This is a genomic window from Anaeromassilibacillus sp. An250 (genome assembly GCF_002159845.1).
Taxonomy (GTDB): domain Bacteria; phylum Bacillota; class Clostridia; order Oscillospirales; family Acutalibacteraceae; genus Anaeromassilibacillus; species Anaeromassilibacillus stercoravium.
This window is the reverse complement of record NZ_NFJK01000006.1, coordinates 57,672-163,500: the sequence shown is the minus strand read 5'-3', so window position 1 is coordinate 163,500 and position 105,829 is coordinate 57,672. Positions and strand designations below refer to the sequence as shown.

Annotated in this window: 103 protein-coding genes and 6 pseudogenes (1 of these 109 running past the window's edge); 57 read left to right on the top strand and 52 right to left on the bottom strand. The window is 50.7% G+C overall.

Features of this window, described 5'->3' with window-relative positions:
- The 8 genes from B5F54_RS07575 to B5F54_RS07535 form a co-directional block, all read right to left on the bottom strand.
- Nucleotides 1–1,095 (bottom strand): relaxase/mobilization nuclease domain-containing protein (locus B5F54_RS07575; RefSeq protein ID WP_242969659.1); only part of this gene is annotated, 1,095 nt, incomplete at its 3' end.
- Nucleotides 1,067–1,465 carry a plasmid mobilization protein gene (locus tag B5F54_RS07570; RefSeq protein WP_009259638.1) on the bottom strand — a complete coding sequence of 133 codons (399 nt, stop codon included), beginning with the start codon at nucleotides 1,463–1,465 and terminating at the stop codon, nucleotides 1,067–1,069. The genes B5F54_RS07575 and B5F54_RS07570, both read right to left, overlap by 29 nt.
- A 566-nt stretch (nucleotides 1,466–2,031) precedes the next feature.
- Nucleotides 2,032–2,706 carry a hypothetical protein gene (locus B5F54_RS07565; RefSeq protein ID WP_072854003.1) on the bottom strand — a complete coding sequence of 225 codons (675 nt, stop codon included), beginning with the start codon at nucleotides 2,704–2,706 and terminating at the stop codon, nucleotides 2,032–2,034.
- A 271-nt stretch (nucleotides 2,707–2,977) separates the two neighbouring features.
- A complete protein-coding gene (locus B5F54_RS17595; protein ID WP_143185511.1) occupies nucleotides 2,978–3,700 on the bottom strand; it encodes a hypothetical protein in 723 nt (240 codons plus the stop codon).
- A 111-nt stretch (nucleotides 3,701–3,811) separates the two neighbouring features.
- Complete coding sequence (locus tag B5F54_RS07550) at nucleotides 3,812–4,330, bottom strand: hypothetical protein (RefSeq protein ID WP_072853689.1); 519 nt, start codon at nucleotides 4,328–4,330, stop codon at nucleotides 3,812–3,814.
- Nucleotides 4,331–4,371: 41 nt separating this feature from the next.
- Complete coding sequence (locus tag B5F54_RS07545) at nucleotides 4,372–4,914, bottom strand: SMI1/KNR4 family protein (RefSeq protein WP_072853687.1); 543 nt, start codon at nucleotides 4,912–4,914, stop codon at nucleotides 4,372–4,374.
- A 142-nt stretch (nucleotides 4,915–5,056) separates the two neighbouring features.
- Nucleotides 5,057–6,355, bottom strand: a complete 1,299-nt coding sequence (locus B5F54_RS07540; RefSeq protein ID WP_087232619.1) for a tyrosine-type recombinase/integrase — start codon at nucleotides 6,353–6,355, stop codon at nucleotides 5,057–5,059.
- 107 nt (nucleotides 6,356–6,462) lie between these two features.
- Entirely contained in the window at nucleotides 6,463–7,137 is a 675-nt protein-coding gene (locus B5F54_RS07535; protein ID WP_225363674.1) for a helix-turn-helix domain-containing protein, read from the bottom strand.
- 172 nt (nucleotides 7,138–7,309) lie between these two features.
- Between B5F54_RS07535 and B5F54_RS07530 the strand changes: the two genes are divergently transcribed.
- Nucleotides 7,310–7,525 (top strand): helix-turn-helix domain-containing protein, encoded by a 216-nt coding sequence (locus B5F54_RS07530; protein WP_002586623.1) that lies wholly within the window; start codon nucleotides 7,310–7,312, stop codon nucleotides 7,523–7,525.
- Nucleotides 7,526–7,759: 234 nt separating this feature from the next.
- Nucleotides 7,760–8,347: a MobA/MobL family protein gene (locus B5F54_RS07525; protein WP_442856113.1), complete on the top strand. Its 588-nt coding sequence runs from the start codon at nucleotides 7,760–7,762 to the stop codon at nucleotides 8,345–8,347.
- Here B5F54_RS07525 and B5F54_RS07520 read toward each other — a convergent pair.
- The 13 genes and pseudogenes from B5F54_RS07520 to B5F54_RS07465 all read right to left on the bottom strand — a co-directional run bounded on the left by B5F54_RS07520 (nucleotide 8,319) and on the right by B5F54_RS07465 (nucleotide 17,957).
- Nucleotides 8,319–9,332, bottom strand: a complete 1,014-nt coding sequence (locus B5F54_RS07520; protein ID WP_087232616.1) for a permease — start codon at nucleotides 9,330–9,332, stop codon at nucleotides 8,319–8,321. The genes B5F54_RS07525 and B5F54_RS07520 overlap by 29 nt on opposite strands.
- 89 nt (nucleotides 9,333–9,421) lie before the next feature.
- Nucleotides 9,422–9,730 (bottom strand): ArsR/SmtB family transcription factor, encoded by a 309-nt coding sequence (locus tag B5F54_RS07515; RefSeq protein ID WP_087232613.1) that lies wholly within the window; start codon nucleotides 9,728–9,730, stop codon nucleotides 9,422–9,424.
- A gap of 127 nt (nucleotides 9,731–9,857) precedes the next feature.
- Entirely contained in the window at nucleotides 9,858–10,235 is a 378-nt protein-coding gene (locus B5F54_RS07510; protein ID WP_002586617.1) for a TnpV protein, read from the bottom strand.
- A 394-nt stretch (nucleotides 10,236–10,629) separates the two neighbouring features.
- A pseudogene (locus B5F54_RS07505) lies at nucleotides 10,630–10,758 on the bottom strand (Maff2 family mobile element protein); the annotation flags it as partial.
- Nucleotides 10,759–10,790: 32 nt separating this feature from the next.
- Nucleotides 10,791–11,042 (bottom strand): annotated as a pseudogene (locus tag B5F54_RS07500) (VirD4-like conjugal transfer protein, CD1115 family); the annotation flags it as partial.
- Nucleotides 11,043–11,200: 158 nt separating this feature from the next.
- The gene (locus B5F54_RS07495) at nucleotides 11,201–11,755 is read right to left on the bottom strand and encodes a hypothetical protein (RefSeq protein ID WP_140400341.1); all 555 of its coding nucleotides are present in this window, start codon (nucleotides 11,753–11,755) and stop codon (nucleotides 11,201–11,203) included.
- A complete protein-coding gene (locus tag B5F54_RS07490; protein ID WP_140400340.1) occupies nucleotides 11,722–12,051 on the bottom strand; it encodes a hypothetical protein in 330 nt (109 codons plus the stop codon). The genes B5F54_RS07495 and B5F54_RS07490 overlap by 34 nt, the downstream gene beginning before the upstream one ends.
- Nucleotides 12,052–12,099: 48 nt before the next feature.
- Nucleotides 12,100–13,743 (bottom strand): recombinase family protein, encoded by a 1,644-nt coding sequence (locus tag B5F54_RS07485; protein WP_087232601.1) that lies wholly within the window; start codon nucleotides 13,741–13,743, stop codon nucleotides 12,100–12,102.
- Between the two features lie 100 nt (nucleotides 13,744–13,843).
- Complete coding sequence (locus B5F54_RS17590) at nucleotides 13,844–14,008, bottom strand: hypothetical protein (protein WP_164488723.1); 165 nt, start codon at nucleotides 14,006–14,008, stop codon at nucleotides 13,844–13,846.
- Between the two features lie 267 nt (nucleotides 14,009–14,275).
- Nucleotides 14,276–15,610: pseudogene (locus B5F54_RS07480) on the bottom strand (VapE domain-containing protein).
- A gap of 106 nt (nucleotides 15,611–15,716) precedes the next feature.
- Nucleotides 15,717–16,946: a serine/arginine repetitive matrix protein 2 gene (locus B5F54_RS07475; RefSeq protein WP_087232598.1), complete on the bottom strand. Its 1,230-nt coding sequence runs from the start codon at nucleotides 16,944–16,946 to the stop codon at nucleotides 15,717–15,719.
- Between the two features lie 428 nt (nucleotides 16,947–17,374).
- A complete protein-coding gene (locus B5F54_RS07470; RefSeq protein WP_087232595.1) occupies nucleotides 17,375–17,680 on the bottom strand; it encodes a molecular chaperone in 306 nt (101 codons plus the stop codon).
- On the bottom strand, nucleotides 17,664–17,957 hold the full coding sequence (locus tag B5F54_RS07465) for a hypothetical protein (RefSeq protein ID WP_087232592.1): 294 nt from the start codon (nucleotides 17,955–17,957) through the stop codon (nucleotides 17,664–17,666). Before B5F54_RS07465 ends, B5F54_RS07470 begins: the two co-directional genes overlap by 17 nt.
- 331 nt (nucleotides 17,958–18,288) lie before the next feature.
- Here B5F54_RS07465 and B5F54_RS07460 point away from each other — a divergent pair, with 331 nt between their 5' ends.
- Nucleotides 18,289–19,137, top strand: a complete 849-nt coding sequence (locus tag B5F54_RS07460; protein WP_087232589.1) for a helix-turn-helix domain-containing protein — start codon at nucleotides 18,289–18,291, stop codon at nucleotides 19,135–19,137.
- Nucleotides 19,138–19,232: 95 nt separating this feature from the next.
- Here B5F54_RS07460 and B5F54_RS07455 read toward each other — a convergent pair whose 3' ends face one another.
- Genes B5F54_RS07455 through B5F54_RS07445 form a run of 4 tightly spaced genes read right to left on the bottom strand, consistent with a single transcriptional unit; the run spans nucleotide 19,233 to nucleotide 23,254 of the window.
- Nucleotides 19,233–19,895, bottom strand: coding sequence for a DUF2290 domain-containing protein (locus B5F54_RS07455; RefSeq protein WP_164488722.1), 663 nt, complete (start codon nucleotides 19,893–19,895; stop codon nucleotides 19,233–19,235).
- Nucleotides 19,896–19,898: 3 nt separating this feature from the next.
- The gene (locus B5F54_RS07450; RefSeq protein ID WP_087232586.1) at nucleotides 19,899–22,055 is read right to left on the bottom strand and encodes a DEAD/DEAH box helicase; all 2,157 of its coding nucleotides are present in this window, start codon (nucleotides 22,053–22,055) and stop codon (nucleotides 19,899–19,901) included.
- A gap of 55 nt (nucleotides 22,056–22,110) precedes the next feature.
- Nucleotides 22,111–22,359 carry a hypothetical protein gene (locus tag B5F54_RS18070; RefSeq protein WP_242956977.1) on the bottom strand — a complete coding sequence of 83 codons (249 nt, stop codon included), beginning with the start codon at nucleotides 22,357–22,359 and terminating at the stop codon, nucleotides 22,111–22,113.
- The gene (locus B5F54_RS07445; protein WP_242956976.1) at nucleotides 22,352–23,254 is read right to left on the bottom strand and encodes a DNA cytosine methyltransferase; all 903 of its coding nucleotides are present in this window, start codon (nucleotides 23,252–23,254) and stop codon (nucleotides 22,352–22,354) included. The genes B5F54_RS18070 and B5F54_RS07445 overlap by 8 nt, the downstream gene beginning before the upstream one ends.
- Nucleotides 23,255–23,397: 143 nt before the next feature.
- Between B5F54_RS07445 and B5F54_RS07440 the strand changes: the two genes are divergently transcribed.
- Complete coding sequence (locus B5F54_RS07440) at nucleotides 23,398–24,450, top strand: HindVP family restriction endonuclease (protein WP_087232583.1); 1,053 nt, start codon at nucleotides 23,398–23,400, stop codon at nucleotides 24,448–24,450.
- A gap of 258 nt (nucleotides 24,451–24,708) precedes the next feature.
- Here the strand turns inward: B5F54_RS07440 and B5F54_RS07430 are convergent, their stop codons facing one another.
- The 8 genes and pseudogenes from B5F54_RS07430 to B5F54_RS07390 all read right to left on the bottom strand — a co-directional run bounded on the left by B5F54_RS07430 (nucleotide 24,709) and on the right by B5F54_RS07390 (nucleotide 31,800).
- Entirely contained in the window at nucleotides 24,709–24,993 is a 285-nt protein-coding gene (locus B5F54_RS07430) for a DUF6809 family protein (protein WP_087232577.1), read from the bottom strand.
- Between the two features lies 1 nt (nucleotide 24,994).
- The gene (locus B5F54_RS07425; RefSeq protein ID WP_087232574.1) at nucleotides 24,995–25,387 is read right to left on the bottom strand and encodes a TnpV protein; all 393 of its coding nucleotides are present in this window, start codon (nucleotides 25,385–25,387) and stop codon (nucleotides 24,995–24,997) included.
- 98 nt (nucleotides 25,388–25,485) lie between these two features.
- Nucleotides 25,486–27,015, bottom strand: a pseudogene (locus B5F54_RS07420) (VirD4-like conjugal transfer protein, CD1115 family); the annotation flags it as partial.
- Nucleotides 27,012–27,494: a PcfB family protein gene (locus B5F54_RS07415; RefSeq protein ID WP_071430357.1), complete on the bottom strand. Its 483-nt coding sequence runs from the start codon at nucleotides 27,492–27,494 to the stop codon at nucleotides 27,012–27,014. The pseudogene B5F54_RS07420 and the gene B5F54_RS07415, both read right to left, overlap by 4 nt.
- A 5-nt stretch (nucleotides 27,495–27,499) precedes the next feature.
- The gene (locus B5F54_RS07410) at nucleotides 27,500–28,399 is read right to left on the bottom strand and encodes a DUF6017 domain-containing protein (RefSeq protein WP_071430359.1); all 900 of its coding nucleotides are present in this window, start codon (nucleotides 28,397–28,399) and stop codon (nucleotides 27,500–27,502) included.
- A 649-nt stretch (nucleotides 28,400–29,048) separates the two neighbouring features.
- Nucleotides 29,049–29,606 (bottom strand): flavin reductase family protein, encoded by a 558-nt coding sequence (locus B5F54_RS07400; RefSeq protein ID WP_087232565.1) that lies wholly within the window; start codon nucleotides 29,604–29,606, stop codon nucleotides 29,049–29,051.
- Nucleotides 29,607–29,637: 31 nt separating this feature from the next.
- Complete coding sequence (locus B5F54_RS07395) at nucleotides 29,638–30,483, bottom strand: aldo/keto reductase (protein ID WP_087232562.1); 846 nt, start codon at nucleotides 30,481–30,483, stop codon at nucleotides 29,638–29,640.
- Between the two features lie 414 nt (nucleotides 30,484–30,897).
- Nucleotides 30,898–31,800 carry a LysR family transcriptional regulator gene (locus B5F54_RS07390; protein WP_087232559.1) on the bottom strand — a complete coding sequence of 301 codons (903 nt, stop codon included), beginning with the start codon at nucleotides 31,798–31,800 and terminating at the stop codon, nucleotides 30,898–30,900.
- Nucleotides 31,801–32,257: 457 nt separating this feature from the next.
- Here B5F54_RS07390 and B5F54_RS07385 point away from each other — a divergent pair, with 457 nt between their 5' ends.
- From B5F54_RS07385 to B5F54_RS18060, 4 genes are all read left to right on the top strand, one after another.
- Complete coding sequence (locus B5F54_RS07385) at nucleotides 32,258–33,946, top strand: cyclic-di-AMP receptor (RefSeq protein WP_087232556.1); 1,689 nt, start codon at nucleotides 32,258–32,260, stop codon at nucleotides 33,944–33,946.
- A 436-nt stretch (nucleotides 33,947–34,382) separates the two neighbouring features.
- Nucleotides 34,383–35,090: a ZmpA/ZmpB/ZmpC family metallo-endopeptidase-related protein gene (locus B5F54_RS07380; RefSeq protein ID WP_172749624.1), complete on the top strand. Its 708-nt coding sequence runs from the start codon at nucleotides 34,383–34,385 to the stop codon at nucleotides 35,088–35,090.
- Between the two features lie 297 nt (nucleotides 35,091–35,387).
- Complete coding sequence (locus B5F54_RS18065) at nucleotides 35,388–36,257, top strand: vWA domain-containing protein (RefSeq protein ID WP_242969658.1); 870 nt, start codon at nucleotides 35,388–35,390, stop codon at nucleotides 36,255–36,257.
- Nucleotides 36,254–36,769 carry a hypothetical protein gene (locus B5F54_RS18060; RefSeq protein WP_242969657.1) on the top strand — a complete coding sequence of 172 codons (516 nt, stop codon included), beginning with the start codon at nucleotides 36,254–36,256 and terminating at the stop codon, nucleotides 36,767–36,769. Before B5F54_RS18065 ends, B5F54_RS18060 begins: the two co-directional genes overlap by 4 nt.
- A gap of 133 nt (nucleotides 36,770–36,902) precedes the next feature.
- On the opposite strand, the gene hypE is transcribed toward B5F54_RS18060, so the two are convergent.
- From hypE to hypA, 6 genes are read right to left on the bottom strand one after another with little or no spacing between them, the layout of a single operon-like run.
- Entirely contained in the window at nucleotides 36,903–37,904 is a 1,002-nt protein-coding gene (gene hypE, locus B5F54_RS07370) for a hydrogenase expression/formation protein HypE (protein ID WP_087232550.1), read from the bottom strand.
- Between the two features lie 17 nt (nucleotides 37,905–37,921).
- Entirely contained in the window at nucleotides 37,922–39,016 is a 1,095-nt protein-coding gene (gene hypD, locus B5F54_RS07365; protein WP_087232547.1) for a hydrogenase formation protein HypD, read from the bottom strand.
- Entirely contained in the window at nucleotides 39,006–39,224 is a 219-nt protein-coding gene (locus B5F54_RS07360) for a HypC/HybG/HupF family hydrogenase formation chaperone (protein ID WP_087232544.1), read from the bottom strand. Before B5F54_RS07360 ends, hypD begins: the two co-directional genes overlap by 11 nt.
- A gap of 8 nt (nucleotides 39,225–39,232) precedes the next feature.
- The gene (hypF, locus tag B5F54_RS07355) at nucleotides 39,233–41,494 is read right to left on the bottom strand and encodes a carbamoyltransferase HypF (RefSeq protein WP_087232542.1); all 2,262 of its coding nucleotides are present in this window, start codon (nucleotides 41,492–41,494) and stop codon (nucleotides 39,233–39,235) included.
- The gene (hypB, locus tag B5F54_RS07350; protein ID WP_087232538.1) at nucleotides 41,491–42,147 is read right to left on the bottom strand and encodes a hydrogenase nickel incorporation protein HypB; all 657 of its coding nucleotides are present in this window, start codon (nucleotides 42,145–42,147) and stop codon (nucleotides 41,491–41,493) included. Before hypB ends, hypF begins: the two co-directional genes overlap by 4 nt.
- Before the next feature lie 2 nt (nucleotides 42,148–42,149).
- Nucleotides 42,150–42,491, bottom strand: a complete 342-nt coding sequence (gene hypA / locus B5F54_RS07345) for a hydrogenase maturation nickel metallochaperone HypA (protein ID WP_087232535.1) — start codon at nucleotides 42,489–42,491, stop codon at nucleotides 42,150–42,152.
- A gap of 190 nt (nucleotides 42,492–42,681) precedes the next feature.
- Between hypA and B5F54_RS07340 the strand changes: the two genes are divergently transcribed.
- From B5F54_RS07340 to B5F54_RS07295, 10 genes are all read left to right on the top strand, one after another.
- Nucleotides 42,682–44,574 (top strand): NADH-quinone oxidoreductase subunit 5 family protein, encoded by a 1,893-nt coding sequence (locus B5F54_RS07340; RefSeq protein ID WP_237966699.1) that lies wholly within the window; start codon nucleotides 42,682–42,684, stop codon nucleotides 44,572–44,574.
- Nucleotides 44,571–45,434: a respiratory chain complex I subunit 1 family protein gene (locus tag B5F54_RS07335; RefSeq protein WP_087232529.1), complete on the top strand. Its 864-nt coding sequence runs from the start codon at nucleotides 44,571–44,573 to the stop codon at nucleotides 45,432–45,434. The genes B5F54_RS07340 and B5F54_RS07335 overlap by 4 nt, the downstream gene beginning before the upstream one ends.
- Nucleotides 45,435–45,446: 12 nt before the next feature.
- On the top strand, nucleotides 45,447–45,896 hold the full coding sequence (locus B5F54_RS07330) for an NADH-quinone oxidoreductase subunit B family protein (RefSeq protein WP_087232526.1): 450 nt from the start codon (nucleotides 45,447–45,449) through the stop codon (nucleotides 45,894–45,896).
- A gap of 12 nt (nucleotides 45,897–45,908) precedes the next feature.
- Nucleotides 45,909–46,256, top strand: a complete 348-nt coding sequence (locus B5F54_RS07325; RefSeq protein WP_087232524.1) for an NADH-quinone oxidoreductase subunit C — start codon at nucleotides 45,909–45,911, stop codon at nucleotides 46,254–46,256.
- A 6-nt stretch (nucleotides 46,257–46,262) separates the two neighbouring features.
- Nucleotides 46,263–47,342, top strand: a complete 1,080-nt coding sequence (locus B5F54_RS07320; protein WP_087232521.1) for a hydrogenase large subunit — start codon at nucleotides 46,263–46,265, stop codon at nucleotides 47,340–47,342.
- Nucleotides 47,343–47,348: 6 nt separating this feature from the next.
- Nucleotides 47,349–47,906 carry a 4Fe-4S dicluster domain-containing protein gene (locus tag B5F54_RS07315; RefSeq protein ID WP_087232517.1) on the top strand — a complete coding sequence of 186 codons (558 nt, stop codon included), beginning with the start codon at nucleotides 47,349–47,351 and terminating at the stop codon, nucleotides 47,904–47,906.
- Between the two features lie 247 nt (nucleotides 47,907–48,153).
- Nucleotides 48,154–48,828 carry a response regulator transcription factor gene (locus tag B5F54_RS07310; protein ID WP_087232514.1) on the top strand — a complete coding sequence of 225 codons (675 nt, stop codon included), beginning with the start codon at nucleotides 48,154–48,156 and terminating at the stop codon, nucleotides 48,826–48,828.
- Entirely contained in the window at nucleotides 48,825–50,174 is a 1,350-nt protein-coding gene (locus tag B5F54_RS07305) for a sensor histidine kinase (RefSeq protein WP_087232511.1), read from the top strand. The genes B5F54_RS07310 and B5F54_RS07305 overlap by 4 nt, the downstream gene beginning before the upstream one ends.
- A 110-nt stretch (nucleotides 50,175–50,284) precedes the next feature.
- Nucleotides 50,285–51,277: a PepSY domain-containing protein gene (locus B5F54_RS07300; RefSeq protein ID WP_087232508.1), complete on the top strand. Its 993-nt coding sequence runs from the start codon at nucleotides 50,285–50,287 to the stop codon at nucleotides 51,275–51,277.
- Between the two features lie 277 nt (nucleotides 51,278–51,554).
- Nucleotides 51,555–52,313, top strand: coding sequence for a DeoR/GlpR family DNA-binding transcription regulator (locus B5F54_RS07295; RefSeq protein WP_087232505.1), 759 nt, complete (start codon nucleotides 51,555–51,557; stop codon nucleotides 52,311–52,313).
- 116 nt (nucleotides 52,314–52,429) lie between these two features.
- Here B5F54_RS07295 and B5F54_RS07290 read toward each other — a convergent pair whose 3' ends face one another.
- Nucleotides 52,430–53,335 carry a glycyl-radical enzyme activating protein gene (locus tag B5F54_RS07290; protein ID WP_087232501.1) on the bottom strand — a complete coding sequence of 302 codons (906 nt, stop codon included), beginning with the start codon at nucleotides 53,333–53,335 and terminating at the stop codon, nucleotides 52,430–52,432.
- 191 nt (nucleotides 53,336–53,526) lie between these two features.
- Between B5F54_RS07290 and B5F54_RS07285 the strand changes: the two genes are divergently transcribed.
- The 5 genes from B5F54_RS07285 to B5F54_RS07260 all read left to right on the top strand — a co-directional run bounded on the left by B5F54_RS07285 (nucleotide 53,527) and on the right by B5F54_RS07260 (nucleotide 60,217).
- Complete coding sequence (locus tag B5F54_RS07285; protein WP_172749622.1) at nucleotides 53,527–54,495, top strand: ROK family protein; 969 nt, start codon at nucleotides 53,527–53,529, stop codon at nucleotides 54,493–54,495.
- A 41-nt stretch (nucleotides 54,496–54,536) separates the two neighbouring features.
- The gene (locus tag B5F54_RS07280; protein ID WP_087232495.1) at nucleotides 54,537–56,939 is read left to right on the top strand and encodes a glycyl radical protein; all 2,403 of its coding nucleotides are present in this window, start codon (nucleotides 54,537–54,539) and stop codon (nucleotides 56,937–56,939) included.
- A 33-nt stretch (nucleotides 56,940–56,972) separates the two neighbouring features.
- Nucleotides 56,973–57,650, top strand: a complete 678-nt coding sequence (locus B5F54_RS07275) for a fructose-6-phosphate aldolase (RefSeq protein WP_087232492.1) — start codon at nucleotides 56,973–56,975, stop codon at nucleotides 57,648–57,650.
- Between the two features lie 323 nt (nucleotides 57,651–57,973).
- Entirely contained in the window at nucleotides 57,974–58,426 is a 453-nt protein-coding gene (locus B5F54_RS07270) for a GNAT family N-acetyltransferase (RefSeq protein ID WP_087232489.1), read from the top strand.
- Between the two features lie 408 nt (nucleotides 58,427–58,834).
- Complete coding sequence (locus B5F54_RS07260) at nucleotides 58,835–60,217, top strand: sodium-dependent transporter (protein ID WP_087232483.1); 1,383 nt, start codon at nucleotides 58,835–58,837, stop codon at nucleotides 60,215–60,217.
- Nucleotides 60,218–60,513: 296 nt separating this feature from the next.
- On the opposite strand, the gene B5F54_RS07255 is transcribed toward B5F54_RS07260, so the two are convergent.
- The 5 genes from B5F54_RS07255 to gdhA form a co-directional block, all read right to left on the bottom strand.
- The gene (locus B5F54_RS07255; protein ID WP_087232480.1) at nucleotides 60,514–60,978 is read right to left on the bottom strand and encodes a GNAT family N-acetyltransferase; all 465 of its coding nucleotides are present in this window, start codon (nucleotides 60,976–60,978) and stop codon (nucleotides 60,514–60,516) included.
- A gap of 174 nt (nucleotides 60,979–61,152) precedes the next feature.
- Nucleotides 61,153–62,715 carry an acyl CoA:acetate/3-ketoacid CoA transferase gene (locus tag B5F54_RS07250; protein WP_087232477.1) on the bottom strand — a complete coding sequence of 521 codons (1,563 nt, stop codon included), beginning with the start codon at nucleotides 62,713–62,715 and terminating at the stop codon, nucleotides 61,153–61,155.
- Between the two features lie 148 nt (nucleotides 62,716–62,863).
- Complete coding sequence (locus B5F54_RS07245) at nucleotides 62,864–63,451, bottom strand: manganese efflux pump MntP (protein WP_087232474.1); 588 nt, start codon at nucleotides 63,449–63,451, stop codon at nucleotides 62,864–62,866.
- 128 nt (nucleotides 63,452–63,579) lie between these two features.
- A complete protein-coding gene (locus tag B5F54_RS07240) occupies nucleotides 63,580–64,614 on the bottom strand; it encodes a PTS transporter subunit IIC (protein ID WP_087232471.1) in 1,035 nt (344 codons plus the stop codon).
- Nucleotides 64,615–64,849: 235 nt separating this feature from the next.
- Nucleotides 64,850–66,181, bottom strand: a complete 1,332-nt coding sequence (gene gdhA / locus B5F54_RS07235; protein WP_087232468.1) for an NADP-specific glutamate dehydrogenase — start codon at nucleotides 66,179–66,181, stop codon at nucleotides 64,850–64,852.
- 464 nt (nucleotides 66,182–66,645) lie between these two features.
- On the opposite strand from gdhA, the gene B5F54_RS07230 reads away from it, so the two are divergent.
- The 12 genes from B5F54_RS07230 (at nucleotide 66,646) to guaA (B5F54_RS07175) (ending at nucleotide 84,950) form a co-directional block, all read left to right on the top strand.
- The gene (locus B5F54_RS07230; protein ID WP_087232465.1) at nucleotides 66,646–67,977 is read left to right on the top strand and encodes a glutamine synthetase family protein; all 1,332 of its coding nucleotides are present in this window, start codon (nucleotides 66,646–66,648) and stop codon (nucleotides 67,975–67,977) included.
- Nucleotides 67,978–68,307: 330 nt separating this feature from the next.
- Nucleotides 68,308–69,144 carry a diaminopimelate epimerase gene (gene dapF / locus B5F54_RS07225; protein WP_087232462.1) on the top strand — a complete coding sequence of 279 codons (837 nt, stop codon included), beginning with the start codon at nucleotides 68,308–68,310 and terminating at the stop codon, nucleotides 69,142–69,144.
- A 56-nt stretch (nucleotides 69,145–69,200) separates the two neighbouring features.
- A complete protein-coding gene (locus B5F54_RS07220) occupies nucleotides 69,201–70,421 on the top strand; it encodes an LL-diaminopimelate aminotransferase (protein ID WP_087232459.1) in 1,221 nt (406 codons plus the stop codon).
- A gap of 113 nt (nucleotides 70,422–70,534) precedes the next feature.
- Nucleotides 70,535–71,611, top strand: coding sequence for a carbamoyl phosphate synthase small subunit (locus tag B5F54_RS07215; protein ID WP_087232456.1), 1,077 nt, complete (start codon nucleotides 70,535–70,537; stop codon nucleotides 71,609–71,611).
- Nucleotides 71,608–74,826: a carbamoyl-phosphate synthase large subunit gene (carB, locus tag B5F54_RS07210; protein WP_087232453.1), complete on the top strand. Its 3,219-nt coding sequence runs from the start codon at nucleotides 71,608–71,610 to the stop codon at nucleotides 74,824–74,826. Before B5F54_RS07215 ends, carB begins: the two co-directional genes overlap by 4 nt.
- 84 nt (nucleotides 74,827–74,910) lie before the next feature.
- Nucleotides 74,911–75,618: a phosphoribosylaminoimidazolesuccinocarboxamide synthase gene (gene purC, locus B5F54_RS07205; RefSeq protein WP_087232450.1), complete on the top strand. Its 708-nt coding sequence runs from the start codon at nucleotides 74,911–74,913 to the stop codon at nucleotides 75,616–75,618.
- Between the two features lie 71 nt (nucleotides 75,619–75,689).
- The gene (purF, locus tag B5F54_RS07200; protein ID WP_087232640.1) at nucleotides 75,690–77,135 is read left to right on the top strand and encodes an amidophosphoribosyltransferase; all 1,446 of its coding nucleotides are present in this window, start codon (nucleotides 75,690–75,692) and stop codon (nucleotides 77,133–77,135) included.
- A gap of 14 nt (nucleotides 77,136–77,149) precedes the next feature.
- Complete coding sequence (gene purB / locus B5F54_RS07195) at nucleotides 77,150–78,580, top strand: adenylosuccinate lyase (RefSeq protein WP_087232637.1); 1,431 nt, start codon at nucleotides 77,150–77,152, stop codon at nucleotides 78,578–78,580.
- 110 nt (nucleotides 78,581–78,690) lie between these two features.
- Entirely contained in the window at nucleotides 78,691–79,968 is a 1,278-nt protein-coding gene (locus B5F54_RS07190; protein ID WP_087232447.1) for an adenylosuccinate synthase, read from the top strand.
- 44 nt (nucleotides 79,969–80,012) lie between these two features.
- Entirely contained in the window at nucleotides 80,013–81,839 is a 1,827-nt protein-coding gene (glmS, locus tag B5F54_RS07185) for a glutamine--fructose-6-phosphate transaminase (isomerizing) (RefSeq protein ID WP_087232443.1), read from the top strand.
- Between the two features lie 33 nt (nucleotides 81,840–81,872).
- The gene (gene guaA, locus B5F54_RS07180; RefSeq protein ID WP_087232634.1) at nucleotides 81,873–83,408 is read left to right on the top strand and encodes a glutamine-hydrolyzing GMP synthase; all 1,536 of its coding nucleotides are present in this window, start codon (nucleotides 81,873–81,875) and stop codon (nucleotides 83,406–83,408) included.
- Nucleotides 83,409–83,651: 243 nt separating this feature from the next.
- The gene (gene guaA / locus B5F54_RS07175; protein ID WP_087232440.1) at nucleotides 83,652–84,950 is read left to right on the top strand and encodes a glutamine-hydrolyzing GMP synthase; all 1,299 of its coding nucleotides are present in this window, start codon (nucleotides 83,652–83,654) and stop codon (nucleotides 84,948–84,950) included.
- A 176-nt stretch (nucleotides 84,951–85,126) separates the two neighbouring features.
- Here guaA (B5F54_RS07175) and B5F54_RS07170 read toward each other — a convergent pair whose 3' ends face one another.
- On the bottom strand, nucleotides 85,127–85,684 hold the full coding sequence (locus tag B5F54_RS07170) for a helix-turn-helix domain-containing protein (RefSeq protein WP_087232437.1): 558 nt from the start codon (nucleotides 85,682–85,684) through the stop codon (nucleotides 85,127–85,129).
- A gap of 166 nt (nucleotides 85,685–85,850) precedes the next feature.
- Here B5F54_RS07170 and B5F54_RS07165 point away from each other — a divergent pair, with 166 nt between their 5' ends.
- The 9 genes from B5F54_RS07165 (at nucleotide 85,851) to B5F54_RS07125 (ending at nucleotide 92,512) form a co-directional block, all read left to right on the top strand.
- A complete protein-coding gene (locus B5F54_RS07165; RefSeq protein ID WP_087225147.1) occupies nucleotides 85,851–86,039 on the top strand; it encodes a MarR family transcriptional regulator in 189 nt (62 codons plus the stop codon).
- A 13-nt stretch (nucleotides 86,040–86,052) separates the two neighbouring features.
- Nucleotides 86,053–87,129: a site-specific integrase gene (locus tag B5F54_RS07160; RefSeq protein ID WP_087232434.1), complete on the top strand. Its 1,077-nt coding sequence runs from the start codon at nucleotides 86,053–86,055 to the stop codon at nucleotides 87,127–87,129.
- A gap of 3 nt (nucleotides 87,130–87,132) precedes the next feature.
- Nucleotides 87,133–87,453: a plasmid mobilization protein gene (locus B5F54_RS07155; protein ID WP_087232431.1), complete on the top strand. Its 321-nt coding sequence runs from the start codon at nucleotides 87,133–87,135 to the stop codon at nucleotides 87,451–87,453.
- Nucleotides 87,454–87,456: 3 nt separating this feature from the next.
- Entirely contained in the window at nucleotides 87,457–88,611 is a 1,155-nt protein-coding gene (locus B5F54_RS07150) for a helicase RepA family protein (RefSeq protein ID WP_087232428.1), read from the top strand.
- 441 nt (nucleotides 88,612–89,052) lie between these two features.
- A complete protein-coding gene (locus B5F54_RS07145) occupies nucleotides 89,053–90,237 on the top strand; it encodes a plasmid recombination protein (protein WP_330374294.1) in 1,185 nt (394 codons plus the stop codon).
- A gap of 88 nt (nucleotides 90,238–90,325) precedes the next feature.
- Nucleotides 90,326–90,640: an ArsR/SmtB family transcription factor gene (locus tag B5F54_RS07140; protein ID WP_087232425.1), complete on the top strand. Its 315-nt coding sequence runs from the start codon at nucleotides 90,326–90,328 to the stop codon at nucleotides 90,638–90,640.
- Nucleotides 90,641–90,732: 92 nt separating this feature from the next.
- Nucleotides 90,733–91,734, top strand: a complete 1,002-nt coding sequence (locus B5F54_RS07135) for a permease (protein ID WP_087232422.1) — start codon at nucleotides 90,733–90,735, stop codon at nucleotides 91,732–91,734.
- Nucleotides 91,735–91,753: 19 nt separating this feature from the next.
- Nucleotides 91,754–92,095, top strand: a complete 342-nt coding sequence (locus B5F54_RS07130) for a thioredoxin family protein (protein ID WP_087232419.1) — start codon at nucleotides 91,754–91,756, stop codon at nucleotides 92,093–92,095.
- A gap of 3 nt (nucleotides 92,096–92,098) precedes the next feature.
- Entirely contained in the window at nucleotides 92,099–92,512 is a 414-nt protein-coding gene (locus B5F54_RS07125) for an arsenate reductase ArsC (protein WP_087232416.1), read from the top strand.
- A 642-nt stretch (nucleotides 92,513–93,154) separates the two neighbouring features.
- Here B5F54_RS07125 and B5F54_RS07120 read toward each other — a convergent pair.
- Nucleotides 93,155–93,784 carry a hypothetical protein gene (locus B5F54_RS07120; protein ID WP_087232413.1) on the bottom strand — a complete coding sequence of 210 codons (630 nt, stop codon included), beginning with the start codon at nucleotides 93,782–93,784 and terminating at the stop codon, nucleotides 93,155–93,157.
- A gap of 88 nt (nucleotides 93,785–93,872) precedes the next feature.
- Nucleotides 93,873–94,361: a helix-turn-helix domain-containing protein gene (locus B5F54_RS07115; protein WP_087232410.1), complete on the bottom strand. Its 489-nt coding sequence runs from the start codon at nucleotides 94,359–94,361 to the stop codon at nucleotides 93,873–93,875.
- Between the two features lie 303 nt (nucleotides 94,362–94,664).
- Between B5F54_RS07115 and B5F54_RS07110 the strand changes: the two genes are divergently transcribed.
- The 5 genes from B5F54_RS07110 (at nucleotide 94,665) to B5F54_RS07095 (ending at nucleotide 98,092) form a co-directional block, all read left to right on the top strand.
- On the top strand, nucleotides 94,665–94,859 hold the full coding sequence (locus B5F54_RS07110) for a helix-turn-helix domain-containing protein (RefSeq protein WP_006571508.1): 195 nt from the start codon (nucleotides 94,665–94,667) through the stop codon (nucleotides 94,857–94,859).
- Between the two features lie 2 nt (nucleotides 94,860–94,861).
- Entirely contained in the window at nucleotides 94,862–95,935 is a 1,074-nt protein-coding gene (locus tag B5F54_RS07105; protein WP_140400339.1) for a site-specific integrase, read from the top strand.
- Between the two features lie 2 nt (nucleotides 95,936–95,937).
- Nucleotides 95,938–96,273, top strand: coding sequence for a plasmid mobilization protein (locus B5F54_RS17290; protein WP_006571527.1), 336 nt, complete (start codon nucleotides 95,938–95,940; stop codon nucleotides 96,271–96,273).
- Nucleotides 96,263–97,438, top strand: coding sequence for an AAA family ATPase (locus B5F54_RS07100; protein ID WP_087232407.1), 1,176 nt, complete (start codon nucleotides 96,263–96,265; stop codon nucleotides 97,436–97,438). Before B5F54_RS17290 ends, B5F54_RS07100 begins: the two co-directional genes overlap by 11 nt.
- Nucleotides 97,439–97,846: 408 nt before the next feature.
- Nucleotides 97,847–98,092 carry a DUF6061 family protein gene (locus B5F54_RS07095; RefSeq protein ID WP_087232404.1) on the top strand — a complete coding sequence of 82 codons (246 nt, stop codon included), beginning with the start codon at nucleotides 97,847–97,849 and terminating at the stop codon, nucleotides 98,090–98,092.
- 57 nt (nucleotides 98,093–98,149) lie between these two features.
- Here the strand turns inward: B5F54_RS07095 and B5F54_RS07090 are convergent, their stop codons facing one another.
- Nucleotides 98,150–98,461 (bottom strand): helix-turn-helix domain-containing protein, encoded by a 312-nt coding sequence (locus B5F54_RS07090; protein WP_050624078.1) that lies wholly within the window; start codon nucleotides 98,459–98,461, stop codon nucleotides 98,150–98,152.
- Between the two features lie 110 nt (nucleotides 98,462–98,571).
- Here B5F54_RS07090 and B5F54_RS07085 point away from each other — a divergent pair, with 110 nt between their 5' ends.
- From B5F54_RS07085 to B5F54_RS18395, 6 genes and pseudogenes are all read left to right on the top strand, one after another.
- Nucleotides 98,572–99,036, top strand: coding sequence for a hypothetical protein (locus tag B5F54_RS07085; RefSeq protein ID WP_087232401.1), 465 nt, complete (start codon nucleotides 98,572–98,574; stop codon nucleotides 99,034–99,036).
- A 110-nt stretch (nucleotides 99,037–99,146) separates the two neighbouring features.
- The gene (locus tag B5F54_RS07080; RefSeq protein ID WP_087232398.1) at nucleotides 99,147–99,359 is read left to right on the top strand and encodes a helix-turn-helix domain-containing protein; all 213 of its coding nucleotides are present in this window, start codon (nucleotides 99,147–99,149) and stop codon (nucleotides 99,357–99,359) included.
- Nucleotides 99,346–99,591 (top strand): hypothetical protein, encoded by a 246-nt coding sequence (locus tag B5F54_RS07075; RefSeq protein ID WP_087232395.1) that lies wholly within the window; start codon nucleotides 99,346–99,348, stop codon nucleotides 99,589–99,591. The genes B5F54_RS07080 and B5F54_RS07075 overlap by 14 nt, the downstream gene beginning before the upstream one ends.
- 31 nt (nucleotides 99,592–99,622) lie before the next feature.
- Nucleotides 99,623–99,697, top strand: a pseudogene (locus tag B5F54_RS18400) (hypothetical protein); the annotation flags it as partial.
- Between the two features lie 15 nt (nucleotides 99,698–99,712).
- Nucleotides 99,713–100,486, top strand: coding sequence for a DUF1883 domain-containing protein (locus tag B5F54_RS07065; protein WP_087232392.1), 774 nt, complete (start codon nucleotides 99,713–99,715; stop codon nucleotides 100,484–100,486).
- 28 nt (nucleotides 100,487–100,514) lie between these two features.
- Complete coding sequence (locus B5F54_RS18395) at nucleotides 100,515–100,883, top strand: 4-fold beta flower protein (protein ID WP_442856112.1); 369 nt, start codon at nucleotides 100,515–100,517, stop codon at nucleotides 100,881–100,883.
- A gap of 432 nt (nucleotides 100,884–101,315) precedes the next feature.
- On the opposite strand, the gene B5F54_RS07050 is transcribed toward B5F54_RS18395, so the two are convergent.
- Nucleotides 101,316–101,804, bottom strand: coding sequence for a helix-turn-helix domain-containing protein (locus tag B5F54_RS07050; protein ID WP_087232382.1), 489 nt, complete (start codon nucleotides 101,802–101,804; stop codon nucleotides 101,316–101,318).
- A gap of 304 nt (nucleotides 101,805–102,108) precedes the next feature.
- On the opposite strand from B5F54_RS07050, the gene B5F54_RS07045 reads away from it, so the two are divergent.
- Together B5F54_RS07045 and B5F54_RS07040 are read left to right on the top strand one after the other, a co-directional pair.
- On the top strand, nucleotides 102,109–102,312 hold the full coding sequence (locus B5F54_RS07045; protein ID WP_050624082.1) for a DNA-binding protein: 204 nt from the start codon (nucleotides 102,109–102,111) through the stop codon (nucleotides 102,310–102,312).
- 3 nt (nucleotides 102,313–102,315) lie between these two features.
- A pseudogene (locus tag B5F54_RS07040) lies at nucleotides 102,316–103,366 on the top strand (tyrosine-type recombinase/integrase).
- Here the strand turns inward: B5F54_RS07040 and B5F54_RS07035 are convergent.
- Both B5F54_RS07035 and B5F54_RS07030 read right to left on the bottom strand, forming a co-directional pair.
- A complete protein-coding gene (locus tag B5F54_RS07035; RefSeq protein WP_072849781.1) occupies nucleotides 103,339–104,865 on the bottom strand; it encodes a recombinase family protein in 1,527 nt (508 codons plus the stop codon). The pseudogene B5F54_RS07040 and the gene B5F54_RS07035 overlap by 28 nt on opposite strands.
- Nucleotides 104,850–105,829, bottom strand: the 3' portion of a protein-coding gene (locus B5F54_RS07030; RefSeq protein WP_072849783.1) for a recombinase family protein. The gene runs 679 nt beyond the window's last position; the window shows 980 of its 1,659 coding nt (coding positions 680–1,659); its start codon lies off the right edge, out of view — the gene reads right to left on this strand; it ends in the stop codon at nucleotides 104,850–104,852. The genes B5F54_RS07035 and B5F54_RS07030 overlap by 16 nt, the downstream gene beginning before the upstream one ends.

Here is a 105,829-nt window from a genome sequence, read left to right as displayed (position 1 = left end):
AGCAGCGGAATGAGTGAGCTTTCCCGCTTGCGGGGAAGCGAAGGATATGGAGCTTGCGCCGACGAGTTTCGGGGCGGTTTGTGGGGCTTTTGTAGGCTGTATGCCGGTTTTCCCATGCCGGGGGTATTCGGGTATGGCTGCGGCCTTTTCTGTGGCTCTGGCGGCGTTCTGCTCCAAAACGGCAAAGACAGCGGCGCGGTCAAAGTCGTCGCCCAGCTTCCGGGCGGTAATGGGCTTCGTCCTGTCCGGCGTGAGGTAGGAAAGCCGCCCACGGCTCTCCTTAACGCTCACGCCCTCCCGCAGCAGCAGAGAGGAAAATTCGTCAAAGCTGGCGGCGGTGGCAAGGGCTTTCCGTATGGTCTGCCGCAGCTTCTCCTTGTTCGTTTCAAACTTGGTCTGCCGGGGCGTGATACCGCCTGCAATCATGGGGGCGTTCTGCTTGTCCAGCGCGGCCTGTCCCTTTTTCTGCGCCCAATACTCCCGGTCTGTGACGCGGTTCTTGCTGCCGTTCAAGAGGTCGATTTGGTAAAGCCCCTCCCGGTGGCACATCTCCATGACTTCGGACTTGAAGTAGCGCAAGGCTGCGTCGGTACAGCGGTGCTTGCAACCGGCCTTTGTATCGGCTGGCCTGTCCATATAGGGCAGGAACGGCACTTCCTCTATCCGCAGCGAATTGATAACGATATGCACATGAATGTTGCCGCTGTGGTTATGCCCGTCCGGGTGGGTGCATACAAGGGCTTGGTGGCCGGGGAAATGCTCTTTACAGAATTGCTCCCCCAATGCCTGCGCCCGGTCTACGGTCAAGCCATTGTCCGGGCCGTCCCGTGGGTCAAAGCTGATGATATAGTGGTGGCTTTTTACATCTTCCCGCTGCTGGTTCTTTCCGTATCGGAGATTTGCCCGCATACACGCAACGGCAAAATCCTCCCCGTCGCAGTTCAGTGTGGACAGCCGGTAGTCCTCGCGGGGGATAAGCCTGCCGGTTTCATCAAGGACGGGCTTCATGGTAAACTCGTCATGCTCAAAAAGCAGGTATTGCTCGGCGGCTCCGTAGTCGGCATTTTTAGAGTTGATATGCTTGAGTGTTGCCAACCGCGTCACCTACTTTCTTGAGGACTTCATACTTGAGGGCGGCAAGGTCGGCTATGGCAGCGCGCACCTCGCCGGACAGCGCATTGTAAGGTGCGCCGTACTCGTTCAGATACCGGGCAATCTGATTGAGATTGCCGCCGATCCTGCCGTACTCGGCGGCCAGCTTTCCAACAGCGGAAAGCAGTTCATCATTGACCGCTGACACATGGATAACGGGGCGTATGGTCGTGCGCCGTATCGCCTGCCGGAGAAATTCCGACTGGCTGATACCATAGGGCGCAAGCCGCGCTGTGAAGTCGGCGTATTCATCTTCGGACAGCCGGGTTTTCACAACGCGGCTGCGGTGGGGTGTGTTGTATTTCTTTCGCATGGTCGTGACCTCCTTTCTTGCCGCATGAGCGCGGCGGGGATAAGCGGCGCAAGCCGCATAGCAGGGTTTGGGGAAGGCACTCCCCAACAAGTTTCCCGCGAGGGGCAAAACCGCAGAATTGCGGATTTTGGCACCGTGGTAGAAACTTGCTCTCCGTGACTGCAAACTTCCTCTCACTTCCGTCCGCCACTTTTTCGGAAAATCGCAACCAGAAAAATTCATTTCTCCTTTGCCTACTACTCGTTCATCAAGAGCCGGTTTTGGCAAGCTGCTTTTCTTTTTCTGCTACTAATAATCCGGCAAAGGACATTCCTGCCCGTTTTCGCTAAAATGGCGACAGACACCGAACTTCCTACCTGATGCCGGAGAAAGCCTTTTTCACTCTCTGTAATACAAAAAAACGAGAATTGGCAACCGGGCAGACAGAAAATTTTCCTGTTCACTCTTAACACCACCGCCTTGCCTGTTCTGCCAAAAATGGGCGCAAAAAAACACCACGGATTTCAAAAAATCTGTGGTGTTGCCGCTTGGTCGATATTCAATTTATATCAGCAGAAAACAGTAATTTATATCTGAATACTTTTAACAAATGTAATTGATTCGGGTGTTGCATTTAGTGATTCGTAATATTTGTGTTTTGCAAGAATACTATGCAATTTCCCCCTATAATGTGGTTCGCATATTTCTTTTGCGATGGCAAGCGACCTTTTGGCTTCATCAGTCCTTCCGTGATGTAAAGAAATTATGATGTTCGCAACAGCTAATCTAAATTCACTGTTTACAAATGCTCTTGAAAACTCATCAGTTGCTAAATAACAAGAGTAATAATCTTCCAGTTCGGCTGAGTAACAAAAGGAATCTATATGCAGTTTCACCCATAAAAGATCTTTGGACAGTTCATTTACATATTCTTCTCGGTTTAATTCAAGGGCATCTTTCGCTAACAAATAGGATTCGTAAGCCTTTCGATAATTTCTTGCTTTTTCATAGATATGTCCTATATACAAATAAGAGGTGTATGTGGAAAACCAGCCATCTTCAAAGTTTTCAAGTCCATATTGTATTAACTTAACAGCCTGTTCAGCATATTCATCGGAGAATTGAATGGCTGTTGTATAACAATGTTGGCGTTTTAGAAGATTGCCTCGAACTCGTTTTAACAACTTTCCATATTCAAGAAAATCTTCATCGGTCATTCCGTGCTTGATGATTTTTTGTTCAAATTCATCTATTTTACTCATTCCATCACCTCACGAACTTCAAATTACATAAAATATTAATTGTAGCACTTGCGGGGTATTTCATAGTGCTTTTTCTACATTTATTCCCATCATGGTCGGGAGCGACAGCATTTTAGGATGTTGCTCCCTTGATTTCCTGTCAGCAAAGGCGGGCGGGGCTGTCAACGGCGGGCACAGCCCGTTCATCTTGACCGTTGACTGGCTCGGCTGGCTTTGCTATTTCCCCGACAAACGGGAATTGTCGTATCATAAAACGGAGTATCTTATTTTGTCATTTAACATCAAGTTTATACGCTATTCGCACTTGATTGCAATACGCATGGAATATCCTGTCCGCCTCGCTGTCCGTATCCATCCCACCCATATGTGACTCCAAATATTTCTTTACGATTTTGGGAAGGGTAGGTAGCCAAGTCCCGCCCATTTCTGAAAGGATCAATTCCATCCGCTTCTTCCCCGAGGCTCCATGTACACCGGATATAAATGGAAAATATGTGTGGGATATATCGTAGTGGCGAATCGGTTCTCCAAACAGTTTCCCACACGACTCGTAAAGCTGTATAAAATCATCCAGTGAACGCATCGCGTCCATCTCGGGTAGCAGACCGTTTACGATACTGCTTTTTAACGCTTCAAATTGGGGGAGAAACTGGCGCTGGTAATATTTTTCTTTCAGCACATCGTCCTCCGTATACCAGTAATCGATAGAACACCAACGAAACCCTCTATATGGGTTCTCATACTTTGCGCCGTTCGGCCCATCCGAGCCAAAGCTCACGATGGGCCGCGCATCAAACACTGGGCGATAGCTTACCCAGGGGCGCAGCTTACTGACCTCGACCTTGAAATAAAATTCCTGCAGCAGGCCGCCGCGCTCTCTGATATATGCGGTCGGGCCGCACAAGACAAATCCATATTCGTATAGGATAGGTCGCAGTTCCTTGCGGATCAATTCCCGCTGCGCCTTTTTGAAATCAAATTTTCCGCCTTCCATTTTGTTTTATTCCATCCTCTTTATCTTGCCAACTTCCGATTTGTCGCTTCGTTTATTCTTCCGTTTTGCGGCGGATTACCTTTTTCATTCCCGGCAAGAAGCTAAATTGGTTTACATTCTTTTGCGCCGTTTATAGAGCAGCAGCCCATTGACCGCAAGCCATACCAGCAGATAGGCCGCAGATACCCCGGCAATCGTCCAATAGGTGCGCTTCTGTCTGGTTTCGTAGGTCTGTGCGGTTTCGTCTGCGCCGATGGTGATGTAGCCGTCCTCATCAGGGATGGACAGAACACGGCGCTCTATCGGCTCGTCCGCTTCCAAAATACTCTGTGCGGTGCTTTCCACAGAGCCAGACTCGTACTTGTACTGATAGCCGCTCCCGTCCTCTGCCCGATAGCGCACGATGTAAACGGTCGTGGTGGGGTGGTTGCGCTTCTGCCGCCCGGTAGCGTGGTTCTCTCTCTGTACGGGATAAACTTCCTCCGGCACAAAGGTATGAACACCCATGTCCTCATAGGCTGACGCAGGCCGGATAGAGGACAGGTTCCGCAAGCTGAAATAAAGGCATAGCACCGCCCCGATCAGCAGCATAATTCCGACGGCAAAAGCGATAGATTTTAACTTTGCCATGCACTCACCTCCGTTTCTTTCTCACCGATAAATGGGAATTGTTAATCTTCTTCATATACATAGTCTTTGAAATAGTCCGTTTTATCTTGATAGTCTAACCATAACTCAAACCATCCCAAAAAATCCTGTCGTTCACAACAAGGCTGAACGCCTACATCCGAGAAATTCCAAACTTCTCCGCGGCATTTTCCACTAACAATCAAGTTATAGCAATCACAGTCACCAAAATCTATCAATTCGATTTCGCCCTGAAAAACCTTTGTTTGCATTTCCTCTCGAATTACATCATTATCGCGATCATCATCTTCCCAAATCCAAGCTTCTTCAAGCATAAAGGGATGGGACAAATCTCTTTGCTCTAAATTTTCTAATCTGTTCAAATGAAAATCCGCACAATCGCAACCATTTCCCACAGATTTTAAAAACATACGATATGCTTGTGGCAACTGAATATTACAGCTTTTTTCAAACGCTTTAATTTGACTTTCCGAAGGGCATTCTCCCATTTTGATATTTTTTTCAATAACTTTTTTCTGAATACGAGCAATTACATCTTCATAATCCTTTGGCTCATAAATAGGCATATAATCATTCCCTCTAAATTAGGATTTAACTATCTAATCCTCAAAAACCATTGATTTTTCAAGGCTTCACGCCTGTTTTTCATTCAAACCTTATCTGTTTGCCCTTGTTTTTGCCCTTACGAGCCGAAACAAGGGCAACTTTTTATTCCCCGCCGACCACCTTATCCAGCAGCCTTGCGGAAGTACGCTTTGCTTCCCTTGTAGAGTGAGCGTAGATGTTCATTGTGGTACTGACATCGGAGTGTCCGAGAAGTTCCTGCACATCTTTCGGCTTTGCGCCGCCGGAAAGCAGATTGCTTGTGTAGGTGTGGCGGAGCGTGTGGAAATGGAAATCCTCAAGCCCTTTCACTTTCTTCTTTGCTGCTCTGCACATAATCCCTACCGTACTCGGCGCTTCATACGCCCCGTCTGCCCTCAGGCAGACAAAGGAGATTTCCTTGTAGTCCTCCGGGACTTCCTCTGTCCTTTGCAGGTTGTAAACCTCATAATAGGTGCGCCCTTTTTCCTTTACTTCTTTGTAGTAGTTCAGGTGATAAAGCTCCCCGTAGCGGAAACGGTTTTTGCGTTGTTCTGTTCTCGCCGCCCGCAGGATTGCCGCCAGCGTGTCGCAGAAATCAACGGTGCGGACTTTGCTCCGCTTTGTCGTTCCCACTTCGGTTGTGTGCCTTGTTCCGTTATAGCGCATACTGCGGCGTACCGTGAGATATTGTTCCTCAAGGTTAATATCCTGCCAAGTCAAGCCGCATACTTCCCCGATACGAAGCCCCGTGTAGTACGCTATCTGCACAGGCAGCAAAGCGGGATTATCTTTTGCCTTGAGAAATTCCTCCAGCTTTTGGAACTGTTCATGGGTGATAGTAGGAATACTGGCGGTATCTTCCTTGCTGTCCGAGAAAATATCCGTTTCCTGCTTCCTGCCCCTTAGCTTCACATACTGCATAGGGTTAAAAGTAATCAGTTTTTTCGGGAATACCGCAAAGCGGAAGGAATTTTGCAGCACCGCCGAGAACAGGAGCATATACCCTTTGCTCATGGGCTTTGAAGTTGTCCCGTCCGGGTTTGTCCCACCGTAGCTCAGAAAATCAATAAATGCCTGCAAATGGTCGGCGGTCACGGTTTTCAGCTTGCGTTTGCCAATGGGATATTGCTTGATACGGTTGACCGTTCCCTGATAGGACATGACCGTCCCGTTGCTTAAGTTGCCGGGTTTCAGTTCTTCCTCTACCCACATATCCAGCATATCGCCTACCGTGATGTTTTCCGCTTTCCCGACAAACTGCTTTTCCTCGTAGTCCGCTATCGCTTTGCGGAGCATGGCTTCTGTTTCTGCCTTGCTCTCTGTGCCTGCAAACTCTTTCTGCACTTTTCTGCCGCTTTCATCTTCAATGTAAAAGCGTCCGTACCACTTTTTGCCTTTCTTTCTTACAGAACCTTTTGCCATAGATAAAAAACTCCTTTCTATCCGTGGCAATCGGGACTGTGACATATGGTGTGCGTAAAGTAATTGTGTCACTTCTGCCAGTGGAAGTCAACTGGCGTCTTTACTTGTCAAGGTGCCACGGAATTTTCTTTTTCGGAAAGCCTTTCTTCGGCTTCCTCCACTATCCCGAAAAGTGCGCCCATCGACATTCTTGTGCGCCCCTCATCGTGGATATGTAAAATCCCGTCTAAAAACCGTTTCATATCCTCAATCGGTACTTCCATCTTCTTGCGGTATACCTGTTCCATGATTGCCCCGGACTCTATGGCGTACCGTCCAAGAGACTCTTTCAGCCCTTTGTCCTCCGCCACACGGTCAACTTCCTCCATAGCATCAGCAAAGTAGCAGGTCATAACCGTATACAGGTCAACCATCTTGCCGAGAAATGTCGTGAGAAGCTGCTGGTGCGGCTCGCCCTTTACTGTATAGGAAACTGTGTCCAGATATTTCCTGATGTGTTCCTCAATATCCCGCTGGCAAAGAGTATAGGTGTCATATTCCTTATCATCGGAAAGACCTGTCAGCCATTCGGGAGTTGTGAGCAACGCTTCCGCAAGACCGTTGATAACCATTGTGCGCTTCGGATCAACTCCGTCCGCTTCATACCGCTGAATGGTGGATTTGTTCACGCCTACACGCCTGCCAAGTTCCGGCATGGTAATGTTTAACTCTGTGCGGCGTTCCTTAATCCTCCTACCGACCTGTTTTGCGGTGAATGTGGTTTCTTTTTTCAAGGTGTTCACCTCCTGACTGGTATCAGTATAACACGCCGATACTTATTTTGCAACCTTTATCTCAATGAAAGTTGTAAATAAACTATGAATGGTTGCAAAATAGGTTGACAAGAGATGGCAGAATAAGTATAATGATAAAACAGTAGTTGCAAAATGAGTATTCTAAAAGGAGGTTGATAGAATGAGCGCAGTCAAAATGGGACTTACCATAGAGGAAGCCGCAGAATGTACGGGTATCGGCAGGAACACCATGCGGAAGCTGGTGGAATGGGGAAAGCTGCCCGTCCTCAAAGTGGGGCGCAAGACCATTATCCGCAGGGACACGCTGGAACGGTTTCTGACGGTCAATCAGGGAAGAAATCTTCTGAAGCCCGATGATGTCCGCAGAGTGGAATGACCATCCATTCTCTTTTCGGAAAGTAACCCTAAGCCCTCGGCGTTTGAGAGCGAAATACACCCCTCGCACAAATCTTCGATTTGTACTCCGGGTATTTCGCCCTTGCAGGGGGCTTCCGTATCAACCGCCTGCGGCGTATGATACGGGGCTGTCACCGCTGCCGCAGCGACAGCCACAACCGTAAACGGTTGCAAAAAAAGGACGCACCTTGACAACAGAAAACGGAGATGATGTATGCCGAGACACAGTTTTATCCAGATGTCAAAACTGCCCAATGTCAAAGGGCGAATATCGTATATTACAAGCCATGCAAGGCAGGAAAATCTCTATGCCACCTACCGCACCGCCGACAGCACCTTTTGGAGCAACCTTGCAAGGGAAAGCCAGCAGGAGTTTCAGCGCAGCGGCACAGAGGGCAAATGTATCGAAGCAAGGGAACTGATTATCGCCTTGCCCGAAATCTATACGCAATACGAGCCGCAGCAGGTACTCACGGACTTTACAGAGGAGTTCCGCAGGCGGTACGGTGTGGAGTGCGTGTCCGCCCTCCACCACAACAAGCGCAAGACAAATTATCATATCCATCTGATTTTCAGCGAGAGGAGGTTGCTCCCCGAACCTGATGTAAAGGTTGCTTCCCGCAGCGTGTTCTTTGACGAGACTGGAAAGCGTGTCCGCACCAAAAAGGAAATCACGGGGGAGGACGGGCAGATACGGAAAGGCTGTACCGTCATCAAAAAAGGCGAGGTATACGAAAGCCATCTGTTTACTACCAAAGATACACGCTTTAAAATTAAACAATTAAATATTGTATTGCGTTGAAAAGATAGCCTACAATAATAATACCAGCAGCACATATTCCAATGAAAATACCAAGCAGTTTCGGTTTGACCGCCTTGCGAAGCATAATCATTGAAGGGAGCGAAAGCGTAGTAACGCCCATCATAAAGGAAAGGACAACGCCGAGCAAAGCACCTTTTGCAAGCAGGGCTTCTGCAATCGGAATTGTACCGAAAATATCCGCATACATCGGAATACCGACTATCGTAGCAAGAATTACGCCAAACGGATTATTTTCGCCAAGTGCTTTGACAATAAATTCTTCAGGAATCCAGTTGTGAATGAAAGCACCAATGCCCACGCCGATCAGAACATAAGGAGCAACCTTTTTAGCGGTTTCAACAACCTGTTCCCACGCAAATTTCATACGGTCTTTGAAATGCAGTTCCTCCTGCGGAACATCAATCGAGTGACCGTTTCGGATATATTCTTCCACTTGATTATCGAGGTGCAACTTTTCAATTAGCGTTCCGCCAGCCACAGCGATTACTAAACCGAATATTACATATAAAACAGCAACTTTCCAGCCGAAAATACTCATCAGTAAGACAAGGCTTCCGAGGTCAACCATCGGCGAAGAAATCAAAAAGGAGAATGTAACTCCAAGTGGTAAGCCTGCGCTTGTAAATCCGATAAACAGCGGAATAGAGGAACACGAGCAAAACGGTGTTACCGTACCGAGCAGAGCTGCGATGATATTCGCCCATATGCCGTGAAATCTGCCGAGTATCTTTTTTGCTCTTTCGGGCGGGAAATAACTTTGAATATACGAGATAATCAAAATCAAAACGCCAAGCAGTACCATAATTTTTATGGTATCATAGATGAAAAACTGAATACTCGCTCCTATTTTGCCCGTGGTATCTAAACCGCAAGCGTTCAAAATTGTTTCAATGAGACGATTCAGCCAGTTCATACCGAGGACTTCATTTTGAAAAAAGTCCCAAATTGTTTTTAGTGCCTCCATAAAAAGCTCCTTTCATATAGTCATATTGAAATATGTCGATTTAATATTCCGAATATAAGTCGTGCGGAAAAGCATTCAAATAAACTTCCTCACTTTTCACAGCACGACTTATTTTCGCTTTCAACATCAAGTGTTGTCAACTGCCGCAAACATTCTTTTGCCTGTTCCACACCTTTTTCTGAAATAGAATAGTGTGTCCATTTTCCCTCTTTGCGCCCGACAACTATTTCCGAGTCACAAAGAATTTTCATATAGTGGGAAAGCGTAGGCTGTGTGACATTGATTTCTTCCAACAGCTTGCAGGCGCATTTTTCACCTGAACGCAGCAGTTTTATAATCCTAATGCGATTTTCATTACAAAACGCTTTGAAAATTGCCGCAATTCTTTTTTCATCCATCTCTCTCAATCACCTCCTATAGATAAATGTCTATGTGTTATTATATGCAACACATAGAAAAATGTCAATATATTTTTTTGATTTAAGTGAAACAGCGGTAGGAAAACTAAATCCTACCGCTGTCTTCTTATGCAAAGATGATTTCTTTTTCCACAATCTCCTTTGCACACGCCCGTATGTTATTCATTCTCTGTGTCCATTCCAAAGCGTTTTCCGCCTTTAACTGCTCCGTAATACCCTGCACCCGTTTCATCTGCTCTGTGAGCCTTTCCATGCGTTCCTGCGCCTGCCTGTCGATGTCAGCAAGGTAATTGTTCAGTCTGCCGCTTGTGAACAAGGTTATGTAGGTGGCTCGGCGGTATTCTTTCAGATACCGCAAGTGCCGCTGTCCCCACAAACCAATAGGCTGTTCTTTTTCGGCTGGTAAGATAAGACATGGGATATAATAATCTCCTTGCAGTTCATACCACAGACCATTTTTATCATCGTAAATGTACTTGTCCATTGAAAAATCCTCCGTTATAATATATTCGCACATACATCACAGTTCTCCGATTGCCACACTTTGTTATATCTTGTTATGAGATTTTCTTGCCCTTGTATTTGCCCTTATGAGCAATGAGGGAAAGAGTAAACTTGTGTGTAACCGTATAAAGAGATAAGGCAGACACATTGCGATAAATCCTTTATTTTCAAGGCTTTTGGAGGATTTTATTAAAACACTGTAACCTCTGTTGAGAGGTCATAATTTACTGATATTCAAATTCCGATTTATCGCTCATTCCTATGTTTCATTTTAGCACCCTCGGAATGATATTTCCACCAGTCAGCCACAAAATATTTTACGGAACAGTGGGGTAGCTGTCTGTTCTCTTATTTGTGTTACTTTATGGCACATGAGCATTGGAGGCAGGGTTGTCCTGCCCGTAACCTTCCAGGAGGTTGATGCCGCCCCACACGCACAGGCCGCCGCCCAGCGCAATCACCAGGGTCTGCAATACGTCGATAGCGTTAGTGAAAAAATCCATAAATCATATTTCCTTTCTTCGTTGTAGAATTGTTATTGAAGGTCCGTTGCTGTCAATTCGTACATCTCGAAAGGCTCATCCGGCTTTACGATGGCCGGTTTGCGTTTCATGTACCGTTCCATATCAAAGAGGTACTTCTTGTCGGCGTCGGCGGTGTATTTGTAATTCGGATGCTTTGTCAGGTCGTACTTGTCCGAGAGGAACGGGCGCACACCCCGCAGCATGAAGATACACTTGCCTCCGTCCATCACTGCCAATTCGTCTTGTGTCATCAGCTCTTTGCCACAATGTCAAGTGATGAATTCAAAAATGGGCAAAAAAATAACCCTCCTTGGTAAAAAGGAAGGTTATTTCTTGCAATAACAATTTATAATCTGCTTAGTTATGATAAAATCTCATTAAAAGCAATGTCGGGATTACCGAATTACTCTCATGTATAAATCTATTTTGATTCAAGTAAAATTTTAGCAATTTCCTTTTGCGGACAAAGTACGACTTGTGTTTTAACACCAAGGAAGTAATAAATTGCGGCGCATTTATTTACAAATTTTTTATCAGAACTAAATAATTTATCAGCTTTTGTCGCATATATAGCATGCGTCACATCGTGAATTCCAGAAATAGTTGTTGCTTCTTCTTTATCAGCATTGTAACCGCTGATATTAAGCACGCGAAATAGTATTTCCACCACAAATTCTAAGGCTTTATGTGATTTTTTCAGCTCATCATACATGCCACGCTGTATTTGCAAATCCTCAGGCAGAATCTTATTTATGCCTAACATTGCAAGACTAATAGTGTCAACGTTAAAATTGTGACGGTTAATAATTTGAGGCATATTTCTATTAAGTTCCTCAAGACAATTGATAATTTCCTTATGATCCCAAATTTTATCATATGTGAGAGTAGATATGGATTGAAAATGTTTATCTTGTTTGCAAAGTTCTTGATAATGCCCTTTATCTATTTGATACTTATATTTACCATCAGATTCCATTCGTTGAGTTGTATCAATTCCAGCAACTCGTTTATAGCAATCTGATGGCTTTTCCCTTTTATTATTATTTGTGTGTCAGATGGCAGACATTCCATATCATCAGTGAATTTTGAAATTTGTTCAAAGATACGCTGTATATTTTGCTGATATTTACTTCCATTCTTAACAAATGCAGTATACACCTCCTCAATATGCGCTGGGCTATACAAAAATTGAACAGAATCAGATTTTAATGTTTCAACCGCTTGGCCTATTGACTCATCATTTAGCGAGTAAATATAAATATTATGGTCCAAATAGAATCTCATCGACACATACCTTTCACATTTACTATTGCTTATTAGTTAGATAGTTATTTCCCCCACAAAATTATAAACAATCCTGACTTCCTGCACCTTCTGCCCATCAACTTTCTCAACTTCACCTACCAGGATACGGTTGATTAGCCGGTTCAGCACCGTTTCATCCAGTTCCTGAATGGTGGCATACTGCCGAATTTCCCGGATAAAGGTACGGACTTCGCTTTCCTGAGCATCAGACTGCTGAAGCATTCGCATCAGTTCCTGCAACCGGCTCTGATTTTCTTCCTGCTCCTGCTCCATAGCGGTGGTCAACTTCATAAACCGCTGCTCAGAGAGCACACCCTTGGCCTTGTCCGTGTAAAGACTCAGGAACATATCGTCAATTTCCCGGTTCCTGGCTTCCAGGCGTTCACGCTCTTTCTGCATCTCGGAAGCATCCGCCATATACCGGCGCTCCATCCGGCTGCTCAACCGCTGATAAAAGGCATCTGCATCTTTGAACGCCATCGCTGCCAGTTCCTGAATGTCCTTCAGGACAAGATTATACAAATCCCTGGCTTCGATCTTGTGACTGGTGCAGGCGTTTTTACCCAGCCGGTTGTAGGTCTGGCAGATATAATACGCCTTGTCAATCGGTTCCCGCATCTCGCCGGTAAAGCGGTTTTTGCCAGTTCTGCCGACCTTTTCATACCGTACCTGCATGGATTTCCCACAGGTGGCGCAGTAGATAATGCCGTGGAACAAGTTGTAGAAGGGGCAAGCATTTCCTTTAATAATAGGTGGCCTGCGATCTACGATTGCCTGTACCTGCTCCCATTCCTCCGGTGTCACAATTGCTTCATGACAGCCCTCAATGATTTCCCAGTCCTCACGGGGAATAATGTCATAGGTGTTGGAGCGAATCCCTTTCTGGTGTGTCCGGCAAACCAGATGAGCGCCCTTATAAAAGGGATTACGCAGGATATGGCTGATTCTTGCGCCGCCCCACGCATAGTAGTTGACATCGCAGGCGGTATTTCCTTTTACTCTGGTGATGGGAACCTTGTCCTCCATCAGCTGCTTGACAATCCGCATACAACCCCAGCCATCCAGTGCCAGGTCATAGATTTTGCGAATCACCGGCGCAGTTTCCGGGTCAAGGATCAAATGCCCCCGATCCTCCGGGTCACGCATTAGCCCCAGGGGAGGCTGTCCGCCGCAGAACTTTCCCTGTCGGGAACGGGTCATACGCCCCGCCAGCACTTTCTTGGAAATATCCCGGCTATACATATCGTTTAGGATATTCTTGAAGGGCGTGATGTCCATTTCCTGATGGGTCAAACTATCCACGCCATCCGTAATGGCGATATAGCGGACATTGTGTTTGGGGAAGAAGATTTCAATATAACTGCCGGCTTCAATATAATTTCTTCCCAGTCTGGACAGGTCTTTGGTAATGACACAACCGATTTTACCGGCCTCAATATCGGCAATCATACGCTGAAAAGCTGGGCGATTGAAATTACGGCCTGTGTAACCGTCGTCCACATAATACTCATACTGGAACATCCCGTTTTTCTCGGCAAAGTCCCGAAGCATGATTTTTTGATTGCTGATACTCATGCTCTCGTTATCGCCGCCATCCTCCAGAGAAATACGGCAATAGAGGGCTGTGATTTTCTGATTGACTTGTTTTTTCCTGCTCATAGTAATCTCCTTCTATGAACAGGGACACGATATATATATTATACCATGCCCCTGTTTTTTCTTCAACCAAATCCCTCAGCTTGCCTTGCGTTCCAGTCCCTCAGCTTGCCTTGCGTTCCAGCCATTCTTCAAAGTGTTCGTAGGTTTGCCGTTCAATGAGCTGTTCAAAGGCTTCCTGCATGGTTTTATCACCTGAAAACTCCCGTACCACGATAAACTTTACTTTTTTGCTCTGCTTGTTTTCTTGCTTTTGGTTTTTCTCCATAGGCTACCTCCATAGATCAGAAAAGCCAGACAAAGGGTATCGGCAACAAAGTCCGGCAACGGACTCCGAAAAACCTGCAACCTATCGTCTGGCCATCGTTTCTTACTTTTCAAATTTTCTTGTGAAATCTCGTTGCTTTCGTTGTCAGAGAACAGATACCCACCAAAAAGCCTTGCTTTACGGGCTTTTGTCGTGCTCATACTCCCGCTTTTGTAGCAACAAAGTCAGCAACCAGCCGACAACCAACCGGGCAACAGGCCCTGTAAATCAGGCAATCCACTCCTTTGGCAGCTCCAGCTGACGGACTTCTTCCTCGCTCAGCTCCACAAATCCGTCTTCGTTGTCGGGCACTTCGTTGCCGGAAATCTCTCGTTCCCAGCCACGCTGCCGCCCATATCCAGCAAACATCCTGGGATTGGAGAAAGGCTTCCAGCCCGTCACCATTGTGTTCATGATCTCGTTGATGTTGTGCAACTGCCAACGCTTCGGCTCCTCAAAGGCGTGTCCCAACGCTTCCTTGAACAGCTGCTTAGAGCAGACTACATTGCCGGTGTAATGTTCCAGGAAGCCCTGAATCTGCCCGGCCTCAGTATCCTCCGGCATGAAGTCCTTCTGAACCTCCACCAGCTGCCTCTGAATCTCCTTTGGAAACTTCATGGAATATTCGCCGCTGCGGTAAATGGTCATAGCCTCGGCCCACACCTGCAACAGATATTCTCTGGAAACAGTTTCATCCTCCAGAATGTGAACCTCCGCCTTCTCCGGGTAAATCATCACTGGCAGGAACCGGCGGTTTCCGGCCCGGTCAAGGGGCAGAAAGTCCAGCGTGTTGGAGGAACCACCGAACACACACTGCCGCAGACGGTCTTTGGGCTGGGTTTCTTAGGGGGTGCGGTAGGTTTCCTTTTGGCGGCTGATAAAGGAGCGAATTTCCTCGATGCTCTTGGCGTTACTGGTGGCCAGCATCTCCGACATCTCGATGATCCAGTGGCCTTGCAGCTTGGCAAACACCTTGTCATCATCCAGCTTTTTTAGGTCATCAGAGAACCACTCATCCTGTATAGCCAGGAAGCGAAAGAAGGTAGACTTTCCGGCTCCCTGGCCACCCACCAGACAGAGCAGCTCCTCATACTTGGAACCTGGATGGAACACCCGGCGGATGGCTCCCAACAGGAAGTGCTTGAGCATTTCTTCCACATAGTCGCTCTCGTCCGCCCCAAGAAAATGGTGCAGGCAGGAGCATATCCGGGGTATACCGTCCCAAGTCAGACTGTTCAGCACATCCTGAATAGGGTGATAGCAGTTTTCGTTTGCCACGATGGAGAGCGCCGCCATCAGCTTCTTTTCACTGGTCAAACCGTAGTTCTGCTCAAAGTAAAGGAGCAGATATTTGACATCGGTATCGGTCAAGGCGCTGGTGCTTCTGCGCCAGCCCAAATCCCGCACAATGTCCACACGGTCGGTCAGCAGATTTAGCCGGATTGCGCCGCGTAAAAGCGGGTCACGGACAAACACCGTGCGGCAATTTCCAATGGTGTTGGCCGGTTCTCCTTTTTCTGTTGTAGAAAGGCTTTCCCGCACTTCATCAATGGTCAATTCCACGCTTTCGGCCTGCTGGGTTGCAGGCACTAAACTCTGCGATTCGCTGTTCAATGTTTCTCACCTCCTCAAGGGAAGGGCACCTGATTTGTATGCAAAATCAGATGCCTTACCGCTCCATATCCTGTTTTCGCTGCTGTTGCTTTTTCCGGTTTTCCTCCTGCTGGGCGCTATCCTGTTTGGCCCTGTGGAGAAAATTCAAAATGGATTCTTTTGCCTTTTCCTGAATCTGCTGTTTACCAGCCTGCTTGACCTCCGGCTGCATCAACTTCTTCTGGATTTTTGTCAGGGCTGACTGCATGGCGCTTTTGATTTTTGAGATGACCCCATCTAACCGGGCGGCGGCATACTCACGCTCTTTTTGCGGAGCTTTCCGTTCCGGCGAGAGAACCCAGTTTTTCGTTTCCTCCACCAACCGAAGATCCTCCTTGTGGGTTTCCTGCCGGACAGTATCGGTGACAACCTCCACCGCCTTGTCATAGGCAATATCCGAAACTTCCTCCACCAGTGTTTCTACATCCTCAATTTTCAGGGACAGCTCCTCCAGCTTTTGTTCCTGAGCGGCCAGCTGCTCCTTTTGCTTCATCAGGATATAGTCCTGTTTCTCCAGATACGCCCGACCGCCATAGGACGGTTCCTGCTCCAGATGTACCCCATGTTTGCGGCTGATGTCAAAGAGCATCGTCCGACAAACTGCATCAAAGGTCTGCTTGCGGTTGTTGTGTTTACCCTTGGGCTTATTCGGATCAGGCAATTCAAACCCCAGTTCCTCCAGCGCCTTTTCCTGCTGGGGACACAGCTCCCCATACCGGTTTTTACAGTCAAACACATGGCGTTCATGGATGTGGGGCGTACCCTCATCCAGATGCAGCGCCCAGTCCAGAATGTGGATATGAGAACCAAAGCGCCGCTCAAACTCCTCGTAAAATTCGCTGACAATGAGTGCCAGAGTACCCGGTGGAACGGATTCTTCCATGGTGCCGATCTGGTAGATACTTTCCTCTGGACAGGTCTTGTTATTTTTCAAAAGGTCTTCCACCGTACGGTTGCGCTCGGTGTGCCGGGTTTTCTCGTTCCGGGCATTCTGGGCATCCACATGGTCGGAATAATGCTCGTAGTAATACATCCGCTCAATTTCTTCAAAGCTGAAATCCGGCTGTTCCGGATTTTCCCGAAATTCCGGGGTAGTGAATCCACGGTAGCAGTCCCAGTACACATTTTTCTTGGCTCGCTGGGCATCAATGTGTTCACTGTTTTCCACATCAAACCGGCGGTCATTGTGCCGGGGATTATAGGTGCCATGCTTACCGGAGCGTCCGTTGTGCCGTGTTAGTTTCAATCTTCATCCCTCCAATCTCTGTTGATTTTCCCCAAAGGGGGAGCAGCGGCGAAGCCGCCAAACCTGCGGATTTCTGCGTCAGGTAATACCCAGTACGAATTGACGCAAAGCATCAACTCTCCCTGGGCAAGGCGTTTCACCCTTGACCCGATGGGGCGGCTGCCCTCAACCCGCCAATGGGCCTTGCCCCTTGACCCCAACAGGGCGCTGCACCCCTGTACCCAGCACAAAGGGCTTGCCGCCCTCTGTACTCCTGCCCGGAGAAGCTGACTTCCACCACTTGTACGGTTTCTGTCAGCTCCTCCGGCTCTGAATGCTCCTTTTGTCGCATTTCCCAGCAGGGGGGATACCCCGGGGATATTACGATACCAATTCACCGCAAGAATACCGGGTGCAGACCCGTCATTTTCTCGTGAATTGACCTGATTTCAGGCGCTCTCCTTGTCCGTCCGCAAAACCTGAAATCCGTGCTGTTTGGCGTACTCTCTGGCAGCAGCCAGCCGCTCCTCGCTGTACGGTGGCACTAGACGGATAGACAGCCGGGACTTGTCCATCACATAGGTCACGCTGCCCTCAGTAGTGCTGCGCTCCAACCGGCACAGCTTGGGATACTTCCGGCTGAACTCGGCCAGCCTGCGCTTCAGATCGGCGTTGAAGGTGTAGATGCTGGCGGTGTCCTCCGCCTCGTTCCAGTTGATGATAGTTTCTTTCTCATACTTAGACAGCTTCGTCATACAGATCCTCCTCATAGTCGGTATTTTCCTTTACCAAACGCAGGCGGCGCTTGGCACAGTAATACTCGTCCATCTCAGCACGGAGCTGGTGGTAAAAGCCGGTGTACCAACTTTCTTCCATCTCCGTTTCCAGCTTCCGGGCCAGCTCCAGTATCCGGTGTTTGGCCTGCGGGTCAACGGTCAGGGCAGTCAGCCATTTGAGCCTTGTCACCGTGTTGTGGTGGTTGGGACAGGCAAAGTCGTACAGCACTTTCTTTTCTCGGATACTTAACTTCATAAAAATCAACCTCCTAAAAGTTTATTTTCCATGTGTTAGTTGCCGGTTTGCCTGCAATCGCTCCTGCCCGGATTTTCCCCGGCGTATTGTCCTCCTTGGTGCGCTCCTGTCATGGCGTCACTTCCCCAAAGGTCATACCCCTTGCAGCCGGTCATTCAATTTTCAAGGTTCTGTGTCTCCTGACAAAACTCATTTTACCGAAAAAACAGGCCCCCTCCCGTATGTCCAAAATGATGGAAAACGGCTTAAAATCAGCATATTTCCACGCTTATGGAATCATGGTATAATAGTTAAAAACGGCAGGATTTTCCTGATGAGAGGGGGAGTTTAGATGCACACAAAACTGTCTATCCCGGAACGATTAAAAGACTTGCGGGTGGTGGACAAGCACCTGACGCTGGAGCAACTGGCCGAGCAGACCGGGCTTTCCAAATCTGCGCTCAGCAAATATGAAAGCGACGATTATAAGGACATCAGCCCCTTTGCCATCGCTACGCTGGCGGAATTTTATGGGGTGTCCACCGATTACCTGATGGGATTGTCAGAAAATAAAAATCACCCAAACACAGAGCTTCAGGCCCTGCATTTGAGTGATGATATGGTTACATTATTGAGCAGCGGGAAAATCAACAACCGGCTGCTGTGTGAGATTGCCACACATGAGAACTTCCAGCGGCTGATGACGGATATTGAGATTTTCGTTGACCGGATTGCTGATATGCGGATCGCCCAGATGAATCTGGTGCTGGAGGCCACCCGGCAGGAAGTGATCCGCAGCCATGCACCAGGGGATAACGACCTTTATGTCCGCACGCTGGAGCTGGGACAGGTGCAGGAGAGCGACTTTTTCAGCCACACGATTCATGATGATCTGGACAGCATCGTCCAGGATATTCGTCAGGCCCATGTTACCGACCGCACTACCGCCGATCCGCAGCCATCTTTCACAGAGGTCAAGGAAAAATTTGACCGTGCCATGCAGTTGGGCAGCAATGAGGAACGGGTGATCCACGAGTTTTGCGACCAGATGCAAATTCCATTTGACAAGATTGCTTCCGAGGATTTCTCAGCGTTTATGCGGATATTGAGCCTGTCCAAACTGCTGAAAAACCCCAACAATATGAGGGGAAAAGCCCGACTACAATCACCCCATCGAATAAAAAGCAAAAAGAGAAGATAACTTCGTTTTTACAACAAAACCGACTGCCATAAAGATAGCAGTCGGTTTTGTTGTAAAAGATGGCAGCATATCGAATATGCTTATTAGTTTTCCAATCACACGGGCGTGCAAACATGAACAAGAGTTTTCTCTTCAGGAAGAATCGTCAATGGAAATTTATCTGGAAACGATGTTAGTTCGCAAGAACTTACAGTTTGTGCCGTGCGATAAAAATTTTTCATGACAAACGAAATAAATTGATATGGGGATATAGCTGATGAAACGGGTATCCGGCAGTTTTCGTATTGACCAAGAGTCAAATGTGACATGGGATGCTCTACCGGTACAAATGCATCACCAGAGTCAAAATCAAACCTTAATGGCACTGTAACTATTCTTTTGTCCAGAAATTCAAGATATAGCTCATCTTGCATATAAAGCTCAGGTTCATTCTGAAACACTTCCAGATTGGGGGCAGGGAAAAATGATAAACGGTGTGCAATCAAATTTTCATTTTGAAAGCGGTATAGCAATGTAATTAATGCACCATCTATCATTTTCAGATTGTAGTGTTTCCTACTTAAAAGCTCTGCGTACATTTCAGCATACGAAATATTTTTTAAAAATATAGAATTTTCGGCTGAGCTAATTCCAATTTCAGTAATTCCGCCTGTACTCTGCGTTGAGGAAGGAAAATTTTGTGCATCACAAAGTCCAGACTCAATCATGTCAATAGTTAGCTGCTGAATTTGCTTGAGAACATCCTTTGCGTTTAGCACCCACTATTCCTCCTTGCCTTTAAGGAGGGCAAGAAGACGCTCAACTTTATCTTCGCCCAAATCCTCAAGAAAAACACTACCACTTTCCAGTTCTTCAATTAGACTGGCAATATTCCCTTTGCTCTTTTTAATTTTAACTTTTTCGGCATCACTCATATCGCGGTTAACAATATTCATATGATCCCGCTGTGGTTTAGTCGGATAAATAAAGTCCAAGGTGAAATTATGCTGTTTTACTTGTTGATACTCAGCAATAAGTCCATCCATCTGAGGTCCAACACCTAATACTCTGACCCATGCTTTGCTTCGAGTAATAGCTGTAAAAAGCTGATTACGCAGTTTTGCTAAATCGAAATATGAATCAAAGCACGATTGCGCATTTACAATATAAACCATAGCAGCCTCATTGCCTTTGGCTCTATATATGCCTGTAAATGCTACTGAATCATTATTTTCAGAAAAGAAAACATCGGGGGCAGTATCTACTCCAGCAGTATGTGATTGTATTCCTTGCTGAAACAAAAGTGAGCGAATAGGTGCAACCACTCGTTTAGTCGTTAACGGATCTGGATTTATTACAATAATATCATCGGGCCGCAACTCGTCTTCGTTGATGTTTTTCTTAATCTCCATAGCAACCCAAGCATCTTGTTCTTCTTGTGTTTTAAAACTTTTGAACACAATCAAATCATCAATGTCAGAATGATTTTCCAAAAAAGCTGGGCTACTTTGTTTCGTTCTCCTTAAAACGACTCTTTCTCCATCCTCAAGAGCTCCGTCAGCTACCTCATATCCTATATCATGCCACAAACTGCTTTGATCAAACATTTGTACTATCCCGGATTCTTTTGGCGCAGGTGGGTTACGATATATACCAAATCCTAAAGCATGTGCTGTGACCAACGCCGGTCGAGAATTTCTATAACATTTCTCTAAAATGATATCTTGCTGAGGCTGTCCTTCTTCAAATGGTTTGAATCTTACTTTGGGCGTTCCGTCTTCGGCCAAACCAAAAATTTCTTCAGGCGACGGCAACGATTGAGACCGGAGATTTTGAAGTTCATCATAAGCATACACTAATCGCTTAGGTGGCTGAAGCATCTCGTAACAAAGCCTTAAAAAAGAAGGTGAAAAATCCTGAGCTTCATCTACAAGAATAGCATCGTATTGTGGCAAAAACTTTTGTGCATCAGATAACGCCTTATTACAAGCCTCTCCAAAAGGATCGCTTGAGCCAAACTTGTTTCTTGCGGCCATAAAATCATAGTATTCAACATTGTTTATCCCACAAAACATATAATACATACCATTTCTTTCACCGCCACCAGGTGCGCCCCAAGCATGTATTATATTAATATTTTCCCAATCAGGTTCCTCACTTGTTTGCTCAATATAAAATGTGTTTATTAACTGCCGCAACTGTCCCTTTAAAGAACGAGTATTAAATGTAACGGCAATTTTCCAATCTGGATGTTGAGCATGTAGATATGCTGCTTTTAGAGCCAATACAATTGTCTTTCCAGATCCGGCTAAACCACGAATTCGTTGTACGCCATCTACAGTTTCAATAACGGCTCGACTTTGCTGATTGTCCAGATTTGCTATCGAGTCTTCTAAATTTCTTAACTTTGCACCTCTGGACTCTGGATTTGTAGTTTCTCTGCGTTTTTTTCCTTTTCGTATACTAGAGATTGCTTGCAGAACAGAAACCAATTTTTCGTAATAGCTATCATTTTCCCATGTTAGGGTGTCAATATATTCTTCAAGCTCTTTATCGTTTATACATAGCGGATAGAATTCATCTTCTGTGTCGTTTTTCCTCAAGGCAGGAGCATAGGTAACAACATTGGGAACAACACACAATGTTCTTTTTTGCATTAATTGCCTATAGCCTTTAAGTTTGGCTTCGATTTTATTAGCACAGTCATCCTGCTCATCTTGGTAATTTTCAACATCTTTGCCTTCGATTAAATTGAAGACTACGAGACCTTTATTAGGAGAAATCCATAACCCATCAATTGGATAAGCTCCATCTACTGTGCCGATAATCGGATATCCTATATAAAGATAGCCTTCAAGTTCTGTATGAACTTGAAAAAAGGATTTCAATGACTCACTAGCTATTGGCTTTTTTGTTGTGCCAGTAATGATTGTTACCATAAGCTGTCCTCCTCTTTACGATATGATTCCTTAGGAAACTAGGAGTTTCAAGTTTTCAGAAATTATAGGTTTGTGTTCGATAATCACTATATAATTTTACCGCCCTTTTAATTTGGGAACGCACCGACACAGATAAGGCCTTGTACTCAGCTTTTCTCTCCAAATAGAACAAATATATATCATCATCCTGCCAAGCAAGAATTCCATCTGCACGCTTAATTCGTGATACTGTGTCACTAATAACAGCATTTGAATAGCTGGTATTTTCTTTCAACCAACATTTGAATTGATCTATTTCAATCACGACTGTCTTCCTCCACAGCCAACTTTACTGTTTCAGCAACAAAACTTGCCAAATTAACAGGCACAGCATTTCCGATCATTTGTTCAACATCAGTTTTGCTGCCAATCCAAATATAATCTTTGGGGAAGGTCTGAATCCACGCCCTCTCTTGTGTAGAAAGCACATGAAGCGATTCATTTACAGGACAAGCATCATTCGGATGTCCTGGATAACCTTTAGGAACAGGTCGGTTTACTCCTCGCATTGTTGGTGCGGGTTCATCAATTGAAAAAACTGCTCGCCTATTATAATTTCGTGGATGCCTATAATAAAATTCAAATCCCAAAGTATTGCCGAAATAATCCCGCAACGTCATCGGCTTTTGTGAAATCCTCTTGTCAAAAAGGGTTTGTGCAAATCCATCAGGCTGGTTTTGCATACCAAAACAGATGAATCGTTTCCGCTTTTGAGGAGTACCACACCGACTTGCATCAAGCACAATTTCTGTAAGGCCATAACCTGCATTTTTAAAAATATTTCGAGCACTAGAATAGGCATTGCTATTTCTTGCACGATCTACATTTTCCATAACAAAGCATTTAGGCCTAATCACAGACACTATTTCAGCGAAGCTATCTGTTAAACTTGCCCTACCTGCTTCAATTCTTTTTCCTGCATGAGAAAAATCCTGACATGGCGGCCCGCCAATAATTATGTCTGGGGCAAAAGGTTTTATTGCTTCAACGGCTTTTGATACATCAGATAAGTCAATTTGGAAAACTGGGTGTGAAAAATTTGCCTCATAGCATTTTACTGCTGCATCCCACCATTCAAAAGCAGCTAAAATATCAAATCCTTGCTTTTGAAACCCGAGCGACAATCCACCACATCCGGAAAATAAATCTACTGTTCTCATGGTGACCCCTTTCGTTTACAGCCGAATTATGGTATAATTAAAAATTAATAATACCGAGATGTCGACTATTCTTTTATTATAATTAAATTACATCTTGACGTCAAGTATTTGACGTCTTTTTACAAAAAGTCAGGAGGGAAAATATGGCATCTGGACTATTTGGAATTAAACATTCAAATCGTACTGTTGACGATCACTGGGGGAAAAACTGTTTTAATTCAAGCTACCCAACCGCAACAGCTTGTTATATGCTGGCCAATAACATTCCGGCTATTTATATTCGATTAGATTATATTAACGGAAGATTATGTGTTGTTGCGGATGAAATACCTATTCAGCAAGTATTTAACTGTGGCAACAAGAACCCTGGCGATTTGCACTTCAATTTTGAATCTGTTTTCGAGCCTTACCAGCAATACTCCTTTGATGCTATTGATGGGATTGATTTGGTTGTGAAGGACACTAACGGAAATTATCTATCTCCCTTAGAAGTAAAACTTACCGTCTTACCAACAGATCAAACCAGCCGTCAACCAGAAGAAAAGTGGGGATGTGAACTTGTCATTCGTTCTGCCACCACATCTTATTGTGCATTAGGTATGTTTGACTCTGTTAAAGAGCATGCCTACCACATAAGGGAAATTTTCGAAGAATCCTGCTCCTCAATACAAATGTGGGATAATGATTATGAAATGACTCACAAAATGCCAATGCTGTGTCGTAGTATCGATGCGTTTCAAAAAGAGTATTATCATCATCAAAAACCACTACTTATGCAAACCATCTGGAAAACACAAGGAAAGTCTCCGCTCTTAGCCGATCAAGCGTTTGATATTGTTGTATGGAGTGACTATGCTTTTTCACGCTTGTTCATTGATGGTTCTGGGGCTGAAGCAACTACGATGAGTCGACCAATGCGTGCAACTGCACGTTTGGCAAGATGCATTTGGGAACTCAGTAAATCTGGAAAAATCCGTGTAGTAGATATTTATCGTCAAATGGCTTTTGGAAATCAAACGGATAAAGAGTTTGCAATTGGCGGTTCAAAATGGCGCCAGTACGTAACATCGGATAGAATTGTTCGTCCAATTTTGCCTAAAAATGTTGTTAATGAAATTATTGAACCAGGCTACATACAGCGTCTTAGCCCCGAAAGAAGATTTGACCAAACTTTATATTTTACTGTCCTAAATTAATTTAAGAAAAGGAAAAGGAACAACTATATTGTTACTTTTCCTTTTTCTTTTATAGTGAAATTCTGTGAACTAATCGTTCATATGATCCAATACATTCAACAACCTCCACTCTTTTATAAAGCCCAGAATCATCATTATTGAATAATCTTATGTGATATAAAGCGTCTTCTTCCTGTAAATAATAGTACAATTCATCGATCGACTCATCGTTTCTGACAAATCTAACAAGATACATTAAACGCCTCCATTTTCTAAAGTCTAATTTTTTCGGGGATACTCATCCAACAGTGTATGTACTTCTTTCATAAGCATCATTCCCAAAGAGAACCCATACTGAAAGTGTGCTTCTAACTCCATACAGTGAACATCAACCACATGAGTGTGAAACTGGTTGACCAGCTCCATCTGCTCTTTAGAAAGTTTTTCCTCTAACTCGGTAAGCAGCTCTCCGGTGTGTCTATGTAGCTCGCGGTATTCTTTTTTGTGGGGAACTACCTGTTCTGCGGGGTAGATATTACCACAATATAAATCATCTAACACCATCTCACAGCACCTCCTTTGCATCATAGATTAGTTCGTGACGGACAATTTCCTCCGCACGGTTTCGGATGCTGTTCATAGCTCCAACCCACGCCAGCTGGTCACGGGCTTTCAATTCCTCCGTAATCCCCTCGGTTTTTTTCATCTGGGCAATGATACAATTCAGCCGATTTTGTGCCTGCTCGTTCAGATCAGCCAAGTATGTCCAGAGTTTGCCGGTCAAGAGCAGATCATTATACTGGACTGGATGGCATTGCTCCAGATAGGCTTTGTGCATACGGCCCCAAATCCCAATGGGGCCGCTTTCTTCCGGCAGCTGTAAGTCTGGGATGTAATAATCACCGACCAGCGTATAGCCGATGCTGTTTTCACTGGTTTTCTTCGGTAAGTGTTCCATAAGCGACCTCCTGTATTCGATTTTTCTCCGAATCCAGCTGATCGTGTCCCTGTTCATGTCAAATTCAAGGCAGCTGAACTCTTCATTAACAAGTATGGCATATCCTTTCCCAATTTTTGATAGGTGAGGCCGTGGGAAACCTGGCTGCCGCGGTTCTCCGATTGATTGAAACTGTCGATCGTTTCTTTCCCCAGCAGCTCCGAAATTTCTTTCAGGGTGGATTTCTCCTTGCCTCCCAAAAACAAGGTGCTGTCGCAGTTACCCACGATGGTATCCGCCGCGTCCTTGTAGATGGTCTTTAACTGGCTTTGGCTCTGCAAAATAATAGAAGCCGATATTTCACGGCTTCGGATGGTGGCAATCAGCTTGTCGAAGTTCGGGATTTGACCGATGTTCGCAAACTCGTCCAGCAAGCACCGCACATGGACCGGCAGGCGTCCCCCGTAGAAGTCGTCCGCCTTGTCGCACAGCAGGTTGAAAAGCTGGGAGTACATGAGCGCCGCCACAAAATTGAAGGTGCTGTCCGTATCCGAGAGGATGACGAACAGCGCCGATTTGCGGTCGCCCAGGGTGTCCAGCTCCAGCTCGTCCTCCGCCATGAGGTCCCGCAGCTCCTGGATGTCAAAGGGAGAAAGGCGGGCGCCGCAGCTAATCAGTATGGATTTTAGAGTTTTGCCCGCCGCCATCTTGAATTTGCGGTACTGCTTCACAGCAAAGTGGTCCGGGTGCTCCTTTTCCAGCTTGGCGAACAGAATGTCCACCGGGCTTTGGAACTCCTCGTCGTCCTCCCGCGCCTCACTGGCGTTGATGAGGTCCAGCAGGGTGATAAAGTTGCGCTCCTTCGGCTCCGCCTCGTACCAGATGTACCCGATGAGGGCGGAATAGTACAGCCGCTCGGCCTTCACCCAGAAATCTTCACTGGACTTTTCGCCCTCGCCTTTGGTGTTGAGGATCAGGGCGTTCACCAGCTTCAAAATATCCTTCTCGCTGCGGATGTACGCCAGAGGGTTATACCGCATGGACTTCTTGAAGTTGATGAGGTTCAGGCTTTTGATGCGGTATCCCTTGCGCTCCAGCAGGGCTCCTACCTCGTTCAGGATGGTGCCTTTCGGGTCAGTGACCACATAGGAGGAATGGCACTGGAGCAGGTTGGGCTTGACAAAGAACCTTGTCTTTCCGCTGCCGGAACCGCCAATGACCAAAATGTTTTTATTCCTGGCATACTTGGGCTCCTTGGGGCGGCTCGACATGGTGATCCGTTCCGTCTGAGTGAGGAGGACGTTCTGTAAGAAGTCCGGGTCTGCGTAGGGAGCGATGTCGGCCGGGGTGCCCCAGCGGGCGCTCCCGTACTCGATCCCCCGGCGGTATTTCTTCGCGTTCTTGCCTTTGGAGTAGACCGCCAGCCGGATCAGCACCGCGCCGGCGGCGCCCATGCACAGGTCCAGCAGATGGAAGCTGGGCGCCAGGCTGGCAAAGGCCGCCGAAAAGCCCTGCCCGATGTGGAGCAGCTTCTCCGAGGCGTCCGCCCCAGGCGCCAGCCGTATCCCCTGGCAGAGCTTGTCAAAGAGATACACGAAGATGAGATACGGGAGGTTGAGGATGATCTGCTTTTTCAGCTTGTCGGTCATCGCGCCACCTCCCGGTCCTTGGTCTTGACCTTCTCCCGTTCCCGGTGTTTGGTCTTTGACTGTTCCTGAGCCTGGGCCAGCCTCTCCCGGATGGTGGGGCGATTCTCCCGGCCCAGGGTCATGGCGGTGAACTCCTTGAAGGCCGGCTGGAGCTGGTCCTTGTCCTTCGCCTTGAAGAACACATAGTAGTGCGGCGGGTCGGTTGTGGGGTCTTTTTTCAGGGCATAGTCGATGTCATACTTTTTCGCCACCGCCGAAAACGCCTTGATGTTCTGCTCCGTGATCTCGATGTTGGTCAGGGAGGCACCATGCTGTTTGAGCTGGTGCAGGGTCTGTTTTCCCTGGTGTAAGCTGCGCTGGGAGGGCTTTTTCTGCATCTCCTCCAGCACCTTCTTCACGGCCTTTTGGAGCAGGTCCGCGGTCATCTTGCCCGCCTCCACCGAGAGGGAGACCACGCCCTGGGTGATTTCTTCCTGCACTCACATCACCTCCGATCTCCGCCGCCGTACATATCGTGGCTCACCAGGGAAGTGTAGTAGCTGTCGATGGTGGCCGGGGCGTTATACAAAGCGGCCAGCAGGTATTTCTTGATATTGCGGACATAGGTGGTGTTCTCCCGCATCCGGTCCAGCACATACTCGATGTGGGAACTGTTCAGCTTCAGGAACCGGGACTTGACCACCTCCGCCGGGTAGTCGTCCCCGGCGATACGGATCATCTCCCGGTTGGAGCACACCGTGTCCACCATGAGCTCCACCAGCTCGTCCAGGCGGTCACGGTCAAGGCGGTGGTTCTGGATGAGGCAGTCATACTCGATGTTCTCCAAAATCAATTCCCGATAGCTTTCCCGTTCCCGCATCCGGTCCCGTCCTTTCCGGTCCGAGCCCCTGGGGGTTTGGGGGATTGATTGGACAGGATTTGATCCTTCCGTACTTGATAGATCTTTTTTTGATTTTTCTTTACTTGATCTATTAGTATTTAATTGTGCGGGGTTTCCCTGTTCAGGTTCTTCCAAGACAGGGGAAGCCTGTTCAGGATTATCCAAGACTGGATTTTCCCGTTCAGGTTTTTGCGGTTTTGGTTCCGGCGGTCTGGGCTGCTCCAGGATGGTGTACTCGATGGCGCCGAGCTGGCCGTTGGGGTTGCGGACCCGCTGGCGGATCACATAGCCGTGTTCCTCCAGCTCCCGCACCCCGGCGCAGATACTGTCAACGCCATCCTTGCAGATCCGGGCCAGCCCCTTGGTGGTATAGTCCCACTCCTCCGGCAGGGAGAGCATGAGGGAGAGAAGGCCCTTCGCTTTCAACGAGAGCGACTTGTCCCGCAGGTGATGGTTGGACATCACCGTATAATCGCGGGTTTTCTCAATGCGGAATACCGCCATGTTGGATACCTCCTTCCTTCGGTTTTGAAAAGTGTTCGTTTCGGCGGGTTTGCGCCCCTGTATCGCCGCCCGGCCTCCCATGAGGGAAAGAATATGGGCGGCTTCATTTGCGCCGCCCACAGGCGAAAAAACAGGGGATTTCCCACCCGTTTTTATACAGTTTTGCGTGCCCCCGGCAGGGCATAAAAAAACGCCACAGGTTTGTGTTACCCATGGCGTTGCCCCGGCAGATGGCCGGTCTGTATTCAGTTATATGGTCACGGGGCGGAGGCCCCGATTGACGGGTACTGTACCCGTATCTTGGCATTTCGTGGTCTTTCAGCGTGTCAAGGCTCACTCAACAGTAGTAAAATCGTAGTAAATGAGATGGTTTTGACCTGTCTGAAATGCCCGTGGATACAGTGTTTTCAAGGGATAATCAGATTTTGGCTTGATTTTTAGATATAAAAAAACCACTCGCTTAACGAGTGGCTCAAAAGAAGGTTAATGCCGATGATGAGAAGAAAACCTCCTTTTGTTGTAAAGGAAACTTGCTGCCAAGCAACTGCAGGAAACAACAAAAGGAGGATATTGAAAATCGGGAAGGCCGGCGTATGGGAAATAACAAACCGGCATTCCATGCTATTTTTCTACGGGGCCATAGTCCCGATTACTTCTGTGCAGTTCCATCTAAGAATGCGTTGCCCACACGTTCACCCAGCACATGGTATCCGTTGTGAACTGGCTCGAAGGAGATGGGATGGAATTTGGAGAAATCAATGGTCCCATCTTCCCCCAGGACACATTCGTCGATGCTTGTGTTGATAATCTGGCCAATGATATTGCCGTCCTCGGTCATCTTAAGAAATTTACATTCCAATGTCACAGGAAGTTCGTTAATCAGAGGCGCATCCACAAATTTGCTCTTGCTTACATGGAATCCGGCTTTTTCCAGCTTATGGGGTTCCGTATTAGCAGAAACCATCCCCACATAGTCAGAAGGAATCAGGTGGGAAGCGTCGGCAAAACTGACGCTGAAAGCACCTTTTTTCTGAATGTTTTTTGTCGTTTTGTGGCCGGCACTCAGGCAAAGTACCACCTTGTCAACGTCATACAACCCACCCCAAGCAGCGTTCATAGCGTTGGCAGTGCCATCTTCATTATAGGTTCCAATGATAAGAACCGGCAACGGATAAAACCAGGGTTTGCTTCCAAAATCTTTACGCATAATAAGTATTCCCTCATTTCTTATATTCTTTCTATTTTTGTTCATCGACAGGAGGCACCATTTTTGCATAACGGGCCAACAGTTCCGGTGTACTAGTATAATAGCGGGTGTTTTTATCGAGTGCGGCGATGCGCCCCATTTCCTCCTCTGCCAAAGAGAAGTCAAAAAGGGCAAAATTGTCTTTGATATGGGCAGAATTTTTGGAGCCGGGGATCACAACATTCCCATCCTGAATATGCCAGCGCAGGATAATCTGTGCATTGGACTTTCCATATTTTTGCCCAAGCTCAGCAAACAGAGGTTCTTCCAGTAGCGCCTTATCCCCATGGCCTAACGGATACCAAGCCTGGATGACCATTCCCTCTTTTGCTAGGAACTGTTTCAGCTCGCTTTCTTGGTAATATGGATGAACTTCTGTCTGAAGGACAGCGGGTTTTACCTCGCAGATATCCAGAATTTCCTGAATCTGATCTTTATTAAAATTGGACAGGCCAATGGAGCGGGCTTTCCCCTCCTTATATGCCTTCTCCATCAGCTTGTAACCCGCGATATAATTGCCCGCTGGCTGATGGATCAGGAGCAGGTCAATATAGCCAGTATCGAGACGCATGAGGGTTTTGTCCACAGCGTCAGCTTGTTCATAAAAACAGGGCCAGAGTTTGGTCTCCAAAAAGATTTCTTCCCGTTTAAGGCCAGATTTCTTGATGGCGCGCCCCACCGCCTTTTCGTTTACGTAAGCGTTTGCCGTATCGATAAGGCGATACCCGCACTGCAGTGCGCTGGACACAGAGGTTTCTGTCTCATCCGGAGTCAACAGAAAAGTACCAATGCCTGCCATAGGCATGTCGATTCCATTGTTTAAAGTTGCGTATTCCATTGCAATTTCCTCCTAGTTTCGTATTCCTGTTTTATCCATATGCTGTAAACAGGTGGGGGATTTCCTATTCCCAGTGCTGGCTGTTTGCCGGAAGCCCTGTGGATATGGGAGAATCTCAAGCAGGCTAAACGAGCGGCAGGAACTACGGAATTCTTACGTTTCTGCCCTCTGTTTCTTTCAGCATCTATTGTACCTCCGAGCATAGAGAAACAGTAGTTCCCTTTTGTTAAGAAGCGAAAAGCTAAAGGTTTCAACTGCCAGTGGAGCGATGGTTTTTCGTTTTCAGAAGGTACAGAAATGGGTGCTTAACAGCACAGGAAAACGGGATGATTCCATACTAGCCAGATTTAGATCCATCTGGGCTGGAAAGAGGGAGTCTTGCAAAGGAAAGACGAAACATCTTCCGCAAAAGGTTTATATTTCGTCCGGCCGGACAGCTTTTTCGACAGCGTACAGGAATTGCTTGACTACTGGGGAAGGCGCTGGAGAATGTAGCAGCCCATATGGAATCGTATATCCCCAATCTACAGGTAAGATTTTCAGAAGAGGATGGACATACTGCCACTTCGGAACCGCCATCAGTACGCAGTTGTTGTTCTCACACTGGTTAAAGGCGTTTACGTCATAGAAATTGAAATCCACAATTTCAATCTGTGGATAATTTTTCCAAAGGTTATCCCGAAGCAGGTCGACAGAATGACTCCACCCCCGCTGTATTAACATCAGTTTTTCCCCATACAGATCTTGTATGGTCAGAAAATCCTTTTGAGCCAACCGGTGGTGAACCGACACTGCACAACAGATAGGTTCCCGGGAAATTTCCAATCCCTCGCACTGGCGCAAATTCAGCATTGTCTCATCGAAGATGCCGGCCACTACGTCGATGTTCTGCCCGAGGTTTCCAAGAATCTCTCGCGCATTTTCGGGTGTGTTGTCGAAAGGTACCAGATGAAATTTCGTGCCAGGACAGTAATTCTGTAGTTTTGGCCATAGCTCCACTAGTACCTGGGCTGGCGTCATAGGGGAGGTGCCAATACGGATGACATCGTCTGTTTTTCGCATGGCGTTTCTTGCCCTTGTTACAGAATCCTTACAGTATTGAATCACATATTTTGCATCCTGATACAAAGATTTTCCTGCTTCCGTGAGCTGTATCCCCCGATGCGTACGGAGAAAAAGTTGTAAGCCTAGGTTTTCTTCCAGCAAATTGATCTGTTTGATAACAGCCGGAGGTGAAATAAATAACTTCTCCGCAGCTTTATTAAAGCTTCCGGATTTTGCCACACAAAGGAATGTTTCTAACTGAGGGTTATACAAGGGGCCCACCTTTCCTTTCACCAAGACATTGTGCAGTTGGCATGTATATACCGTCCATCTTTATAGAACGCTTGCATCCACGCCTTGAGAAATTCCAGATGGGTGACCGCGTTTTCGCACGGCCTTATTCCCCATGATCTGGTCTCCCAAAGCTTTATACATTTATTCCTGGCTATTCTCAATTTATTTATCATTATATGCGGATAAAAAGAGGGGTGCAAGTCTGTAAAAGAAGTGGATGGTTATGCAACCGCCTTCCTGTATACATTTTTCAAAGAGTACGGATGGCTTGAAAGGATTTTTTGAAAAAATCACTCTGTTCCCTTGATAAAATAAAAGACGGTGGTTATAATCGCTTTGCCAAATCCCAAATAGGGCGGATGAAGGAAAGCTATGGTGGGGCTGATTGTCCCATATCATCAGGTCCTGGGGGCAGTTTTGCAGGAGGGGAATTTCAATGAGTAAGGTGGAAACTGAGAAAAATGTGTTTGACACAGACCGGGTGGGTTCTGTGCTGCTGCATATAGCGCCACCGGTCATGTTGGCTCAGTTGATTCAATCCCTTTACAACATTGTGGATAGTTTCTTTGTGGGACAATACTCGGCAGAAGGCCTTACGGCCCTTTCAATCCTGTATCCTGTGCAGTTAATTATTACGGCGGTGGCGGTTGGTACAGGTGTAGGTGTGAACACCCTCATTTCCCGATATGATGGACAGGGAAAGGCCAAACGCGCTTTGGGCACAGCAGGGACGGGCACAATGTTGGCAGCAATCAGTTGGCTAGTTTTCGCAGTGTTGAGTGGGCTGCTGATGGCGCCATTTGTAGGTATATCGACACAATCTTCTGTAGTGGCGCAAGAAGCCCGGACCTATGGCTATATTGTGTGTATTGGAAGCTTTGGCGTATTTTTGGAGAGTACTTGGAGCAAAGTACACCAGGCTAGGGGAAATATGCGCCTGCCTATGGTGGCCCAGATCGCGGGTGCGTTGGTGAATATTGTTTTGGACCCCATTTTGATCTTTGGCCTGGGGCCTATTCCTAAGATGGGGATTGCAGGAGCTGCATATGCTACAGTGGCGGGGCAGATTCTAGCAGCAGTGATCACTTTTTCCGCCTGCCGTAAGCCGCCGGCCTGGCGGGAGATGCGCTTCTACACGAGGCGGATCTATCAGCTCGGATATGCCTCTATTCTGATGCAGATGCTTTATACAGTATATATCATTGCTCTAAACTTGATCCTCTCGGGTTTTTCTGACGATGCAGTGACAGTCCTTGGACTTTACTATAAAATCCAATCATTTTTCTTTATCCCCCTATCGGGGCTACAGACCTGTATCGTACCATTTCTAAGCTATACCTTTGCGAAAAAAGCATATCCCCGCTGCCAGAAGATTATAAAATATTCTGTGTTGCTCGCCGCGGGATTGATGCTGGTTGGTGTAGCTTGCTTTGAGCTGATCCCTGAAACGCTCCTGCGGATTTTTACGTCAAATGAACAGGTTATCCAGATTGGAATCCCAGCCTTCCGGATTATCGGCACCAGCTTTGTGCCCGCTGCATTTTCGCTGATTCTGCCGGTGTTTTTTCAATCCATTGGAGCGGCGGTTCCCAGCGTGATCCTTTCCTTGACCAGACAGATTGGTTGCTTGATCCCATTATTCTGGCTGTTTTCCAGGATTGGATTGGCCTATACCTGGATCGCATTTCCGGTGGCAGAATGTGTCACTGGGACTTTGGGGATGGCGCTGTACATACGTTGTATCAAAAGTTGGGGTTCGCCCCAAAAACAAACTGTGCAAAGCACCGGGCAAGGAGATGTTGTTATGAAGATGATTACCGCAATTGTAAACCGGCGGGATGCCGCAGACGCCTGCTCTGCTTTGACGGAAGCAGGATACTACTTTACCCGAATGGCCTCTTCCGGGGGATTCCTTTCAGGAGGGAATACCACGCTGCTGATTGGAACGGAAGAACGGTTAGTGCCACAGGTCATGGAGATCCTAAGACTGCACTGTTCCCGGAGGACAGAGGCGATTTCTTCACCAATTCAGCTTGCCACGCCGTCGGTATCCTATCCGGCGCAAGTGACAGTAGGAGGGGCAACTGTTTTTATTTCGGATGTGACAGCGTTCGAGAAGATATAAAAGCGATAGGAGATTGTTTAGCGGCATTCTAGGCTGCTTCGCAAGGAAGGCCGGAGACGGCTAGTAGTTTCCTTTTGCAATAATATACATGAAGGGTTGGCAATTTTGCCAACCTTTTTTGTTGCCCCATTTCGTGCGCTTTGCATGTTCGCGGGCATGGAAGAAGGATACCTTCCTACATGCCTGGCCATGCAGCGCGACAGAAGCGATCGGGGAGGGTTAGTATGTTTCAAATTTTAAAAAAAATCTAGCGGAAGCTAGGCCAATAGCGCACACCAGAAGGCCGCTGGGAAGTAGTACCCAATAAGGACGGTCGGAAAATAGGTCGAAGAGTGCCCCATAGACGATTTGTCCAATGGGTTGGGCACACATCGAAAGGGTGAACACATAGGAGATGTTAGGCGTCGGAGGATATGAGGGCGGCTATAGACTCTATATGTCTGCCTTAAGTAAAAACGATCTGGACGCCTTGCAGAAGATCACAGGCAACCCGAACATCACGTGGAAGGAATACAAGCTGAGCCGGTTTAAAGCGGTGGAAGATAATCTGGACCGTATCCCATATTTCGATGCAGAGACTGTCATCGAACAATTCCAGGCAGCTTTCGAGAAGGATGCGCAAAACGGCACCCGGAAAGAGAGCATCGCTGTGAAACGCATGCTCTACGGGATTGTAAAGAGAGCAACCGGGGATTTCAGCGACGGAAGCATCTATCAAAGCCCGTCGGTGATCCCTGTCACTTCCGCGGAGGAGCTGATTCGCCTGGCCCGCGAGAATCCATATGGCTATTACAAGCTGGAGGCGGACCTGGACTTTTCCGGAATCGCTGCGGCGCAGGGAAGCTACATCCCAGAACGGTTCATCGGAATCCTCGATGGAAACGGGCACAAGCTGACGGGGATGCAACATCCGCTGTTTGGGGATTTGCAGTATGCCCAGGTGAAAAATCTGACGATCGCGGAACCCACTTACACTGCCGGGGTGCAGGCGGTTCTTGCTGTGAAGACCAGACAGGTAGTGGTTGGAGATGTGACTTTGGATAAAATGACTGTGGCAGGCACAAACCAGCAGATTCCGCTGGTGAAGACGAAGTCGGATGCCTACTATGAATATGGAACGATCCATGTGACGTTGGAAAGCTAGGCTTTAATATCTGAGGGAATGACCGGAAGTAACGGAGGAAAGAATGCTCTTTTGCATTCTCTGATTACAGAAAGTTCTGTATAATCGCCCACGGTTGGCTTGGTTAAATGTATTTGACATGAAAGCGAGAACCATAAGAATTAGATTAGTGGTATCCAAAGGCAAGCGCACCTCACTTTGTGGGGTGCGCTTTTCCTGTCGAAAGACGAAATAGAGCTTTGTGGGTGCACGGCTTGACCACTGCCGCATAGTATAGAAGGGATGTAAAAGTCCTGATTTTCTATAGGAGGCGACCATATGGGCGTTACCAATTCGAATAAACAAATCAGCGTTGACCAGATCGACTGCAATGGAACATTGAAAGTCACGCTTGCCCTTGCCGCAAGCCCGGATATTTCTTCAAACCCCACAGACATTGTTCTGGTTTTAGACCGCTCCGGAAGTATGGCCGGCACGCCGCTCGCCAATATGAAAGTGGGCGCGAACACATTCATTGACATCATCGACGAAGCCACCGATAGTTCCCAGGATGGAAACATCGGTTCCGGCAGTCACATTGGGATTGTCAGCTTTGCAAGCGACGCGACTGCGGACACACAGCTGATCACCTCGGTGGCGACTCTAAAAGCGGCCGTGGATAGCCTTACTGCTGGAGGCTCCACCAACCATGCCGATGCTTTTACCAAAGCGATGGAGCTGTTTGATCCCGCTTCTACAAATGCAAAGGTAATCGTCATGTTTACGGACGGAAAGACAACGGCGGGAGCCCCGCCTGCTCCAGTTGCGGCAGCAGCGAGGGCCGCTGGAATTGTCATCTATTGCATCGGCTTGATTGGGGCCGACGGGATCGACATTGACGCCCTAAACGATTGGGCCACCGACCCCGATGCTTCGCATGTTGCCGTTACACCGGATGAGTCGGATCTGGAGCAGCTGTTCGCAGATCTCGCCAAAAACATTTCCAAACCGGGTGCGACGAATATTGTGATTGATGAAATCGTCAATTCCGATTTTACCATTACCAGCATCACCCCGCCGAACAGGGGAACCGCAGTGATGATCAATTCCCAGACCATCCGTTGGACGATCCAGGAGCTGGGTGTAACCGGCAATGAGGGCGCTTCACTGGAATTCTTCATCCACACACCGCGCAGACCTCTGGAATGAAGCTTGTAAACGAGTCCATCACCTATACGGATACGGAAGGGAATGCGGTTACGTTCCCCGCGCCGGTCGTCACAGTGGATTGTGGCATTGTGGTCAATCCGGAGCCGTGTCCCATTCCGGTAGACTTCAAGATCGACAGCTGCAAAGATTCCATCGTCGTGGACCTTGGGGATGTTGCATTGGAATCGTTGGGCCGCATTGCACAGCTGGATGTGACCGTGAAGGATGTCTGCCCCAATAAACGTGTCGCGTTGGGAGTTGTTTTGACCGAAGTGGATTCCAATGGTGTGGAATACCAGAGAGGGCTAAAAGCCATTACAATTCCCGCGCATCGCTCCTCCACTTGCCGGGATGTTTTGGTAAAATGCATCAAATTTGTACTGCCAGAGGATCTGGATGTATCGGGTGGAGCGCCAAATGCATTGTGCAATGCCAGAAACTTTAAGGTACGCCTTTTTGCCAATTATATCGACACGGACTTCCGGTGCTGCGAGTCAATTGTCACGGTTTAACGATTCATTTCCATTGCTTCCACCGCTTCCCTAAGGGAAGCGGTACATACATTGCACATAAAAAAGGGAACGCATCCGAGAATGTTCTGGATGGTTCCCTTTTTACGTTTTATTTCTTTGTTTCAGCTGGCCGTCAACAGATCCGGGGCAGCTGGGCGCCGGTGAGCTTTCCTAGGATACGGCTTCCCCCTAAGGCGGTGCGGAGCACGACATGCCCGGGACGGCTCTCCGTAACCCGGCCGATCATGGCCGCATGTTCCCCGCCGGAAGTTTGGTGCAGCGCGTCCAGCACGGCGTCCGCCTGACCGGGGGAAACAACCGCCAGCATCCGTCCTTCGCAGGCGCTGTAGAGCGGGTCCAGCCCCAAGAGGTCACAGGCGGCGGCTACCGCTGGATCGACGGGGATCGCATCTTCCTCCAGTTCGATGGTCAAGGCGCTGCCTTCGACAAATTCGTTGAGCGTGGTGGCCACGCCGCCGCGGGTGGGGTCGCGCAGGGTACGCACACCGCCGGCTTCCAGCGCCGCGGCGCTGAGCTGGTGCAGCGGGCGGCAGTCGGAGAGAAGTTCGCCCGCAAAGGGGATTTCTCCCCTTGCCATCAAGACGGCCGCACCGTGGCAGCCGACGCTCCCGCTGACCAACACCGCATCCCCGGGACGGATGGCTTTGCGGGACAGCCCCGCTGCCCGCTGTGAACCGATGCCGGACGTATTGATATAGATGCCGTCGCCCTTCCCACGTTCGACCACTTTTGTATCCCCCGTGACAATCTGCACACCGGCGAGCTGGGCAGTGGTTGCGATGGAATTCACGATGGTTTTGAAGTCCTCCATGAGAAAGCCCTCTTCGATGATAAAAGAAAGGCTGAGATATTTGGGTTGGCCGCCCGCCATACAGACGTCGTTGACCGTTCCGCACACGGCCAGCTTTCCGATGTCCCCGCCGGGAAAGCGCCAAGGGGTTACGACAAAACTGTCGGTAGAGTAGACCAGCGGGCCATCCATCGATGGAAGCACAGCGCCATCGCCCAGATCTTCCAATGCGGGATTTTGAAACGCCGGAACCAGGACCGACTCGATCAATTGGGAAGTGCGCAGGCCGCCGCTTCCGTAGTCCAAGGTGATAATTTCTTCCATGGTGTGATTCCTCCCTGTCATGTCTGATAGCGGTACGCTGCGGCGCAGGCCCCTTCACTGGAGACCATGCACGGCCCCACTGGATCGGATGGGGTACAGACCCGCCCGAAAAGGGGGCACTGCTCCGGCCTGCAAGCGCCGCGAATCACTTCGCCGCACTGACAGCCCGCAAGTTCCACCGTGGGAGATGGAGAAAAGCCGAACTTTTTTGCAGCATCCCACGGGGAGAACGCCTCCCGGAGGGCAAGGCCGCTGTTCGGGATGGTTCCCAAGCCTCTCCAAAGGCTGTCCGCGGGGAGGAATACCCGCTCCATCGCCGAGCGCGCCGCGGAATTCCCCTCCGGACAAACCAGGCGCGTATATTCATTTTCCAGGGCGGGCGCCTTTTGCCGCAGCATCTCTGCCAGACGGTAGATGGAAAAGAGCAGGTCGGCGGGCTCAAAACCGCTGACGACGGCGGGGAGGCCGAATTCCCGCGGGAGAAAGGCAAACGCATCTGAGCCCGTGATAACGGCCACATGGCCGGGACACAAAAAGCCGTCTACCGCAAAATCCGGCGCGTGGATCAATGCACGCAGGGCGGGTTCGGTACTCTTGAGCAGGCACAATACGGAAAAATTGGAGGCACCCTGCTCTTTGGCCTCTAAAATGCAGGCGGCGGTACCGGGTGCGGTCGTTTCAAACCCGACGCCGAGGAAGATGACTTCCTGATCCGGGTGCTGCACAGCGATTTCCAGGGCCTCCATGGGGGAATAGACCGTCTGGACCTGCGCGCCCAAGGCGCGGCGGCGTAGCAGCGTATCCCCGCGCACCGAACCCGGTACCCGCAAAAGGTCCCCATAGCTCGCAAGGATCACATCCGGCAGACCGGAAAGCCGCAAAATTTCATCGATCGCCCCGGCTGGCGTGACGCAAACCGGGCAGCCCGGCCCGGAGAGCAGTTGAATGGATGGAGGCAGCAGCGAGCGCAGCCCAGCTTTGGCGATGGCCATGGTATGTGTGCCACAGATTTCCATCAGACGGATAGGGCCGGTCTCCTGGCTGATGTCCCAAAGCTCCTTCACAAGGCGCTGGATACCGTCCGGGCGGCGGAATTTCTCATCAAAGAGCATCGATGGCCTCCTGAATGCAGGCGAAGTTCTCCTCCGCCTGTTCTTTTGTCAGCTTTTGGATGGCAAATCCGGCATGGACCATCACGTAGTCGCCGGGTTTTAGGTCGGGAATGAAGTCAACACGGATGTTTTGGGAAAGCCCTGCCGCTGTCCCAACGGCGTGCTTTCCCGCGATGGATACAATTTTTAAAGGGACTGCAAGACACATAGTTGATTCTAGCTCCTTTTTGCGGTCGCGATTGCCAGCTGGCCCAGGCAAAGGCCCTCGTCGCTGGTGGAAACGCGGTGATGCGTATAGACGGAAAAACCGGCATGTGTGAGAAGCCGGGTGCTTTCAGAGAGAAGATATTCGTTTAAAAATACGCCGCCGGAGAGGACCACCGGCAGTTTTCCTGGATTCAAAAGACAACACTGCTCCAATGCCATGCGGCACAGGGCGTCCATAAAGCCGCGCGCGACCGCAGCGGGATCAACATGATCGGAGAGATCGCCGGTGATTGCCCGAAGCAAGGGGCGCGTGTCAAAGATACGAAGCCCATCTTCTTCATAGAACTCCACAGGATATGGCTGGCCGGGGATTCCTTCCCGCGCCATGGCCTGTAGGCGCGTGGCCCCCTGACCTTCGTAGCAAACTTGCTGTGTGCCGGTCAGGAGGGAATACACCCCGTCGAACAGGCGGCCGATGCTGCTGGCTTTTGGACATGCGGTGTGGCTGTCCAACATAGCGCGCAAAGCCTGCTTTTTTGGCGATTCCAGCGGCGCACGGTCCAGGGGCAGCCCGGCGTCCCACAACAGGGAGAACCCAATCCGGCCGATCTCCCGGATTGCCGCATCGCCCCCCGGAAGAAAGATGGGGCGAATCGAGCCGCACCGTCGGAAAGTTTGGAAATCTCCTGCCAGAAACTCGCCCCCCCAGATGGAATGGTCCGTTCCATAGCCCGTCCCGTCCCACACGATGCCAAATACCGGCCCAGCGAGCCGGTTGTCCGCCATGCAGGACGCCATATGCGCCCAGTGGTGCTGTACCTGCAGGAGGGGAAGTCCCAGGCGTTTGGCGTGCTCTTGTGCTTCCTGTGTGGAAAAATAGTCCGGATGAAGGTCACAGACCAACGTGGATGGCATGATGCGGAACAGCCGGAGAAAGGTGTCCAAGGACTCCCGATAGTGGTCCAGGGTTTCCAGGTTTTTTAAATCGCCGATGTGCTGGCTTAAAAATACATGCTGTCCGCGGCCCACGGCAAACGAGGCCTTCTGTTCCGCGCCGAAGGCGACCACACCGGTCGCATCGCGCGCAAACGTGACCGGCTGGGGGACATACCCGCGGCTGCGGCGGTAAAAGTATTCCCGCCCCTGCCAGGCCATCACCAGGGAATCGTCACAACGGTTTTGGATGGGGCGGTCGTGTAGGAGAAAGCCATCGGCAATTCCCGCCAACCCATCAAGGGCTTCCTGGTCCTCCAAAAGGACCGGTTGGTCGGAGAGGTTGGCGCTGGTCATCACCAAGGCGTCCGGTCCGCCGGACGTCCCGTCCAATAGGAGAACATGCAGCGGCGTATAGGGGAGCATAACCCCCAAACGCCGGTTGTCGCTGAGATTTGCGAAGTCCTCCGGAGCTTTCTTTTCCAACAGGACAATGGGGCGGCGTACGCTTTCCAAAAGAGAAGCCTCCGCCTCCGTGACCCGGCAGAGTGACCGGGCGCTGTTGAGATCCCGGCACATGACCGCCAGCGGCTTTTCTTCGCGGTGCTTCCGCAGCCGGAGACGGCGGACTGCCTCCGCATTGCGCGCATCGCAGGCGAGATGGATGCCGCCGAGCCCTTTGATAGCGAGAATGCTTCCGCGGGCCAAAGCTTTTTGCGCTTCCGCAAAGACGTCCCCGGCGATTTTCCGGCCCTCTGCGTCGAGCAGCCAGACCTGTGGCCCGCAGCTGGGGCAGCAGTCCGGCTGGGCATGATAACGGCGGGAATGGCTGTCTTCGTATTCCGCGTTACAGGTGGGGCACATGGAAAATTGTGCCATGGACGTCGTTTTCCGGTCGTAAGGGAGGTCGCGGATGATGGTAAAGCGGGGGCCACAGTCCGTACAATTGATAAACGGATAGCGGTACCGCCGGTCAGCCGGGTCCGCCAACTCCCGCAGGCAGGCGGCGCAGGGAGCGATATCCGGCGAAACCAGGGTGCCGCCGTCCCCCTTTGCGCTGCTTCGGATGGTAAAACGGTCGTAGCCCACCAGCCCATCCAGAGGTACGGTGCGAACCTGTTCCACAACGGCCAGAGGGGGGGTAGAGCGGGCCAATTCGTCCTGGAAGCTGGAAAGCGCTTCCGTTGGCCCTTCCAATTCCAGCTCCACGCCGGAGGGGGTATTTCGCACCCAGCCGCACAGGGCGTGCCGCTGTGCGAGACGGTACAGATAGGGCCGGAACCCCACCCCCTGCACAATCCCGGCGATTTCAAACCGGATGCGGCGAGACATACTCATGCCAATGCAGCCCGGATACGGCCCTCCAAATGCTGTGTCAGGGCGTCCAGTCCGTCCCCTGTGCGGCTGGAAACCTGGAACAGGGGCCCCTCAGGATTGACGCCTCGATAGTCTTTTTCAACGCGGTCGAGGTTGAAATCAAAATACGGGAGCATATCGCATTTGTTTAGGACTAGGCAGTCGGTGTCGGTGAACATCAGCGGGTACTTTGCGACCTTGTCGTCCCCTTCTGGGATGCTGAGAATGGTAATACGGAAGTTTTCGCCGATGTCGAATTCGGCCGGGCACACTAGGTTGCCGATGTTTTCTACAAACAGGACATCCAATGCATGGAGGTCGAATTGCGGCAAGATGTGCTGAATGCTCATCGCCTCGATGTGGCAAGCGCCGTCCGTATTCAGCTGGACGGCGGGAATTTGCAGCGCTGCAATCTTTTCCGCGTCAATCTGGCCGGTGATGTCGCCTTCAATCACGCCGATAGAGAACGATCCCCGCAGCCTTGCAATCAATTCCGTGATCAGGCTAGTCTTTCCGGTGCCGGGGCTTCCCATCACATTGATCAGGCAGACCTTTTTTTCGGACAAGGTTTTGCGGACCTCAGCACTCACATCCTCGTTCCACTCCATCACCTGGTGCAGTACTTTGATTTCCATTTTCAATCAACCTCCAAACTATCGACCATGAATTCGTTCCCGGAAAGGCGTTTGAGCTGGATACTCCCACAGAACGGGCATTGGATGCGTTCGCGGGTGATCTCGCTTTCCCGGCCGCAATCACGGCAGAGCACTTTTAAGGGGACGGTTTCCACTTCTATTTTGGCTCCTTCGGCCCGGGTGCCCTTTGCAAGGACATCCAAATACATTTGAACGCATTCTGGAACAACGCCGGAAAAGGGACCCATCCGCAGGCGAATTGCCCGGATACGGGTTGCCCCCTGCTGACTGGCAGCCTCCAACGAGATCTTCAGAATGCTCTGTGTTATGGATAATTCGTGCATGGATACGTTCAACCTGCCTTCAGAAGAATCGAACCCATTGTATCACCAAACTGTAAAAAATACCATACCTATTCAACGAAAGGAAGGATATGTTAGTGAAAATTAGCGGTATCTGCTCTTGTGTTTTAAAAAAAATAGGACTATAATAAATTCCGGTTTTCAATGAATTTTCCATAGAGGGGTATTATTTATGGGAATCTTACCAATTTTAATCGGTTGGCCTTTATTGATTGCTGCGATTGTTCCTCTTATTAAGCAGGAACGAATACGCGGTTATGTTGTTTACGCTGGCGCGGGAGGCGTCATGGTTTTGGCTGCGGCCCTTCTGGGCATGTGGTTGACAAATGGCGCACAAGCGATGGCGTTTTATCAAGAGACCGAATGGGTCAATTACCTGATGATCGCAGGGGAACTCTTTTTGACTGGGTTGATTGTGTATTTGAGCATTAAATACCGCAAATATCCAGTGATCCTACTGTCTGTAGGGCAGACTGCTTTAGGAATCTGGACGGAGTTTCGATTCCCCATGCAGCCGGCCTGCCATATGCAGATCGACAGTCTGAGCATGCTGATGTGCATGATCGCCGCATTCATTGGCGGCCTTATCTGCATCTATGCTGTGGGCTATATGAAGGCATATCACCAGCACCACAAGGAATTTCAGGATCGCAGTGGATTTTTCTTTTCCATGCTGTTTTTGTTCCTGGCGGCAATGTTCGGTTTGGTACTTTCGGAGAATCTCATCTGGATGTACTTCTTCTGGGAAGTAACCAGCGTGATTTCGTTCCTCTTGATCGGCTACACCCGGACAGAAGAGGCGGTCAACAATAGCTTCCGCGCGCTGTGGATGAACCTCGTTGGCGGCTTTGGGTTCGCCATCGCCATTGCGGTAGCGGCGGCGACGCTGGGAACCGTACAGCTGGAGGCGGTTGTCCAGACAGGAGCAGTGATCCCTGTGGCGTTGTTGGCGCTGGCTGGGCTCACAAAATCCGCGCAGCTGCCGTTTTCTTCCTGGCTGCTGGGCGCGATGGTCGCTCCGACTCCGTCGAGCGCGCTTTTACATAGTGCAACCATGGTTAAAGCGGGTGTATTCCTGTTGATCCGGCTTTCTCCGGCGCTTGCCGGGACCATGACCGGGCAGATGGTATCTTTGATCGGCGGGTTTACCTTCATCGCAGCCAGCATGATGGCCATCGCCCAGAATGACGGCAAGAAAGTGCTGGCGTTTTCGACGGTGTCCAATTTGGGCCTGATTGTGGCCTGTGCGGGCATCGGCGCGGAGGAAACCATATGGGCGGCCGTGCTCTTGATGATCTTCCATTCGGTAAGCAAATCCATGCTTTTCCAGGCGGTTGGGTCTGTGGAGAACAGCTTGGGGTCCAGAGACATCGAGAATATGCATGGCTTGATCTTGCGCTTGCCGAAGCTGACCTATATCATGGGTATTGGCATTGCCGGAATGTATTTGGCGCCTTTTGGAATGTTGATCTCTAAATGGGTAGCGTTGAAAGCGTTTGTAGATGCAGGCAATTTCCTGCTGGTTATTTTCCTCGCCTTCGGCAGTGCGACAACGATGTTCTACTGGACAAAATGGCTGACAAAGCTTGTGTCCATGCACCGCACCAAAGAGGAGGCCCGGGATGTCACCCATAGGGACCAGTATTTTTCGATGTTTATCCATGCAGGCTGTGTATTGCTGCTTTGCCTGTTGTTCCCGTGGCTAGCGACAACCGTTGTAAATCCCATTATCCTAGAACTCTTTGGAGCCTCCCATGAAGTGCTTTCTATGAGCATCCTGACCACCATGGCCATCATGTTGGTATCGGTCCTTTTTGTTCCAGCGACGATGTTCCTAGTTACGCGGTGGGCGCATAAGGAATATGTGCCGATTTATATGGGCGGCGCCAACGAGGGGGACAATACCTATTTTGTGAACAGCTACGGGGAACCGGAGCATTTGTACCTGACAAACTGGTATCTGCGGTTTGAATTTGGTATGCGGCGGTTAATGCGTCCTTCCGTGATTCTGTCTTCGGGTATTCTGATTGTAATGCTTTGCCTGATCATTGGAGGTGCGGTATGATGCGAGTGGTTTCCGTTATTTTATATTTGCTTCTGGCCCCGTTTGCCGGCGCTCTGTTGGATGGGTTCGACCGGATCATTACGGCACGGATGCAGGGAAGAAAAGGGCCGCCGTTTTTTCAGCCGTTCTATGATTTGTCCAAGCTGTTTTCCAAGCAGATGATTGCAGTAAACGGCGTGCAGCTGCTGCTCATTTTGAGCTATTTGGTTTTTCTGGCAGTGGCGGGTTCCATGTTGTTTGCAGGAGCGGATATCCTGATGTGTTTGTTCCTCCTGTCTACGGCGGATATGTTCCTGGTCATGGCGGCTTCGAGCGATTCCTCGCCGTTTGCGACCATGGGCGCAAGCCGTGAAATGCTCCAAATGATGGCCTATGAACCGTTGACCTTGTTGCTGGCGGTTGGCTTTTATTTGGCAACCGGCTCCTTCCAGGTGGTGGATATCATCCATATGCCGCTGAGTTCTGTGCTGATGATGCCGGGATTTTTGCTGGGCTTTATGTTTATCACAGCGATCAAGCTGCGCAAGTCCCCGTTTGATCTTTCCACCAGCCACCATGCCCACCAGGAGATGGTCAAGGGCTTGACGACCGAGATGGCGGGGCCGATTTTGGCGATTATGAACATTGCAGAGTATTATGAGATCACTCTGATGTTGGGGATTGTAGCGCTGTTTTTCCTCAACCAAAACTGGTGGAGCTGGCCGCTGGCCATTGTAGCCTGCCTATTTATGTATTTCTTGGAGATCCTGTGGGATAACGTCAGCGCCCGTGTGAAGTGGAGAACTTTGTTGGACAGCTGCTGGGTTGTCACTTTGCTCACAGGCGGGCTGAACTTTTTGATTTTGATGTTGATTAAGTGAGGAGGCAGTGCCATGGGAAAGCTTGCGAAATCTCCTTGGATGCTCCACTACGATGGAAGCAGCTGCAATGGCTGTGACATTGAAGTGCTGGCATGCACGACGCCGGTGTACGACGTGGAGCGCTTCGGAATTATCAACACCGGCGACCCCTTCCAGGCGGATATCCTGCTCATCACAGGGGGGATCAATAGCCAGAGCGAGAGCGTTGTCAAGCAGATTTACAGCCAGATGCCGAATCCAAAGGTGGTTGTAGCGGTGGGAATCTGTGCTTGCACGGGAGGAATATTTAAAGAATGCTACAATATTAAGGGCGGCGTGGACACGGTCATCCCGGTGGATATTTATGTACCCGGATGCGCTGCACGGCCGCAGGCCATTATTGACGGGGTTGTAAAAGCGGTTGAACTGCTACAGAAAAAACGTGAAGCCTTCGCCAGCCAGCGGAAGAAGAGTGGAACATAAGGAGAAAATGGCATGGAGTATTTAAATACGATCGAACCGATCACGATGGAGCAGTTCCTCCCGATGGTGATCCAGTTCAAAATGGATGGATGGCGCCTGGTACAGATTTGCGCATGCCGCTTGCCAGAGCAATATGAATTGAGCTACTCGTTTGCAAAAGGATTTGATATGCGCACCCTGCGTTTGACAGTTGGGGAGGACGAGCCTGTTTCCAGTATTACGCAGGTTTATCCCTGCGCGTTTATACAGGAAAACGAAGTGGCAGAGTTGTTTGGCGTCAAGATTGAGAGCATGGAAAACGATTATCATCACAAGTTGTACCGCATTGCCCGGGACACGCCATTTAAAGAAAAGGGGTGAGGGACTATGGCAAAAAGAAGTATCGTTCCCTTTGGACCTCAGCATCCTGTTTTGCCGGAGCCTGTACATTTGGATCTCGTCCTGGAAGATGAGACGGTCGTAGAGGCGGTACCAAGTATTGGCTTTGTACACCGCGGCTTAGAGAAACTAGTGGAGATCAAAGATTTTAAGGAATATGTTTACATAGCGGAACGCGTCTGCGGGATCTGTAGTTTTGGCCACGGCATGGGATATTGCCAGAGCGTGGAACACATCATGGGCGTGGAGCCGCCCCGCCGGGCCAATTACCTGCGCACGATCTGGATGGAAATGAGCCGTGTACACAGCCATCTCCTTTGGTTGGGTTTGCTGGCGGATGCCATGGGGTTTGAAAGCCTGTTTATGGAGTCCTGGAGATTGCGGGAAAAGATCCTCGATATGTTTGATCTTACTACCGGTGGGCGTGTCATCTTTTCGGTAAACTGCATCGGCGGCGTTCTCAAGGACATGGATAGCGGGATGCTAAAAGCCATTTCGGATACAATTGATGAGATGGAGAAAGAGCTGCGGCCCATCGCGGAGGCCTTTCTGCGGGATTACACAGTGGGAGTCCGCTTGCGTGGCCTGGGCGTCTTAAAACCGGAGCAGGCAATCCTTGCCGGTGCGGTAGGGCCAATGCTTCGTTCCTGCGGCATCGCTTACGATGCGCGTAAGCTGGGCTATGCGGCCTATAATGAGCTGGAATTTGAGCCGGTCACCGCTTCCGATGGGGATTCCTATGCGCGGTGTGAAGTGCGTATCCAGGAGATTTATCAGTCCTTTGCCTTGATCCGGCAGGCAATTTCAAAAATTCCGGAGGGCCCGATCCGTGTGCCGGTCAAAGGCAACCCCAATGGCGAGTATTTTATGCGGATTGAACAGCCCCGCGGCGAAGCGATTTATTATGTGAAAGCCAATGGGACGAAATTCCTCGACCGGTTCCGCCTGCGCACACCCACGACCAGCAATATCCCGCCCATGTTGGAGTTGATGAAAGGGTGTCAGCTGGCGGATGTGCCGCTTCTGATTTTGACCATTGACCCCTGCATCAGCTGTACGGAGAGGTGAGAGAGAATGGCGGAGTGGAGAGTTTTCCCATTTGCGCATACGGCGCTGAAAAATTTATTTTCTAAACCTGCGACAACGGGCTATCCATTCGAACCGGCGAAGTATCCGGAACGGATGCGCGGCCATGTGCAAATTAAAATTGAGGACTGCATCAGCTGCGACCTGTGCGCACGTTCTTGTCCGCCGGGGGCTTTGAAGGTGGATCGGGCTGCGCGGACCTGGACGATCAATCGCTTCGATTGTGTGCAATGTGGAAACTGTACCAATGTATGCCCGAAGAAATGCTTGTTTATAGTGCCCGGCTATACCGAGCCCGGTGCACAGAAGGCGAGCGAGACATTCACCCGTCCGGCGCCGCCGGAGCAGGAGACGCAGCAGGCGGGCGGAAAGCCGGTCAACGATGCGTCGAAATGCGTATATTGCACCTTGTGTGCCAAGAAATGCCCGCAAGACGCCATTACGGTGGATCGCGCGGCGAAAAGCTGGGCGCTCGATGCGGAAAAATGTGTGGGATGCGGTATTTGTGCGGCGTCCTGTCCCAAAAAGTGTTTGACGTTAAAATAGGAAATAAAACCGGGGCAATCATTTGATAGGATTCCGGTTTGGAAAAGGCTGAAAATAGAATAGGGGCTTGGCCGTGTTTTCAAGATGCGGCTGGGCCCCTATTTTTTGCGGTTATCTGCCGGATATTCATGTGCTGCAAAGGAAGCCGGTTATCCGTAGGCAGATGATTTTCCCTGATATTATTCAATTGACCCTTGATTGGCGGAAGCATATGCATCATAATAAAGGTACAATGGAGGGAGTTAATATGAGGCTGTTAGTCGTAGAAGATGAACCGGAGCTCAACCACTTGCTTGTAAAACAATTGCAGGCAGCCCATTACAGCGTGGATAGCTGCTTGAATGGGACGGACGCGCTGGACTATCTGTGCTGCGCGGAATACGATGCCATCGTTTTGGATATTATGTTGCCTGGAATCAATGGGCTGGAGGTGCTGCGAGAACTCCGCGGGAAGGGAAGTAAGACGCCGGTGCTCCTGTTGACGGCGAGGGACCGGATTGAAGACCGGGTTACGGGTTTGGATGCTGGTGCGGACGATTATCTGGTGAAGCCCTTTGCCTTTGACGAGCTGCTTGCCAGGCTCCGGGTGATGATCCGGCGCACATCGGACAGCACCAGTGACGTATTCACCGTGGCGGACTTGACCGTGGATTGTACAGCGCGCACGGTCAAACGGGGCGGGAAGGCGGTATCGCTTTCCAGCAAAGAATTTGCGATTTTGGAATATATGATCCGGAACAGCGGCGTGGTCCTTTCCCGGGAAAAGATCAGCCATCACATCTGGAATTATGATTACGAGGGTGGATCGAATGTGGTGGACGTCTATATCCGCTATCTGCGCAAAAAGCTGGATGACGGATTTGAACCGAAATTGATCCATACGGTCCGTGGGGTGGGCTATGTGCTGCGGGAGGAAACATGAGGCGTTTATCGATTCAATTAAAAGTAACTCTATGGTTTACTTTGCTCATGGTGCTGCTGGTCAGTATTGTGCTGGCGTTTTTGTTCTCTTTGGGCGCGCAGTCGGCATTGGAGGGGACGAAAAGCCAGATGATGGATATGGTGGCCGCCGCATGGCATGAGATCGGTTCCGACGATGGGGCCATCGAGATCGACGACGATTTAGAATACTTCAAGGACGGCATTTATCTTTCGGTTTACGACGGGGGCGGCGTGCCGCTGTACGGAGCCGTGCCCAGGGACTTTGACAATTCAGCGGTTTTCGCTCCGAATGACCTGCGCACCATTCCCTCCGGAGAGAAGAGCTGGTATGTATATGACGAGCAGAAACAGGTGTATGGATACGGAACAGTGTGGATTCGCAGCGTAGCGGAGGCCGACCAAATCGATTCGACCATATCGACCCTCTTTCGCTTCGCATGGATCATTCTGCCATTTTTTGTGCTATTTGCAGCGGTTGGCGGTTATCTCATTACACGCCGCGCATTCCGCCCGGTCCGGAGGATTATCCAGACGGCGAAAGAAATTGGGGAGGGGGACGACCTGTCCCGCCGCATCGCGCTTGGAGAAGGGCGGGATGAGATCTATACGTTAGCCGCGGAATTTGACAGGATGTTTGCCCGCCTGGAAAAAGCGTTTGAAACCGAAAAACAATTTACGTCCGACGCCTCCCATGAGCTGCGCACGCCGACCACGGTGATCATTTCCCAGTGCGAATATGCGATTGAGAATGCCCAAACACTGGATGAGGCGAAGGAAGCGCTTGCGGCGGTCCTCAACCAGGCGGAAAAGATGGCCGCGCTGATTTCCCAGCTTTTGATGCTTGCCCGTGCAGATAAGGGCCATGAGAAATTGCATTTTGAAACGGTCAATCTCAGCGATTTGGCGAGCATGGTGGCGGAACAACAGCAGGAGAACGCCGAAAAGCGTGGGATTCGCATCGAGACAAACATCCAACCGGACATTGAGATGCTGGGAGATGAGACGATGCTGATGCGCATGTGGATCAATTTAATTGAAAATGGCATTAAATATGGCCGGGAGAACGGTTGGCTGAACGTACAGCTGACGCAAAAGGATGGAACCATCCAGGGCTGTGTCCAAGACAACGGGATTGGAATCGCCCCAGAGAATCTGGAACGCGTTTGGGAGCGCTTTTGGCAGGCGGACCCCGCGCGAAGCGCCAGCGGCGCGGGACTGGGACTGTCCATGGTGAAATGGATTGTGGAAGCGCATGGCGGGGAAATCTATGTGGAAAGTACGCTTGGACAGGGGACGGCGTTTACCTTTTCGTTTCCGTGCCCTTAAATTATAAAAATGTTAAAATTCATGCATCGTTTAATGTGACTTTAATCTTTCGTGGGTATACTGAAGTCACTGAAACAAACCAATACGCTTTTGGAAAGGATGTATGATGTATGAATCGGAAACATATATGGTTAGCGGCTTCCGCTTTGATTCTTAGTGCAGTATTGTTTACGGGCTGCGGTTCCAACGCGACGGACCCAGCTGCTGGAGCTTCTTCCGGCGCAGGCGTAGCTCCCGTGGGCTCTCCTTCCAGCAATCTTTCCGCCGGCATGGCAGGAAGCGCATCGAGCGACTACATCACGGAACAGGAAGCAAAGGAAATCGCCCTCAAAAATGCCGGACTTGCAGAAGAGGAAGTGCAGTTCCGCAAGGCGCGTTTGGACTACGACGACAATCGCGCGCAGTACGATATTGAGTTCCTTGTTGGAAACGAAGAGTACGATTACGATATCGATGCGACGACCGGGGAAATTCTCTCCATGGATCGGGATATAGAGGATTGGGCCCCGTCCGCACAGACTAATCAGGAGACGGCAAGTTCGCAGGCTCCAGCGGCGACGGGTGAAACGGCTCCCAAGAAAGACGCCAGTGGCGATTCTTCGGCAAAGAGCAGTACATCGGCTGCGGCAGACACCCAAACGGCTTCCGGCACCTATATTGGAGAGGAAGCAGCGCAAAAGGCCGCTTTGGATCATGCGGGCGTCAGCAAAGACAGCGTCAAATTTGTCCGCACACATCTGGAGAGGGACGACGGCAGATGGAAGTATGAGGTGGAGTTCTATCAGGACAACACGGAATACGATTATGACATTGATGCAGTTTCCGGAGAGATTCTGTCGTATGACCACGACGCCGAGTATTACACGGCTCCCAGCGGCACGGAAGCTGGGGATGCGGCGTTGACGGCCGATGAAGCAAAGCAAATTGCTTTGAAGCATGCGGGCGTTGCGGAAAGCGATGTGCAGCGCTTGAAAGTGGAGCAGGACCGCGACGACGGGCGTCTCCTTTATGAGGTGGAATGGGATGTCGGAAGAACGGAATATTCCTATGAAATCGATGCGAATACAGGCGACATTCTCAACTACGAAAAAGATGTGGATTGATTTTTGAAGTCCGATCAATTGATATTGGAAAATGTAACCAGGCATCCCCCTTGGGGCGGTGCCTGGTTTGTTTTATGATAAAAGCGTTTCCATATCTATATGAGGACTTACTATGAAAGGTAGTAGCTTGTTTCATTCAGCGCAAGGAAATGGCATTGTAAGAGAGTATTTTGCAGGCGAATTTCACAAAGAAGGCAAATTTACTTGCATATGAAAAGATTTATCTGGTATTCGTAATGAAAATGTGCTAAAATTTCTTTCAGAAAGGATGAGGCACATGACAACCCGTCAGACAAAAATTTTAGAAATTGTAACAGAGCACAATCGGATTGAAGTAGCAAAGCTGGCGCAGCTTTTGCATGTGTCCCAAGTGACAACCCGCAAGGATTTGGATCAATTGGAACAAAAAGGGTTGATTAAACGCGAGCACGGCTATGCCGTTCTCTGCTCCAACGACGACATCAATAACCGCCTTGCCTATCATTACGATTTGAAACGCCGGATTGCCCAAGCTGCGGCAAGTCTCGTCCGGGATGGGGAGACGGTGATGATCGAATCTGGCTCCTGCTGTGCGCTTCTCGCCGATGAGCTTTGTACCCATAAACGCGACGTGACCATTGTGACGAATTCCGCATTTATCGCCGGCTATGTCCGGCGTCTGCCAACGGCTAAAATCATTCTTTTGGGCGGCGATTACCAAAATGAATCCCAGGTGATGGTGGGACCGGTGGCCCGGCAGTGCGCACAGAACTTTTTTGTCAATAAGCTTTTTATTGGCGCCGACGGTTTCCGAAAGGAGAACGGTTTCACCGGCAATGACCTGCTCCGTGCAGAGACCGTGCGCGATATGGCTGGCCAGGCGGACCAGGTGATCGTTTTGACGGAATCGAGCAAATTTTCTAGGCAGGGTGTGGTCACCCTTCTCCCGACCAAACAGGTTTCCATCGTGCAGACGGACGATGCGATTCCCTTGGAGACAGAGGTGTTTCTCATGAACCAGGGGGTTGACGTGAGAAAGGTACCGGGTGAGGAATAAGTGCAAAAGGGAAAAGAAGAGCAAGTAAAATCCTCCCTATATGACATGTAAATGCCGTATAGGGAGGATTTTCTTTTATATTTAATTTTTCATATGTAATTAGGAAAACGAGCGGTTTAGAAAAAGCAGTCAAAGCCGTTTTTGAGGAAAACCGCACGGAACGCCTCCAAGTCGGCTTCGTGAAGTGCCGGAATGCCATGAAGGGAATAGACCCGGTTCAAAAAATCGTATTTCCGTTCCCCAAATTGATGGAAGGGGAGGAGGTTGATCCGCTTAACGCCAAGGGTCTTAAAAAGTTCGCAGAACCCCTGTGCGTCGTCCAGCTGGTTGTTGACCCCCGGGATCACCGGGATGCGGACAATCACCTCTTTGCCCGATTGGAGGGCTGTCTTCAAATTTTGCAGGATTGGATCGTTATACACGCCGGTCGCTTCATAATGTTTTTGCCGGTCGTAATGCTTGCAGTCAAATAAAAAGAGGTCGATGTCCGGAAGCAGCCGGTTGAACACAGCGGACGGCGCATATCCAGTCGTCTCAATCGCGGTGGCGATACCCTCCTGCTTCAGCCGGGAGAGCAAAGCGGCGGCAAAGTCGGGCTGCATCATCGGTTCCCCACCGGATAGGGTCACACCGCCGCCGGAACCCTCATAAAAAATACGGTCCTGCAGGCAGACGGCGACAACGTCTTCCACGTCTTTCCATTCCCCTTCCAGGGTCAAGGCTTCCTGTGGGCACTGTGCAACGCAGGCGCCGCATCCCACACAGGTTTTGAAATCAAAACGGATGCTTCCGGATTCCACATCGAACTGGACGGCATGCTGCGGGCATGTTTGGACGCATTGCTGGCAGCGCACACATTTGGATAGATCCCATAAGATCTGCGGTTTTTGCGCCTGCGACTCCGGGTTGGAGCACCAACCGCAGTGCAGTGGGCAACCCTTCAGGAATACCGTCGTGCGGATTCCGGGTCCGTCGTTGGTGCTAAACTTTTGAATATTAAAAACACAGCCTTTGCTTTCCATATTGGCTCCTCCTTTACGACTTGATTATAACAAACGCGAGTGAAATTGTAAAGCAAAATGGGAATGTATGAATCAAAAACACTTACGAATGTAAATATTGTATTGACATTTGAAGATTATCCGTTATAATAAAAGTATCAGAAAAACGGATTTGCCGCCCGAGGGTTGGGCGGCGGAAAGGAGCGTCTAAAGTGGGACAGTACACCATTGGCGTGGATGTCGGCGGAACCAAAATTGCGTACGGTTTATTCGATGGCAACCAAAATTTGATTGCTAAAAAGAAAGTTCCGTCGGACCCCTCCCTAGAAGCGGAGCCTTTTTTTGACGCGCTGGCGGAGAGCATTCAGGATATGATGCGAGAGCATCATTTGTCTGCGGACCAGATGCGCGGGATCGGGATCGGCATGCCGTCCTTTATCCTATTTGAAGAGGGTAAGATCCTGAAGACCACCAATTTGACGAAAATCCACGATTTCCCAGCACGGGCATATCTGATGAAGAAGCTCGGCGGTATGCGCGTGCTCTTGGACAACGATACCCATGTCGCTGCTTTGGCGGAGCATAAAAAGGGGGCGGGGCGCGGCTTTCAACACATGGTCTATTGCGCCGTCAGCACCGGGATCGCCAGCGGGATTATCATCCGCAACCAGCTCTTCCGCGGCCGGTATGGATGGGCCGGGGAAACCGGCCATATGCTGATTACCCCTGGGCAGGGGATCGAATGTGGATGCGGGAATAAGGGCTGTTTTATGTCGTATTGTTCCGGATCCATGATTGTGAAGCACATCCGTCAAAAGATTGCAGCGGGGGAGAAAACGCGGATGACGGAATTGGCCGGCAGCCCGGAACAGATCACCGCGGTACATATCCAGCAGGCGTTCGATCAAGGCGACCCGATGGCAAAATGGGCGGTTGAACAGATGGCCCAATACCTGGCTGTCTGGCTATATAATCTGTATCAGGTGCTGAACATCAACTGTTTTGTTTTTGGAGGCGGCCTGGTCCACTTTGGGGACCGGCTATTCCCACGCATACGGGAGCTGTTCGATCAATACAACGGCAACGATCTGCCCGTGTATTTCAGATTTGCCGAGCTGGGGGAGGACTTCGGCATCATCGGCGCAGCGGAACTGCTGGTATCTGAAACCAATTGCGTTTGATTGTTCATCAAATAGATGATTTATCGTTAGGAGGACTTCTTATGAGCCATTTTGGAGAATTGACCCCTCGGATGCACGATTTTCGCGAGGAACTTTTGAATGCCAAACCGATGGTTTGCGTGGAGCGTGCGAAGATCACCACACAGACCTACCGTGAGAATATGGATCAGCCGTTGGCGATTCGCCGCGCGTTGATGTACCGCAACGTTCTGGCTGGGATGAGCATCTTCATCGAGCCGCAGACGCTTCTGGCTGGGAACCAGGCGTCCAGCAACCGTGCAGCCCCGATCTTCCCGGAATATGCGATGGATTGGGTGATCGAAGAACTGGACCAATTTGACAAGCGGGACGGCGACCGCTTCTATATCACCGAGGAAAATAAGCAGGTGCTGCGCGACATTGCCCCCTTCTGGGAGCACAATACGACCAAGGACCGCGGCTTGGCGGCAATGCCGGCAGCGACCAAGGTCTTCTATGATTTGGGTATCATCAAGGCGGAAGGGAATATCACCTCGGGCGACGCGCATGTAGCGGTCAATTACCGCCGGATGCTGCAAACCGGCTTGAAGGAATACCGCGCCCGTGCGGAGCAGAAGCTCCAGGAGCTCGATCTGACGGAGGCGGAAAACCTGCATAAGTCGTATTTTTACCGCGCGGTGCTGATTGTGATCGACGCTACGGTGGCATTTGCCAAACGCTATGCGAACCTGGCCTTCAAGATGGCCCAGGAGGAGACAGACGAGGGCCGTAAGGCGGAGCTTTTGGAGATGAGCCGTGTGCTCAATAAGGTCCCCTATGAGCCGGCGGACACCTTCTATGAGGCGGTGCAGGCTTTGTGGCTGGTGCATCTCTGCCTGCAAATTGAGAGCAACGGCCACTCGCTTTCCTATGGCCGGATGGATCAGTACCTGGACCCGTACTACGGAAAAGATCTGCGGGAAGGCCGCATCACAGAGGAGGCCGCTTGCGAGCTTTTGACCAATCTTTGGCTGAAAACCTATACGATCAATAAGATCCGTTCCTGGAGCCACACCCGCTTTTCTGCGGGTAGCCCGCTCTATCAAAACGTCACCGTGGGCGGCCAGACGCCGGATGGGAAGGACGCGGTCAATCCGATGAGCTTCCTGATCCTGCGCAGCGTCGCACAGACGCGCCTCACTCAGCCAAACCTGACGGTGCGCTATCATAAGAATTTGCCGGATGACTTTATGCGCGAGGCCATCGAAGTCATGCGCTTGGGATTTGGTATGCCGGCGTTTAACAACGATGAGATCATCATTCCCTCCTTCATCGAAAAGGGCGTCAAGCCGGAGGATGCATACGACTACAGTGCCATCGGCTGCGTCGAAGTGGCTGTCCCCGGGAAGTGGGGATACCGCTGCACCGGGATGAGCTTTTTGAACTTCCCGAAGTCCCTGATGATCGCGCTGAACGACGGAGTCGATATCGAGTCCGGCATCAAGGTCTGCGAGGGTGTGGGACACTTCAAGGATATGACCTCTTTTGACCAGGTCATGGCGGCTTGGGATAAGATCATCCGCGAGTTTACCCGTCAGTGCGTTATCATCGACAATTGCTGCGACACGGTCCTGGAGAAGGATACGGCGGACATCCTGTGCTCCGCATTGTGCGACGATTGCATCGAGCGCGGTTTGAACCTCAAAGAAGGCGGCGCGGTCTATGATTTCATCAGCGATTTGCAGGTCGGAATCGCCAACCAGGGAGACTCCATGGCTGCGATTAAGAAATGTGTGTTCGAAGACCATTCGATGACCCCAGCCCAGCTCTGGGACGCCCTGATGAACAATTTCGAAGGGGAAGAGGGCGAACGCATCCGCAAGCTGCTGATCGCGGCCCCGAAATACGGCAACGACGACGACTATGTGGATTCGCTTACCCGCGCTTCTTATGACATCTATATCGACGAATTGTCCCATTATCACAACACCCGCTATGGACGTGGACCCATCGGAGGTGTATACTATGCAGGGACCTCTTCGATCTCCGCAAACGTCCCGCAGGGCGCCGGAACCACGGCAACCCCGGACGGCCGGAAAGCAGGGGAACCTCTGGCGGAGGGATGCTCGCCCTCCCATGCGGCAGATAAACACGGGCCGACCGCGGTCTTTAAATCTATTTCCAAATTGCCCACTGACAAGATCACCGGGGGCGTGCTGCTAAATCAGAAGGTAAACCCGCAGATGCTGGAGAAAGAGGAGAACCGTCAAAAGCTGATTGCGATGTTGCGTGTATTCTTTGATACGCTGCATGGATTCCATGTGCAGTTCAATGTGGTCTCCCGCGAAACTTTGCGGGATGCCCAGGTGCATCCAGAAAAGCACCGCGATTTGATTGTGCGGGTAGCGGGCTATAGCGCTTTCTTCAATGTGCTCTCCCGCCAGACCCAGGACGACATCATCGAACGCACGGAGCAAGTGATTTAAGAGCAGAGAACATCAAGAAAGGGACGAAGTGTCATGGAGTTTTTATTTGACAGCGCCAACTTGGAAGCGATTCAGACATATAGCGCATGCTTTCCTATTACCGGCGTAACCAGCAATCCGAGCATTTTGAAAGCGGAGGGGAAAATCGACCTGTTCGAGCATATGCGCAAGATCCGTCAGATCATTGGGCCGGATAAGACGCTGCATATGCAGGTGATCGCAGAGGACTGCGAGGGGATGCTCAAAGAGGCCCATGCAATTTTGAAAAATGTGGACGATGCCGTCTATATCAAAATCCCCACGACGGAAGAGGGACTCAAGGCGATGCGCGCCTTGAAAGCCGAGGGGGTACATGTGACAGCCACGGCCATTTACAGCAAGATTCAGGGCTTTATGGCGATTGCATGTGGCGCGGACTTCATTGCCCCGTATTACAACCGCATGGAAAACCACGATATCGACTCGTGCGATACCATTGCGGCATTCCGCCAGATGATCGACGAGGACGATTCGAATACAAAGATTTTGGCTGCCAGCTTTAAAAACATCGCTCAGGTGACGAATGCCCTGCTGGCAGGCGCCCACACAGCTACGTTGCAGCCAGCACTCCTGCATGATGCATTTGGCATGGCAGCGATCAAAAAGGCTGTGGATGATTTTCACGCGGATTGGGTAAACATCCATGGCGATGTCTCCATCACAGATCTGTAAAAGCTTGATAACAAAAGCAAGCCCCGGGCACTTAGGCGGGTGTCTGCAAGACAGCATTGTGCTGGGGGCGGTCAAGGGGAAGCAGCGTGACGGAGGCCATGAAAACCGCTGATCATCTCTCGTGGGTACGCTCCGTGAGCTCCATCCGCATAGGGCGGAGAAGATTGTGAAGCATGAAATGATATACGATTGAAAGCGAAGCCGCCCGGGCAAAATGTCCGGGCGGCCTGGTTTATCCGGAGGATTCTTTCACACGTTTCTGCTATACTTTGCGTGGCGATAGGATGGGGCAAATCAGGTTTTGACAGAGGAGAACCGAAACCATGACAAAATATGAATATATTTCATTGAGGGAGAAAAGCGAAATAAAGGATTTGGCAGCAGAGTGGTTTCACAGTAAGTGGGGTGTGCCAACGGAAGCGTATCTGGAATGTATGGATGCTTATTTGTGCAATGAGACAGAATATGGTTGGTATCTTTGCTTGTCCGGCAATCAAATTATCGGCGGAATGGGCGTTATCGAAAATGATTTTCATGACAGAAAAGACCTTACGCCGAATGTATGTGCTGTTTTTACAGAGGAAGGATATCGCGGCCAGGGAATTGCTGGAAACTTGCTAAATATGGTTGTGAATGATATGAAATCCAAAGGAATATCTCCAATCTATCTTATTACTGACCATATTGGTTTTTATGAAAAATATGGATGGGAATTCTTGTGTATGGTTCAAGGAGATGGCGAACCTAATATGACAAGAATGTATGTCCATAGATAAATTTCTCTTGTTTGACAGCCGAAAATCCTTTAGGGTTAGGGACGAAAGGGCGCACTTCTATACGATCCTGCCGGGAGTATCGTCCGTCCTGCGGAGCTTCATTCCGCTGGTTGCATTGTGCAAAAAGCCTGCGGCCTTTTTTATCTCTATTTTCAAGAAGGGGCTCATACGCTTTTAGGCTCTGTACCGGCAGATGAGCTGATGAAAGAGGAAACGGCATGACCGAAGCCATGCCGTTCCTGCAAAAATGCGATATTATTTTCTTACGAGCCCCCGATATTGCTCGAGGCTTGTTTTCCTTTTGTTATTGAAAAACTTGTTCTGTCCATTCCGTTCTGGTAGAATAATAGCATAGAAAGCGTGCGGAGGGCGGAGGGGCCCAAAACAGCTGGAATGAGGAGGATTTTTATGCAACAAAGAGAAAAATTTGCATCCCGCTTGGGCTTTATTTTGATCTCAGCCGGATGCGCCATCGGGCTTGGAAATGTGTGGCGTTTTCCTTATATCACTGGGAAATACGGTGGTGCGGCGTTTGTAATTCTGTATTTGCTGTTTCTTGTGATTTTGGGGTTGCCCGTCATGGTTATGGAGTTTGCTGTGGGGCGTGCCAGCCAAAAGAGTTGCGCTAAGAGCTTTGAAATTTTGGAACCCAAGGGAAGTAAGTGGCATTGGTATAGCTGGCTGGGATTTGGCGGCTGCTATCTTCTGATGATGTTCTATACGACGGTCGGCGGCTGGATGATTAGCTATATCATCAAAAGCGCCCAGGGTGCCTTTGATACGACGGCGCCGGACGTGGTATTCGCCAACATGCTCGCAAATCCGGTGGAACAGGTCGGCTGGATGCTGGTGACTGTGGTACTGGGGTTTTTGGTGTGCAGTTTGGGTTTGCAGAAGGGTGTGGAGCGGATCACCAAAGTCATGATGAGCTGTTTGTTTCTCATCATGATCGTGTTGTGTATTCGCAGCGTCACCCTGGATGGAGCGGTAGAAGGCCTCAAATTTTATCTTGTGCCGGATTTCGGCAAGATGTTCGAAAATGGCTGGGCCAGCTTTGGCGAGGCGGTGTATGCCGCTATGGGACAGTCCTTCTTCACCTTGAGTTTGGGCATTTCTGCCATGGCCATTTTTGGCTCGTATATCGGGAAGGAGCGGCGGCTTCTTGGCGAAGCGTTAAATATCGGCGTTTTGGACACGCTCGTTGCGCTGATGGCAGGACTGATTATTTTCCCAGCCTGCTTTGCCTTCGGCGTGAACCCTGGGGAAGGCCCGGGATTGGTATTTGTCACTCTGCCGAGTGTATTCAACCAGATGTGGGGCAGCCGTCTGTGGGGAGTCCTGTTTTTCTTGTTTATGAGCTTTGCAGCGCTATCCACCGTCATTGCAGTGTTTGAAAATCTCATCAGCTTTTGCATGGATAAGTGGGGATGGGAGCGCAAAAAGGCGGTGATCGTCAACGGGATTGCCGTAGCGATTTTGTCGCTGCCCTGCGCGCTGGGCTTTAATGTGTGGAGCAGCGTAACCCTGCCTGGCATCGGCGATATTCAGACCATTGAGGACTTTATTATCTCCAACAATATTTTACCTATTGGCAGCTTGATCTATTTGTTGTTCTGCCTGAGCAAACGCGGTTGGGGTTGGGAGAATTTTATAGCGGAAGCGGATACCGGCCGCGGGCTGAAATTTCCCAAATGGTCGCGGCTTTATTTGAAGTATGTTTTGCCTCTGCTGATTTTGATTATTTTTATCATGGGGTATTTGCCAAAGTTTCAGACCTGGCTGGGCCTGTGAGCCATCGGGCTAAATAGAACATTTTATGTTAGAGTCTTTTGGAATTTACTAACGGGGTCTTAGAAGTGTGTTTGTAGGGATGCATACGAACAGCTGTAGAGAACCCCAGTTGGCCTTTCATATCCTTACAGGGATTTTCATATGGAGCCAAAAAGCGTGATGGCAGGATAGTTTTGTCCGGCGATCACGCTTTTTCATAGAAAAAGCTTGCAAAAGGAATTTTTTGGAAAGGCCCAAAAATCGTATGGGTCTACTGGGAATAGAGTCGAGCGCAAATTCCCATTGTAAAAATGGTCTCAAATGGATAGGTCCTTTTTCATAAGATAAAGCCCATTAGAATCGGGGGTACGGGAAAGATCTATGTACCCGAGCTTCTGATAGAAACGATGGGCCGTCAGGGATGCACAGAGACGCACCACAGCGCCACCCTTCTGCCGTGCAAATTGTTCGCCAGCTTCTACCAACTGTCGGCCAATTCCTTGGCCGTGATAATCCGGAGAAACAAAGAGCGTGCGTAGCCAATATACCTGTGGCGCTCCCTGTGCAGGAAGTATGCGAAGGATTCCGGTTGGAATTCCGCCTTTTTCAAAAGTGAATGTATATCCCTCTGCGGTCATTCGAAGAAGGCGTTCCGGCGTATATTCTTGTATGAGTTGTTCGATTACTTCAAGAGGGTAATCCCAACAATTGACCTCCCGCAGATTACGGCAGATTAGATGGGATGCCGCCTGCGCATCGGATGCTTGAAATTCCCGGATCATTTTTAAGGAACCTCCTCTGGGATATCGTACGGCTGTAAATATGTGTGCTTGCTATTTTTATCCCGTCATTTGCTACGCGTTTTATTTGGTTGAGTTTGAAAATCCCTCTGATAAACGGCAATGCGTCTACCAGAGGGATTTTTTACTTGCTATTTTAATACATTCTAATGCAGTTTATTCGTTGACCAAGCCCATCTTTTCTTCGCGGAAAATGCGCGCGTCCATCTCTTTCAGATCCGGGGATACCAGCGGCTTCTTCGGCATATGGGCAAAAATGTCCTTTTCCAGATCGACGCCCGGTGCATATTCGGTCAAGACCAAGCCCTTGTCGGTCAGCTGGAATACAGCGCGCTCGGTGATGTACATGACCGGCTGCTGGTTCTTTTTGGCGGTCTCAGCGCTGAAGGTGATGTGCTCCAAGCCCGTCTTAAATTTATTGATGCTTCCATCCGACAAAATGTGCAGCTTACCGTCGGAAACTTCCGTCTTTAGCCCCTTAGCCGTGAAGGTGCCGCAGAAGAACACCTGCTTGGCGTTTTGCGAGATATCGATGAATCCGCCACAACCGGGCAGCTTTACACCAAATTTGGACACGTTTACGTTGCCCTCTTCATCGCCCTCTGCAAACCCAAGGAAGGCCTGGTCCAGTCCGCCACCCTGGTAGAAGTCAAACATCGAAGGCTGGGACATGATGCACTGGGGATTTAAGCTTGCGCCGAAATCCAGACCGCTTTGCGGGCTGCCGCCGGTCAGTCCGGATTCCACCGTCAATGTGAAGCGATCCAAGATGCCCTCTTCCGTTGCAACCGAGGAGATGTACTCCGGAATACCGATACCGAGGTTCACAATCCCATTCTTTTTCAGTTCCATCGCCGCACGGCGGGCAATGATCTTTTTCGGGGACATGGGGGCCGGCGTGAACTCCGCAGCGCCCATACGGTGCTCGCCGGAGAAGCCGGGATTGTACTGCGTGCCGAAGGTCTGCATATGATTCTTCATGTCGCTGACAACAACCACTGCGTCCACGAGGATGCCGGGGACCTCTACTTTCTGCGGATCGAGAGAGCCGGATGCAACCACGCGTTCTACCTGTGCGACCACGGTACCGCCGGAGTTCTTGCACGCCTGCGCCACGACCAGCGCTTCTGCCTTAACGCCCAGATGCTCCATGGAGATATTGCCGTCTTCATCGGCATATGTGCCGGAAATGATAGCGAAGTTGACCGGCTGGTTTTTATAGAAGAGATACTCTTTGCCGCCGATCTCCATCAGCTCCACCAGATCTTCCTGCTGGCGGGTCAGCTCGTTCAGCTTGCCGCCCATTAGACGGGGGTCCACAAACGTACCGAGGCCCACATGGGTCAAAGTACCGGGCTTGTGAGCCGCCGCATCACGGAACATATGCGCGGTAACACCCTGAGGGAAATCATACGCGATGATCTTATTGTCGGCAACCATCTTGCCGAGTTTCGGGGCAAGGCCCCAGTGGCCACCGATGGCGCGGCGGACCATGCCGTCGTGTGCGAAGTGGTTGAGCCCTTTATCCTTAGAATCGCCCTGTGCGGCGCAGAAAAGCAGGGTTAAATCGTTCGGTGCGCCGGTCTCTAAAAAACGCTGCTCGATTGCAATTGCGATCTCTTCCGGAAAGGAAGCGCCGATGAAACCATTTGTTGCAAGGTTGACGCCGTTCGGAATCAGATCCGCAGCCTCTCTTGCAGTTAATACTTTTACAGACATGAGCAATCCTCCAATTTATATACATGATACTGAATTGTTAATATTATATCATACCCATGGGAAATTTCAAGTCCGTGAGGTGCAACAAAGAAGGCAGTGCTTTTCCGTCAAAACGGAGAAACACCGCCTTTTATACAGCAGCCACTTTTTAAGAAAAAAAGGTATGTTCCAAAAAGATTTTAAGCCCAATCCCGATGAGAACAATCCCACCGACAATTTCTGCTTTGCCGCAGCAAAGGGAACCAAATTTTTTGCCGATGCCTACGCCCACCAAGGAAAACAAAAAGGTGATCATCCCGATCGAAACGACGGAAGCCAGCATTAAGGGAAGTGTGGACGCTCCCACGGCGGTTGGTAAGATGATGCCGGTTGCCAGCGCGTCAATACTGGTGGCTACCGCGAAGGCCAAAATCGTTTTGAATCCTGGAGGTTCCTTTTGGCAATCCACAATGCCCTCATTGCGCTTCTTTTTCGCTTCCCGAAGCATTTGGATACCGATGTAACTCAGAAGGAGCAGGGCAATCCAATGGTCAATCTTACTGATAAACCCCTCGCCTGCCTTACCGACGGCCCACCCAATCATGGGCATGGCCGCTTGGAATAACCCAAAGCTTGCCGCAAGCTTTGTTGCAAATCCAAACGTCACATTGCGCGTTACAGCGCCATTTGTAATGGAAACGGCAAATGCGTCCATCGAAAGCCCAATGGCAATGCCGATCAAAGAAATAACGTCCATGCGCAACCCCTCAATATGTATAAAATACAGAATTTGACAAGAAGTTAGATTATTCTATATCCTTTTTAGCTGCTTGTCAATCCTCCTAAAAGGGTATGTGAAGGGAAGAGGAAAGATGCCGCTTGGCGTTAAATATTGATTTTCATATCGCCGTCTTTGACCCATCCAATTTTGCGCAGGACAAAATCAAAGAGGAGAGTGAGGGCGGCAGGAGCGATAAAATGTAGCAGAACAATTTCCAGGAGGATTTGCCACTGTGGTACAGTTCCAGACATAGCTGCAAAAGCGCCAAATTGCCCGACAAGGCCGCTGGTTCCCATGCCCGCGCCGGTGGCGGTATTGGTCATCTGGAACACGCAGGTGGAGATCGGGCCGAGGACCGCGCTGGCCAAAGTGGGAGCGATCCAGATTTGCGGCTTTTTCATGATGTTGCTGAATTGCAGCATGGAGGTACCGATTCCCTGGGAGAGCAGGCCGCCCCAACGGTTTTCCCGGAAGCTGGCAACAGCAAAACCGATCATCTGGGCGGAGCATCCGACCGCGGCCGCCCCGGCAGCCAAACAGCTCAGATCCAACATGATACAGAGCGCGGCGGAGCTAATTGGTGCGGTGAGCACCATGCCGACGATGACGGATACCAGGATACCCATGGGAAGCGGGGAGAGTTCCGTCGCTTGGTTGATGATAGCGCCGAGCCCATTCATAAATTCCTGGATATAGGGGCCAACAAACTGCCCGGCCACGCTGCCGGTAATGATGGTGACCATCGGCGTCACGACAATATCCACTTTGGTTTTGCCGCTTACAAGGCGCCCAAATTCAGCCCCAACGACAGCGGCCACATAAGCGCCCACCGGCCCGCCTGCCTGGTATCCGAAGGCGCCGCATACGACACAGGAGAACACCACCAGCGGCTTTGCCTTTAAGCCCCAAGCGATTGCCGCACCAATCGCAGAGCCGACCACCGGGGAAGAGGCGGCCGCCATTTCCGAATAAGGGGCCAAAAAGGTCAGGAAGGGAACTTGGCTCAATTGGGACATAATCAGCCCAATGATAAGGGAAGAGAAAAGGCCGAGCGCCATTGCGCTCATGGCATCTACGAAGTACCGTTGGAAGAGCTTTTTCAAAAGGGAACGGACGTTGTTTCCTGTTACTTTTTCCATATTCTATACCTACTCTATCTATTTTCGCATCAGACAAGCGGCAGCGCCGCCCATGTAGACAAAAAAATAGCGGCTGTGAGGAGGGGAGCGGCACTGGAATCCCAGTACCTATTTCCTAACCCACAAACCGCTATTTCTTCTTCAATATCGGATATTGTTGGCCAATCAAACCACACCGCCTCGCCAGCAGTGTGGCAATGTCCTATTTAAATCAGAGCTTGTTGCAAGCCGTCGATTAGATGACGCCTTCTGCCAGCATCGCGTCTGCAACCTTGACAAAGCCTGCGATGTTCGCGCCCATCACATAGTTCTTTGCGTGGCCATACTTCTCAGCCGCGTCAGCTGCATTCTTGAAGATGTTCTCCATGATGCCTTTGAGCTTTGCGTCGACCTCTTCGAAGCTCCAGGAGAGACGCATGCTGTTCTGGCTCATTTCAAGAGCGGAGGTTGCTACGCCGCCTGCGTTGCTGGCCTTGCCCGGTGCGAACAGAACGCCGTTTGCCTGGAAATACTCGGTTGCCTCGATGGAGGTCGGCATGTTTGCGCCCTCCGCAACAGCGAAGACGCCGTTTGCAACGAGTGCCTTTGCGTCGTCGATCAGCAGCTCATTCTGCGTTGCGCACGGCAGAGCAATGTCGCACTTGACACTCCAAACACCCTTGCCCTCGTGGTACTCAGAGTTCGGACGATAGTTCTTGTACTCGGTCAGGCGTGCACGCTTGACTTCCTTGATCTCCTTGATTGCAGCCAGGTCGATGCCTTCCGGATCATAGATCCAGCCGGTGGAATCGCTCATGGTGACAACCTTGCCGCCCATCTGCTGTGCTTTCTCACATGCATAGATGGCCACGTTGCCAGCGCCGGAAATCGCGATGGTGGAGCCAGCGATGCTCTTGCCGTTTGCCTTCAGCATCGCGTCTGTGAAATACAGCAGGCCGTAGCCGGTAGCTTCCGTACGAGCCAGGGAACCGCCGAAGTTCAGGCCCTTGCCGGTGAGCACGCCCTCATAAGCATTGCGGATTCTCTTATACTGGCCGAACAGGTAGCCGATTTCACGGCCGCCTACGCCAATGTCACCAGCCGGAACGTCGGTGTCCGGGCCAATGTGACGGTACAGCTCCGTCATAAAGCTCTGGCAGAACGCCATGATCTCGCGGTCAGACTTGCCCTTCGGGTCGAAGTCGGAGCCGCCCTTGCCGCCGCCGATCGGCAGGCCGGTCAGGGAGTTCTTGAAGATCTGCTCAAAGCCGAGGAACTTGATGATGCCAAGGTTTACGGACGGATGGAAACGCAAGCCGCCCTTGTAGGGTCCGATTGCGGAATTGAACTGCACGCGATAGCCGCGGTTGACCTGCACCTTGCCGTTGTCGTCTACCCAAGCGACGCGGAATTTGATCTGGCGCTCCGGTTCGGTAATGCGCTCAAGGATACCGGCCTTCTCATACTGCGGGTTCTGCTCGATCACAGGCTCCAAGGAATTGAGCACTTCTGTGACGGCCTGGATGAATTCCGGCTCGCTCTGGTTGAGGCGGACGACTTTTTCCAACTGTTCACTGACATAGGACATAATGATGAAGCCTCCTATACAAAATAGATTCTGTAAGCGTTTGCAACTGCGCGGCGGGCAACGGTCAAGGTATATATTCATACCGCTTTGGAACCGCTTCGGATGACGGAAAACGGCGCCAGCCTGCACACACAATTTTTTTACTTCAACAGTTTAGCATAGGAATACCAATATTTCAAGATTTTATGGCCGAAAAAATCAAATTTTTTTGATTGTTTTGCAGGAACGGAAGATGAATATTGCAAAATCACTGCCGTTTCACCGGAAAACGACCGATTCTATCCGGAAATTTGTGCATAAATATGAATCGGGGACATCACGATGAAAATGATTGACACGACTTTGCAAATAGAATAAAATAAAGACAATAATTGTATGGCCGGGTGCGGCCAAATAAAGATGGGACAAGGAGGTTCTGTAAACAGGAACAGCCTTGTTATTTTTATTTTTAGGGGGATATGGTTTTGAGCAAATACACCAAGGAGGACATCATCCGGATTATCCGGGAAAATGACGTGAAATTTGTCAGGCTGCAATTTACGGACATTTTCGGCACCTTGAAGAATGTGGCCATTACGACCAGCCAGGTGGAAAAAGCACTGGATAACAAGTGTATGTTCGACGGCTCTTCCATCGAGGGCTTTGTGCGTATTGAGGAGTCCGATATGTATCTCTGGCCGGATCTGGACACCTTTGTCATCTTGCCCTGGCACACCCGGCACGGGAAGATTGCCCGGCTGATCTGCGACGTCTACAAGCCGGACGGCACGCCGTTTGAAGGGGACCCGCGCTACATCCTGCGCAAAGCGATCCAAGATGCGGCGGACATGGGATACAGCTTCAACGTGGGGCCGGAGTGCGAATTCTTCCTGTTCAACACCGACGAGTATGGCCATCCCACCACCATCACTCATGACACGGCGGGTTATTTTGATATGGGGCCGTCCGATTTGGGTGAGAGCTGCCGCCGCGATATTTGCCTGACCCTCGAGGACATGGGATTTGAGATTGAGGCTTCCCACCATGAGGTGGCGATCGCACAGCACGAGATCGACTTTAAATACAGCGAAGCGCTCTCTGCGGCAGACAACATCCTCACCTTTAAGATGGTGGTAAAATCGGCAGCCGATTCCCACGGCCTGTGCGCGACGTTTATGCCAAAGCCGGTCTATGGCCAGTGCGGTTCCGGTATGCATACCAACATGTCCCTTTTTAAAGATGGAAAGAACGCGTTCTACGACCCGGATTCGGAATCCGGCCTGAGCGAAATCGCCCATCAGTTCATCGCTGGCATCTGCAAGCATGTCAAGAGCATCAGTGCGATCACCAACCCGCTGGTCAATTCCTATAAGCGCTTGGTCCCCGGCTATGAAGCGCCCTGCTATATCGCCTGGACGACCTGCAACCGCAGCGCCCTGATCCGCGTTCCGGACACCCGCGGGGTGGGGACACGCGTGGAATTGCGTTCCCCGGACCCGGCGTGCAACCCGTACCTCGTCTTTGCCGTGCTGCTGCAAGCGGGCCTGGAGGGGATCCGCGAAGGGATGACCCCGCCCCCGCCGGTCAGTGCGAACATTTACGACATGAAAGAAGAGGACCGTAAGAAGCTGGGCATTGAGAACCTGCCCGCCGATCTGATCGACGCAGTGGAGTGCATGGAGGCCGATCCCTTTATCCGTGAGGTATTGGGCGATCATGTTTATACAAAATATGTGGAGGCCAAACGGCAGGAGTGGAAAGAATATACCACGCGTGTGTCCCAGTGGGAAATCGAGCGGTATTTGAATAAATTTTAATGGTTTGTAGCGGACGGCTTGGAAACGGGACGCAGTGAGCCATATAATGGTTGGAAATTTGAACCATGCCGGAAGGAGCAGTGGACCTGAGCCTGCGGCCCACTGGTTTCTGTAAATGCGGAGCATGTGCTCTGGAAATATTATCTGAGACAGCGATGACGGTGTTTGATGCATTGAATACGTGCTTCCAATTTGCATAAATATGTCTTAGTAAGAGAATGTGTGTCCAACGGTTTCTGATGAAGCTGCGCGGTGTTCCTGAAGAGAAGCGTCGTTCTGGAACGCAGTATCTTGAGTAATTGAAACTTTTCTTGCCAGGAGGACAGTCCCATGAAATTTACAAAAATGCACGGCACCGGAAACGACTATATCTATGTCAACGGCTTTGAGGAGAAGCTGGAAAACCCTTCAGAAGCGGCGGTTAAACTGAGCGACCGCCGGTTTGGAATCGGCTCCGATGGGCTGATCTTGATTTTGCCATCCGACGTGGCAGACTGCCGCATGGAGATGTTCAACGCGGACGGTTCCATAGGGAAGATGTGTGGAAACGGCATCCGCTGTGTGGCGAAATATGTCTACGACCGCGGGCTTGTGAAAAAGGACGTCCTGCGTGTGGAAACCCGCAGTGGTGTGAAAACCTTGCAGCTGCGTGTGGAGGATGGAAAGGTCGCTTCGGTGCGCGTCAATATGGGGCAGCCGGAGCTGGACCCGGAAAAAATCCCGGTCTTGTTTTCAAAGGACCGCATGGTGGACGAAGAGGTGTATACGCCCTCTGGAAACGTGTGGAGGGTCACCTGTGTTTCGATGGGCAACCCGCACGCGGTGATTTTTGTTGACGATGTGGAGGGAGTGAATCTGCCTGCAATTGGCCCGGAGATGGAAAAGCACGCGATGTTCCCGGAGCGTGCCAATATCGAATTTGCACAGGTGACCGGCCCGCATGAAGTGCAGATGCGCGTTTGGGAGCGCGGGTCCGGGGAGACCCTTGCCTGCGGTACGGGCGCGTGTGCCTGTGCGGTGGCCTCTGTGTTGACCGGAAAAACGGACCGCGATGTGACGGTGCATTTGCGTGGCGGAGATTTGCACATTTTCTGGGATCCGGATACGGACGACGTTTATATGGAAGGCCCTGCCGCTTTTGTCTTTGACGGAACTGTCGAAATCTGATATAATATCGTATTGGACATTCTGTACGCTAAAACGAATTTTAGGAGGTTTTCGATTTGCTGAAAGTCAATGAGAATTTTGTCAAGCTTCCTGCCAGCTATCTGTTTGTGGACATCAACAATAAGGTGAACGCCTTTATGAAGGAGCACCCGGAGCAGGAGATCATCCGCCTGGGGATCGGCGACGTGACCCGCCCGCTGCCAAAGGCAGTCGTCGAGGCGATGTGTGCCGCTGCGAAGGAGATGGGCGAAGCGGAGACGTTCCGCGGCTATGGCCCCGAAGCGGGTTATGCGTTCCTCCGTGAGGCAATCGCAAAAAATGATTTTCAGGCCCGCGGGATTGATATTTCTGCGGATGAGATTTTTGTCAGCGACGGCGCGAAGAGCGACACCGGCAGCATCGGCGACATCTTTGGCGTGGACAATGTCGTCGCGGTGTGCGACCCAGTCTACCCGGTCTATGTGGACACCAACGTCATGGCCGGACGTGCGGGCGACTACGTAGAGGGCAAGGGTTGGAGCAAGATTGTGTACATGCCCTGCAAGGAGGAAAACGGCTTCTTGCCGGAGATCCCGCAGCAGCCGGTGGACATGATCTATCTGTGTTTCCCAAACAATCCCTCCGGAGTGGGTATTACAAAGGAAGCTTTGAAAAAATGGGTGGATTATGCGTTGGAGAATCAATCCATCCTTCTCTATGACGCGGCATATGAAGCATTTATCACCGATCCGGACATGCCCCACAGCATTTTTGAGATCGAAGGGGCCAAGAAGTGCGCAATCGAATTCCGCAGTTTTTCCAAGACGGCGGGCTTTACCGGCACACGCTGCGCGTTCAGCGTGATCCCGAAGGAGCTCGAATACGACGGAGTATCCCTCAATAAGCTCTGGGACCGCCGCCAGTCCACCAAGATGAACGGCGTTTCGTATGTCGTCCAGCGCGGCGCAGAGGCGGTTTATTCCGAGGAAGGCAAGAAGGAAGTCCGTGAGAACATCGCCTATTACCTCAACAATGCAAAGATCATCCGCGAGGGCTTGAAAAAGGCGGGCTTCACAGTCTATGGCGGCGAGCATTCCCCCTATGTGTGGCTCAAGACGCCGCAAGGGGTTTCCTCCTGGGAATTCTTTGACATGCTGCTGGAGAAGTGCGGCGTGGTCGGTACGCCGGGCTCCGGATTTGGTGCAAATGGGGAAGGCTTCTTCCGCCTGACCTCTTTCAATACAAAAGAAAATACGGAGAAGGCGCTTGCGAAGATCGTAGCAGCCTTTGCCGGCTAAATTATTGCTTTGTGGTCGAGCGCCCCGCTTAAATGTAAGTCGGGGCTGCTTGACTGTAAATATACAAGATAGGGATTTGGGAATTTATTATTTTAGAAACGGTTGGTGATTGAATGAAAGCACTCCTTATGCTCGAAAATGGCATGACATTTGAGGGCACGGGTTTCGGCTATGAGCACGACGTCCTGTGCGAAGTCGTGTTCAACTCGGCCATGTGCGGCTATACCGAGCTGCTCACAGACCCATCGTATGCTGGCCAAGGCGTTGTGATGACCTTCCCGTTGATCGGAAACTATGGCATCTGCTACGACGATGCGGAGTCCACAAAGCCGTGGCTGGGCGCGTTTATCGTTCGCTCCGTCTCTGGCATTGCCAGCAATTTCCGCTGTGATGTGGATCTGGACACCTATTTAAAGCAGAATAAAGTGCCCGGCATGTGCGGCATTGATACCCGCGCGCTCACCCGTGTTCTGCGTGAAAGCGGTACGATGCGTGGCATGATCTCTTATGGCGAGGCGATCGACCTGGCTGCGATGAAGAAGCAGATCGACGCGTTTGTGCTGAAGTCCTACGTGCCGGAGGTCAGCGACCGGGAGGGAAAGGTCTATGGCGACGGCCCCATCCGTGTGGCCCTGGCCGACTACGGCGTCAAACACAACATCATCCGCTGTTTGGTCAAGCGCGGCTGTACAGTTAAATGCTTCCCTTATGACGCCTCGATGGAGGAGATTCTGGCATTCTCCCCGGATGGCGTTATGCTGAGCAACGGCCCTGGCGACCCGCAGGCGTGTGTCAAATCCATTGAGGAGCTCAAGCGGTTGTATAACCACGGCCTCCCGATTTTCGGCATCTGCCTCGGCCACCAGCTGATGGCGCTGGCGCAGGGCTTCGACACCTATAAATTGAAATATGGCCACAGAGGGATCAACCATCCGGTGAAAGACCTCGAAGCCAACCGTGTATACATCACTTCCCAAAACCACGGCTTTGTCGTCAATGCGGACACCGTCGATCCCGCTGTTGCGGACGTCAGCTTTGTCAGCATGAACGACGGCAGCGTGGAAGGCCTGCGTTATAAAAACGGCCGGGTCTTTACGGTGCAGTTCCATCCGGAAGCTTCTTCCGGCCCGCTGGACACCGGGTTCCTGTTTGACAAATTTATCGATCTGATGGGAGGGAGCCGCATATGAGCAAGAATCCAAATATCAAAAAGGTTGTCATCATCGGCTCCGGCCCGATTATCATCGGCCAGGCGGCGGAATTCGACTATGCGGGCACGCAAGCGTGCCGCGCCATCCGGGAAGAGGGTGTTGAAGTCGTTCTGATCAACTCCAACCCGGCGACGATCATGACGGACAAGCAGATCGCCGATAAAGTGTATATCGAACCGCTGACCGTGGAGACCATCAAAAAGGTCATTATCAAAGAAAAGCCGGACAGCATCCTGCCGACCCTAGGCGGCCAGAACGCGCTGAACTTGGCGGTGGAGCTGGAGGAATCCGGCTTCCTGAAGGAGCACAATGTCACGATGATCGGCACCAGCGCCGATACAATCCGCATGGCGGAGGACCGCGAGCTCTTCAAAGAGGCGATGGAGCGTATCTACCAGCCCTGCGCAGAGAGCGAGATCGCGGAGGATCTGGACCGCGCCTTGCAGGTGGCGGAGCGCATCGGCTACCCGGTGGTGGTTCGCCCGGCGTATACCCTCGGCGGCAGCGGCGGCGGCATCGCATATGACCGCGAGCAGCTGATCTCCATCGCGTCCTTGGGCCTGCACCGCAGCCGTGTGCATCAGGTTCTGATCGAGCGCTGCATCTCCGGCTGGAAAGAGATTGAATACGAAGTGATGCGGGATAAGAACGGCAACTGCATCACCGTTTGTAATATGGAAAACTTCGACCCGGTGGGCGTGCACACCGGCGACTCGATCGTGGTAGCACCCTGCCAGACGCTGGCGGATAAGGAAACCCAGATGCTGCGCAGCGCGGCGCTGGATATTATCACGGAGTTGGGCGTCGAAGGCGGCTGCAACGTGCAGTTTGCCCTGAACCCCAATAGCTTTGAATACTGCGTTATCGAGGTAAACCCGCGTGTGAGCCGTTCCTCGGCGTTGGCTTCCAAAGCGACAGGCTATCCGATCGCAAAGGTGGCTTCCAAGATTGCGCTGGGATACACGCTGGACGAAATCCCCAATGCGATCACCAAGAAAACCTACGCCTGCTTCGAGCCGACGCTGGACTATTGCGTCGTGAAAATCCCGAAGTGGCCGTTCGATAAATTCCAAAATGCTAAGCGCCTGCTGGGCACCCAGATGAAGGCGACCGGCGAGGTCATGGGCATTGCCCCGACGTTCGAGGGCGCGCTGATGAAGTCCGTGCGCTGCTTGGAAGTCAACATGATGAGCCTGATCGATAAGAACCTCAAGGGCTTGAGCGACGATGCGATCGGTGAGCGCCTGCACGTCGTAGACGACCGCCGCCTGTTCGTCTTGGCGGAGGCACTGCGCCGTGGCTTTACGGCGAAGGAGATCCACGACATCACAAAGATCGACCTGTGGTTCCTGGACAAGCTGGTTTCCATCGTCAATGTGGAAAAAGCGCTCGCTTCCGAAGAGCTTGACCGGGCGTTGCTGTTCAGGGCGAAGGACTACGGCTTCTTGGATGAGACGATTTCGGAACTCAGCGGGAAGAGCATCGAAGAGATCCGCAAGCTGGAAGATGAATGGAACATCAAGCCCGTCTATAAGATGGTCGATACCTGCGCGGCGGAATTCGATGCTGCAACGCCTTACTATTATTCCAGCTACGGTTCGGAGAACGAGTCCATCTGCCAGAAGGACCGCAAGAAGGTGCTGGTCATCGGTTCCGGCCCGATCCGCATCGGGCAGGGCATCGAGTTTGACTTCTGCTCCGTCCACAGCGTTTGGGCGCTGCGCGACCTCGGCTATGAGACCATCATCATGAACAACAACCCGGAGACCGTCAGCACGGACTTCGACATTGCGGACAAGCTCTATTTTGAACCGCTGACCCCTGAAGATGTGCTCCATGTCGTGCAGTTGGAGAAGCCCGACGGCGCGGTGGTGCAGTTTGGCGGCCAGACGGCGATTAAACTGGCCGGCGCCATCGAAAAGATGGGAATCCCGATTTTGGGCACCTCGTTTGACAGCATCGACGCAGCGGAGGACCGCGAGCGTTTTGATGCGATCTTGAACGAGTGCGAGATCCCGCGCGCCGCAGGCCGCACGGTATTCACCTGTGCGGAGGCGCTTGCCGCTGCGAATGAGCTGGGATACCCGGTCCTGGTGCGCCCGTCCTATGTGCTCGGCGGCCAGGGGATGCACATCGCCTACAGCGACGAGGATGTGATCGAAGACATCGGCGCCATCAACCAGATTGCACAGGAGCACCCGATTCTGGTCGATAAATATATCATGGGCACGGAAGTGGAAGTCGATGCGGTGTGCGACGGAATCGACTCGGTGATCCCGGGTATCATGCAGCACATCGAACGCGCTGGCGTACACTCCGGCGACAGCATTTCGGTCTATCCCGCGGTGGATGTAAGCAAGGAAATGCAGGACATCATCGTCGAGTACACCCGCCGCCTGGCGAAGGCGCTCAAGGTCAAGGGCCTGCTGAATATTCAGTTTATTGTGAAGGACAACCAGGTCTATGTGATCGAGGCCAATCCGCGTTCGTCCCGTACGGTCCCCTACATCAGCAAGGTGACCGATATCCCAATCGTCCCGTTGGCGGTCGGAACCTTCTTCGGGAAAACCTTGCCGGAGATGGGCTATGAATATGGATTGCAGCCCGAAAAAGAGCTCATTGCCATCAAGATGCCGGTGTTCTCTTTCGAAAAGCTGTATGGAGCGGATGTCAACCTCGGGCCGGAGATGAAATCCACCGGCGAGGTCCTGGGCGTGGCCCGGACCTTTGACGAGGCGATGATCAAAGCATTCTACGGCGCGGGCACCCACATGATTAAAAAGGGCCGTGTCATTATCACGGTTAAGAACAGCGATAAACAGGAAGTCCTGCCGATTGCACGTGGCTTGTATGAGCTGGGCTGGACGATCTATGCCACGGCGGGCACGTCCGATTTCCTGAATGACAATGGCATTCCCACCATCCGTACCAATAAGATCGGCGCCGGGAAGCCGGACATTCTGGATGTGATCCTGTCCGGAAAGATCGACCTGGTCATCAACACGCCTTCGAAGGGCGTAGCGCATAACCGCGACGGCTATCTCATCCGCCGCAATGCAGTAGAGGCCGGCATCCCGTGCTTGACCTCGTTGGACACCGCGAATGCATTCCTGACCTGCGCGCAGCACGTGGAGACGACGCAGCTGTCGGTCATCGATATTACGACGGTATCCAGCTTCTTAAACTTTATCTAAACCGGTCTGCGCCGGGGGCTTTTACCCCCGGCAATGCCTGTTTCCCGACTTTTTAAATTGAATCGAACTAGGAGGATTTTCATCATGAAAAAGTGTGAGCAGATTTATGAGGGAAAAGCCAAAAAGGTCTTTGCAACGGACGATCCGAACCTCTGCATTGTTGATTATAAGGACGACGCAACGGCGTTCAATGGCCAGAAAAAGGGCACGATTGTGGGCAAAGGCGTGGTAAACAACCGTATGTCCAACTTTATGTTCCAGCTGCTGGAGAAGCACGGCGTTAAGACCCACTTTGTTGAGGAACTGAGCGACCGCGAGACATTGGTGAAAAAGGTTTCGATTGTCCCGCTGGAAGTGATTATCCGCAACCTTTCCGCCGGTTCTTTTGCAAAGCGTTACGGCGTGGAGGAGGGCATCGAGTTTGCCCAGCCGACCATCGAGTTTTCCTATAAGAACGACGACCTCGGCGACCCGCTGATCAACGATTATCACGCTTTGGCGCTCGGCCTGGCCACCCAGGAAGAGATCGACACCATCAAGGCGATGGCGTTCAAGGTCAACGAGGTGATGAAGGAATACTTCAAGAAGCTCGATGTTATTTTGGTCGACTTTAAGCTGGAATTCGGAAAGACGGCAGATGGCGAAATTGTCCTTGCCGATGAGATTTCCCCGGACACCTGCCGCTTCTGGGATGTCCATACCCATGAGAAGCTGGATAAGGACCGCTTCCGCAGGGATTTGGGCGGCGTAGAAGAGGCGTATGCCGAGATGATGAAGCGCATCGGGCTTTAAGCGCTTGCCCGGCCGGTTCGTTTGACAATCCATAATTTGATTAGGACGGTGAGCTTTTGAACGGTTCTGTAATGGAGTTTGATTATTCGAAACCGCATGAGGAGTGCGGTGTATTCGGCGTCTATTCGATGGATGGCGCATTGAACCCTGCATATGCCACATACAACGGGCTCTTGGCCCTCCAGCACAGAGGGCAAGAGAGCTGCGGCATTGCCGTAAACGACCAGGGGGTCATTTCCTGTTATAAAGATATGGGATTGGTGACGGAGACCTTCAATGATAAAATTCTGCGGGAATTGAAGGGCCAGATCGCTGTCGGCCATGTGCGGTATTCCACCGCGGGCGCGAGCGTCCGGGAAAACTCCCAGCCGCTTGTCATGCGATACATCAAGGGAACGTTGGCGATTGCACACAATGGAAACCTGAGCAATGCCTATGAGCTCCGGCATGAACTGGAGCATCGCGGCTGCATTTTTCAAACCACGATTGATTCAGAAGTGATTGCCTACCTCATCGCGCGGGAGCGCGTGAAGGCCCCCTCCATAGAGGAGGCGGTCTACCGTGCGATGCCGAAGGTTCAGGGGTCCTATTCCATGATTGTGATGAGCCCCCAAAAATTGATTGCCGTACGCGACCCGAACGGGTTCCGTCCGCTCTGCATTGGCCGCGTGGAGAACAGCTATGTGTTTGCTTCGGAGACCTGTGCGCTTGATGCGTGTGGGGCAGAGTTCGTGCGTGATGTGGAGCCCGGTGAAATTGTCGTGGCGGATAAAGACGGCCTCCGCTCGATGACGCTCCCCAATAAAGCTGCAAAATCCCTTTGCGTGTTTGAATACATTTATTTTGCCCGTACGGACAGCGTGGTGGATGGCATCAGCGTCTACGAGGCACGCAAAGAGGCCGGGCGCCTGTTGGCTCGCCAGCATCCCGTGGATGCCGATATGGTGATCGGTGTGCCTGAGTCCGGGATCGACGCGGCGATTGGATATAGCGAGGAGTCCGGCATCCCCTACCAGAAGGGCATTGTCAAAAACAGCTATATCGGGCGTACCTTCATCAAGCCGGATCAGGCTTCGCGGGAACGCAGCGTGCGCATCAAACTGAACGCCCTGGGCACGGCAGTCAAAGGGAAACGCGTCGTAATGCTGGACGACTCCATTGTGCGTGGTACGACATGCGCGCGGATTGTGTCCATGCTCAAGGACGCCGGTGCGAAGGAAGTCCATCTGCGCATCAGCTCCCCACCGTTCCTTTGGCCTTGCTATTACGGGACGGACATCCCCTCCAAAGACGAGCTGATCGCCTGTAAGCATACGATTGAGGAGATTGGCAAGATGAGCTTTGCAGACTCCATTGAGTTCCTGGCGTTGGAAAATCTGCCGAAGATGTTGGGGATAGAGAGCGATTGTGGGCATTACTGTGATGCCTGTTTCTCTGGGCGTTATCCGGCCGCTGTCCCAAGCCATTCCATGGCTTCGAAAGAAAATAAATATTGTGTGCCGATCAGAAGAGATTGATGGAGGTTGTCAATTTGAAGAATACGTATGAGTCGCCGCTGTCCGCGCGGTATGCGGATGCTGAGATGAAGTTCCTGTTCTCCCCCGATAAAAAGTTCCGCACGTGGCGGAAACTCTGGATTGCTTTGGCGGAAACGGAAAAAGAGCTGGGGCTTCCCATCACCCAGGAACAGATCGACGAACTGAAGGCCCACGCGGAGGACATCAACTATGAGGTGGCAGAAGCACGTGAAAAAGTGGTGCGCCACGATGTGATGTCCCATGTCTATGCATATGGCGAGCAGTGCCCGAAGGCGCGCGCGATCATCCATTTGGGCGCAACCTCCTGCTATGTGGGGGACAATACGGATGTCATCATTATGACCGAGGCGTTGGAATTGGTCCGCCAGAAATTGGTGGGCGTGATCCGTGTGCTTTCGGATTTTGCGATGCAGTATAAGGATCTGCCCACCCTGGCGTTCACCCATTTCCAGCCCGCCCAGCCGACCACCGTGGGCAAACGTGCTACGCTCTGGATCCAGGATCTGCTGATGGATCTGGAGGATGTGGAATACCAGCTGAGCAAGGCGAAGCTGTTGGGCTCCAAAGGGACCACCGGCACGCAGGCCAGCTTCTTGGAGCTGTTTGACGGCGACTATGAAAAGGTAAAGCAGCTGGATCAGAAGATTGCGGAGAAGATGGGCTATCGCGCATGTTTTGCCGTCTCCGGGCAGACGTATTCCCGTAAGCTGGACAGCCAGATCTTGTCCATCCTGAGCGGAATTGCACAGAGCGCGGCAAAATTCTCCAACGATATCCGCCTGTTGCAGCATTTGAAAGAGGTGGAAGAGCCGTTTGAAAAGAACCAGATCGGTTCTTCTGCCATGGCGTATAAGCGCAACCCGATGCGTTCCGAGCGCATCGCTTCCCTGGCGCGCTATGTGATTACGGACAGCTTGAATCCGGCGATCACGGAGGCAACCCAGTGGTTTGAGCGTACGTTGGACGATTCCGCGAACAAGCGCCTCAGCGTCCCGGAGGGATTCCTGGCGGTGGACGGCATCTTGAATTTGTACAACAATGTGGCGGACGGCCTGGTTGTATATCCGAAGGTGATCGAGCAGCATTTGCGCCGGGAATTGCCCTTTATGGCAACGGAGAATATCATGATGGACGCCGTCAAGCGCGGCGCCGACCGCCAGCAGCTGCATGAGCGCATCCGCGTGCATTCCATGGCCGCTTCCAAGGTTGTGAAAGAAGAGGGCGGGGAGAACGACTTGCTTGCGCGCATCGCCGGGGACCCGATCTTTGGCGTTACGCTCGACGAACTGCATACGATTGTCAGCCCGGAGAAATATGTGGGCTGTGCGCCGATGCAGACGGAGGAGTTTATTCAGAATACAGTCCGTCCTATTTTGGACAAATATGCGTTTGTGCCAACGGAAAAGGCAGAGATTAACGTATAAACCACCGATGTGCGGAGTTTGGCCGCCGCCCCCTTGCGGGAATTTCCCGGGAGGCGGCGGACTTGGTTTTGCACGGATGTTTTTAGATTGAAAAGGCAGGTGTATTATTTATGGTAACAGCAATTGTGGGCGCCAATTGGGGCGACGAAGGTAAGGGGAAAATTACCGATGTAAAGGCAGCGGAATCCGATATTGTGGTTCGTTTTCAGGGCGGCAGCAATGCGGGCCATACCATCATCAACAACTATGGGAAATTTGCGCTGCACCAGCTCCCGTCCGGCGTGTTTTATGATCACATCACAAACATCATCGGCAATGGCGTGGCATTGAGTGTGGAGAATTTCATCAAAGAACTCCAGTCTTTGGAGGAACGCGGTGTTCCGAAGCCGAAGATTTTGGTTTCCGACCGGGCCCAGGTGGTCATGCCGTACCATGTGGAACTCGATTCCATGGAGGAAGCGCGTCTTTCGTCGAAGTCCTTTGGTTCCACGAAATCCGGAATCGCGCCGTTCTATTCCGATAAGTTTGCAAAAATCGGTTTTCAGGTCAGTGAGCTCTATGATGATAAAGCCAGTATCATGGAGAAAATCGCGCATGTTCTCGATCTGAAGAACGTATTATATAGGGATTTGTACCATCAGCCCGAGTTAAAGGCAGAGGACCTGTATGAGAAACTGATGGAGTATAAAGAGATGCTGGCGCCCTATGTGGCGGACACCTTCACGCTTCTGCACCGGGCGGTCAAGGATGGGAAGCACATCTTGCTGGAAGGACAGCTTGGCGCATTGAAGGACCCGGACTTCGGCATCTATCCGATGGTGACCTCCAGTTCCACGCTGGCCGGCTATGGGGCTGTGGGCGCGGGCGTGCCACCTTATTCCATCCAGGAAGTCATCACCGTGGTAAAAGCGTATTCCAGCGCTGTGGGCGCAGGCGAATTTGTCAGTGAGATCTTTGGCGAAGAGGCCGACGAGCTGCGCCGCAGAGGAGGAGACGGCGGCGAATACGGCGCGACGACTGGCCGCCCGCGCCGGATGGGATGGCTCGATCTGGTTGCGACCCGCTACGGTTGCCAGGCGCAGGGAGCCACCTGCATTGCGTTTACCGTGCTGGATGCGTTGGGATATTTGGATGAGATCCCCGTGTGCGTGGCCTATGAATTGGACGGCAAGCGGATCGATACCTTCCCGCCGACGGCGCAGCTGAAGCGCTGCAAGCCGATCCTGGAGACGCTGCCCGGTTGGAAATGCGATATCCGCGGCATCAAGAAGTATGAAGACCTCCCGGAGAATACCCGCAGATATATTGAGTTTGCGGAAAAAGCAATCGGTGTGCCGGTCAAGATCGTTTCCAATGGCCCGGCCCGTGAGGACATTATCTATCGGTAATTCCGCAGACGGCGGGGAGTTCCCGCGCATAAGGAGGTAACAGTATGTGTGGAATTGTAGGATACATCGGCGGCGATCCTGCTGCACCGTTCCTTTTGCAGGGGTTGGAAAAGTTGGAGTACCGCGGTTACGACTCCGCTGGGGTTGCTGTTTATGACGGTACATCCCTTCGGGTCGTCAAGGCAAAAGGGCGCCTCCAGGTCCTCAAAGGCTTGATTCATGACGGCAAAGATGTCCCGGGTACCGTGGGAATCGGCCATACCCGTTGGGCGACGCACGGCGCGCCTTCGGATATCAATTCCCATCCTCAGGTGAGCGATTCAGGGAAATTTGCAGTGGTACACAATGGGATCATTGAAAATTATCTCGCATTAAAGCAACATTTAATCCGCCGCGGTGTCTCCTTTGTGTCAGAAACAGACACAGAGGTGGTGGCGCAGCTATTGGAGTATTATTATAAGGGCGACATCATGGATGCGGTCATCAAAGTACTGCAAAAGGTAGAAGGCTCTTATGCGTTGGGAATCATTTGTGCGGATAAACCGGATCAACTCGTGGCGGTGCGCAAAGACAGCCCGCTGATCATCGGCCTTGGGCAGGGGGAAAATTTTATCGCCTCAGACGTCCCAGCAATCCTGAGCAGAACGCGCGACATTTACCGTTTGAATGACAACGAGATTGCGATCATCCAGCGCGAAGGGGTGCGCATCTATGACATGGATAAGGAGCTGATCCCCAAAGAACCAGTCCATGTGGAGTGGGATGTCACCGCCGCTGAAAAGGGCGGCTATGAGCACTTTATGGCAAAGGAGATCATGGAACAGCCCAAAGCGGTGCGCGATACCATTTCGCCGCGCATCAAGGATGGGCGGATTGTTTTGGACAACATCACGCTGACAGCGGACCAGCTCAAGACGTTTCGAAAGATCTTTATTGTGGCCTGTGGTTCCGCCTACCATGTGGGAATGGTGGCGAAATATGTATTGGAGAAGATGACCCGGATTCCCGTGGAAGTGGATGTCGCATCCGAATTCCGTTACAGGGAGCCGATCATCGACGAAAAGGTGCTGGTGCTGGTGATCAGCCAGTCCGGGGAAACCGCCGATACATTGGCTGCCATGCGTGAGGCAAAGCGCCTGGGCGCGCGAACTCTTTCGATCGTCAACGTGGTGGGGAGCTCCATCGCAAACGAGTCCGACGATGTGATCTATACATGGGCTGGCCCGGAAATCGCGGTAGCGACGACAAAGGCGTACAGTACACAGCTGGCTGTCGTATACTTGCTGGCCATTTACATGGCGGATCTGTTGGGGTGCCTTACCGCCGAAGAATATGCAGCCTATCTCACAGAGCTGCAGGCTCTGCCGGATAAAATTGAAAAGATCCTTCAAAATCGGGAAAACATCCAGTATTTGGCTTCCCAGCATTTTAACGCAAAGGATGTATTCTTTATCGGACGCAACCTAGACTATGCAATGTCCCTGGAGGGTTCCTTGAAACTCAAGGAAATCTCCTACATCCATTCGGACGCCTATGCTGCAGGGGAGCTCAAACATGGCACCATCTCCTTGGTGGAGGATGGGACCCTGGTGATTGCGTTGGCCACTCATCAGAATTTGTTTGACAAGATGATGAGCAATGTGAAGGAAGTCAAGGCGCGCGGTGCGGTTGTGCTGGGAATGACGACGGAGAACAACACGCAGATCGAACAGGTAACGGATCATGTGTTCTACATTCCGCAGACTTGTGATGTGATGTTACCGTCGTTGACCGTCATCCCGTTGCAGCTATTTGCCTACTATGTGGCATCCATGAAGGGCTGCGACATCGATAAGCCGCGCAACCTGGCAAAATCTGTGACAGTGGAATAGTTCTCAAAGACAAGGAAGGGAAAAGAAATCATGCTGAAAAACGAAGCGGTTCTCATTTTGGACTTCGGCGGACAGTACAGCCAGCTAATCGCACGCCGGGTGCGCGATTGCAACGTGTACTGTGAAATCAAATCCTATAAAACCCCGGCGGAGCAGATTGCCGGGGCGGGATATAAGGGGATTATCTTTTCCGGAGGGCCCAATTCCGTCTATGCAGAGGATGCTCCGGTTTGCGATAAAAAGGTGTTCGACCTGGGAATTCCTGTTCTGGGGATTTGTTATGGAGCGCAGCTGATGGCATACCTGTTGGGAGGAAAGGTCAGCAGCTCTGAGGTGCGCGAATATGGGAAGACGCCAGTACGGGCACAGGCCAATGCAGCGTTGTTTCAAAAGGTACCGGAAGAGTCCGTCTGCTGGATGAGCCATACAGATTATATTGCAGAACCGCCAGCAGGATTTACCATCACCGCGGTGAGCGATGCCTGCCCGGTTGCGGCAATGGCAAACGAGGCCCGGCGTCTTTATGCGTTCCAGTTCCATCCGGAGGTTGAGCATACTGTATATGGAACGGATATGTTAAAAAATTTCTTGTTCCAGGTGTGCGGCTGTTCCGGTAGTTGGAAGATGGATTCCTTTGCCGAGGAGACCATCCGTCAGATCCGCGAAAAAGTAGGGGATAAGCGCGTCTTGTGCGCGTTGTCCGGAGGTGTGGATTCTTCGGTTGCAGCTGTTTTGGTGCACAAAGCGATTGGAAAAAGTCTGACTTGCATCTTTGTGGACCATGGTATGCTGCGCAAGAACGAAGGAGACGAAGTGGAGCGCGTATTCCGCCAGCAGTTTGATATGAATCTGATCCGCATCAATGCGCAGGACCGCTTTTTAAGCAAATTGGCTGGAGTGACAGAACCGGAACAAAAACGGAAGATCATTGGGGAAGAATTTATCCGTGTGTTTGAGGAAGAGTCCCGTAAGCTGGGAAAGATTGAGTTCCTCTGCCAAGGGACGATTTACCCCGATGTGGTGGAGAGCGGCACCGGAGAAGCAGCGACCATTAAAAGCCATCACAATGTGGGCGGTCTCCCAGAAGATGTAGGATTTGAAGGGATCATTGAGCCTTTGCGCGACCTCTTTAAGGATGAAGTACGCAGGGTGGGCATCGAGCTGGGCATCCCCGCAAATTTGGTTTGGCGGCAGCCGTTCCCTGGCCCGGGCCTTGGAATCCGCATTATGGGCGAAGTGACGCCGGAAAAATTGGAGATTTTAAAGGATGCGGACGCTATCTTCCGCGAGGAAGTCGCAAAAGCGGGCCTTGACCGCGATATTAACCAGTATTTTGCGGTGCTGACCGGTATGAAGAGTGTTGGCGTTATGGGGGACGGCCGTACGTACGACAATACCATTGCTTTGCGCGCTGTCACAACGACCGACTTTATGACCGCCGATTGGGCGCGTATTCCCTATGAAGTATTGGAAACCGTCAGCACACGAATTGTCAATGAGGTCGAAAATGTGAACCGGGTAGTTTATGATATAACGAGTAAACCGCCTGCCACCATTGAATACGAATAAGGTGTAATCGATTCTGCTTTTATAAAGAACCTCATCATACTATCAAGAGAAAGTATACCGTTTTCTTGATAGTGCGGTGAGGTTCTTTCTTTGAAAAGGTAAAGGGAATTTTTCAAGGCGTGTTTGTATGACTGTACCGAAAGTCGCAAAATCTGACGAATGTCCAGAAAAAATGTCCAATCCGGTTGACGCGCTCCTTTTAAATATGATACGATGAAATTACTATAAGAAGGAGGGCTTGTGATGAGACAAGATATGCTTTTGGTTGTGGATATGGGCAGCACCCGTAACACCGATGTGGCGAGGGCGATCCGTGCATTAGGCGTGTATAGTGAAATCTGCAACTACGATGTTACAGCGGAAGAGATTGCGAAAATGCCAAACGTAAAGGGCATTGTAGCAAACGGCGGGCCAAACGATGTGGTAGACGGCCAGAAGATCGGCCTATCGGATGAAATTAAGAACTGCGGATTGCCGGTTTTCACGTTTGATTACGAAGATAATGGAACGGTCCATCCGATGCCGGAAGAGGACGAGGCGATTCAAGAGGATCTGCGCAGCTTTATATTTGATACCTGTAAGGCGCAGGCCAATTGGAATATGGAAAACTTTATTGCAGACCAAATTGAATTGATCCGCAAACAGGTAGGTGACAAGAAGGTTCTTTTGGCTTTGTCCGGCGGCGTGGATTCCTCTGTGGTTGCGGCGCTTTTGCTCAAAGCAATTGGAAGCCAGTTGACCTGCGTACATGTGAACCATGGACTATTGCGTAAGGGGGAACCAGAACAGGTCGTTCGCGTCTTTAAGGACGAGCTTTCCGCAAATTTGATCTATGTGGATGCGACAGAGCGTTTCCTCAGCAAATTGGAGGGAGTCGCTGATCCGGAGCAGAAAAGAAAGATCATTGGGGCGGAATTTATCCGTGTGTTTGAGGAAGAAGCCCGGAAGCTCGACGGTATCGAATTCCTTGCACAGGGAACGATTTACCCGGACATTGTGGAGAGTGGAACAAAAACGGCGAAGATGGTCAAGAGCCACCACAATGTTGGGGGATTGCCAGAAGACTTGCAGTTTGAACTGGTAGAGCCGTTGAAAATGCTGTTTAAGGACGAGGTGCGCTCCTGCGGTGTAGCATTGGGATTGCCAGCCAGTATGGTATATCGCCAGCCGTTCCCCGGTCCCGGCTTGGGAGTGCGTTGCTTGGGCGCAATCACACGCGACCGCTTGGAAGCCGTACGGGAATCCGATGCAATTTTGCGTGAAGAGTTTGCCAAGGCAGGGCTAGAAGGAAAAGTATGGCAGTATTTTACAATCGTACCAGATTTTAAATCTGTTGGTGTGCGGGACAATGCGCGTTGCTTCGATTGGCCGGTCATCATCCGTGCGGTGAACACCATCGATGCCATGACCGCTCAGGTGCCTCAGTTGGATTGGGCCGTCTTGCAGACGATTACTGCTCGTATTCTACAAGAAGTAAAAGGCGTAAATCGTGTGTGCTTTGACTTATCGCCGAAACCGACCGCCACAATCGAGTGGGAATGACGCTCAAAACGGCGCAAACCCGCATGAATACAGGCTTTTTTGCCCGTCCATAAGGCTCTTGATACTGGATTGATACTATCTGTGTCCGCCCGGTACTCTCAAGAGAATAATCCAAAAAGGACAAGCAAAACCGCCCTGCTGAACGACAAATTCAGCAGGGCGGTTTTTTGCTTGTCTTATTCATTTTTGCGCCACGGGATACTCGGTTCACATTTCCCGCAATCGTCGCAAGTCCTCGGCCAATTCAATTTCCATTCAAAGTATTCGTCCCTGGTGATTTCCCCGGCGTGTAACTCCTGCTGGCGCAAAAGCCATTCCCGCATAAACTCGTCCACAAGGCCGTACTGGAAGTACATACCCACGGGAGGGTGTGCGGGCCAGTCGTCGCCGTCATTGTACCGTACAGCGGTATCATCAGCGGCCCCCGCCCTGCCTGGATTGCGGACAAGTTGGAACAGGCGAATAGCGCCGGGGCTGTCCTCGTCGAGCCAGAAGAATGTCCGCATGAAATCCTCGGCGGAGCCGGGGGCGATGGTGTAGAAATTCTGGCGGTCTACCCGCAGCGCCTCGGCAATCTTGTCCAGCAACTCCCGCTTGGGGACACGGTAATTCGTTTCGTACTGTGCGATACGGTTGTCCGCCCCCTTTTCCTCAAAGCCGACAGTAAGCCCCAATTCCTTTTGTGTCATACCTCGAAAGGTGCGGATTTTCTTTATCTTATCTCCGACTGTCATAATATCCCACCGCCTTTGCCAATAGTATAGCGCAAAAAAGCGAAATATGCAAGATAAAGTTTAACAAAAATGCGAAATAAATTCTTGACATTAACACTTGTGTTAATGTATAATGAGGATGGTAACATTAACATATTTGCGAAACAAAAATAAGGAGGTGAAACGCATGAGCAAGGAACTGTTTGTAAAGGCGGAAGAAGTAGCCAGGGAACTGGGTATCTCCAAGCCCTACGCCTACAAACTGGTGCGGGAGATGAACGAGGAACTGAAACAGAAAGGCTTTATCACCATTCCCGGACGGGTGAGCAGGCGCTACTTCGAGGAAAAATTCTACGGACTGCGGGATGAGCAGTAAGGAGGGAACTACAATGCCAGCATACAAAGACAAGGAGAAAGGCACATGGTATGCGTCCTTTTACTACGAGGACTGGACAGGCAAAAAGGTCAAGAAGATGAAACGGGGCTTTCCCACCAAACGGGAGGCGCTGGAGTGGGAACGGACATTCCTGCAACAGCAGACCGCCGATCTGGAAATGACCTTTGAGAACTTCGTTGCCGTCTATGTGGCGGACATGAAGGGCCGTATCAAGGAAAACACCTGGGGCACGAAAGAACATATCCTCTACAAGAAATTGGTGCCCTACTTCGGCAAGCGGAAGATGTGCGACATTCACTCTAAAGAGGTCATAGCGTGGCAGAATGAAATGCTCAATTACCGGGACAAGAACGGCAAGCCCTATTCCCCGGTGTATCTGAAAACGCTCCATAACCAGTTAAGCGCCGTGTTCAATCATGCGGTGCGGCACTACAATCTGAAAGTCAATCCCGCCGCCCAGGTGGGGAACATGGGCAAGCCAAAGAGCCGGGAAATGCTGTTCTGGACAAAGGCGGAGTACCTAAAATTTGCGGAGGCCATGATGGACAAGCCCCTCTCCTACTACGCCTTTGAAATGCTCTACTGGTGCGGCGTGCGGGAGGGGGAACTGCTGGCCCTCACCCCGGCGGACTTCGACTTTGAGAAACAGACGGTCACTATCTCCAAGTCATACCAGCGTATCAAGAGCCGGGATGTTATCACTGACCCCAAGACGCCCAAGAGCAACCGGGTCATTCAAATGCCCGCTTTCCTCTGTGATGAAATGCAGGACTACATCAAGAGCCTGTACGCCGTAGAGCCGACAGACCGTATCTTCACGGTAACAAAATCCTACCTCCACCGTGAGATGGACAGGGGAGCGAAAGAGGCTGGGGTCAAGCGGATCAGAATACACGACCTGCGGCATAGCCACATCTCCCTGCTGATTGACATGGGCTTTACGGCCCTGGCAATCGCTGACCGGGTGGGGCATGAGAGTATCGACATTACTTACCGTTACGCCCACCTGTTCCCTACCCGGCAGACGGAGATGGCAGACAGGCTGGACATGGAGCGAAAGGGGGCCTAAATCATGTCACTGAAGAACAGGGACAACAAGAACCGATGGAGAAACAAGACTGTGGCGTTTCGGGTGTCCCCGGAGGAGGACGCGCAAATTGAAACCGCTGTGCGGCTCTCCGGGCTGACGAAACAGGACTACATCACCCGGCGGCTCCTGTGCCGGGAAGTGGTGGTGCAGGGCAATCCAAGGGTCTATAAGGCCCTGCGGAATGAACTGGCCGCTGTGCTGGCCGAACTGCAACGGATAGAGGCCGGGGATGGGGTGGACGAAGAACTGATGGACAACATTGAACTAATCGCCGCCATCATGGACGGCATGAGGGAGGATTGATAGATGGATAGATCACAAGAGAAAACGACCGTCCCATATCCGCCTGTTGGCGCAGACGGGGGACAGTCGCTCTCACAAAAACCTAACCAAAGTATAGCAGAGGAACAGGCCGAACACAAGCCCCAAGAACGGGATTTTAGGGAAATCCTGCGACAGATAGACCGGGTCAACGACCCGGCCTATCTGCCCTCCCTCTCCATGAACGAACTCTACGAAAAGGTGTACCCCGGCAAGCCCTCCGTGGTGGAGGGCCTACTCTATCCGGGAGTGTACCTCTTTGTGGGCGCTCCCAAGGTCGGCAAATCTTTTCTCATGGCGCAACTGGCCTACCATGTGAGCAAGGGCCTCCCCCTGTGGGGGTACGAAGTCCGCCAGGGGGCCGTCCTCTATCTGGCTCTGGAGGACGACTATCCCCGCTTGCAGGGGCGGTTATACCGGATGTTCGGGGAGGACAGCGCCGCAGACCTCCACCTCTCCATTTATGCCAAGCAGTTAAACAGCGGTCTGGAGGAACAACTAAATCGGTTTGTCCGGGAACACCCGGACACCCGGCTTATCATCATCGACACCCTGCAAAAAATCCGGGAGGCCGGGGCCGAGAAATACAGTTACGCAGACGACTATAAGGTGATAACCAGTCTGAAACACCTTGCCGATGGAACGGGGATTTGCCTCTTGCTGGTACACCACACCCGCAAGCAGCAGGCCGACGACAAGTTTGATATGATCTCCGGCACCAATGGCCTGATGGGTGCAGCGGACGGGGCCTTTCTGCTCCAAAAGGAGCGGAGAACGGACAGCGCCGCCACGCTGGACATATCCGGGCGTGACCTGCAAGACCAGCGCCTCTATCTGAAACGGGACGGAGAACGGCTGGCGTGGGAGTTGGAACGGCGGGAAACAGAACCGTATAGGGAACCGCCCGACCCGGTTTTAGAGGCCGTGGCCGCCCTGGTGACGGCGGAGCGGCCAGAGTGGAGCGGAACGGCCACCGACCTTGCCGCCGCCCTGGAGGTGGATATGAAAGCCAATGCCCTGGCGATGCGGTTGAATGTTCGGGCGTGGCGGCTGTCCTATGAGTACCATATCCGCTACGAAAGCACCCGTACCCACGCCGGGAGAAGTATTCGGCTGACGCTGGAACCTCCCCAGGCGTGACGACCGTGGCGGCCGTGACGACCTCTGCGGCACCGCCCCCGGTATCAAAAAAGCCGTCACGGTCGTCACGGCTGTCACGGGGAGCGGGGGCGAAAGTCAAGGGGGCATACCTGCGGGTGGAGATTGCCGCAAGGCAATACAACCCGAACCCCTTGACTTTCACCCCACGGAGAACACTTGCCGGGTGGGAGGAAAGGCCTTTGGCCTTTCCTCCCTGCCCCACGGCGAGTGAAAAAGTTTAGGCGGGGTGCAGGGTGCCCTTTTCAAAGGGCGGCCCTGCTGGGGGAGCCGTCCGCAGACGGCGGGGGCAAAGCCCCCACACCACCCCGTAGGGCGCAAATGCGCTTTTGATAGCCGATAGGCTGTCAAAAGTGCTTTTGCGTTACTTTCGCAGAAAGTAACAAAGGCCCGCCGCTGGCGCGGCGGAAAAGGAGGGATTTATTGAAAAGGACGATCAGCGCCATGGTGGGGCATGGGTCGGTAAACCACAACAGCAGGAAGTTTCACGCTAAAAATACCGACCCGGAACGCTCCCATCTGAATGTAACATACTGCCAGGAGAATATCAAGGCGGTGTACCATGAACTCTTTGACGAGGCCCTGGAACGGTACAACGCCAAACAGACCAGGGCCGACAGGCGGATAGAAAACTACTATGAAAAAATCCGCTCCGGCAAGCAGGAAAAGCCGTTTCACGAAATTATCCTACAAGTGGGCAATAAGGACGACATGAGCGCCGACAGCGACGAAGGGCGGCTGGCGGCGGCGGTGCTGGACGAGTATATAAGAGCCTTTCAAGAGCGCAACCCAAATCTCCGGGTGTTCTCGGCCCACCTCCACATGGACGAGGCCACGCCCCATCTGCACATCGACTTTGTGCCGTTCACTACCGGGAGCAAGCGGGGGCTGGACACACGGGTATCTCTGAAGCAGGCGTTAGCGGCCCAAGGTTTCACGGGCGGCACCAGGGGGGACACGGAGTGGAGCCAGTGGGTGCGCTCGGAAAAAGAGCAACTCTCCGCCGTGATGGAGCGCCACGGGATAGAGTGGGAGGACAAGGGCACCCACGACAAGCACCTGTCTGTGCTGGACTACAAGAAGGAGCAGAGGGCGAAAGAAATCGCCGCCCTGGAGACGGTCAAGGCGGAGAAAGAGAGCCAGGTGGAGAGCCAGGAGCGGCGGCTGAAAGAACTGGCCCCGGCGGTAAAGAACATGGAGCGGCTGGCGGCGGATTTCTCCGCTGACCCGGAGGAAATTCTGCCGGAGGCCGGGACGCTGGAGAGCGCCAAGTCCTACCGGGAAAAAAAGGCAAAGCCCCTGCTGGCGAAGATCGTCAAGGTGCTGCGCTCCCTATACCGGGCCTACATCGACCTAAAGGGGAAGTTTGACCGTCTGCAAGGAGACTATGACCGGGTGCGGGAGGGCAACGCCCGCCTGTCTGACCGCTTGATGGAGGTGAAGATGGAGAATAAAAAACTGCGGCAGATATCCGCCGACTATACACGTGTCAAGCGGGTCTTTGGCCCGGAACAGGTGCAGGCGGCTGTGGAGGCCGACAAGCAGAGGGAACAGGCGGAGAAAGGCCGCAAACGGCCCCGGCGCTCCCTTGACCGGGGAGGGCGGTGACTTCAAAAAATTTTGATTGAACTGTTGACAAACGAGACGTTGCTGCATATACTAATCATATCAAAATTATTTGATGTGAGGTGAGAACATGGGGACAGCGTATCAGGAACAGGCAAAAGTATTCAAGGCTCTCTGCGATCCGAAACGGCTTGCAATCCTGGAACAGTTAAGGAGCGGTGAAAAGTGTGCTTGTGTCCTGCAAGAGCCGTTGGATTTAACGCAGTCCGGCCTCTCTTACCATATGAAAATCCTCTGCGATTCCGGCATTGTCGTCAGTCGTCAAGAGGGCAAATGGACGCACTACCGACTGAGTTCTTCAGGTAGGGACTATGCAATAGAACTGCTGAAAAAATTGACAACTCCAGATGTAGAACAAGAGAGTACCTGTCCCCGTTGTGGATAGAAACGCCATCTAATTTAGATGGCGTTTCCTTCGGCACAATACATCAAAAAGTTTTGATATGTTGTCCATGAAATGGAAAGTGAGGTTTTTGTATGGGCGTATGGGACTTTATTCAAGATCAGGTGCTTGGCATGAAATGGCTGAACGAACTTCTCGGCATTGGGCTGTCGGCACTGGGCTTGGATGTAAATGGGCGCATTGGCGGCAGCGTCCAGTTTTTTATCTACGATGTCTTGAAAATCACGGTGCTGCTCTGTGTATTGATTTTTGCAATCTCCTATATTCAAAGTTATTTTCCACCAGAGCGAAGTAAGCGCATTTTAGGTCGTTTTCATGGGATCTGGGCGAACATCATCTCCGCTCTGCTGGGAACAGTGACCCCCTTTTGCTCCTGTTCATCTATCCCGCTGTTCATCGGTTTTACCAGTGCGGGACTTCCCTTGGGTGTGACGTTCTCCTTTTTGATTTCATCACCGATGGTCGATTTAGGAAGTCTTGTCTTGTTAATGAGCATTTTTGGTGCAAAAGTGGCGATCGTCTATGTGATCCTTGGGCTTGTTATCGCAGTTGTCGGCGGCACCATGATCGAGAAACTGCATATGGAAAAGTACGTTGAAAGTTTTGTGCTTTCGGCTGGCAGCGTTGATATCGAGTCTCCTGACCTGACGATCCGGGAAAGGCTCACCTATGCAAAGGAACAAATGCTTGGCACCTTCAAGAAGGTGTTCCCTTATATTCTGATTGGTGTCGGGATTGGTGCGCTGATCCACAACTGGATACCGGAAAGTTGGATTGAAACCGTACTTGGCAGCAACAATCCTTTTGGTGTGATCCTCGCTACAATCGTTGGTATCCCCATGTACGCAGATATTTTCGGCACCATTCCTGTTGCAGAGGCACTACTTTCTAAGGGGGCACAACTGGGTACCGTTCTTTCCTTTATGATGGCTGTTACTACCTTGTCCCTGCCGTCCCTTATCATGCTCCGCAAGGCTGTGAAACCCAAACTACTGGCACTCTTTATTGGCATTTGTACGATTGGCATTATCATTGTTGGCTACCTGTTCAATGCGTTTCAATTCATTTTGATTTAATCTAAGGAGGTAATTCGCTATGGGACTGTTTAACAAGAAGAAAGAGGAAAAAAGTTGCTGCTGTGGGAGCGGCTGCACACCCGAAAAGATGGCCCAGGCAGAGGCCGCAAAAACAACTGCTGGGATCAAAGTGCTGGGGGCTGGCTGCGCGAAGTGTCATGCGTTGGAAGATGCCACCAAAGCGGCGCTTGCGGAACTGAATATGGACACGACCATAGACCATGTAACGGACTTCTCGCAGATCGTCGCCTATGGCGTGATGACCACCCCTGCCCTTGTGGTAGATGGCAAGGTCGTGTCCTATGGTAAGGTTTTGAAAAAAGATGAGGTAAAAGCCCTCATTCAAAAGGTCAGGGGATGACGTATGGGTCAAAAACCCAAGGTGGCGTTTATCTGCGTCCACAATTCCTGCCGGAGCCAAATCGCCGAGGCACTCGGAAAGTATCTGGCCTCCGATGTATTTGAAAGTTACTCCGCTGGCACGGAGACTGTGCCGCAGATCAACCAGGACGCAGTTCGGCTGATAAAACAACTCTATGGCATTGACATGGAGCAGACGCAATATAGCAAATTGCTGAACGAACTTCCGCCCGTAGACATTGTAATAACAATGGGGTGCAATGTGGCCTGCCCCTATCTACCCTGCAAGCACCGGGAGGATTGGGGGCTTGACGATCCGACAGGAAAATCAGACAAAGCATTTTGGGAGATAATCCAGTCTATCAAAGAAAAAATTGATAATCTAAGAAATCGAATAGAACACAACGCACTTCTTTAGATGGATAGCAAATCCAGTCGGGGCTGTCAATGGTCGAGATGAACGGCGCACAAGTGCGCCGCCATTGACCGCCCCGCCCGGCCTTGCTCTGCGGTTATCAAGGCGGGCAAGCACCAGAGGTGCTTGCCCGCCTCCTTTGATTTTAGGTCGAATTGCGTCCCATGGTGGGATTGATTTCCGCTGAAAGCGGAAATCAATCCCCTATTGCCTGGGAGCGTTTACGCTCCCAGGCGGTGGTCGAAATGGGTCTCGATTTGAGACCCATTTCGACAGAAACTTACATCAAATTGAGGGAAGTTTTGATTGTGTCCGTTTATGGCCTGAAACCCTTGCAATTTCTCGCTTTTTGTGATACTATTTTGATACTAAGAAAGCGAACTGCCTCAAATAAGCGGGCAAAATATTAACATATTTGCGAAAGTTTTGCCTGTAAAATCACCCTAAATACGCTCCCATATATCTGAATTTGCCGAGTGGGAATGATTTCAGAGACCCGGAAAAGCCTGATATGACTGGGTTTTTGAGGGGTTAAGGCCCTCCGTGGCAACGATTTGGCAACACTTTTTCATTATTCATAAAAAGAGAGCTAACTGATTTTGATTAGTCAGTTAGCTCTCTTTTTATTTTGGTTCCTATATGATTTTAGCCGTTTAGTTTTTTCTCAAGCTTTTGAAGCCTTGCAGGGTATCCCCCTTTAGTTGAATCGGTTAATCCATATTTTATTGCCAAATTGCAAATTTCAATGGCCTCTTTATACTGCCCGGCTTTTTCGTAAAGAATTGCAAGCCGCTGAAAGGTTGTGATTCGTGGAATACAATCGAACTCTTTTTGCATTGGCTTTACATATTTAGGGAACATATGGATATCTTTCAAGCAAAATTCGATTGTTAAATCAATCGCATCTGGTCTGCAATCTCTCTGCTTGTAATAACATTCGGCGGCTTCCTGCCAAAAATAGTGAGCGTCCAGAAGCTCCGCTTCGCTAACTGCCAAGTCTTTACCTGCACTAATTATTTTATCGGCAAGAGAGTAGTTCTTCTCAGAAACTGCCCAACCAATCATTGCAGAAAAGTACTTCAGTTTTGTGCTGGAAGAATAAGATACATCACCTTTTATAGGAGAAGAACCCGGAGCTGCACCAAGCCCACCTTGATGATATCTGGTAAGAGCATCTTGCTCTTGAGGTGTGCATGATAGCCAAAAAGATTCCAAACCCAAATAACCGATGATGCCTTTAATTTTAGGTTTCTGAGAAAATAGGGACTTAAACATACAATGTCACCTCTAACTTCAAGTGAAATCCAAATTTTTCTTTTCTTACGCAGCAAACGGCCTCTCCCGTGGCCTACAAGTGAGAGGATCAAAAGAGGTCCTGGGGCGGCACCTTCACATAGTTCTGGGACTTATCAAATTCCGGGTAATGGTAGCGCCACTTGTCGTAATCCTCTTTGGAGATTTCGCCCGCCTCCAGCATGGCAGCAGCCTGCTGCCAGGAACAGAGCATCTCATGCAGCCGGGCGGCGTCCTTGTTCTTCCGCACATCAACCTTCAAACAGACTTCTCCATCCATCTCGCTGATCTTGAGCCCGTAGTTGTCCTCCAGGGTAAACAAGGTGTGCATCAGCCCCACATAGGAGTCTATATCCGGGACAGAGAGTGCATGGGGCGAGACATCCAGTACCTGAGCCAGGGCAGCGGTAAGGTCTGCTTTAGGGGTTCTTGATCCTGTTTCATACTGAGCAAGGCGCACATCGGCGGACTTTTCCGGGAAGCCCAGCGCCATGCCGAGATATTTCTGTGTCATCCCTCGCAGGAGACGGAAAAAGTGAATCCGTTCGCCAATCGCCATATCATCCACTCCAATCATTGGTTGTCTTTAGGAAAAGCGTAGCAGAAATGCTTAGGAAAGTCAAGAGAATCCTAAATAATTTTATTTAATTTATTTTGCGTACTCCGATTGACACAAGCTATTATGCTTAGTATAATGACAATAGACTAAGCATAATAGCTTAGAATCAATAAATGAAAAAGAACTGCCGCAATCCCCCGGTTATACATCGCGGGAAAAAGTGGCGGACGAAGGTGAGGAGGCATTTATGGGACACAATATCCAGCTGCAGCAGCCATCAAAGAAGAAAGGAAGGTGTTTTCAATGCAGGCACAAAACTTTATGCGCGTGGAGGAAGTGGCCCAGGAGCTGGGCATCTCCAAGTCCCACGCCTACAAGGTGATCCACAAGCTCAACGCCGAACTCCGTGAGAAGGGCTATCTGACCATCTCCGGGCGGGTCAATCGGAACTTTTTCATGGAGAAGTTTTGCTATGGCAAGACGGGAAAGGAGGGCTAATCATGGCAGTCTATAAGGAAGAAAAGACAAACACCTGGCGGGCGGTCTACCGCTACACTGACTGGAACGGCGAGCGCAAGCAGACCCAGAAGCGGGGCTTCAAGACCAAACGGGAGGCACAAGCCTGGGAGCGCGAACAGCTCAACAAGACCAGCGCTGATCTGGACATGACCTTTAAGAGCTTCGTGGATCTCTACACGGCGGATATGAAGACCCGGCTCAAGGAAAACACCTGGGCCACCAAGGATCACATCATCCGCACCAAGCTGCTACCCTACTTCGGCAAGCTGAAAATGTGTAACATCACTGCCCAGCAGATTATCACTTGGCAGAACGAGATGCTGAACCACAAGGACGAGAATGGTAAGCCCTACTCTCCGGTGTACCTGAAAACGGTCCACAACCAGCTCAGCGCCATCTTCAACCACGCGGTTCGGTACTACAACCTCCGGGAGAATCCCTGCAAGAAGGCGGGCAGCATGGGCAAAAAGAAAAACCGGGAGATGATGTTCTGGACCAAGGAGCAGTACCTGAAATTTGCCGAGGTGATGATGGACAAGCCGCTATCCTTCTACGCCTTTGAGATGCTCTACTGGTGCGGTATCCGGGAGGGGGAGCTGCTGGCCCTGACCCCGGCGGACTTTGACTTTGAGAAGCGCACCGTGTCTATCAACAAGTCCTATCAGCGTCTGAACGGCGAGGACCTGATTACCACCCCCAAGACGGAAAAGAGCAATCGGGTCATCACCATGCCGCAATTTCTGGCTGAGGAAATCCAGGATTACATCAAAATGCTTTACGGCATCGGGCCGGATGACCGGATGTTCACCGTCACCAAGAGTTATCTCCACCGGGAGATGGACCGGGGAGCCAAAGAAGCGGGCGTACCGCGTATCAGAATCCACGATATTCGTCACAGCGCGGTTTCACTTCTGATCGACATGGGGTTCTCTGCCACGGCCATCGCGGACCGGGTGGGCCATGAGAGCATTGACATCACTTACAACTACGCACACCTGTTTCCGTCCAAGCAGGCGGAAATGGCAGACAAATTGAACATGGAAAGGGGCAATTAAAAATGTCAGCAAAGAATTTGGACAAGCACAACCGTTGGAGAAACAAGACCGTGGCCTTCCGGGTCTCCCCGGAGGAGGACGCTCAGATCGAAACGGCGGTGAAGCTCACCGGCCTGACCAAGCAAGATTATATCATCCGTCGGCTGCTCTGCCGGGATGTGGTGGTCCAAGGCAATCCCAGGGTCTATAAAGCGCTGCGGGACCAGCTGGCCGCTGTGCTGGACGAGCTGCGCAGGATCGAAGCTGGACAGGGCGTAAACGATGAGCTGTTGGACACCATCCAGATGATCGCCACCATTATGAACGGAATGCAGGAGGACTTTGCCTATGACCGATGATAAAAAGAAAATGACCGCCCAGGGCTCATCTGTTGGCGCAGATGATGGGCAGTCAATCGCTCAAAATTCCAAGACCACTATACCAGACCCGGACGAAAAAAGCAATTCCCCCGAAAGAGATTTGGAGGAACTTTACCGGAAGATGCGCCGCATGAGTGACCCAGCCTGCCTGCATACTGTGACCTTGGACGAGCTGATGGATAATGTGTTTGAGGGTAAGTCTGCGGTGATTGAGAACCTGCTCTATACAGGAGCGTACATCCTTGCCGGAGCGCCCAAAATCGGCAAGTCCTTCCTGGTGGCGCAAATCGCCCACCATGTCAGTACCGGGCAAGACCTGTGGGGCTACAAGACCCATCAGGGAACTGTTCTCTACCTGGCGTTGGAGGATGACGAGAGCCGTTTACAGCGCCGGATGTTCCGAATGTTCGGAGTGGAGGGAACAAGCTCCCTGCATTTTGCCACCAGCGCCAAGATGATCGGTGGTGGCCTGGATGAACAGCTGGAAAAGTTTGTTCGGGAACACAGTGATACCAAGCTGATTATCGTGGATACCCTGCAAAAAGTCCGGGAGGCAGTGAGCGATAGCTACAGCTACTCCAGCGACTATGAGGTGATCGGCAAGCTGAAGCAATTTGCTGACCGATATGGTGTCTGCGTCCTGATTGTCCACCACACCAGAAAGCAACCTGCGGGAGATAGCTTTGAAATGATTTCCGGCACCACGGGCTTGCTGGGCTGTGCGGATGGTGCGCTCCTGATGCAGAAGGAGAAACGGACGGATAGCAAGGCCACTCTGGAGGTGGTGGGCAGAGACCAGCCGGATCAGCGGCTGTATCTGAGCAAAGACCAAGAGAACCTGGTTTGGGGTCTCGACCATGCAGAGAATGAGCTTTGGAAGCAGCCTCCGGACCCAGTGCTGGAAGCCGTGGCAAAAATTGCGTCTGCTGACAACCGGGAATGGGAAGGCAGTCCCACCGAGCTGGCCCAAGCGATTCAAACGAATATGGTGGTGAACAGGCTCACCAAGCATTTGAATGTGAATGCCAGCCGCTTGCTGGAAGAACATCAGGTGAAGTACGAGAACAGAACCAAACACGCCGGACGGCGTATCCGGCTGACTTACATGGTGGTGGAAGCACCCGCGTTTGAAGTAATCGAGTAAAGCGCGACGCTCGCAACGGTCGCGACGGTGTTTTGAGGGGTACTCCCAGCACCGTTGCGACCGTCGCCACCGTCGCGGAACGAAAAACTGGGGTGGTGTTTTGCCATCCCATCTTCAAGGAGGGTACCCCATTTTAGGGCACCCTAAAAGTACCATAGGATGTCGCGACTCAAGACACCCTATGCCCCAAAACAGGGCACTGGATACAGACAAAAAGCGTTCGGAGAACGCGCAGCCACAGAATGAAATTCTGTGTTCAGAAGGGGCTTGGGGGCGCTGCCCTCAACAAGCAGTTTGTGGCAAGTGGATAGCCACAAGCATTGCTTGCCTGTATCTAAAAACAACCGAAACGGCCCTTGTGCCGCTGCGGAAAATCAATCAAAATTCAAGTATTGGGAGGTAACGACTATGAGAAAGATTTTGTCCTGTGAGTTTAACCTGGATACCGCCTGCGTGGAGCTGCGCCTGGATGACGGGACGCTGCTCTCCATCGACTGCACGGCCGTGGAGAACGAACTAGCAAACAGTATGTACCAGCGGTCGGAGCTGGACTGGCTGATCTACAACGATCCCCTGGCCTATGCCGAACTAATTTTGAATGGTGAGCCGGAACTATATCTAAAGGTTGTGACAAATAAAACTCCATTAGGTTGACAAGAAATAAAATCCGCCAGAAGCAGCATTCTAAAAAATGCGTCTCTGGCGGATTTTTTACATCTTATCAATCAAAGCAAATACAACAGCTTGCTGTTCTTCGCTCAATCTTGACCAGCGTTCCAGAAGCTTTTTCTGCGCCTCAGTCAAGGAAACAGGTGCATCTTCTTCGGCAAATAGCTGAGACAGTGTAATGCCAAAAGCTGTGCAGATTTTCTCCAGAGATGGAATGGTAGGAACCATGTTCTTACGATACCATGAGGAGATCGTAGATTGTGGTAAACCGGAGCGTTCTGCAAGCTGATACTCTGTCCAGCCCCGCTCCTCTCGATACGCGGTTATAACCGAGAGAATATCCTTCACCTGCATCACTCCCTTGCTTGTGTTCTTCGTAAATTATACTTTGATAAATCGTTGTGATTTAATCATTTATATCGTATAATTTTAACGATAAACACAACTACAAAGGAGGGGGAAATTTGGGCGGAAAAAGCTGTTTCTTTATCGGACACCGAGAGGCATCAGAAGAGATTTATCCGGCATTGTATGCGGCTGTGGAGCAGCACATTTTGGAATATGGCGTTACAGAATTTATCGTTGGCCACTACGGCGGATTTGACCGTCTTGCAGCGTCAGCAGTCAAAGAAGCAAAGCGTTTCTACCCAGAGGTGAGACTCATTTTGCTGCTGCCATACCATCCAGCAGAGAGGCCCATTCCAATGATAGAAGGATTTGACGGAACATTCTATCCGCCAGGGATGGAAAGCGTTCCGCGCAAGGTTGCAATCGTGAGAGCAAACCGCTATGTTGTGGATCATGTAGACTATCTCATCGCCTATGCCTGGCACCCCGCCAGCAATGCGCGGGAGCTGGTTGAATATGCACAGAAGAGACAACAGAAAAACTGTATTCAAGTAACCGTATTGAGACAAGTCGCTATATAATTACGTACGCCATTTGGCTAGAAATTGCCTCATGTTTTCGTGAGGCAATCTTGAGGTATCGTGTGTTTTATGATATAATTACTTATCCGCACATGAATGGAGAAGTAGCAATGCCGGTATCTTATGATAGACTTTGGAAAATTCTCATCGACAAAAAGATGAAACGCTCGGACTTGAAAGATGCCGCAGGCATTAGCTTTAATGTCTTAGCGAAGATGGGAAAAAATGAATTCGTATCAATGGAGAGCCTATATAAAATTTGTGTGGCTTTAGACTGCGGTATCGATGAAATTATGGAGTTTACGAATCATGAGCATGCTTGACTTTGCAATTAGGGCAACAACAGAATATATTGACCATATGCCGAAAAGCCAGCGCAAGAAATATGGCCAATTCTTTACAAGTAAGGAAACTGCTGTTTTTATGGCTGGGTTATTTGAAATTCCTAATGGGTGTCAGGCTCTCTCAATCCTTGATCCTGGTGCTGGTTCTGGAATACTTTCAATTGCATTATTGGAGCGTTTGCAATCTTTTTCGGAAATAAAAGAGATTTAACAAGTTTTCTGAGACACTCGCTTGGAAAACAGAAGTTTGGATCGCTGATATGCCGGATCATATGATTCATTTGAACGGGGACAAGTTTTTAGGGCCAAGGAAATAATTGAGGAGTGATATTTTGAATTTTACACACTATGATTTAGGCACCCTTGAACAGGGGCGTATTGTTGAAATATATCTGCAGGGAAATGCTGCAAATGTGCAACTGCTCGATTCCGCTAATTTTAGCAACTACAAAAATGGTAGGCGCTACCGCTATATTGGCGGTCTTGCTAAACAATCACCAATTCGTTTAAAAACATCACATTCTAGTCACTGGCATATAGCGATTGATTTAAGAGGGCTAGGAGGTAATGTTAAAAGTTCTGTGCGTGTATTGCCCCCTGCATTGCCGACAATTAAACAGCAACCATTATCTTCGGTTCCCTCTCTAGTACACAATCGTGGATTAGGAATAGATTTTGATGTTGATATGGATCCAGAATACGATGTATTTATATCTCATGCATCGGAAGATAAAGATGAGGTAGTGCGCCCGTTGGCGAACGCTTTGCGAGACAAAGGAATAAAAGTATGGTATGATGAGTTTGAAATGAAAATTGGTGATAGCCTTAGAAGAAAAATCGATAAAGGTTTGGCAAACAGCCGTTTTGGTATTGTGGTTGTTTCTAAAGATTTTATCAAAAAGGGTTGGACCAATTATGAGTTGGACGGAATTATTACCAAAGCTATATCTGGAGAACAAATTTTGCTTCCTATTTGGCACAATATTACTAAAAAAGAAGTAATTGATTTCAGCCCTTCGCTAGCGGACAAATTGGCCCGTAATACGGCCATCAATACTATTGATGAGATTGCTACAGAAATAGCAAACTTAATTCAAACTGCATAACTTGCGGCAGATAGAAAGGAAAGCTAAAATGTTATATCCATTATTTGATAAAGATTGTAATTTGATAGCATGGTTAGATCCAAGCAAAAATATTTTTGATACGGATATGCAATGGATCGCATATATCTCTTCTAATCATATTTGGTCAAGTTGTTCTGGAAATTGGTTAGGGCCGATAGAGGGTACTGTCTGTTATGATACAAATGGCAAAGTGTTTGCATGGAGTAACAATGGATCGTTACATGGAAAGGCAAGACCGGCACGCCCTGCAAGAGCAGCGCGACATGCGAGACCTGCCCAGCCTGCCCGGCCAGCTCGTCCTGCAAGACCAGCAAGGCCTGCAACTCCTGCAGGAGGGTGGTCATCGCTTTCGTTAAATGAGTGGCTGAATCAATAAACTCTTGGTGGCAACATCATGGCAACAAAAAATCAGATAGCCTCTACTATCTGAATAATGAAAAGAATACCAATACTCTGAGCTAAATCCCATAAGCAAATCTGCTTAGAAAACTTCTGACAGGAGCGAGTGGGAATAAGCAAAAAGTGGATATGAGGGCCCGCAAACCCTTGAAAATACTGACTTTTTGATTTTTCAAATCCCCATTTGATAGCAGATTGATAGCACTCGTCAAATCCCGATTTATTGAGTTTGAAAAGAAAAATCGGGTGGCTTGCGAGTAGCCTGAAAATCCTCATCTTTTTATTCATAAGTAAAAGGTCTAACTGATTTTTGCTAATCAGTTAGACCTTTTTTATTTTGCCCTCATTTATCTGAATTTTCTATTTTTGTGCAACAAATGGCCTTTCCCGTGGCCTACAAGTGAGAGGTTCAGATCAGACCCTCCGGCGGCACCTTGGCGCAGATCTGGCTGCTGTCGTACTCCGGATAGTGGTAACGCCAGCGGTCGTACTCCTCCTGGGAGATCTCTCCGGCCTCCAGCTTGGCGGCCTGTTCCCTCCAGGCCCAGAGCATCTCGTGCAGCCGGGCGGCGTCCTTGTTTTTGCGGAAATCTACCTGTAAGGCAAGCTCACCGTCCTGCTCGGTGACCTTCAGACCGTAGTTGTCCTCCAGGGTGAACAGGGTGTGCATCAGCCCCACATAGGAGTCTATATCCGGGACGGAAAGAGCATGGGGCGAGACATCCAGTACCTGTGCCAGGGCAGCAGTCAGGTCCGCCTTAGGGGTTCTTGATCCTGTTTCGTACTGTGCCAGGCGCACATCAGCGGACTTCTCCGGGAAGCCCAGCGCCATACCGAGATATTTCTGTGTCATCCCCCGCAGGAGACGGAAAAAGTGAATCCGTTCGCCAATCGCCATACATCCAGCTCCCATCTATGGTTGTTCTTATATGCAACAATAGCATATTTGCTTAGTTCTGTCAAGATAATCTAAGCAAATTTATTTAATAATATTTCTTCTAAAAGGCTTGAACTAAGCTTATATGTATAGTATTATAAGGGTACTAAGCGAATAAGCTTAGATAATATAGCACATCAAATGACCCGCCAGATTTTTGGTTGCGAAACTGAGAAAAAGTGGCGGACATAAGTAAGGAGGCATTTATGATACACAACACTTGCAGGCAGCAGTCACCACCAACAAAGAAAGGAAGGAATTTACCATGGCAAATCAGATTTTTATGCGTGTGGACGAAGTGGCCGAAGAGCTGGGGGTATCCGTACCCTACGCCTATAAGCTCATCCGGCAGATGAACGAGGAACTGGCGAAAACCGGCTGCATCACGATTTCCGGGCGGATCGACCGCAAGTTCTTCCACGAGAAGTTTTACGGAACCAGAACCGAGACAGCGAGAAAGGGGGAGTAATTTATGGCAGCGTTCAAGAACAAGGACAACGGCACCTGGTATGTGCAGTTCCGTTACACCGACTGGAAGGGCGAGCGCCAGCAGAAGCTCAAAAGGGGCTTTGCCACCAAACGGGAGGCCCTGGAATGGGAACGGGAGTTCCTGATGGAAAAGCAGGCCGATGTGAACATGACCTTTGAGAGCTTCGTTGCTCTCTATGAGAGGGATATTAAGCCCAAACTGAAACTCAACACCTGGCGCACCAAGGAGAGCATTATCCAGAAGAAAATCCTGCCCTATTTTGCCAAGCGGAAGCTGTCGGAGATCACATCCAAGGACATCATGCGCTGGCAGAACGAGATCCGGGAAATGCGGGACTGTCACGGCAAGCCACTGTCCAAAACCTACCTTAAAACTGTTCACAATCAACTTAGCGCTATTTTCAACCACGCTGCCCGGTTTTACGGTCTGAACCTCAACCCGGCCCGGCAGGCGGGTAACATGGGGGGCAGAGGAACGGAAGGAGATGCTGTTCTGGACCCGGGAGGAGTACACCAAGTTTTCTGAGGTCATGATGGATAAGCCGCTGTCCTTCTACGCCTTTGAGGTACTTTACTGGTGCGGCATCCGAGAGGGAGAGCTGCTGGCCCTGACCCCGGCGGACTTCGACTTTGAGAAGCGCACCCTCACCATCAACAAGTCTTACCAGCGGCTCAACAAGCAGGATGTCATCACCACCCCAAAGACACCAAAGAGCAACCGGGTGATTCAGATGCCCCAGTTCCTGTGTGACGAGTTGCAGGACTACCTCAAGCAGCTCTACGGCGTGGAGCCAGACAGCCGGATGTTTCCCATCAGCAAAAGCTATCTCCACCGGGAAATGGACCGTGGTTGCAAGCAAACGGGGGTGAAAAGGATCCGCATACACGATTTGAGACACCCGTATGTCAAGCACACGACAAAAAAATATAATTCTGAAAAGCAGAAAACCCAAGCTACCAAGATTGAGGATTTGATAGCCTGGGGTTTCTGTTTTTGTATCGTCAGTTATTCAAAGAGGTCATGGACCTTGTAAACAATCTCAATGCGGTTGTCGGGGAATACATATACCTTTTCAATCAGCAGATCGGTCAGCTCAGAGGTCAGCACATCTGCTTCTGCAATCGAGTGAACGATCTCTTGCCGGTTGCTTTGGCGGACCTGTTCTTCTCGCTTCAGTTTTGCCTGGGCGGTGACAGCAGCATAGGCATTTTTGACTTTCCGTATTTCTGCGTCATAAACTGCTTTCTCCGATTTATAAGCGTCCAGTTCGATCTGCCCCAGGAGATACCGTTCAAAGAGAGCTTGCTTCTGATCCCTCAAATCTTCTAACTGTTTCTCGTATTCGGAGCATTTAGCGGCGGTGGCGTCCAGGTGAAGGGTTCCGTCCTCATGTGCAGGCAGCAGGATTTCCAGCTGTTTTTTCAATGTGATAAGCACCGCTTCTTCCAGCCCGGCAGCATCCGCTCGTATAGTATGGCAGCGGCTGTTTGCATCGGCAGTCGAATGGCGGCACATATAAAACGGCTTCTTTTGCGCAATGCGGGAAAGTGCATGGTCACAGCAGCCACAATAAACCTTGCCTTTCAGTGGGTACGCCCTGGCTTTCCGGGCCGGTAAAGAAAACCGGCGCTGCACAGCTTGTACCTTTTCAAACAGCTCTTTCTCAATGATTGCCGGATGGTGGTCGGGAATAATGAACCATTTGTCACGGTCCTTCATGCGGCTCCGCGTACCACCCACTTCAATGACTGCCCGCCGTCCAATGACGTAGGAACCGATATAGCGTTCGTCCTCCAGGATGCGGAGAACCGTAGAACTGCTCCAGCGGCCACGAGAGCGTGAGACATCGTGGTACTGCTGCCCATGAGCGGCTTTATATTCTCCTGGGGTTGGGATGCCCCGCTTAAACAGTTCCCTGGTAATGGCTGCCGCTCCAATGCCAGTTGCCGCAAGCTGGAAAATGAGCTGTACCACCACAGCAGTTTCCGGGTTTGGCTCCATTCTGCCATCGGCGCTTTTGCGATACCCATACGGGCAAATCTTACTCTGATATTCTCCACGTTGCATTTTGGCGTATTTGGCACTTTTGGTTTTCATGGACATATCGCGGCTGTAATACTCGCTGATCAAATATTTGAAAGCCACATCCATCCCGCCGGTATCACCTTTGTGCTGATCGCTGTCGAAATCGTCATTGATGGAGATAAACCGGGTGTGAAACAATGGGAACACCCGCTCGATGAAGTAGCCGGTTTCGATGCTGTTTCGCCCAAACCGAGAAAAATCTTTTACAATGATGCAATCAATCTGATTGGCCCGCACCAATTCAATCAGCTCCTGGACTTTGGGACGCTCAAAATTTGTCCCGCTATATCCGTTGTCGATAAATTCCAGAACCTCTGCGTCAGTGGACTCCAGCATGGAAGAAACGAACTCGTTCAGCACAAGGTGCTGGTTCTCAATGCTCATGCTGTCGTATTTGTAATCCTCCAGGGAAAGACGGATATATAGGGCGATTACATATTTCTGCATTGGTTCAGCACCTCCTCGCAATGTTCAAATTCGCTTTGAAAACGGAAATGAACTGTAATCTGTTTCTCCCTGGAAACCTCCACACGTTCAATCAGCCGGTCAATCAGGGCTGCCGTCAGCTGGCGATCTTCCTTGATATGCTTTGCATCCTGGGACAGCATTTTATACTGTTCCAGCTGCCCGGCAATAATCGCAAGCCCCGCTTTCAGATGCTCGATTTCCTTGCTGACCGCCTCGATTTTGGCTTCGTACTTCTCTTTGAAGGCAAAATACTCGTCTTGTGACAGATGGTTCTGGATCAGACCCTCATACAATCCGCGCTGGTAGGTACGCAGCTGTTGGATTTCCTGTTTCCGGCTGGCAATTTTAGCCTGAATACTTTTCTGCTCCTCAGCTTCTTTGGAGAGGCTTTCCAGGCCGATTGAGTATTGCCCCAGCGTGGTATCAAGCTGCTCCTGTATCATATCGGCCAGGGCATCCAACAGCTCTTTTTCAAAGATAAACGTGCCAGGGCAAGCGCCTTTCTTGATGCGGTTGTTGCTGATGCAGTGGTAGACATATACATCCGGGGTCTTTTTGCGGACGCATTTTTGCCGGTGAAGGCTGTGCCCACAGTGGGCGCAGAAAATTTTCCCTCTCAGAAGATTGGGGGACCAGGAATGTATTTCCCTGTCCTTGGCCTGTTGTGCAGCATGGTCTAAGGCTTTTTGTACAGCATCGAACAGCTCTCTGCTCACAATGGCCTCATGCGTATCACGAACGACCGTCCATTCATCGGCGCTGGCCCTGACCTGTTTGTGGTCGATGACCTTGGAGACGCCCTGCACAAGATCGCCGGCATAAACGCCTGCCCGGAGAATTTTGGCAACCGTGCGCGTCTGCCAATTCCCATTTCCAATCAAATTCTCATGTGTAATCTCGCCCAGCCTTTTCTTATAGTGGCTTGGGGAGAGGACCCCAGCCT

Excerpts from the sequence above, each read along its gene's own strand:
- B5F54_RS07465 (WP_087232592.1), bottom strand. The coding sequence starts at position 17,957 with ATGAAGTTAAGTATCCGAGAAAAGAAAGTGCTGTACGACTTTGCCTGT.
- hypE (WP_087232550.1), bottom strand. The coding sequence starts at position 37,904 with ATGGAAGAAATTATCACCTTGGACTACGGAAGCGGCGGCCTGCGCACT.
- B5F54_RS07250 (WP_087232477.1), bottom strand. The coding sequence starts at position 62,715 with ATGTCTGTAAAAGTATTAACTGCAAGAGAGGCTGCGGATCTGATTCCG.
- B5F54_RS07095 (WP_087232404.1), top strand. The coding sequence starts at position 97,847 with ATGAGAAAGATTTTGTCCTGTGAGTTTAACCTGGATACCGCCTGCGTG.
- B5F54_RS07215 (WP_087232456.1), top strand. The coding sequence starts at position 70,535 with ATGAAAGCACTCCTTATGCTCGAAAATGGCATGACATTTGAGGGCACG.
- B5F54_RS07445 (WP_242956976.1), bottom strand. The coding sequence starts at position 23,254 with ATGAGAACAGTAGATTTATTTTCCGGATGTGGTGGATTGTCGCTCGGG.
- B5F54_RS07385 (WP_087232556.1), top strand. The coding sequence starts at position 32,258 with ATGAGTAAGGTGGAAACTGAGAAAAATGTGTTTGACACAGACCGGGTG.
- B5F54_RS07245 (WP_087232474.1), bottom strand. The coding sequence starts at position 63,451 with ATGGACGTTATTTCTTTGATCGGCATTGCCATTGGGCTTTCGATGGAC.
- hypA (WP_087232535.1), bottom strand. The coding sequence starts at position 42,491 with ATGCACGAATTATCCATAACACAGAGCATTCTGAAGATCTCGTTGGAG.
- B5F54_RS07335 (WP_087232529.1), top strand. The coding sequence starts at position 44,571 with ATGATGCGAGTGGTTTCCGTTATTTTATATTTGCTTCTGGCCCCGTTT.
- B5F54_RS07565 (WP_072854003.1), bottom strand. The coding sequence starts at position 2,706 with ATGAGTAAAATAGATGAATTTGAACAAAAAATCATCAAGCACGGAATG.
- B5F54_RS07140 (WP_087232425.1), top strand. The coding sequence starts at position 90,326 with ATGGGGACAGCGTATCAGGAACAGGCAAAAGTATTCAAGGCTCTCTGC.
- B5F54_RS07135 (WP_087232422.1), top strand. The coding sequence starts at position 90,733 with ATGGGCGTATGGGACTTTATTCAAGATCAGGTGCTTGGCATGAAATGG.
- B5F54_RS07035 (WP_072849781.1), bottom strand. The coding sequence starts at position 104,865 with ATGCAGAAATATGTAATCGCCCTATATATCCGTCTTTCCCTGGAGGAT.
- B5F54_RS07440 (WP_087232583.1), top strand. The coding sequence starts at position 23,398 with ATGGCATCTGGACTATTTGGAATTAAACATTCAAATCGTACTGTTGAC.
- B5F54_RS07160 (WP_087232434.1), top strand. The coding sequence starts at position 86,053 with ATGCCAGCATACAAAGACAAGGAGAAAGGCACATGGTATGCGTCCTTT.
- B5F54_RS07130 (WP_087232419.1), top strand. The coding sequence starts at position 91,754 with ATGGGACTGTTTAACAAGAAGAAAGAGGAAAAAAGTTGCTGCTGTGGG.
- B5F54_RS07275 (WP_087232492.1), top strand. The coding sequence starts at position 56,973 with ATGGAGTTTTTATTTGACAGCGCCAACTTGGAAGCGATTCAGACATAT.
- B5F54_RS07260 (WP_087232483.1), top strand. The coding sequence starts at position 58,835 with ATGCAACAAAGAGAAAAATTTGCATCCCGCTTGGGCTTTATTTTGATC.
- B5F54_RS07100 (WP_087232407.1), top strand. The coding sequence starts at position 96,263 with ATGACCGATGATAAAAAGAAAATGACCGCCCAGGGCTCATCTGTTGGC.
- B5F54_RS07325 (WP_087232524.1), top strand. The coding sequence starts at position 45,909 with ATGGAGTATTTAAATACGATCGAACCGATCACGATGGAGCAGTTCCTC.
- B5F54_RS07305 (WP_087232511.1), top strand. The coding sequence starts at position 48,825 with ATGAGGCGTTTATCGATTCAATTAAAAGTAACTCTATGGTTTACTTTG.
- B5F54_RS07520 (WP_087232616.1), bottom strand. The coding sequence starts at position 9,332 with ATGGAGGCACTAAAAACAATTTGGGACTTTTTTCAAAATGAAGTCCTC.
- B5F54_RS07075 (WP_087232395.1), top strand. The coding sequence starts at position 99,346 with ATGAGCATGCTTGACTTTGCAATTAGGGCAACAACAGAATATATTGAC.
- B5F54_RS07120 (WP_087232413.1), bottom strand. The coding sequence starts at position 93,784 with ATGTTTAAGTCCCTATTTTCTCAGAAACCTAAAATTAAAGGCATCATC.
- B5F54_RS07295 (WP_087232505.1), top strand. The coding sequence starts at position 51,555 with ATGACAACCCGTCAGACAAAAATTTTAGAAATTGTAACAGAGCACAAT.
- B5F54_RS07050 (WP_087232382.1), bottom strand. The coding sequence starts at position 101,804 with ATGGCGATTGGCGAACGGATTCACTTTTTCCGTCTCCTGCGGGGGATG.
- B5F54_RS07080 (WP_087232398.1), top strand. The coding sequence starts at position 99,147 with ATGCCGGTATCTTATGATAGACTTTGGAAAATTCTCATCGACAAAAAG.
- B5F54_RS07545 (WP_072853687.1), bottom strand. The coding sequence starts at position 4,914 with ATGCCTATTTATGAGCCAAAGGATTATGAAGATGTAATTGCTCGTATT.
- B5F54_RS07310 (WP_087232514.1), top strand. The coding sequence starts at position 48,154 with ATGAGGCTGTTAGTCGTAGAAGATGAACCGGAGCTCAACCACTTGCTT.
- B5F54_RS17290 (WP_006571527.1), top strand. The coding sequence starts at position 95,938 with ATGTCAGCAAAGAATTTGGACAAGCACAACCGTTGGAGAAACAAGACC.
- B5F54_RS07115 (WP_087232410.1), bottom strand. The coding sequence starts at position 94,361 with ATGGCGATTGGCGAACGGATTCACTTTTTCCGTCTCCTGCGAGGGATG.
- purF (WP_087232640.1), top strand. The coding sequence starts at position 75,690 with ATGGAGTTTGATTATTCGAAACCGCATGAGGAGTGCGGTGTATTCGGC.
- B5F54_RS07540 (WP_087232619.1), bottom strand. The coding sequence starts at position 6,355 with ATGGCAAAAGGTTCTGTAAGAAAGAAAGGCAAAAAGTGGTACGGACGC.
- B5F54_RS07525 (WP_442856113.1), top strand. The coding sequence starts at position 7,760 with ATGCCGAGACACAGTTTTATCCAGATGTCAAAACTGCCCAATGTCAAA.
- hypD (WP_087232547.1), bottom strand. The coding sequence starts at position 39,016 with ATGCTCTTTGATGAGAAATTCCGCCGCCCGGACGGTATCCAGCGCCTT.
- B5F54_RS07450 (WP_087232586.1), bottom strand. The coding sequence starts at position 22,055 with ATGGTAACAATCATTACTGGCACAACAAAAAAGCCAATAGCTAGTGAG.
- B5F54_RS07485 (WP_087232601.1), bottom strand. The coding sequence starts at position 13,743 with ATGAGCAGGAAAAAACAAGTCAATCAGAAAATCACAGCCCTCTATTGC.
- carB (WP_087232453.1), top strand. The coding sequence starts at position 71,608 with ATGAGCAAGAATCCAAATATCAAAAAGGTTGTCATCATCGGCTCCGGC.
- B5F54_RS07300 (WP_087232508.1), top strand. The coding sequence starts at position 50,285 with ATGAATCGGAAACATATATGGTTAGCGGCTTCCGCTTTGATTCTTAGT.
- B5F54_RS07155 (WP_087232431.1), top strand. The coding sequence starts at position 87,133 with ATGTCACTGAAGAACAGGGACAACAAGAACCGATGGAGAAACAAGACT.
- B5F54_RS07280 (WP_087232495.1), top strand. The coding sequence starts at position 54,537 with ATGAGCCATTTTGGAGAATTGACCCCTCGGATGCACGATTTTCGCGAG.
- B5F54_RS07510 (WP_002586617.1), bottom strand. The coding sequence starts at position 10,235 with ATGGACAAGTACATTTACGATGATAAAAATGGTCTGTGGTATGAACTG.
- B5F54_RS07240 (WP_087232471.1), bottom strand. The coding sequence starts at position 64,614 with ATGGAAAAAGTAACAGGAAACAACGTCCGTTCCCTTTTGAAAAAGCTC.
- B5F54_RS07125 (WP_087232416.1), top strand. The coding sequence starts at position 92,099 with ATGGGTCAAAAACCCAAGGTGGCGTTTATCTGCGTCCACAATTCCTGC.
- gdhA (WP_087232468.1), bottom strand. The coding sequence starts at position 66,181 with ATGTCCTATGTCAGTGAACAGTTGGAAAAAGTCGTCCGCCTCAACCAG.
- dapF (WP_087232462.1), top strand. The coding sequence starts at position 68,308 with ATGAAATTTACAAAAATGCACGGCACCGGAAACGACTATATCTATGTC.
- B5F54_RS07395 (WP_087232562.1), bottom strand. The coding sequence starts at position 30,483 with ATGGAATACGCAACTTTAAACAATGGAATCGACATGCCTATGGCAGGC.
- B5F54_RS07290 (WP_087232501.1), bottom strand. The coding sequence starts at position 53,335 with ATGGAAAGCAAAGGCTGTGTTTTTAATATTCAAAAGTTTAGCACCAAC.
- hypF (WP_087232542.1), bottom strand. The coding sequence starts at position 41,494 with ATGAGTATGTCTCGCCGCATCCGGTTTGAAATCGCCGGGATTGTGCAG.
- B5F54_RS07315 (WP_087232517.1), top strand. The coding sequence starts at position 47,349 with ATGGCGGAGTGGAGAGTTTTCCCATTTGCGCATACGGCGCTGAAAAAT.
- B5F54_RS07410 (WP_071430359.1), bottom strand. The coding sequence starts at position 28,399 with ATGGCGGTATTCCGCATTGAGAAAACCCGCGATTATACGGTGATGTCC.
- B5F54_RS07330 (WP_087232526.1), top strand. The coding sequence starts at position 45,447 with ATGGGAAAGCTTGCGAAATCTCCTTGGATGCTCCACTACGATGGAAGC.
- B5F54_RS07400 (WP_087232565.1), bottom strand. The coding sequence starts at position 29,606 with ATGCGTAAAGATTTTGGAAGCAAACCCTGGTTTTATCCGTTGCCGGTT.
- B5F54_RS07090 (WP_050624078.1), bottom strand. The coding sequence starts at position 98,461 with ATGCAGGTGAAGGATATTCTCTCGGTTATAACCGCGTATCGAGAGGAG.
- B5F54_RS07430 (WP_087232577.1), bottom strand. The coding sequence starts at position 24,993 with ATGGTGTTAGATGATTTATATTGTGGTAATATCTACCCCGCAGAACAG.
- B5F54_RS07495 (WP_140400341.1), bottom strand. The coding sequence starts at position 11,755 with ATGGAATCTGATGGTAAATATAAGTATCAAATAGATAAAGGGCATTAT.
- B5F54_RS18060 (WP_242969657.1), top strand. The coding sequence starts at position 36,254 with ATGAAGCTTGTAAACGAGTCCATCACCTATACGGATACGGAAGGGAAT.
- B5F54_RS07170 (WP_087232437.1), bottom strand. The coding sequence starts at position 85,684 with ATGACAGTCGGAGATAAGATAAAGAAAATCCGCACCTTTCGAGGTATG.
- B5F54_RS07550 (WP_072853689.1), bottom strand. The coding sequence starts at position 4,330 with ATGGCAAAGTTAAAATCTATCGCTTTTGCCGTCGGAATTATGCTGCTG.
- B5F54_RS17595 (WP_143185511.1), bottom strand. The coding sequence starts at position 3,700 with ATGGAAGGCGGAAAATTTGATTTCAAAAAGGCGCAGCGGGAATTGATC.
- B5F54_RS18065 (WP_242969658.1), top strand. The coding sequence starts at position 35,388 with ATGGGCGTTACCAATTCGAATAAACAAATCAGCGTTGACCAGATCGAC.
- B5F54_RS07515 (WP_087232613.1), bottom strand. The coding sequence starts at position 9,730 with ATGGATGAAAAAAGAATTGCGGCAATTTTCAAAGCGTTTTGTAATGAA.
- B5F54_RS07105 (WP_140400339.1), top strand. The coding sequence starts at position 94,862 with ATGGCAGTCTATAAGGAAGAAAAGACAAACACCTGGCGGGCGGTCTAC.
- guaA (WP_087232440.1), top strand. The coding sequence starts at position 83,652 with ATGAGACAAGATATGCTTTTGGTTGTGGATATGGGCAGCACCCGTAAC.
- B5F54_RS07320 (WP_087232521.1), top strand. The coding sequence starts at position 46,263 with ATGGCAAAAAGAAGTATCGTTCCCTTTGGACCTCAGCATCCTGTTTTG.
- B5F54_RS07460 (WP_087232589.1), top strand. The coding sequence starts at position 18,289 with ATGCACACAAAACTGTCTATCCCGGAACGATTAAAAGACTTGCGGGTG.
- B5F54_RS17590 (WP_164488723.1), bottom strand. The coding sequence starts at position 14,008 with ATGGAGAAAAACCAAAAGCAAGAAAACAAGCAGAGCAAAAAAGTAAAG.
- B5F54_RS07425 (WP_087232574.1), bottom strand. The coding sequence starts at position 25,387 with ATGGAACACTTACCGAAGAAAACCAGTGAAAACAGCATCGGCTATACG.
- glmS (WP_087232443.1), top strand. The coding sequence starts at position 80,013 with ATGTGTGGAATTGTAGGATACATCGGCGGCGATCCTGCTGCACCGTTC.
- B5F54_RS07530 (WP_002586623.1), top strand. The coding sequence starts at position 7,310 with ATGAGCGCAGTCAAAATGGGACTTACCATAGAGGAAGCCGCAGAATGT.
- B5F54_RS07110 (WP_006571508.1), top strand. The coding sequence starts at position 94,665 with ATGCAGGCACAAAACTTTATGCGCGTGGAGGAAGTGGCCCAGGAGCTG.
- purC (WP_087232450.1), top strand. The coding sequence starts at position 74,911 with ATGAAAAAGTGTGAGCAGATTTATGAGGGAAAAGCCAAAAAGGTCTTT.
- B5F54_RS07340 (WP_237966699.1), top strand. The coding sequence starts at position 42,682 with ATGGGAATCTTACCAATTTTAATCGGTTGGCCTTTATTGATTGCTGCG.
- B5F54_RS07380 (WP_172749624.1), top strand. The coding sequence starts at position 34,383 with ATGTCTGCCTTAAGTAAAAACGATCTGGACGCCTTGCAGAAGATCACA.
- B5F54_RS07360 (WP_087232544.1), bottom strand. The coding sequence starts at position 39,224 with ATGTGTCTTGCAGTCCCTTTAAAAATTGTATCCATCGCGGGAAAGCAC.
- hypB (WP_087232538.1), bottom strand. The coding sequence starts at position 42,147 with ATGGAAATCAAAGTACTGCACCAGGTGATGGAGTGGAACGAGGATGTG.
- B5F54_RS07190 (WP_087232447.1), top strand. The coding sequence starts at position 78,691 with ATGGTAACAGCAATTGTGGGCGCCAATTGGGGCGACGAAGGTAAGGGG.
- B5F54_RS07270 (WP_087232489.1), top strand. The coding sequence starts at position 57,974 with ATGACAAAATATGAATATATTTCATTGAGGGAGAAAAGCGAAATAAAG.
- B5F54_RS07165 (WP_087225147.1), top strand. The coding sequence starts at position 85,851 with ATGAGCAAGGAACTGTTTGTAAAGGCGGAAGAAGTAGCCAGGGAACTG.
- B5F54_RS18395 (WP_442856112.1), top strand. The coding sequence starts at position 100,515 with ATGTTATATCCATTATTTGATAAAGATTGTAATTTGATAGCATGGTTA.
- B5F54_RS07150 (WP_087232428.1), top strand. The coding sequence starts at position 87,457 with ATGGATAGATCACAAGAGAAAACGACCGTCCCATATCCGCCTGTTGGC.
- B5F54_RS07570 (WP_009259638.1), bottom strand. The coding sequence starts at position 1,465 with ATGCGAAAGAAATACAACACACCCCACCGCAGCCGCGTTGTGAAAACC.
- B5F54_RS07255 (WP_087232480.1), bottom strand. The coding sequence starts at position 60,978 with ATGATCCGGGAATTTCAAGCATCCGATGCGCAGGCGGCATCCCATCTA.
- B5F54_RS07045 (WP_050624082.1), top strand. The coding sequence starts at position 102,109 with ATGGCAAATCAGATTTTTATGCGTGTGGACGAAGTGGCCGAAGAGCTG.
- B5F54_RS07470 (WP_087232595.1), bottom strand. The coding sequence starts at position 17,680 with ATGACGAAGCTGTCTAAGTATGAGAAAGAAACTATCATCAACTGGAAC.